Origin of the sequence: Mycobacterium sp. D16R24 (assembly GCF_002013385.1) — a bacterium.
Taxonomy (GTDB): Bacteria; Actinomycetota; Actinomycetes; order Mycobacteriales; family Mycobacteriaceae; genus Mycobacterium.
Genome location: NZ_MAEV01000006.1, coordinates 1 through 115,343, shown reverse-complemented (window position 1 = coordinate 115,343; position 115,343 = coordinate 1). Strand labels below are relative to the sequence as shown.

108 protein-coding genes, 1 tRNA gene and 6 pseudogenes (1 of these 115 running past the window's edge) are annotated in these 115,343 nt (G+C 64.3%); 72 read left to right on the top strand and 43 right to left on the bottom strand.

Going from position 1 to position 115,343, the window contains the following annotated elements:
• The 6 genes and pseudogenes from B4383_RS05115 to B4383_RS05090 all read left to right on the top strand — a co-directional run.
• Window positions 1-445, top strand: the end of a protein-coding gene (locus B4383_RS05115; RefSeq protein WP_078289364.1) for a TIGR03564 family F420-dependent LLM class oxidoreductase. Its footprint begins 503 nt before the window's first position; only the last 445 of its 948 coding nucleotides appear in the window; its start codon lies beyond the left edge, outside the window; its stop codon occupies window positions 443-445.
• 27 nt (window positions 446-472) lie between these two features.
• Window positions 473-1,222 carry a TIGR00730 family Rossman fold protein gene (locus tag B4383_RS05110; RefSeq protein ID WP_078321064.1) on the top strand — a complete coding sequence of 250 codons (750 nt, stop codon included), beginning with the start codon at window positions 473-475 and terminating at the stop codon, window positions 1,220-1,222.
• Window positions 1,219-1,761, top strand: a complete 543-nt coding sequence (locus tag B4383_RS05105) for a TIGR00730 family Rossman fold protein (protein ID WP_078289362.1) — start codon at window positions 1,219-1,221, stop codon at window positions 1,759-1,761. The genes B4383_RS05110 and B4383_RS05105 overlap by 4 nt, the downstream gene beginning before the upstream one ends.
• Before the next feature lie 102 nt (window positions 1,762-1,863).
• Window positions 1,864-3,666, top strand: a complete 1,803-nt coding sequence (gene fadD6, locus B4383_RS05100; RefSeq protein ID WP_078289361.1) for a long-chain-acyl-CoA synthetase FadD6 — start codon at window positions 1,864-1,866, stop codon at window positions 3,664-3,666.
• A gap of 75 nt (window positions 3,667-3,741) precedes the next feature.
• Window positions 3,742-5,533, top strand: a pseudogene (gene fadD6, locus B4383_RS05095) (long-chain-acyl-CoA synthetase FadD6).
• Window positions 5,534-5,558: 25 nt separating this feature from the next.
• Window positions 5,559-5,888, top strand: a complete 330-nt coding sequence (locus B4383_RS05090; protein ID WP_139360539.1) for an HNH endonuclease signature motif containing protein — start codon at window positions 5,559-5,561, stop codon at window positions 5,886-5,888.
• On the opposite strand, the pseudogene B4383_RS05085 reads toward B4383_RS05090, so the two are convergent.
• Window positions 5,885-6,768, bottom strand: a pseudogene (locus B4383_RS05085) (NAD(P)-dependent oxidoreductase). The gene B4383_RS05090 and the pseudogene B4383_RS05085 overlap by 4 nt on opposite strands.
• Before the next feature lie 183 nt (window positions 6,769-6,951).
• Here B4383_RS05085 and folP point away from each other — a divergent pair.
• The gene (folP, locus tag B4383_RS05080) at window positions 6,952-7,776 is read left to right on the top strand and encodes a dihydropteroate synthase (protein ID WP_286143776.1); all 825 of its coding nucleotides are present in this window, start codon (window positions 6,952-6,954) and stop codon (window positions 7,774-7,776) included.
• Window positions 7,773-8,708: a glucosyl-3-phosphoglycerate synthase gene (locus tag B4383_RS05075; RefSeq protein WP_078289358.1), complete on the top strand. Its 936-nt coding sequence runs from the start codon at window positions 7,773-7,775 to the stop codon at window positions 8,706-8,708. Before folP ends, B4383_RS05075 begins: the two co-directional genes overlap by 4 nt.
• A gap of 3 nt (window positions 8,709-8,711) precedes the next feature.
• Here the strand turns inward: B4383_RS05075 and B4383_RS05070 are convergent.
• A pseudogene (locus B4383_RS05070) lies at window positions 8,712-9,147 on the bottom strand (hypothetical protein).
• Window positions 9,148-9,196: 49 nt separating this feature from the next.
• Between B4383_RS05070 and B4383_RS05065 the strand changes: the two are divergent.
• From B4383_RS05065 to B4383_RS05055, 3 genes are all read left to right on the top strand, one after another.
• A complete protein-coding gene (locus B4383_RS05065) occupies window positions 9,197-9,511 on the top strand; it encodes a DivIVA domain-containing protein (RefSeq protein ID WP_139360547.1) in 315 nt (104 codons plus the stop codon).
• Complete coding sequence (locus tag B4383_RS05060; RefSeq protein ID WP_078289354.1) at window positions 9,501-10,091, top strand: DNA-3-methyladenine glycosylase I; 591 nt, start codon at window positions 9,501-9,503, stop codon at window positions 10,089-10,091. Before B4383_RS05065 ends, B4383_RS05060 begins: the two co-directional genes overlap by 11 nt.
• A gap of 121 nt (window positions 10,092-10,212) precedes the next feature.
• Entirely contained in the window at window positions 10,213-10,380 is a 168-nt protein-coding gene (locus tag B4383_RS05055) for a DUF3117 domain-containing protein (protein WP_005059648.1), read from the top strand.
• Window positions 10,381-10,396: 16 nt separating this feature from the next.
• On the opposite strand, the gene glgA is transcribed toward B4383_RS05055, so the two are convergent.
• Window positions 10,397-11,560 (bottom strand): glycogen synthase, encoded by a 1,164-nt coding sequence (glgA, locus tag B4383_RS05050; protein ID WP_176126640.1) that lies wholly within the window; start codon window positions 11,558-11,560, stop codon window positions 10,397-10,399.
• A 172-nt stretch (window positions 11,561-11,732) separates the two neighbouring features.
• Between glgA and glgC the strand changes: the two genes are divergently transcribed.
• Entirely contained in the window at window positions 11,733-12,947 is a 1,215-nt protein-coding gene (gene glgC, locus B4383_RS05045; protein WP_078289351.1) for a glucose-1-phosphate adenylyltransferase, read from the top strand.
• Between the two features lie 37 nt (window positions 12,948-12,984).
• On the opposite strand, the gene B4383_RS05040 is transcribed toward glgC, so the two are convergent.
• Entirely contained in the window at window positions 12,985-14,370 is a 1,386-nt protein-coding gene (locus tag B4383_RS05040) for a PLP-dependent aminotransferase family protein (protein WP_078289348.1), read from the bottom strand.
• Window positions 14,371-14,502: 132 nt separating this feature from the next.
• Here B4383_RS05040 and B4383_RS05035 point away from each other — a divergent pair, with 132 nt between their 5' ends.
• Complete coding sequence (locus B4383_RS05035) at window positions 14,503-15,201, top strand: pyridoxamine 5'-phosphate oxidase family protein (RefSeq protein ID WP_078289532.1); 699 nt, start codon at window positions 14,503-14,505, stop codon at window positions 15,199-15,201.
• Window positions 15,202-15,237: 36 nt separating this feature from the next.
• On the opposite strand, the gene B4383_RS05030 is transcribed toward B4383_RS05035, so the two are convergent.
• The 5 genes and pseudogenes from B4383_RS05030 to B4383_RS05010 all read right to left on the bottom strand — a co-directional run bounded on the left by B4383_RS05030 (window position 15,238) and on the right by B4383_RS05010 (window position 19,320).
• Window positions 15,238-15,954, bottom strand: a complete 717-nt coding sequence (locus tag B4383_RS05030; protein WP_078289345.1) for an isoprenylcysteine carboxylmethyltransferase family protein — start codon at window positions 15,952-15,954, stop codon at window positions 15,238-15,240.
• Window positions 15,926-16,967: pseudogene (locus tag B4383_RS05025) on the bottom strand (ABC transporter); the annotation flags it as partial. The pseudogene B4383_RS05025 and the gene B4383_RS05030, both read right to left, overlap by 29 nt.
• Window positions 16,966-17,862: pseudogene (locus B4383_RS05020) on the bottom strand (ABC transporter ATP-binding protein); the annotation flags it as partial. The pseudogenes B4383_RS05020 and B4383_RS05025, both read right to left, overlap by 2 nt.
• A complete protein-coding gene (locus tag B4383_RS05015) occupies window positions 17,859-18,515 on the bottom strand; it encodes a TetR family transcriptional regulator (RefSeq protein ID WP_078289342.1) in 657 nt (218 codons plus the stop codon). The pseudogene B4383_RS05020 and the gene B4383_RS05015, both read right to left, overlap by 4 nt.
• A gap of 157 nt (window positions 18,516-18,672) precedes the next feature.
• Window positions 18,673-19,320, bottom strand: coding sequence for an O-methyltransferase (locus B4383_RS05010; protein WP_139360538.1), 648 nt, complete (start codon window positions 19,318-19,320; stop codon window positions 18,673-18,675).
• 174 nt (window positions 19,321-19,494) lie between these two features.
• On the opposite strand from B4383_RS05010, the gene sigE reads away from it, so the two are divergent.
• The 4 genes from sigE (at window position 19,495) to tatB (ending at window position 22,720) form a co-directional block, all read left to right on the top strand.
• Complete coding sequence (gene sigE, locus B4383_RS05005) at window positions 19,495-20,268, top strand: RNA polymerase sigma factor SigE (RefSeq protein WP_078289336.1); 774 nt, start codon at window positions 19,495-19,497, stop codon at window positions 20,266-20,268.
• Window positions 20,269-20,378: 110 nt separating this feature from the next.
• The gene (gene rseA, locus B4383_RS05000) at window positions 20,379-20,822 is read left to right on the top strand and encodes an anti-sigma E factor RseA (RefSeq protein ID WP_139360537.1); all 444 of its coding nucleotides are present in this window, start codon (window positions 20,379-20,381) and stop codon (window positions 20,820-20,822) included.
• A 9-nt stretch (window positions 20,823-20,831) separates the two neighbouring features.
• Window positions 20,832-22,310 carry a trypsin-like peptidase domain-containing protein gene (locus B4383_RS04995; RefSeq protein WP_078289334.1) on the top strand — a complete coding sequence of 493 codons (1,479 nt, stop codon included), beginning with the start codon at window positions 20,832-20,834 and terminating at the stop codon, window positions 22,308-22,310.
• Window positions 22,310-22,720, top strand: a complete 411-nt coding sequence (gene tatB / locus B4383_RS04990; RefSeq protein WP_078289331.1) for a Sec-independent protein translocase protein TatB — start codon at window positions 22,310-22,312, stop codon at window positions 22,718-22,720. Before B4383_RS04995 ends, tatB begins: the two co-directional genes overlap by 1 nt.
• On the opposite strand, the gene B4383_RS04985 is transcribed toward tatB, so the two are convergent.
• On the bottom strand, window positions 22,717-23,853 hold the full coding sequence (locus B4383_RS04985) for an Mrp/NBP35 family ATP-binding protein (RefSeq protein ID WP_139360536.1): 1,137 nt from the start codon (window positions 23,851-23,853) through the stop codon (window positions 22,717-22,719). The two genes, tatB and B4383_RS04985, sit on opposite strands and share 4 nt — an antisense overlap.
• A 23-nt stretch (window positions 23,854-23,876) precedes the next feature.
• A complete protein-coding gene (locus B4383_RS04980; protein ID WP_078289328.1) occupies window positions 23,877-25,148 on the bottom strand; it encodes a lytic murein transglycosylase in 1,272 nt (423 codons plus the stop codon).
• A gap of 316 nt (window positions 25,149-25,464) precedes the next feature.
• On the opposite strand from B4383_RS04980, the gene B4383_RS04975 reads away from it, so the two are divergent.
• Complete coding sequence (locus tag B4383_RS04975) at window positions 25,465-26,415, top strand: oxygenase MpaB family protein (protein WP_078289325.1); 951 nt, start codon at window positions 25,465-25,467, stop codon at window positions 26,413-26,415.
• Window positions 26,416-26,439: 24 nt separating this feature from the next.
• A complete protein-coding gene (locus B4383_RS04970) occupies window positions 26,440-27,393 on the top strand; it encodes a CoA ester lyase (protein WP_078289322.1) in 954 nt (317 codons plus the stop codon).
• Here the strand turns inward: B4383_RS04970 and B4383_RS04965 are convergent.
• Window positions 27,390-28,037, bottom strand: coding sequence for a DUF4190 domain-containing protein (locus tag B4383_RS04965; protein WP_078289320.1), 648 nt, complete (start codon window positions 28,035-28,037; stop codon window positions 27,390-27,392). The two genes, B4383_RS04970 and B4383_RS04965, sit on opposite strands and share 4 nt — an antisense overlap.
• A gap of 205 nt (window positions 28,038-28,242) precedes the next feature.
• Between B4383_RS04965 and B4383_RS04960 the strand changes: the two genes are divergently transcribed.
• The 6 genes from B4383_RS04960 to B4383_RS04935 all read left to right on the top strand — a co-directional run bounded on the left by B4383_RS04960 (window position 28,243) and on the right by B4383_RS04935 (window position 33,874).
• Window positions 28,243-28,707 carry a general stress protein gene (locus B4383_RS04960; protein ID WP_286150555.1) on the top strand — a complete coding sequence of 155 codons (465 nt, stop codon included), beginning with the start codon at window positions 28,243-28,245 and terminating at the stop codon, window positions 28,705-28,707.
• Between the two features lie 188 nt (window positions 28,708-28,895).
• Entirely contained in the window at window positions 28,896-30,320 is a 1,425-nt protein-coding gene (locus B4383_RS04955; RefSeq protein WP_078289513.1) for an ABC transporter substrate-binding protein, read from the top strand.
• Between the two features lie 8 nt (window positions 30,321-30,328).
• Window positions 30,329-31,231: a sugar ABC transporter permease gene (locus B4383_RS04950; protein ID WP_078289518.1), complete on the top strand. Its 903-nt coding sequence runs from the start codon at window positions 30,329-30,331 to the stop codon at window positions 31,229-31,231.
• Complete coding sequence (locus B4383_RS04945; protein WP_078289315.1) at window positions 31,228-32,070, top strand: carbohydrate ABC transporter permease; 843 nt, start codon at window positions 31,228-31,230, stop codon at window positions 32,068-32,070. Before B4383_RS04950 ends, B4383_RS04945 begins: the two co-directional genes overlap by 4 nt.
• Window positions 32,071-32,072: 2 nt before the next feature.
• Window positions 32,073-33,257, top strand: coding sequence for a sn-glycerol-3-phosphate ABC transporter ATP-binding protein UgpC (gene ugpC, locus B4383_RS04940; protein ID WP_078289313.1), 1,185 nt, complete (start codon window positions 32,073-32,075; stop codon window positions 33,255-33,257).
• Between the two features lie 11 nt (window positions 33,258-33,268).
• The gene (locus tag B4383_RS04935; RefSeq protein ID WP_078289310.1) at window positions 33,269-33,874 is read left to right on the top strand and encodes a suppressor of fused domain protein; all 606 of its coding nucleotides are present in this window, start codon (window positions 33,269-33,271) and stop codon (window positions 33,872-33,874) included.
• A 4-nt stretch (window positions 33,875-33,878) separates the two neighbouring features.
• On the opposite strand, the gene corA is transcribed toward B4383_RS04935, so the two are convergent.
• Complete coding sequence (gene corA / locus B4383_RS04930) at window positions 33,879-34,973, bottom strand: magnesium/cobalt transporter CorA (protein WP_078289307.1); 1,095 nt, start codon at window positions 34,971-34,973, stop codon at window positions 33,879-33,881.
• Between the two features lie 95 nt (window positions 34,974-35,068).
• Here corA and B4383_RS04925 point away from each other — a divergent pair, with 95 nt between their 5' ends.
• The 3 genes from B4383_RS04925 to B4383_RS04915 all read left to right on the top strand — a co-directional run bounded on the left by B4383_RS04925 (window position 35,069) and on the right by B4383_RS04915 (window position 37,769).
• Entirely contained in the window at window positions 35,069-35,680 is a 612-nt protein-coding gene (locus B4383_RS04925; protein WP_078289305.1) for a MarC family protein, read from the top strand.
• An 84-nt stretch (window positions 35,681-35,764) separates the two neighbouring features.
• On the top strand, window positions 35,765-36,907 hold the full coding sequence (locus B4383_RS04920) for an NADP-dependent malic enzyme (protein WP_176126637.1): 1,143 nt from the start codon (window positions 35,765-35,767) through the stop codon (window positions 36,905-36,907).
• A gap of 97 nt (window positions 36,908-37,004) precedes the next feature.
• Window positions 37,005-37,769: a glycine betaine ABC transporter substrate-binding protein gene (locus B4383_RS04915; RefSeq protein WP_286143728.1), complete on the top strand. Its 765-nt coding sequence runs from the start codon at window positions 37,005-37,007 to the stop codon at window positions 37,767-37,769.
• On the opposite strand, the gene B4383_RS26575 is transcribed toward B4383_RS04915, so the two are convergent.
• Window positions 37,766-37,912, bottom strand: coding sequence for a hypothetical protein (locus B4383_RS26575; protein WP_176138491.1), 147 nt, complete (start codon window positions 37,910-37,912; stop codon window positions 37,766-37,768). The genes B4383_RS04915 and B4383_RS26575 overlap by 4 nt on opposite strands.
• A 50-nt stretch (window positions 37,913-37,962) precedes the next feature.
• On the opposite strand from B4383_RS26575, the gene B4383_RS04910 reads away from it, so the two are divergent.
• Together B4383_RS04910 and B4383_RS04905 are read left to right on the top strand one after the other, a co-directional pair.
• Window positions 37,963-39,234 (top strand): serine hydrolase domain-containing protein, encoded by a 1,272-nt coding sequence (locus B4383_RS04910; RefSeq protein WP_078289297.1) that lies wholly within the window; start codon window positions 37,963-37,965, stop codon window positions 39,232-39,234.
• A 105-nt stretch (window positions 39,235-39,339) separates the two neighbouring features.
• Complete coding sequence (locus tag B4383_RS04905) at window positions 39,340-40,620, top strand: serine hydrolase domain-containing protein (protein WP_078289295.1); 1,281 nt, start codon at window positions 39,340-39,342, stop codon at window positions 40,618-40,620.
• A 31-nt stretch (window positions 40,621-40,651) separates the two neighbouring features.
• Here B4383_RS04905 and B4383_RS04900 read toward each other — a convergent pair whose 3' ends face one another.
• From B4383_RS04900 to B4383_RS04890, 3 genes are all read right to left on the bottom strand, one after another.
• Complete coding sequence (locus tag B4383_RS04900; RefSeq protein ID WP_078289292.1) at window positions 40,652-41,488, bottom strand: SDR family NAD(P)-dependent oxidoreductase; 837 nt, start codon at window positions 41,486-41,488, stop codon at window positions 40,652-40,654.
• A 45-nt stretch (window positions 41,489-41,533) separates the two neighbouring features.
• Window positions 41,534-42,364 carry an SDR family oxidoreductase gene (locus B4383_RS04895; RefSeq protein ID WP_078289508.1) on the bottom strand — a complete coding sequence of 277 codons (831 nt, stop codon included), beginning with the start codon at window positions 42,362-42,364 and terminating at the stop codon, window positions 41,534-41,536.
• 95 nt (window positions 42,365-42,459) lie between these two features.
• Window positions 42,460-43,101: a methyltransferase domain-containing protein gene (locus B4383_RS04890; protein ID WP_078289290.1), complete on the bottom strand. Its 642-nt coding sequence runs from the start codon at window positions 43,099-43,101 to the stop codon at window positions 42,460-42,462.
• Between the two features lie 240 nt (window positions 43,102-43,341).
• Between B4383_RS04890 and B4383_RS04885 the strand changes: the two genes are divergently transcribed.
• Window positions 43,342-44,496 carry a helix-turn-helix domain-containing protein gene (locus tag B4383_RS04885; RefSeq protein WP_078289287.1) on the top strand — a complete coding sequence of 385 codons (1,155 nt, stop codon included), beginning with the start codon at window positions 43,342-43,344 and terminating at the stop codon, window positions 44,494-44,496.
• A 7-nt stretch (window positions 44,497-44,503) separates the two neighbouring features.
• Here the strand turns inward: B4383_RS04885 and B4383_RS04880 are convergent, their stop codons facing one another.
• From B4383_RS04880 to B4383_RS04865, 5 genes are all read right to left on the bottom strand, one after another.
• Complete coding sequence (locus B4383_RS04880; RefSeq protein ID WP_078289284.1) at window positions 44,504-45,820, bottom strand: lipase family protein; 1,317 nt, start codon at window positions 45,818-45,820, stop codon at window positions 44,504-44,506.
• A gap of 478 nt (window positions 45,821-46,298) precedes the next feature.
• Window positions 46,299-46,769 (bottom strand): lipase family protein, encoded by a 471-nt coding sequence (locus B4383_RS26990; RefSeq protein ID WP_286143727.1) that lies wholly within the window; start codon window positions 46,767-46,769, stop codon window positions 46,299-46,301.
• Window positions 46,770-46,819: 50 nt separating this feature from the next.
• Window positions 46,820-46,945 carry a lipase family protein gene (locus B4383_RS26985; RefSeq protein WP_286143772.1) on the bottom strand — a complete coding sequence of 42 codons (126 nt, stop codon included), beginning with the start codon at window positions 46,943-46,945 and terminating at the stop codon, window positions 46,820-46,822.
• A gap of 560 nt (window positions 46,946-47,505) precedes the next feature.
• On the bottom strand, window positions 47,506-51,177 hold the full coding sequence (locus tag B4383_RS04870; RefSeq protein ID WP_078289281.1) for a multifunctional oxoglutarate decarboxylase/oxoglutarate dehydrogenase thiamine pyrophosphate-binding subunit/dihydrolipoyllysine-residue succinyltransferase subunit: 3,672 nt from the start codon (window positions 51,175-51,177) through the stop codon (window positions 47,506-47,508).
• 175 nt (window positions 51,178-51,352) lie between these two features.
• Window positions 51,353-52,108 (bottom strand): hypothetical protein, encoded by a 756-nt coding sequence (locus B4383_RS04865; RefSeq protein WP_078289279.1) that lies wholly within the window; start codon window positions 52,106-52,108, stop codon window positions 51,353-51,355.
• 289 nt (window positions 52,109-52,397) lie between these two features.
• Here B4383_RS04865 and B4383_RS04860 point away from each other — a divergent pair, with 289 nt between their 5' ends.
• Window positions 52,398-53,681 (top strand): multidrug effflux MFS transporter, encoded by a 1,284-nt coding sequence (locus tag B4383_RS04860; protein WP_078289276.1) that lies wholly within the window; start codon window positions 52,398-52,400, stop codon window positions 53,679-53,681.
• A 22-nt stretch (window positions 53,682-53,703) separates the two neighbouring features.
• Window positions 53,704-55,179: a DHA2 family efflux MFS transporter permease subunit gene (locus tag B4383_RS04855; RefSeq protein ID WP_139360535.1), complete on the top strand. Its 1,476-nt coding sequence runs from the start codon at window positions 53,704-53,706 to the stop codon at window positions 55,177-55,179.
• Here B4383_RS04855 and B4383_RS04850 read toward each other — a convergent pair.
• The 4 genes from B4383_RS04850 to B4383_RS04835 are packed head-to-tail and all read right to left on the bottom strand — an operon-like array spanning window position 55,129 to window position 60,871.
• Window positions 55,129-55,482, bottom strand: coding sequence for a nuclear transport factor 2 family protein (locus B4383_RS04850; RefSeq protein ID WP_078289271.1), 354 nt, complete (start codon window positions 55,480-55,482; stop codon window positions 55,129-55,131). The genes B4383_RS04855 and B4383_RS04850 overlap by 51 nt on opposite strands.
• On the bottom strand, window positions 55,479-56,834 hold the full coding sequence (locus B4383_RS04845) for an FAD-binding oxidoreductase (RefSeq protein WP_078321063.1): 1,356 nt from the start codon (window positions 56,832-56,834) through the stop codon (window positions 55,479-55,481). Before B4383_RS04845 ends, B4383_RS04850 begins: the two co-directional genes overlap by 4 nt.
• A gap of 5 nt (window positions 56,835-56,839) precedes the next feature.
• Window positions 56,840-60,280 (bottom strand): TM0106 family RecB-like putative nuclease, encoded by a 3,441-nt coding sequence (locus B4383_RS04840; RefSeq protein WP_078289266.1) that lies wholly within the window; start codon window positions 60,278-60,280, stop codon window positions 56,840-56,842.
• A gap of 36 nt (window positions 60,281-60,316) precedes the next feature.
• Window positions 60,317-60,871: an LppP/LprE family lipoprotein gene (locus tag B4383_RS04835; protein WP_078289264.1), complete on the bottom strand. Its 555-nt coding sequence runs from the start codon at window positions 60,869-60,871 to the stop codon at window positions 60,317-60,319.
• 90 nt (window positions 60,872-60,961) lie between these two features.
• On the opposite strand from B4383_RS04835, the gene B4383_RS04830 reads away from it, so the two are divergent.
• Together B4383_RS04830 and B4383_RS04825 are read left to right on the top strand one after the other, a co-directional pair.
• Window positions 60,962-62,758: a DEAD/DEAH box helicase gene (locus tag B4383_RS04830; protein ID WP_078289261.1), complete on the top strand. Its 1,797-nt coding sequence runs from the start codon at window positions 60,962-60,964 to the stop codon at window positions 62,756-62,758.
• Window positions 62,755-63,951, top strand: coding sequence for an acyltransferase (locus B4383_RS04825; RefSeq protein ID WP_078289258.1), 1,197 nt, complete (start codon window positions 62,755-62,757; stop codon window positions 63,949-63,951). The genes B4383_RS04830 and B4383_RS04825 overlap by 4 nt, the downstream gene beginning before the upstream one ends.
• Here B4383_RS04825 and B4383_RS04820 read toward each other — a convergent pair.
• From B4383_RS04820 to B4383_RS04795, 6 genes are read right to left on the bottom strand one after another with little or no spacing between them, the layout of a single operon-like run.
• Window positions 63,854-64,465 (bottom strand): TetR/AcrR family transcriptional regulator, encoded by a 612-nt coding sequence (locus B4383_RS04820; protein WP_078289256.1) that lies wholly within the window; start codon window positions 64,463-64,465, stop codon window positions 63,854-63,856. The genes B4383_RS04825 and B4383_RS04820 overlap by 98 nt on opposite strands.
• A gap of 39 nt (window positions 64,466-64,504) precedes the next feature.
• The gene (locus B4383_RS04815; RefSeq protein WP_078289253.1) at window positions 64,505-65,746 is read right to left on the bottom strand and encodes a cytochrome P450; all 1,242 of its coding nucleotides are present in this window, start codon (window positions 65,744-65,746) and stop codon (window positions 64,505-64,507) included.
• A 49-nt stretch (window positions 65,747-65,795) separates the two neighbouring features.
• Window positions 65,796-67,163, bottom strand: a complete 1,368-nt coding sequence (locus B4383_RS04810; RefSeq protein WP_078289250.1) for an FAD-linked oxidase C-terminal domain-containing protein — start codon at window positions 67,161-67,163, stop codon at window positions 65,796-65,798.
• Window positions 67,160-67,993: a mycofactocin-coupled SDR family oxidoreductase gene (locus tag B4383_RS04805; protein WP_078289246.1), complete on the bottom strand. Its 834-nt coding sequence runs from the start codon at window positions 67,991-67,993 to the stop codon at window positions 67,160-67,162. Before B4383_RS04805 ends, B4383_RS04810 begins: the two co-directional genes overlap by 4 nt.
• Before the next feature lie 10 nt (window positions 67,994-68,003).
• A complete protein-coding gene (locus B4383_RS04800; protein WP_078289242.1) occupies window positions 68,004-69,275 on the bottom strand; it encodes an MFS transporter in 1,272 nt (423 codons plus the stop codon).
• A 50-nt stretch (window positions 69,276-69,325) separates the two neighbouring features.
• Window positions 69,326-69,745: an HIT family protein gene (locus B4383_RS04795; protein ID WP_078289505.1), complete on the bottom strand. Its 420-nt coding sequence runs from the start codon at window positions 69,743-69,745 to the stop codon at window positions 69,326-69,328.
• A 93-nt stretch (window positions 69,746-69,838) separates the two neighbouring features.
• Here B4383_RS04795 and B4383_RS26980 point away from each other — a divergent pair.
• The 4 genes and pseudogenes from B4383_RS26980 to B4383_RS04780 all read left to right on the top strand — a co-directional run.
• Window positions 69,839-70,839, top strand: a pseudogene (locus B4383_RS26980) (13E12 repeat family protein); the annotation flags it as partial.
• Between the two features lie 42 nt (window positions 70,840-70,881).
• Window positions 70,882-71,151 (top strand): HNH endonuclease signature motif containing protein, encoded by a 270-nt coding sequence (locus tag B4383_RS27370; RefSeq protein WP_353615623.1) that lies wholly within the window; start codon window positions 70,882-70,884, stop codon window positions 71,149-71,151.
• 17 nt (window positions 71,152-71,168) lie between these two features.
• Window positions 71,169-71,375 carry a hypothetical protein gene (locus tag B4383_RS04785; protein ID WP_078289238.1) on the top strand — a complete coding sequence of 69 codons (207 nt, stop codon included), beginning with the start codon at window positions 71,169-71,171 and terminating at the stop codon, window positions 71,373-71,375.
• Window positions 71,376-71,450: 75 nt separating this feature from the next.
• A complete protein-coding gene (locus tag B4383_RS04780; protein ID WP_078289234.1) occupies window positions 71,451-71,975 on the top strand; it encodes a hypothetical protein in 525 nt (174 codons plus the stop codon).
• Here the strand turns inward: B4383_RS04780 and B4383_RS04775 are convergent.
• Entirely contained in the window at window positions 71,972-73,867 is a 1,896-nt protein-coding gene (locus B4383_RS04775; RefSeq protein ID WP_078289230.1) for an ABC transporter ATP-binding protein, read from the bottom strand. The two genes, B4383_RS04780 and B4383_RS04775, sit on opposite strands and share 4 nt — an antisense overlap.
• Window positions 73,864-75,588 carry an ABC transporter ATP-binding protein gene (locus B4383_RS04770; protein WP_176126622.1) on the bottom strand — a complete coding sequence of 575 codons (1,725 nt, stop codon included), beginning with the start codon at window positions 75,586-75,588 and terminating at the stop codon, window positions 73,864-73,866. The genes B4383_RS04775 and B4383_RS04770 overlap by 4 nt, the downstream gene beginning before the upstream one ends.
• Before the next feature lie 186 nt (window positions 75,589-75,774).
• On the opposite strand from B4383_RS04770, the gene B4383_RS04765 reads away from it, so the two are divergent.
• From B4383_RS04765 to B4383_RS04755, 3 genes are read left to right on the top strand one after another with little or no spacing between them, the layout of a single operon-like run.
• Window positions 75,775-76,305, top strand: a complete 531-nt coding sequence (locus B4383_RS04765) for a DUF3558 domain-containing protein (RefSeq protein WP_286143771.1) — start codon at window positions 75,775-75,777, stop codon at window positions 76,303-76,305.
• Window positions 76,302-76,859 carry a DUF3558 domain-containing protein gene (locus tag B4383_RS04760; RefSeq protein WP_078289222.1) on the top strand — a complete coding sequence of 186 codons (558 nt, stop codon included), beginning with the start codon at window positions 76,302-76,304 and terminating at the stop codon, window positions 76,857-76,859. Before B4383_RS04765 ends, B4383_RS04760 begins: the two co-directional genes overlap by 4 nt.
• Window positions 76,860-76,891: 32 nt before the next feature.
• Window positions 76,892-77,410: a DUF3558 family protein gene (locus B4383_RS04755; protein WP_078289499.1), complete on the top strand. Its 519-nt coding sequence runs from the start codon at window positions 76,892-76,894 to the stop codon at window positions 77,408-77,410.
• 9 nt (window positions 77,411-77,419) lie between these two features.
• Here B4383_RS04755 and B4383_RS04750 read toward each other — a convergent pair whose 3' ends face one another.
• Window positions 77,420-77,932: a histidine phosphatase family protein gene (locus B4383_RS04750; RefSeq protein WP_078289218.1), complete on the bottom strand. Its 513-nt coding sequence runs from the start codon at window positions 77,930-77,932 to the stop codon at window positions 77,420-77,422.
• Between the two features lie 132 nt (window positions 77,933-78,064).
• Here B4383_RS04750 and B4383_RS04745 point away from each other — a divergent pair, with 132 nt between their 5' ends.
• Both B4383_RS04745 and B4383_RS04740 read left to right on the top strand, forming a co-directional pair.
• Window positions 78,065-79,246, top strand: coding sequence for an exonuclease SbcCD subunit D (locus tag B4383_RS04745; protein WP_078289214.1), 1,182 nt, complete (start codon window positions 78,065-78,067; stop codon window positions 79,244-79,246).
• Complete coding sequence (locus tag B4383_RS04740) at window positions 79,243-81,867, top strand: AAA family ATPase (RefSeq protein WP_078289210.1); 2,625 nt, start codon at window positions 79,243-79,245, stop codon at window positions 81,865-81,867. The genes B4383_RS04745 and B4383_RS04740 overlap by 4 nt, the downstream gene beginning before the upstream one ends.
• Window positions 81,868-81,896: 29 nt before the next feature.
• Here the strand turns inward: B4383_RS04740 and B4383_RS04735 are convergent, their stop codons facing one another.
• Entirely contained in the window at window positions 81,897-83,114 is a 1,218-nt protein-coding gene (locus tag B4383_RS04735) for an acyl-CoA dehydrogenase family protein (RefSeq protein WP_078289207.1), read from the bottom strand.
• Window positions 83,115-83,191: 77 nt separating this feature from the next.
• Between B4383_RS04735 and B4383_RS04730 the strand changes: the two genes are divergently transcribed.
• Window positions 83,192-83,563 carry a VanZ family protein gene (locus B4383_RS04730; RefSeq protein WP_078289204.1) on the top strand — a complete coding sequence of 124 codons (372 nt, stop codon included), beginning with the start codon at window positions 83,192-83,194 and terminating at the stop codon, window positions 83,561-83,563.
• On the opposite strand, the gene B4383_RS04725 is transcribed toward B4383_RS04730, so the two are convergent.
• On the bottom strand, window positions 83,505-84,182 hold the full coding sequence (locus tag B4383_RS04725) for a TetR family transcriptional regulator (RefSeq protein WP_078289196.1): 678 nt from the start codon (window positions 84,180-84,182) through the stop codon (window positions 83,505-83,507). The two genes, B4383_RS04730 and B4383_RS04725, sit on opposite strands and share 59 nt — an antisense overlap.
• Before the next feature lie 155 nt (window positions 84,183-84,337).
• Between B4383_RS04725 and B4383_RS04720 the strand changes: the two genes are divergently transcribed.
• Window positions 84,338-84,685, top strand: a complete 348-nt coding sequence (locus B4383_RS04720; RefSeq protein WP_078289495.1) for a hypothetical protein — start codon at window positions 84,338-84,340, stop codon at window positions 84,683-84,685.
• A gap of 14 nt (window positions 84,686-84,699) precedes the next feature.
• On the top strand, window positions 84,700-86,259 hold the full coding sequence (locus tag B4383_RS04715) for a cytochrome P450 (protein ID WP_078289185.1): 1,560 nt from the start codon (window positions 84,700-84,702) through the stop codon (window positions 86,257-86,259).
• A gap of 30 nt (window positions 86,260-86,289) precedes the next feature.
• Here B4383_RS04715 and B4383_RS04710 read toward each other — a convergent pair whose 3' ends face one another.
• Complete coding sequence (locus B4383_RS04710; protein ID WP_078289176.1) at window positions 86,290-87,630, bottom strand: cytochrome P450; 1,341 nt, start codon at window positions 87,628-87,630, stop codon at window positions 86,290-86,292.
• A 158-nt stretch (window positions 87,631-87,788) separates the two neighbouring features.
• On the opposite strand from B4383_RS04710, the gene B4383_RS04705 reads away from it, so the two are divergent.
• From B4383_RS04705 to B4383_RS04695, 3 genes are all read left to right on the top strand, one after another.
• Window positions 87,789-88,355, top strand: coding sequence for a YdcF family protein (locus B4383_RS04705; protein ID WP_078289173.1), 567 nt, complete (start codon window positions 87,789-87,791; stop codon window positions 88,353-88,355).
• Window positions 88,356-88,484: 129 nt separating this feature from the next.
• Window positions 88,485-89,708 (top strand): MFS transporter, encoded by a 1,224-nt coding sequence (locus B4383_RS04700; RefSeq protein WP_078289170.1) that lies wholly within the window; start codon window positions 88,485-88,487, stop codon window positions 89,706-89,708.
• 61 nt (window positions 89,709-89,769) lie between these two features.
• Window positions 89,770-90,345 carry a permease gene (locus tag B4383_RS04695; RefSeq protein ID WP_078289166.1) on the top strand — a complete coding sequence of 192 codons (576 nt, stop codon included), beginning with the start codon at window positions 89,770-89,772 and terminating at the stop codon, window positions 90,343-90,345.
• 8 nt (window positions 90,346-90,353) lie between these two features.
• Here the strand turns inward: B4383_RS04695 and B4383_RS04690 are convergent.
• Window positions 90,354-90,426, bottom strand: a tRNA-Arg gene (locus B4383_RS04690).
• Between the two features lie 108 nt (window positions 90,427-90,534).
• Between B4383_RS04690 and argS the strand changes: the two genes are divergently transcribed.
• The 6 genes from argS to rho all read left to right on the top strand — a co-directional run bounded on the left by argS (window position 90,535) and on the right by rho (window position 99,149).
• Window positions 90,535-92,187: an arginine--tRNA ligase gene (gene argS, locus B4383_RS04685; protein WP_078289488.1), complete on the top strand. Its 1,653-nt coding sequence runs from the start codon at window positions 90,535-90,537 to the stop codon at window positions 92,185-92,187.
• A gap of 50 nt (window positions 92,188-92,237) precedes the next feature.
• Entirely contained in the window at window positions 92,238-93,596 is a 1,359-nt protein-coding gene (lysA, locus tag B4383_RS04680; protein ID WP_176126620.1) for a diaminopimelate decarboxylase, read from the top strand.
• Window positions 93,593-94,897, top strand: coding sequence for a homoserine dehydrogenase (locus B4383_RS04675; protein ID WP_078289160.1), 1,305 nt, complete (start codon window positions 93,593-93,595; stop codon window positions 94,895-94,897). Before lysA ends, B4383_RS04675 begins: the two co-directional genes overlap by 4 nt.
• Window positions 94,894-95,961, top strand: coding sequence for a threonine synthase (gene thrC, locus B4383_RS04670; RefSeq protein WP_078289157.1), 1,068 nt, complete (start codon window positions 94,894-94,896; stop codon window positions 95,959-95,961). The genes B4383_RS04675 and thrC overlap by 4 nt, the downstream gene beginning before the upstream one ends.
• Window positions 95,958-96,878, top strand: a complete 921-nt coding sequence (gene thrB, locus B4383_RS04665; RefSeq protein ID WP_078289154.1) for a homoserine kinase — start codon at window positions 95,958-95,960, stop codon at window positions 96,876-96,878. The genes thrC and thrB overlap by 4 nt, the downstream gene beginning before the upstream one ends.
• Before the next feature lie 336 nt (window positions 96,879-97,214).
• Window positions 97,215-99,149: a transcription termination factor Rho gene (rho, locus tag B4383_RS04660; RefSeq protein WP_078289151.1), complete on the top strand. Its 1,935-nt coding sequence runs from the start codon at window positions 97,215-97,217 to the stop codon at window positions 99,147-99,149.
• A gap of 66 nt (window positions 99,150-99,215) precedes the next feature.
• Here the strand turns inward: rho and B4383_RS04655 are convergent, their stop codons facing one another.
• Both B4383_RS04655 and B4383_RS04645 read right to left on the bottom strand, forming a co-directional pair.
• Window positions 99,216-99,701 carry a hypothetical protein gene (locus B4383_RS04655; RefSeq protein ID WP_078289142.1) on the bottom strand — a complete coding sequence of 162 codons (486 nt, stop codon included), beginning with the start codon at window positions 99,699-99,701 and terminating at the stop codon, window positions 99,216-99,218.
• Window positions 99,702-99,854: 153 nt separating this feature from the next.
• Window positions 99,855-100,070 carry a hypothetical protein gene (locus tag B4383_RS04645; protein ID WP_078289139.1) on the bottom strand — a complete coding sequence of 72 codons (216 nt, stop codon included), beginning with the start codon at window positions 100,068-100,070 and terminating at the stop codon, window positions 99,855-99,857.
• 178 nt (window positions 100,071-100,248) lie between these two features.
• Here B4383_RS04645 and rpmE point away from each other — a divergent pair, with 178 nt between their 5' ends.
• From rpmE to B4383_RS04570, 15 genes are all read left to right on the top strand, one after another.
• Window positions 100,249-100,473, top strand: a complete 225-nt coding sequence (rpmE, locus tag B4383_RS04640) for a 50S ribosomal protein L31 (protein ID WP_078289136.1) — start codon at window positions 100,249-100,251, stop codon at window positions 100,471-100,473.
• Window positions 100,474-100,566: 93 nt separating this feature from the next.
• Entirely contained in the window at window positions 100,567-101,637 is a 1,071-nt protein-coding gene (gene prfA / locus B4383_RS04635) for a peptide chain release factor 1 (protein WP_078289132.1), read from the top strand.
• Between the two features lie 5 nt (window positions 101,638-101,642).
• Window positions 101,643-102,485, top strand: a complete 843-nt coding sequence (prmC, locus tag B4383_RS04630) for a peptide chain release factor N(5)-glutamine methyltransferase (protein ID WP_078289129.1) — start codon at window positions 101,643-101,645, stop codon at window positions 102,483-102,485.
• Window positions 102,486-102,494: 9 nt separating this feature from the next.
• Entirely contained in the window at window positions 102,495-103,193 is a 699-nt protein-coding gene (locus tag B4383_RS04625; RefSeq protein WP_078289126.1) for an L-threonylcarbamoyladenylate synthase, read from the top strand.
• Entirely contained in the window at window positions 103,190-104,416 is a 1,227-nt protein-coding gene (locus B4383_RS04620) for an MraY family glycosyltransferase (RefSeq protein ID WP_078289123.1), read from the top strand. The genes B4383_RS04625 and B4383_RS04620 overlap by 4 nt, the downstream gene beginning before the upstream one ends.
• Window positions 104,417-104,676: 260 nt before the next feature.
• Entirely contained in the window at window positions 104,677-105,114 is a 438-nt protein-coding gene (locus B4383_RS04615) for an ATP synthase subunit I (protein ID WP_176112814.1), read from the top strand.
• Window positions 105,111-105,881, top strand: a complete 771-nt coding sequence (gene atpB, locus B4383_RS04610; protein ID WP_078289117.1) for a F0F1 ATP synthase subunit A — start codon at window positions 105,111-105,113, stop codon at window positions 105,879-105,881. The genes B4383_RS04615 and atpB overlap by 4 nt, the downstream gene beginning before the upstream one ends.
• 62 nt (window positions 105,882-105,943) lie before the next feature.
• Complete coding sequence (locus B4383_RS04605) at window positions 105,944-106,195, top strand: F0F1 ATP synthase subunit C (protein ID WP_030094898.1); 252 nt, start codon at window positions 105,944-105,946, stop codon at window positions 106,193-106,195.
• Window positions 106,196-106,200: 5 nt separating this feature from the next.
• Window positions 106,201-106,734, top strand: coding sequence for a F0F1 ATP synthase subunit B (locus tag B4383_RS04600; protein ID WP_078289114.1), 534 nt, complete (start codon window positions 106,201-106,203; stop codon window positions 106,732-106,734).
• A 6-nt stretch (window positions 106,735-106,740) separates the two neighbouring features.
• Window positions 106,741-108,087 carry a F0F1 ATP synthase subunit B/delta gene (locus B4383_RS04595; RefSeq protein WP_078289111.1) on the top strand — a complete coding sequence of 449 codons (1,347 nt, stop codon included), beginning with the start codon at window positions 106,741-106,743 and terminating at the stop codon, window positions 108,085-108,087.
• Window positions 108,088-108,133: 46 nt separating this feature from the next.
• Window positions 108,134-109,783, top strand: a complete 1,650-nt coding sequence (gene atpA / locus B4383_RS04590; protein ID WP_078289108.1) for a F0F1 ATP synthase subunit alpha — start codon at window positions 108,134-108,136, stop codon at window positions 109,781-109,783.
• 20 nt (window positions 109,784-109,803) lie between these two features.
• On the top strand, window positions 109,804-110,736 hold the full coding sequence (locus tag B4383_RS04585; RefSeq protein ID WP_078289105.1) for a F0F1 ATP synthase subunit gamma: 933 nt from the start codon (window positions 109,804-109,806) through the stop codon (window positions 110,734-110,736).
• Between the two features lie 14 nt (window positions 110,737-110,750).
• Window positions 110,751-112,181, top strand: a complete 1,431-nt coding sequence (gene atpD, locus B4383_RS04580; protein ID WP_078289102.1) for a F0F1 ATP synthase subunit beta — start codon at window positions 110,751-110,753, stop codon at window positions 112,179-112,181.
• Window positions 112,182-112,215: 34 nt separating this feature from the next.
• Window positions 112,216-112,581 (top strand): F0F1 ATP synthase subunit epsilon, encoded by a 366-nt coding sequence (locus B4383_RS04575; RefSeq protein ID WP_078289099.1) that lies wholly within the window; start codon window positions 112,216-112,218, stop codon window positions 112,579-112,581.
• Window positions 112,582-112,620: 39 nt separating this feature from the next.
• Window positions 112,621-113,037, top strand: a complete 417-nt coding sequence (locus B4383_RS04570; RefSeq protein WP_078289481.1) for a DUF2550 domain-containing protein — start codon at window positions 112,621-112,623, stop codon at window positions 113,035-113,037.
• Between the two features lie 17 nt (window positions 113,038-113,054).
• On the opposite strand, the gene B4383_RS04565 is transcribed toward B4383_RS04570, so the two are convergent.
• Window positions 113,055-113,630, bottom strand: coding sequence for a cob(I)yrinic acid a,c-diamide adenosyltransferase (locus B4383_RS04565; RefSeq protein WP_078289474.1), 576 nt, complete (start codon window positions 113,628-113,630; stop codon window positions 113,055-113,057).
• 129 nt (window positions 113,631-113,759) lie between these two features.
• On the opposite strand from B4383_RS04565, the gene murA reads away from it, so the two are divergent.
• Complete coding sequence (murA, locus tag B4383_RS04560; protein ID WP_078289096.1) at window positions 113,760-115,013, top strand: UDP-N-acetylglucosamine 1-carboxyvinyltransferase; 1,254 nt, start codon at window positions 113,760-113,762, stop codon at window positions 115,011-115,013.
• Between the two features lie 115 nt (window positions 115,014-115,128).
• Here murA and B4383_RS26890 read toward each other — a convergent pair.
• Window positions 115,129-115,343, bottom strand: a 215-nt coding sequence (locus B4383_RS26890; protein WP_217700187.1) for a hypothetical protein, incomplete at its 5' end; no start/stop codon positions are given.

Below are 115,343 nucleotides of genomic sequence, written 5' to 3'. Positions count from 1 at the left end.
GGCCATGGCGCCGCAGGCACTGCGTGCCACCGGCGAGCTCGCCGACGGCACGATTCCGCTGCACGCGGGACCACGGGCGCTCAGTGAGGAGATCGTGCCCGTCATCGACGGGGCCGCCGAACGGGCTGGGCGTCCGCGTCCGCGAGTGATCGCCGGCGTCGCGGTTGTCGTCACCTCCGATCCGGAACGGGTCCGTGCGCTCGCGATCGAAGACATGGCGTTCTACGAGAGCATCCCGTCATACCGGAAAGTGCTTGACGCCGAAGGTGTTCAGCACGCGGGCGAGGTGGCCATCATCGGCGACGAGAAGCATGTTGCCGCAGGGCTGCAGCGGTACTTCGACGCCGGGGCCACCGAGGTCTTCGCCAGTCATACGGAACTCGGCGGACGTCAGGATGAGGCGCGCACGTTGGCTCTGTTGAGCGAGCTGTCCCGAGAAAAGTGAGTTGCCGCCTGCCCTTAGGCTGGCAACGTGCCTGATCACCCCCAAACCCAACTGCACGGGCCAGTTCGACTGCGCCGCGACCGTTGCGAGAACACCACCGCCGACCAACGCTTGTTGGAGAGCCACGAAACAGGCGGCTGGACGCACACGGACCAGTGGCGGGTGCTGCGCATCCAGAGCGAGTTCGTCGAGGGATTCGACGCGCTTGCCGAAACTCCCAAGGCGGTAACGGTTTTTGGGTCGGCCAGGACGAAACAAGATTCAGCGGAGTATCGGCTCGGCCGCGAGTTGGGCGTCGCTCTGGCCGAGGCCGGATACGCCGTCATCACCGGAGGCGGACCCGGTGCCATGGAGGCCGCCAACCGTGGCGCCAGTGAGTCGGGCTACTCGGTGGGCCTGGGCATCGAGCTGCCGTTCGAACAGAGCCTCAACGAATGGGTGGACCTGGGCATCAACTTCCGCTACTTCTTCGTCCGCAAGACCATGTTCGTCAAGTACGCGCAGGCGTTCGTGTGTCTGCCGGGCGGGTTCGGCACTCTCGACGAACTCTTCGAGGCGCTCACCTTGGTGCAGACCCGGAAGGTCACACGCTTCCCGATCATCCTGCTGGGCACCGAGTACTGGTCGGGGTTGATCGACTGGGTCCGCGAGACGCTGGTGCCCGCCGGAAAGATCGGCGAGCGGGACTTAGCGCTGCTCTCGGTGACCGATAGCGTCGAGGAGGCCGTGGAGATCATTCTCACCTCGGCGGCGAACGGAAACGGGGCACGATCATGAGCTGGTCGGTCTGTGTGTACTGCGCTTCCGGGCCGCGGCACCCCGAACTGCTGGATCTGGCCACTCGTCTGGGCACCGCCATCGCCGAACGCGGATGGACCTTGGTGTCGGGGGGAGGCAACGTCTCGGCGATGGGCGCGATAGCTCAGGCCGCGCGGGCCGCCGGTGGACGCACCATCGGCGTCATTCCCAAGACGTTGGTGCACCGCGAGGTCGCCGATACCGACGCCGATGAACTCATCGTCACCACCACCATGCGCGAACGCAAGCAGATCATGGAGGACCGGTCCGACGCCTTCATCACCCTGCCGGGCGGGATCGGCACTCTCGAGGAGGTTTTTGAGACGTGGACCGCCGGCTACCTGGGACTACACCAGAAGCCGGTGGTGCTCCTGGACCCCGACGGACACTACACCGGGCTGCTGCGCTGGCTCGACGAAGTGCAGGACAAGGGTTACGTGGCAGCCCCTGCCCGGGACCGGCTGTTGGTGCACACCGATATCGCCGCCGCCCTCGACGCATGTCAACCAACGGATTGACGGGGCCTGACCGTTCGTCAACAATGCGGTGAGCCATTGCCTACTGGGCGGTAAGAACAGGGATGACCCGCTAGCGGGAAGACCGACAACAGGGAGAACCAGATGTCCGCAAGCAGCACCATTCCGTCCACCGCCCGTAACCGGGTGCGGCTGACCGAGGTGCTCGCACAGCTTCCCTCGCTGGCGCTCGACCTGCCGATCATGGCGGGTGGAGTCCTCGGCGGCATCAAGGCCAACCCCAACGGGCGCCTTTCGATCGGCGCCGTGTTCGCCGACCGTGCCGCCAAGCACGCCGACAAGGTGTTCCTGCGCTTCGAGGGCAACGACATCACCTACGCGCAGGCCAACGCCACTGCCAACCGGTATGCGGCGACCCTGGCCTCGCACGGTGTCGGCCGCGGTGATGTCGTCGGCATCATGCTGCGCAACTCGCCGCAGACCGTGCTGCTCATGTTGGCCACGGTGAAGCTGGGCGCCATCGCGGGCATGCTCAACTACAACCAGCGCGGCCATGTCCTGGCGCACAGCATCGGCCTGCTTGATTCCAAGATGCTTGTCACCGACGCGGAATTCGTGGACGCCATCGGGGAATCGGGCGTCAACGTGGTCTCGCAGTTGACCGCTGACGAGCTCGACCGGATGTCGGTGTTGGCACCCACCACCAACCCCAGTGCCACCGAAGCGGTGCTGGCCAAGGACCGGGCGTTCTACATCTTTACCTCGGGAACCACCGGACTGCCGAAAGCCAGCGTGATGACGCATTACCGGTGGCTGCGCGGTATGTACGGCATTGGGAGCCTGGCTTTGCGGCTCCGGTCCAGTGACGTGCTGTACAGCTGCCTTCCGCTCTACCACAACAACGCGCTGACCCTCGCGGTGTCGACGACCATCAATGCGGGAGCCACCCTGGCCATTGGCCGCTCGTTCTCGGTATCCCGGTTCTGGGATGAGGTCATCGCCAGCCGCGCAACAGCTTTCATCTACATCGGTGAGCTGTGCCGGTACCTGCTCAACCAGCCGCCCAAGCCCACCGATCGCCAGCACAAGGTGCGCGTCATCATCGGCAACGGGCTGCGGCCCGAGCTGTGGGGCGAGTTCACTCGACGGTTCGGCATCAAGCGGGTGTGCGAGTTCTATTCGGCCAGCGAGTCGAACACCGCATTCGTCAACGCGCTCAACATCGATCGCACCGTGGGCATCTGCCCGTACCCGCTGGCTTACGTCAAGTACGACATCGAGACGGGCGAACCGCTGCGCAACGACAAGGGGTACCTGACCAAGGTCGGTGCCGGCGAGGCGGGTCTACTGCTGAGCAAGGTCACCAGCATGTCGCCGTTCGACGGGTACACCGACCCGACTGCTTCGGAGAAAAAGCTGGTGCACGATGCCTTCAAGAAGGGCGATACCTGGTTCAATACTGGCGATTTGATGCGCAACCTCGGTTGGGGTCACGCTGCGTTCGGGGACCGGCTTGGCGATACCTTCCGGTGGAAGGGCGAGAACGTCGCCACCACGGAGGTGGAGGCCGCGATCGATCACAACGAGGCGATCGAGGAATCGACGGTGTTCGGCGTGCAGGTGCCGGGAACCGATGGGCGCGCGGGAATGGCCGCCATCAAACTGCATGACGGCGTGGAACTCGATCCCAAGGCGCTGGGCGACATCGTGTATCAGAGTCTGCCTGCCTATGCGCTGCCGCTGTTCATTCGAATCGTGGACACGCTGGAGCACACCACCACCTTCAAGAGCCGCAAGGTGGAACTGCGTGAGCAGGCTTACGGCGAGACCGTGACCGATCCGCTGTATGTGCTGGCCGGTCGTGAGGAGGGATATGTCCCGTTCTATCCCGAGTACCCGTCCGAGGTGGCCGGCGGTCAGCGCCCAAAGGGCAGCGCGACTATCTGAGTGCTTGACGTACTCGCATCATTCGTCAACGATTCGATAGGCCCGGACACGGTGGTCCGGTGAACTCGGAGGCACATGGTGGTGCGCGAAGACATTCCTCCTGCAGCCCGCGAACGGGTGGAACTGGCCGACGTGTTGGCCAGGTTGCCTGCTCTGCTACCAGATCTGCCGATTATCGTGCGGGGTCTGCTCGGTGCCGCCAGGGCGACGCCGGGCGCTCGCACCTCAATTGGCAGCGTCTTCGCCGAGAGCGCTGCCAAGCATGCCAACCGGGTGTTCCTGCGGTTCGAGGGCAGGGACATCACCTACCGGGAAGCCAACCCAGATGGCCAACCGGTATGCGGCCACGCTGGGGGCCCACGGTGTGCGTCGCGGTGATGTTGTCGGCCTCCTGCTGCGCAACTCGCCGGAGGTCGTCCTGCTGATGTTGGCGACCGTGAAGCTGGGTGCGGTGGCCGGCATGCTCAATTTCAACCAGCGCGATAACGTGCTGGCGCACAGCATCGGCTTGCTCGATGCCAAGGTTCTGCTCGCTGACTCCGAATTCGTTCCCGCGGTGCGGGACTGCGGCGTGCGGGTCGCCGCGCTGTTCACCGTCGACGAATTCGACGCGTTGGCGCAGGGTGCCTCGGCGGCGGATCCGCAGGCCACCGCCGAGGTGCGGGCGAGTGACAAAGCCCTGTACATCTGTACCTCCGGGACCACTGGGCTGCCCAAGGCGAGTGTGATGACGCACTACCGATACCTGCGTGCCGCCGCCGGATTCGGCAGCGTGACACTGCGATTGCGCCCCTCCGAAGTCTTCTTCAGCTGTCTGCCGCTCTATCACAACAGCGCGCTCACGGTGGCCGTCGGCTCCACGCTGACCACCGGCGCGACCTTGGCCATCGGCCGGTCGTTCTCGGCCTCACGTTTCTGGGATGAGCTCATCGCCAGCCGCGCGACAGGCTTCATCTACATCGGGGAGCTCTGCCGCTACCTGCTCAACCAGGCGCCCAAACCCGTTGATCGTCACCACAAGGTTCGCGTGATGGTGGGCAACGGCCTGCGGGCGGAGCTGTGGGGTGAGTTCAGCCGACGGTTCGGGGTCCGGCAGATCAGCGAATTGTATTCGGCCAGTGAGGCCAACACCGGATTCATCAACGTGCTGAACATCGATCGCACGGTGGGCATCTGCCCCTCTCCGATCGCCTTCGTCAAGTACGACGTGGAAACCGGCGAACCCGCCCGCAACGCGAAAGGCTTTCTGACCAAGGTCGGTACGGGTGAGCAGGGTCTGTTGTTGAGCAAGGTGACATCGCTGGCACCCTTCGATGGCTACACCGATGCGAAGGCAACCGAAAAGAAGTTGGTGCGCAACGCCTTCAAGAAGGGTGACGTCTGGTTCAATACCGGCGATTTGCTGCGGGATCTGGGGTGGCGTCATGCCGCATTCGGTGATCGGCTGGGTGACACCTTCCGGTGGAAGAGCGAAAATGTCGCCACCACCGAAGTTGAGGCGGCGCTGGACCAGGATGATGCGATCGAGGAGTCGACGGTTTTCGGTGTCGAGGTACCGGGCTGCGACGGCCGTGCCGGGATGGCCGCCGTCAAGCTCCGCGGCGAGGCGGCGTTCGATCCGGAAAGGCTGGGCCAGTTGGCCTTCAAGAGCCTGCCGGGGTATGCGCTGCCGCTGTTCGTCAGGATCGTGGACAGCCTTGAGCACACCGTGACCTTCAAAAGTCGCAAGGTGGAGCTGCGCAATGAGGCGTACGGCGACGCCGTGACCGATCCGCTGTATGTGTTGGCCGGTCGCAGGGAGGGTTACGTGCCGTTCTATCCGGAGTACACCGCCGAGCTCGCCTCCGGGCAACGTCCCAAGGGATAGGTGCTCGAGGAGTTACTGTTTCACGGTGGGAGTCAGCCGTCGGGTGCGCGCGTCGCGGCGCCGTCAGCGTCGGGTGAAGCTTGCCGACAACGACCTCACCGATGAGCAGTGGTCGACTCTGGTGGAGGCGTGGGGCGGTTGCGCCTACTGCGGCGCAACGGGAACCGCGCTGCAGCGCGACTGCGTGCAAGCGATCTCGCGCGGGGGCCGCTATACCCGCTCCAATGTTGTGCCCGCCTGTGCGTCCTGCAACGCGAGTAAATGCAATGCAGAGGTGACCAGCTGGATGCGGCGCAAGCGGCTTGACGAGAAGGCCTTTCTCATCAGATACGTGGAGATCTCGGCCGCCGGTTAGCTCGTGGTGTACACGCCGGTCGGCTCGTCGTGGTAACCCTTCGAACCGATCTGGCGCTCCAACGGACTGCGAAATCAGCTTCGGCGGCAAGGCAATTGAGTACGTGTCGGTAGTCATAGCGTGGGCGCCAGCCGAGTTCGTCGCGTGGCTTGGTGTTGACGTAGACGCGATCGATCGCCGGAAACATGGACCAGCCACGCGCCGCGTACAGGTCGGGTTGCTCGGGGAAGTGCCGTGCCACCATGCCGGGAGCGTTGGTGCGTAACTGCGCGGCATCGGCGGGGCAGAACGGCGTCGTCACCGACACGACGTACGAGGCCCAGCCGATGGCGGGGGCGCGATCGGCCGCCAGCAGGTGTGCGTCGACAACATCGGCCAGATCCACCCGCCGATAGAGGTATTCGTTGGCCTTCGCATTCGCGTCCGGGTAACGCGCCCGCATCGCGTCGCTGTCGTCTTGTTCGGGAAAGAAGCGTGAGGTGCGCAGCACGATGACCGGCAAGCCGCTGTCCTGGTGCACCACATGCGCGATGTCTTCCGCGGCTGTTTTGGTGGCGCCATAGATGTTCTTGGGTACCGGTGTTACGTCCTCGGTGATCCAGGCGGCCTCGCCTGCGCCGACCAAGGCATGCCCAAATGCGCTGGTGGTGTTGGTGTAGACAAAGCTGGTCACGCCCGTGGCGACGGACTCTTCCAGGAGGGCGAGCGTGCCCTCGATGTTGGTCACGACGACGTCGGCCCGGGTGTGCAGCACCGATGTCACCCCGGCCATCGCCTCGCTGACGACCGCGCGGTCGGCGCCGCGCCTGCTCAGCGTGCGGACCAGCGCCTCCCCGAGCTGGCCCGAAGAGCCGCTGACCAGGAATCGATTCTCGCCCATGTGCCCATACTGCTCAGGCCCGCAAGTCATTTCGTTCGCCGAATGTGAAACGTAGGCGGGAAATCGCGGGAAATCTCGCCCAGGTTTCACACTCGGCGCAGCCGCAGTGGCCTTGGCCTGCACAATGAGGGTGTGCGCGAGACGTTTTGTGGACGACAGGTCCGCACCGATCGTGCCCTCATCATGGCGATCGTCAACCGCACACCGGACTCCTTCTACGACCGCGGCGCCACCTTCACCGACGAGGCCGCCCAGGCCGCCGTGCACAAAGCGGTGGCCGACGGCGCCGATGTGGTCGATATCGGTGGCGTCAAGGCGGGCCCGGGCGAGACCGTCGACGCCGAGGCGGAGATCGCGCGCGTGGTGCCCTTCATCGATTGGGTGCGCGATGCTCACCCCGACCTGCTGATCAGCGTTGACACCTGGCGCGCCGAGGTCGCGGAAAAGGCCTGTGCGGCGGGCGCCGACTTGATCAACGACACCTGGGCGGGAGTCGACTCCGAGCTACCCGCGGTGGCCGCCGCCCACGGCGCCGGACTGGTGTGCTCGCATACCGGTGGTGCGGTGCCACGCACCCGGCCCTTCCGGGTGAACTATGGGGCTGACGTGGACGGGGTGGTCCAGGCGGTCATCGCGGAAGTGACCGCGTCTGCCGAGCGTGCGGTGGCTCTGGGGGTATCGAAGGACTCGATCCTCATCGATCCGACGCATGACTTTGGCAAAAACACCTTCCACGGGCTTACTTTGTTGCGCCACGTAAACGATCTCGTTAATACCGGGTGGCCCGTGTTGATGGCGTTGAGCAACAAGGATTTCATCGGGGAGACTCTTGGTGTGGGACTGACGGAACGACTCGAGGGCACTCTCGCCGCCACCGCGCTGGCGGCAGCGGCCGGTGCCCGCATGTTCCGGGTGCATGAAGTCGGCCCCACACGCCGCACGCTGGAAATGGTGGGCTCCATCGTCGGGACCCGCCCTCCGGCGCGAACAGTGAGGGGGTTGGCATGACCCGTCAACTTGACGGAGTGGTTGGTATCGACCCGAGCTGGCTGGACACCCACAGCTGGAACCGGCCCGATTGGACCGTCGAGCAGCTCGTCGCTGCGAAGAAGGGCCGCACCGTGTCGGTGGTGCTGCCCGCGCTCAACGAGCAGGAGACGGTCGCCGCGGTTGTCGACACCATCAGCCCGCTGCTGGGTGGTCTGGTGGACGAGCTGATCGTCCTCGACTCGGGCTCCACCGATGACACGGCGATCCGGGCGGTGGCCGCGGGTGCGCGCGTCGTCAGCCGTGAGCAAGCGCTGCCCGAGGTGCCGCCCAATCCGGGCAAGGGCGAGGTGCTGTGGCGTTCGGTGGCCGCGACGACGGGCGACGTGATCGCGTTTGTCGACTCGGACCTCATCGACCCCGACCCGATGTTCGTGCCGCATCTGCTCGGCCCCCTCTTGCTGGGGCAGGGTGTGCACCTCGTCAAGGGCTTCTATCGGCGTCCGCTGAAGGTGAGCGGGTCCGAGGACGCCAACGGTGGCGGCCGGGTAACCGAGCTGGTGGCCCGCCCCATGCTCGCCGCGCTGCGGCCCGAGCTGAGTTGCGTGGTGCAGCCACTGGGCGGCGAATACGCGGGTACTCGTGAACTGCTGTCCTCGGTGCCCTTCGCGCCCGGATATGGGGTCGAGATCGGGCTGCTCATCGACACCTATGACCGTCTCGGTCTCAACGCCATCGCTCAGGTCAATCTGGGTGTGCGCAGTCACCGCAATCGGCCGCTGGTCGAACTCGGGGTGATGAGTCGGCAGGTGATGGCGAGCATGCTCTCGCGCTGCGGAATTCCGGACTCCGGGGTGGGCATCACCCAGTTCTTCGCCGATGGCGACGGCTTCACGCCGCGCAGCTCGACGGTGTCGCTGGAGGACCGCCCACCGATGAACACCCTGCGCTGACCCTCAGCTCTTCTGGATCTCGCGCTCACCGTCGGTGGGCGACCACACGGTGACGATCATGTGGCTGTCGTCGAGCCGGACCGCGGATGCGCCCTGGATGTCGGCGACGTAGAACGGCGCGAACCGTCTTCCGCGCAGATCGAATCCGATAGTGGCATGGAGATGCTCGGCGAACGCGGCGTGCAGGTCGAGATTCTGCTCATCGTGCGCCGTGCCCCAGACCTTGGCATCGCCCTCGCTGATGTGCGTGTCGGTGGTGGCCGTGTGCAGCTCGAAACGGGGGTCACGGGCGAGGTCCGCCAGCTTGGCGGCTGATCCGCGGGGCACCGCTGCGCCGCAGCGTCGAGAGGATGCACAGATTGCGCGTCGCGTCGTGGCGGCGGGTGAACACGCCGGCGATCCTCGGAGCCTGCCGCGTGAACCCTTGCCAGGAGGTCATGGCCCCACGCTAGGCCCGGATGTCGGACCTCGCTGGCAAGATCGGTGTCGTGACGTTCGCATTGACGTATCTGCTGGTTCTCATCGCGGTTGCCGCCGTGCTCTTTGTGCTGGGCGCGACGCTGTTCGGTCGCGGCGAGGAGTTGCCGCCGCTGCCCACGGGCACCACCGCCACCGTCCTGCCCGCCGAAACGGTGACGGGTGCCGATGTGGACGCCGTCAAGTTTTCGCTGGTGTTTCGCGGGTACAAGGCCAGCGAGGTCGATTGGGTGCTGGACCGGCTTGCCCGCCAGATCGACGAACTGCGCGCCGAGCTCGACGAGGTGCAGGGCGCCCGAGTCAACATCGAAGCACATGCCGAGTAAGGAACCTGCACGCTGTTCCTGGGCCGTGGATCCGGCCGGGTCCACGTTGTACACCGACTACCACGACAACGAGTGGGGACGCCCGCTGCACGGGCGTGATGCGCTGTTCGAGCGGCTGTGCTTGGAGGCCTTCCAGAGCGGGCTGGCGTGGATCACCATCCTGCGCAAACGCGAGGGCTTCCGCCGGGCGTTCGACGGCTTCATACCCGAGCAAATCGCCCGCTACGGCGACAAAGACGTGGCGCGGCTGATGGCCGATGCCGAGATCGTGCGAAACCGCGCCAAGATCGAGTCGGCGATATCCAATGCCCGCGCTGTCCTCGATCTGGACACCGATCTTTCGGACCTGCTGTGGTCGTTTGCGCCGAAACGCCGCGCCCGGCCGCAGCGTCTTTCCGATGTGCCGGCAGTCACCGACGAGAGCACGGCGATGGCCAAAGAACTCAAACGCCGGGGGTTTCGTTTTGTGGGCCCTACCACGGCATATGCCCTGATGCAGGCCACCGGGATGGTGGACGATCACGTGCGTTCTTGCTGGGTTCCGCGAGCCGATACTGCCCCCTCCGGAAGGTCCAGTTGAGGGTCTGCTGTCCCCAGATGTCCGCGATAGGGAAGAATGGTCCAGTGAAACGGCAGCTCAGATAGGGAACAATGGTCGGAGATGCCGAACACCCTTGGCTGGAATTTGGAGGGAGCACACGATGGCGGCCATGAAGCCCCGAACAGGCGACGGTCCTCTCGAGGCTACGAAAGAGGGGCGCGGGATTGTCATGCGCGTGCCACTGGAAGGTGGCGGTCGCCTGGTGGTCGAGCTGACCCCCGATGAGGCCGCCGCACTCGGCGACGAACTCAAGAACGTCACCAGCTAGCCCCAGCCTTTGGGTGCTAGCTGCAGACTTTTTGATAGATCTGCAGCGTCATCTCCGCGATGTGCGCCCACGAGAACTCTTCGATACACCGCGCTCTGCCCGCGTTGCCGAACTTGGTGGCGCGGGTGGGGTCTGCGACTAATGCGTTGACGGCGTCGGCGAGGCCTGCCTCGAACGCCGCGGCTTCGCTGCTCTCGTATGCCACCAATGTTCCGGTGACGCCGTCGGCAACCACCTCGGGTATCCCGCCGACGCGAGACGCCACGACCGCCGTACCGCACGCCATCGCCTCAAGGTTGACGATGCCCAACGGTTCGTAGATCGATGGGCACACAAAAACCGTTGCCGCGGAAAGTACTTCCCGCAGTTTGGATGCCGGTAGGAACTCGCGTATCCAGTGCACTCCGGGCCGCACCGCCGCCAGCTCGGTGACGGCCCCGGTGACCTGCTCGGCGATCTCGGGGGTGTCCGGCTCGCCCGCGCACAAGATCAGCTGCGCCTCGGGGGAGAACCGGTGTGCGGCCGCTACCAAGTGCGCGAGTCCCTTCTGCCGCGTGATCCGTCCGACGAACACGACAATCGGGCGCCCCAGATCCACACCGAGTTCGGCGAGCACCGATCCTGGTTGCGTGATCGCCTCGGCCGGATCAACCGGGTACCAGGTTGTGGTGTCGATTCCGTTGCGCACCACGTGGATCCGGCTGGGATCCAGATCGGGATAGGTTGCGATGATGTCCTCGCGCATGCCGCTGCTGACGGCGATGACGGCGTCAGCGGCGTGTATCGCGGTGTGTTCCACCCACGACGACACGCGGTATCCGCCGCCGAGTTGTTCGGCCTTCCACGGACGGCGGGGTTCCAGGGAATGCGCGGTCAGCACGTGCGGGATGCCGTACAGCAGCTTGGCCAGATGTCCTGCCATGCCCGTGTACCAGGTGTGCGAATGCACCACGGTTGAGCCGGTGGCGGCGGCAGCCATCACCAGATCGGCCGACAGGGTAGTCAAGGCCGGGTTGGCGCCGTCCAATGCGGGGTCGGGCCGATGCACGAAGGCGCTGTCGCGCGGTGCGCCCATACAGTGCACGTCGACATCGCACAGTGTGCGCAGCTGAGCCACCAACTCGGTGACGTGGACCCCGGCCCCGCCGTACACCTCGGGTGGGTACTCCCGCGTCATCATTGCCACCCGCGTCGGGGATGAGCCGAGTGCGAGAAGACCCTCCGTCGGGGATGAGCCGCGTGCGCGAAGACGGTCGGTCATGCCACGACCGTAGTAGGTGGCCCCGACGACCGCAGGCCCGCCGGGGGTGTACCGCTGGCCGCTTCTGCCGAGTGCCGATAGGTTGATTGCCATGAGGGCATCGCCACACGTTCTGGGGATCGTGCTTGCCGGCGGTGAAGGCAAGCGGCTTTACCCGCTGACCGCCGATCGTGCGAAACCGGCGGTGCCCTTCGGCGGTGCCTATCGGCTCATCGACTTTGTGCTGAGCAACCTGGTCAACGCACGATTCTTGCGTATTTGCGTTCTGACCCAATACAAGTCACACTCGCTGGACCGGCACATCTCGCAGAACTGGCGGCTGTCGGGTCTGGCGGGGGAGTACATCACGCCTGTTCCTGCCCAGCAGCGGCTCGGCCCGCGCTGGTACACGGGCAGTGCCGATGCCATCCACCAGTCGCTCAACCTGATCTTCGACGAGGACCCCGAGTACATCGTGGTGTTCGGTGCGGACCACGTGTACCGGATGGATCCCGAGCAGATGCTCGACTTCCATATCGACAGCGGCGCCGGAGTGACGGTGGCGGGAATCCGGGTGCCCCGCACCGAGGCAAGCGCCTTCGGCTGCATCGATGCCGACGACACCGGCCGTATCCGCGAGTTCATCGAGAAGCCTGCGAATCCCCCCGGCACACCGGATGATCCCGATGCGGCGTTCGTGTCGATGGGGAACTACATCTTCACCACCAAGGAACTCATCGACGTTATTCGTGCCGACGCCGAGGATGACCATTCCGATCACGATATGGGCGGCGACATCATTCCCCGGCTGGTGGCCGATGGGCGCGCCGCGGTCTACGACTTCAACACCAACCTGGTGCCCGGCGCCACCGAGCGCGACCACGCGTACTGGCGCGATGTCGGGACCCTCGACGCGTTCTACGACGCGCATATGGACCTGGTGTCGGTACACCCGGTGTTCAACCTCTACAACCGGCGCTGGCCCATCCGTGGCGAGTCAGAGAACCTGGCGCCCGCCAAGTTCGTCAACGGCGGTTCCGCGCAGGAGTCGGTGGTGGGTGCCGGGAGCATCATCTCGGCGGGCTCGGTGCGCAACTCGGTGCTGTCCTCGAATGTCGTCGTCGACGACGGCGCCGTTGTCGAGGGCAGCGTGCTGATGCCCGGCGTGCGGGTGGGCCGCGGCGCGGTGGTCCGGCACGCGATTCTGGACAAGAACGTGGTTGTCGGTGTCGGAGAACAGGTTGGTGTCGACATCGAGCGCGACCGCGAGCGATTCAATGTCAGCGCGGGCGGTGTCGTCGCCGTCGGCAAGGGCGTCTGGATCTGAGCTCAAGCGAGCACTGGATATCGCAGCGCGCCAAACATCACCGTCCGTTGGCCTCCCGTAAGGCAGGCAGTGTGGCCAATCGGCTCACTGCCTGCCTGATTGCGGCCGGTTTGAGCTGTCCATAGCCGAGAACTAGTCCGGGGTTCAGCGGATCGGGATGGGCCCGGTAGTCGTCGAGATCGGTGATGTAGATGCCGCGGGCGCGGGCCTGTTCTACGGTCGCTGAAGCTGAAACGTCTTGGCGCAGTGACGCCAAGACGTGTAACCCGGCCTCGGTGCCAGTGACGTGGGTGACGGCCGCGACCTTCTCGAGCGATTGCAACATGGTTGCGCGACGGTCTTGGTACAGCTTGCGGACGCGGGCAATGTGACGAGCCAGCTCACCGCTGGTGAGCAGGTGTGTGACGGCTTGTTGGACCGGGGCGGCCACTGTTGCGCCCAACATGTCGCGAGTTTCAAGGACGGGTTCCAGCAGATGCGTGGGTACACGCAGATAACTGAGCCGCAGGCCCGGGTCTAGAACTTTCGACATCGTTCCCAGATAGATCGTGCTCGCGGCGGTGTCCAGGCCAGCCAGGCTGGGCAGTGGGGAGACCCCGAACCGGAACTCACTGTCGTAGTCGTCCTCCACGAGGATTACGTCTGCCCCATGCGCCCAACGCAAGATATGGCCGCGCATGTCGGGGTTGATTCGGTGACCCAGCGGATACTGATGGCTTGGTGTCAGATACGCCGCCTGGATTGATGTTTGGGTGGATTGAAGTCTCGTCAGGAGCTGGTCGGGGTCGGTGACATCCACCGGCACCCACTGCACGCCCAGGGCCTGGAAGATCCGTCGTATTGCGGGGTAGCCGGGGTCTTCGACGGCGACCGCTCGGCCTTGCCACTTGAAGGCAAGTGTGAGCAGGGTTAGGGCTTCGGCAGTTCCAGCGCACACCACAATTTGCCGCGGGTCGCAGGGTAGTCCGCGGGAGGATCGCAGGTAGGCGGACAGCGCTTCACGTAACGCCGGGCTGCCCGAGGGTGGGGGAGGTGTTGCGGACGGTTCGATAGACCGCCACGCCGCTCGCCAACCGACTCGCGAAACATCGTCGGGGTTGAGATCTCCTGGGCGCATGTCGATCTCGATGTCTTCATCCGCTGAGAGTGCAGACTCGCCGTGACGGTGCGCGGTGCTATTCGTGGGGTGCGGGCGGTGTGAGACAACAGTGCCGGCCCCCTGTGAGGACTCGATCCAGCCTTCACCCTCAAGTTCTTGAAGCGCCGCCACGACGGTGCTTCTGGAGACACCCAATCCTGCCGCAAAGGCACGGCTCGACGGTACCGACGATCCTGGGCTGAGCAGACCCGATTCCAGCGCACTCCGAAGTTGTTGGACGAGCTGTGTCCTAATACCCACCCGAGACGCGCGATCAACGCTCATCGGGATATCCAGAGTCAAGACAACACCTCACCGCCGCAGGTCACCCGTAGCATTTCACACCCGCACTGGACTGGTCGAAATCGAAGAATGTGGTCTGTCGTCACACCGTGGCTTCACGACACCATGAGTGGCATGACAGTGAGTACGACGAATGCCGATGGCCAACTGCTTGACAGCCCAGATCTTCTGGTGCACCGCTACAAGTGGTTGCAACGGCGCGAACGTGGCGATCTGTTGGCGATTCTCGACGCAGGGACCATTGCGCATGTCGGATTCGTCCGCGCGGACGGTAAGCCGATGGTGATCCCTATGGCGTATGCACAGGACGGCGACTTCCTTCTGATGCATGGGTCCACAGGTTCAGGTCTGACCAAATCGGCCAACGCGGGTGTGGACCTCGTCGCCACGATCTCAATTTTCGATGGTCTCGTCTATGCGCAGTCGCTGTTCGATTCGACGGTAAATTATCGCTGTGCAATGATTTTCGGCAACGCCGAGCCGGTCTCGGCGGATGAGCACTTAGATTGCATCCGCATAATCTCCGATCGCCTCATGCCCGGTCGATGGGCAGAAGTGCGGCCGCCGACCAAGCGAGAACTCGCTGCCACGTATGTCTTGCGACTGCCGTTGGAAATAGCCAGTGTGAAGGTGCGGGCAGGGCAACCCACCGAAGATGCTTGTACCGGGATATGGACGGGATACGTTCCCTTTGAGTCCGTAGTAGGAGATCCGGTATCGCAGCCTGGCGTCGATGTTGTTCAGGCTCAATCCATCACAACGGCCACGGACGTGTGGAGAGAGCGGCTACAGCGACCATCATCGGACAGCTGAACTTCCCGGGCTTCTGACGCGCCGTGAGGCGCCTTCTCACCACACCAGTGGCACCAGCCTGCTGCGCACCTTCTCGGTGCATTCGTCGTAGCCCTGTAGATCGTGGCGCAGCATCTTCTCCTCGTCGAGGATGCGCACCACCAGCGAGGGGGCGGCCGGCGCGACGGCGAGTAGGCCCCAATACGACCCCAATGCCAGCGGGATACCCACCATCATCACCAGCGAGCCGGTGTACATGGGGTGGCGGACCAAGCCGTACAACCCGGTTGAGGTCACGGTCTGTCCGGATTCGACGGTGATGCCGGCGGCGGCGTAGTTGTTCTGGGCCACCACCAACGTGGCCGCTCCCAAACCGCCGATCACCAGCACTTCACCGACGATCACCAGCCAGGTCGGCACATGAGACCAGCCGAACCGGTGATCGAAGGCGCTCACCACGGTAAGTGCCAGGAACGAGCTCAGTAGCACGGTCACCGCGAGTTTCTGTACGGGGCGAGTCTCCGCGATGGGTCCGCCGTGTAAACGTCGCTGCAGCACTTCAGGATTGGAAGTCGCCAGGTAGATCGAAGAGACCGTGGAGCTGATCACGAAAATCGCGAGGAAGACCCAGGCCTGCCAATAGTGGAATGTTCCAGCGGGCCAGAAGAGCGCCGCGCCGAACACCGCCAGGGCGATGATTCCCGAAACAAATGCTTGTACACCAGTTTTCGTGGACTTTCCTTTCTCAAATAGCGTCGCGTCGCCGGTATATATCGCCCGCGGCGGCAGTCAAACCGGAGCCGATCACCGCAAGAAGAAACATGGTGAGCCACGGGTACTCGGCGGGAGCACTGACACGCATTACCGGAGAGAGCTTCACCAACCAGGACGGCAGCTGCAGGATCCCGGCGTAGAGCATGCCCACAGAGAACGCCACCACCAGCCAGCCGCACTGAAACTGCGATGGCCGCGATACCGCACACCACCAATAGAGCCGGAATCTGCGCCAGCCCCGCGAGAGTGAGACGCCACACCAGATCCGGGTTGTGCAGTGTGCTCGCTGCGCCGAGTCCGCCACCGAAGCCGGCGATGGTCATCAGCAGCGCGCTGCCCAGGGCGGTCATTCCGACAGCGGACAACAGCCAGTTCCAACGCGATACCGCGCGCGCCAGCACCGACTCGGCGATACCCGACTGTTCATCCTTGGCGAGTCTGACGATTGCCGACACCACATACGCGGTGATCGCGATGGCGAGCACCTGGTTGAAGGTGGCGAAGATGCTGTCCAGACCGTGCGCCTGGAATGCACGGGCCAACAGCGGGTTGGTATCGATCGAATCCCGCAGGCTCTTGGCCATCGATCCGAATGCCATACCGGCCAGGACGATTCCAGCAGCCCATCCAGTGAGTAGCCCGCGTTGCAGCTGCAGATTGAGTCCGAACGCGGAGGTGATCTCGGGGGCATTGGCGTTTTCGCCGCGCGAGGGCAATACTCCTGCGTCGTATTGGCGACGCCCTTCGAGCACGTGCGCGGTGAGCATCAGCGCGAGGGTGGTGCCCACCAGAAGGGGGAAGGGCCACCAGCGCAGGTCGACGAACGGTCGCATCTGCTGAGCCCAGGCCAGTGGTGAGAACCGACTCAGTGCGCTGCCCGTGTTGTCGATGATGTCACCGATGCCACGAACCACGACTGCCGCCGCGAGCGCCGCTATCGCCACGCCGCTGGCCGCTCGGGAGGTCCGCCACAACTGGGACGTGACCGCCGCGATTCCCGCGAAAACCATGGACTCCCTGATACTCGCGCATGAAGAGTTCTTCCAGCGATGCCGGTGCCACCGTGAGGTCGACGATTCCCAGGCTTGCCAGCTGTTCCATAGGGCGGTCCAGGTCGGTGCGATCCACCGTGAAGGAGGCTCGATTGCCACCGATCGTGAGGTCGCGCAGTTGCGGAATCGATCTGAGCCCGGATGGATTCGCCAACGTGCGTACCGTCACGGACGTTCGCATGACATGGCGTAGCTCTGTCAACGATCCGGACAGCACGGCGCGCCCGGCGCGCACGATGGTCACCCGATGACAGAGCTTCTCCACCTCGGCCAGGATGTGGCTCGAGAGCAGCACCGCGCAGCCTCGCGAAGCCACTTCGGCCACGCACTCTTGAAAAACTGTCTCCATGAGGGGATCCAGGCCGGACGTCGGCTCGTCGAGAATAAACAGCTCGGCGTCGGAGCAGAACGCGGCGATGAGCGCCACCTTCTGGCGGTTGCCCTTGGAGTAGGTGCGTGCCTTCTTGGTGGGATCAAGTTCGAAGCGCTCGATGAGTTCGTTGCGTCTCGGCAGTGAAATATGTTCGGTGCCGCGCATTCTGGTGAGGAAGTCGATCGCTTGTCCGCCGGTGAGGTTGGGCCACAAGGTGACATCACCGGGCACGTAGGCGATGAGTCGATGGAGCTCGACGGCGTTGACCCGCGGATCGCCGCCGAGCAGCTGTACCGAGCCGGCGTCCGCACGCAGCAGGCCGAGAAGCACCCGGATGGTGGTGGACTTCCCCGCACCATTGGGCCCGAGGAATCCCGCCACCTCGCCGTGGGCAACGGAAAGATCGAGGCCGTCGAGGGCCTTGGTTTTTCCGAAAGATTTTGTAAGTCCGCGTATTTCGACAGCCAGATTCGGGTACGTCACGTGGTGCCTCCTTGTTGGGAGTTCTCTTCCTGTGTTGCTTTGGCTTGTGCGACAAAGGCGTCCAGCATGGTGGGATCGGTCATGAGACCTTCGGTGTAGACCTCGATCGCGGGGAAGATCAGTTGATCGACATACCGGCGCAAGATCGTTCGTAGGTCCTCATCCGAGTGCATCTGCACGTAGATGGACAGAGAACCAAGACCGTTCAGTGAAATCCACAATGCGCGCCCCTTGGGATCGCGACTTGGCTTGATGGTGCCCGCGCGTACTCCGTCCTCGAGGTACTGCTCGGCATCGTCGATGGAGCGCTGCAGGAAGGCGCGACCCGGTTCTCCGCCGGACTGCACGCTGTGCAGCAGGTACCTGACCATTGGTGCAAAAGACTCGACCTCGTCGAGGGCGTCGAGCCAGACCTGGGGATCGTTGGAGGTGATGGTTCGTGATTTCTCCGAGCGGATGTACTCCAGCAGGTACTCGTCCACCGACTCCCGGAGCCCATCCTTGGATCCGTAGTGGTGGATGACCAGCGCGGGGCTGACTCCCGCCGCGTCGGCGATGGCCCGCACGCTCGCGCCGTATCCCTGCTCGCCCCACAGCTTGATGGCGGCATCTCGGATACGGGCGGCGGCGGTGAGGTCATCGGCTGAACGCATGTTTAATACACTAAACACGCGTTCAGTCGAGCGTCAAGAACCGTCCCCCCGAGAATGGGTGTCTTGACGAGAATGGCGCTAAACCAGCGTCGAAACTACGGTTTCTGCGTCATCCACGAGAGGCCCGCGCGGAACGCGGTGTGTCGGGACTGGAACGTCAGTCGCGGGTGGCGGCGAGCAGTCCGTCGCCCAGCGGGATCAGCACCGCGGTAAACCTGCCGTCATCGGCGATGATGCGCGCGGCCTCGCGGACGCCGACCACGTCGGGGTCATTGGCCCCGGGATCGCCCGCGCGCCCACCTGCGGATGCCCCGTGGATGACGACCGCTCCGCCCGGGCGCAGCAGCCGAATGCCCCCGGCCAGGAACTCGGGTTGATCGGCGGGCACCGCGTCGATGACGAGCAGGTCATACGACTCGTCGGCCAGCCGGGGCAGCACCTCTTGGGCACGCCCGCCGATGAGACGGGTGCGCGACGGCGCGATGGCCGCCTCCGAGAACGCCTGTTTGGCACTGCGCTGGTGCTCGGGTTCCACGTCGATGGTGGTCAGCACGCCGTCCTCGCGCATTCCTGAGAGCAGCCACAAGCCGCTGACTCCCGCGCCCGTGCCGACCTCGACGACGGCCTTGCCGCCGGAAAGGCGTGCGAAGACACTCAGGAGCGCGCCAACCGCGGGCGTTACCGGGCCCGCGCCCAGGTCAACGGCACGTTCCCGGGCGGCGGCGACGATTTCGTCTTCGGAGATGGCGCCCTCGGCGTGGCTGACCATCGCCTCGACGCGGGATGGGTCTGCGCTGCTGGTCACGATTCGATCCTGTCGAGCGGGAGTGGATATGTCCCGCGACACGCCGGACTCGTGACCGATCGGGGCGTTTTCCTGTTCCAGAACCCCTGATGAGATCGGATCGAGACCGCTTTCTCAGGAAGACTTAAGTTGGCTCATAAGTGACCCACACCTCGGTAGTAGAAGGTCATTGCTATGTCGCGATCCATCCTGAATACGCGCCCCGCCGCAGAGGCCCACGCCGGGAATAACACTCTTGGCATCCGGGTTGAGCAGGCTGAGAGTCTCCCCGTCATGGGTGAGGCCGCCACAACCGAACAGGAGGAACACGCGATTTCGCTCACGCGCATCAGCGACTCGGCCGAATACACCGACTTTGTCGAGGTCATCGATCCCGCAGAACTATCCGGGACCGCGGTATTCGATGCCACCGGAGATCTGGCAGCCATGCCGTCTTGGGATGAGCTGGTTCGTGAGCACGCCGATCGCGTGTACCGCTTGGCCTACCGTCTGTCGGGTAACCAGCAGGACGCCGAGGACCTGACCCAGGAAACCTTCATCAGGGTCTTCCGCTCACTGCAGAACTACCAGCCCGGCACATTTGAGGGCTGGCTGCACCGCATCACGACCAACCTGTTCCTCGATATGGTTCGTCGCCGCGGACGTATCCGCATGGAGGCGCTGCCCGAGGACTACGACCGTGTGCCGGCGACCGATCCGGATCCCGAGCAGATCTACCACGACGCTCAGCTGGGCGCCGATCTGCAAGCCGCGCTGGACGCGCTGGCTCCGGAGTTCCGCGCCGCTGTGGTGCTGTGCGATATCGAAGGTCTGTCCTACGAGGAAATTGGCGCGACGCTGGGTGTGAAGCTCGGCACGGTGCGCAGCCGCATTCACCGCGGCCGGCAGGCGATCCGCGAGCATCTGGCTGCGCGCTCTTCGACGTCCGCGCTCGCGGCCGCCGAATAGCGCACGACACCATTGGTGCAGGTTGGTACGCAATGACTACATTCGCGCGCTATCTTCGAGTTAGGTCGGTACGAGTCCGCCGGCCGTTCCGGACCGAAGGGAGCGTTGCCGTGGTGGATAGCGGCTCGTTCCGGCGAGCGTTCTCGAGTTTCTCGTCGTTCTCGCGGCTGCCGTCCCCTTTCGCCTCACAGAGTGAGGCGCCGGTCGGTGCTCCTCGCCAGTTCGGATCGACAGAGCATTTGTCCACGGAGGCGATAGCGGCGTTCGTGGATGGCGAGCTGCGGATGAGCGCGCACCTCCGGGCGGCGCACCACCTGTCGATGTGCCCCGAATGCGCCCTCGAGATCGACGCGCAGCGCCAAGCGCGCAGCGCACTGCGTGATTCCGGGGGTATCCGGGTGCCCGGTTCACTGCTTGGGTTGCTCAGCCAGATTCCGCATATCCCACACGAGGCGGCACCGCCACAACCGTCGTCACATGACGGCGACTTGCCGCCCGCGTTGGGCGGTGACGCGGTGCGGCCAGATAGTCGCGAACGCCGTAAGCGCCGGTAGGGTGGGCCGGTGACCGCAAAACAGGACACCGCTCCTCGGTTGGCGCCGCGCCCGGTTGACCGGCCGCCCGTCGATCCGGCTTCGCAGCGGGCTTTTGGCCGTCCTTCGGGGGTATCCGGTTCGTTCCAGGGGTTGGACAAGTACCGAGACCAGGGGGAGTACACACCGCGGGTGGGGCCGCCCGATCCGGTGCTGGCACAGGCCTTCGGGCGACCCGATAACACCACTACTTCCCTGCAACGGCATCCCGCCGATGCAGGGAAGCTCAACGCCGCCGATGAGGGTCCGGACGCCGCCGAGGATCCGTGGCGCGACCCGACGGCACAGGTTCAGCTGGGCAGGCCCGCGGTCACCAAGGCGCCCATCGCAGTGGACGGCACGCCCGCCCCGAAGCTGGGTGTGCGCGACGTTCTTTTCGGTGGCCGGGTGTCCATTCCGGCGCTCGGTATTCTTGCGGTCATCGCACTACTGATCGGCCTGGTTGGCGGCATTATCGGCCGTGAGACGGCCGAAGTGGTTCAGGCCTTCACCACGTCGAAGGTCACGTTGACTACCGATGACAGCACTCAGCCTGACGAATCCCGCTTTACCGCTGTCGCCAACGCGGTGAAAAGTGCGGTGGTAACCATCGAGGCCAGCTCGGACGACGAGGTGGCCCAGGGCTCGGGAGTGGTGATTGATCCCAAGGGCTACGTCATCACCAACAACCACGTGATCTCCGATGCGGCCAAGAACCCCGGCAAATTCAAGATCGAGGTCATCTTCAACGACAGCAAGAAGGTGCCCGCCAACCTCGTCGGACGTGACCCGAAGACGGACATCGCGGTCCTGAAGGTGGACAACGTCGACAACCTGTCGGTGGCGCGCCTGGGTGACTCCGACAAGGTCGCCGTGGGTGCCGAGGTCATCGCCTTCGGTTCTCCGCTCGGTCTGCGCAGCACCGTCACCAGCGGCATCATCAGTGCACTGCACCGCCCGGTACCGCTCTCGGGTGAGGGCAGCGACACCGACACGGTGATCGATGCGCTTCAGACGGACGCCGCGATTAACCACGGCAACTCCGGTGGCCCGCTCATCGACATGAAGTCCCAGGTGATCGGCATCAACACCGCTGGAAAATCGTTGAGCGACAGCTCAAGCGGTCTTGGCTTCGCCATTCCGATCAACGAGGCGGCAGAGGTGGCGCAGACACTGATCCGCGACGGCAAAATCGTGCACGCAACCCTCGGGATCAGTAGCCGCACGGTCAGCAATGCGACCGCCACGGGCGCCGAGGTCGCCAACGTGAAGGCCGGCAGCCCCGCCGAAAAGGGCGGCATGCTGGAGAACGATGTCGTCGTGAAGGTGGGTAACCGCGCGGTGGCCGATGCCGACGAGTTTGTGGTCGCGGTGCGGCAGTTGAAGATTGGACAGGAAGCCACCGTTACGGTGTTGCGCCAGGGTCGCCCCGTCGAGCTCAAAGTTACTCCCGGCCCAGACGGTTCCTGATGTTCGGCAGTGTCGGCTGGGGGGAGCTGTTGGTCCTACTGGTCGTGGGGCTCGTGGTGCTTGGTCCCGAGCGGCTTCCGGGGGCGATTCAGTGGACCACTGAATCGCTGCGCAAGGCCCGTGACTACGCCAGTGGTGCGACGGCATCCCTGCGCGAGGAGCTTGGTCCGGAGTTCGACGATGTGCGCAAGCCGCTCGCCGAACTGCAGAAGCTGCGCGGTATGACGCCGCGTGCGGTCATCACCAAACACCTTTTGGACGGCGATGATTCGGTGCTCGATTCGTTGACGAAACCGCTCGATGACGTGAAGAAGGCGGTGTCTGAGCCGATGCCTGCGCCGATGGTGAACCCCGAGCTCACCAAGCCCGCAGAGCCCGGTCCGACCCGATTCGACGCCGACGCGACCTAGTTGCGTCGGGTGGTATCGATGTTCAACGACATGCCGGCCAGGCCGCGACTGCGTGTCGAGAGCCTGTCTGCCACCGTTCGAAGAGCCTGGCCCGCAGCCGAATCCGGCTGACTAAGCACAATCGGCAGGCCCTCGTCGCCACCCTCGCGTACTGCGGGGTCCAGCGGGATCTGGCCAAGCAGAGGCACTTTCGTGCCTACCACCCGGGTCAGGCTCTCGGCGACGGCCTCGCCACCGCCGGATCCGAACACCTCCATGCGGGTGCCATCGGGCAACACCAGCCAGGACATGTTCTCGACCACACCGACGATGCGCTGACGGGTTTGGGTCGCGATCGCCCCCGCGCGCTCGGCCACCTCGGCGGCGGCCTGCTGCGGCGTCGTCACCACCAGAATCTCGGCGCCGGGAATGAGTTGTGCCACCGAGATCGCCACGTCGCCGGTACCCGGAGGCAGGTCCAGCAGCAGTACGTCCAGGTCTCCCCAGAACACATCGGCCAGGAACTGCTGCAGGGCGCGATGCAGCATCGGCCCGCGCCATACGACCGGGGTGTTGCCCTGGGTGAACTGGGCGATCGAGATGACCTTCACATCGTGGGCCACCGGGGGCAAGATCATCCGCTCCACCTGGGTGGGACGGTCGGAGGTGCCCATCATGCGCGGTACCGAGTGGCCGTAGATGTCGGCGTCGAGCAATCCGACCGACAGTCCCTTGGCCGCCATCGCCGCCGCGAGGTTGACTGTGACGCTTGATTTTCCGACGCCACCCTTACCGGAGGCCACTGCGTAGACGCGAGTGAGGGAGCCGGGCTGGGCGAAGGGGATGATGGGCTCGGCGCTGTCGCCGCGCAGCTGCTTGCGCAGTTCGGTGCGCTGCTCGTCGTTCATGACATCCAGCAGCACGCGCACGGCGCCCACGCCGTCGACATCGGCCGCGGCCTGGGTCACCCGCTCGGAGATTTCGGCCTTCTTCGGGCACGCGGAGGTGGTGAGATAGATCCCGATCTCGACGTTGTGGGCGTCATCGAACGTGATGTCCTTGACCATCCCCAATTCAGTGATGGGACGGCGAAGTTCGGGGTCGATTACCCCGGCGAGTGCACTGCGCACGGCCGTGGTGAGCTCGGATGTCACTACCCGAGTCTAGGGCGTGCCGTTTATGGCTTTGGCGCTGCCGGTCCCGGAGCAGGTCCGGGGGCCGGTCCCAGCTCCACCGGCGGTGGAGGCGGAGCGAACGGGTTGAACGGTTCGGCAGGGGGCGGCGCAAACGGGTTGAACGGTTCGGCAGGGGGCGGCGGGGCGAACGGATTGAAGGGCTCGGCAGGGGGCGGCGGCGCACAGAAGAACATGCACGGTGCCTGAGGCGCCTCGGGCGCCGGCGCGACAGCTCCGGGCGTGCCTGCCATGGTGGCCCGATCCGGTGTCAGCGGGGTGACGATGGGCAGCTGGGCCAGGGGATCGTTGGGGGAGAGCGAGGCAACGTCGGTCACCGAGCCCGGCCCGAGCCCGCGCGATTCGCCGCCACCGAGATGGGCCTTACGTTCGGGTGCGACATCTGCGGCGGTCAGTGGTGGCAGGTTGAGCGGGATCACGCCGGTGGCGTAGCCGGCGGCCCAGGCGAGCACGTTCTGTGCGTAGGCCACTGAGTTGTTGTAGCGCAGGATGGATGACATCACCTGCGAGCGATCCCGCAAATTCAATCCGCCGCTGCATAAATAGCGGGCGGCGGCCAGGCTCGCGTCGAAGACGTTCTGTGGATCGGCCTTTCCGTCGCCGTCACCGTCGGAGGCGTAGTGGTTCCAGGTGCTCGGCAGGAACTGCATGGGCCCCATGGCCCGGACGTATACCTGCGCACCCTGGGTGCGGGTCTGCTCATGGTCGACGATGACCTCGTTGCCCGGGAGGGTGCCATCCAGGCTCGGGCCATAGATGGGCCGGACTACGCGGCCCTTCACGTCGGTGGCGCCGTTGTTGGCGTGGCCCGATTCGATCCGCCCGATACCCGCCAGCAAGTTCCAGCTCACTCCACAACCGGGTGCGGCCTTGGCCATCATCCGCTCGGCGTTCTGATAAGCGTCCAGTGCGATCTTCGGGATGCCAAGTCCCCCAGGGGCCATCACGATCCCCGGTGGTGGCGGTGCGATCGCAGCGCTCGGCGCCACACGGTATTGCATCGGCGGGCGCATCACGGTCACCAGATTCAGCGGACCCGTATCCGCCTGCGCGGAGACCGTCGAGGCCAGTGGGACGGGAATGGGCACCACGGCCTGTCCACTGACCTGTGCGCTGCTGGCGGCCACGGCGGAGCCGACGACCACCAAGGCGCTGAGTCCGCCGACCCGCAGCCAGGGCACGGGTGCGCCGGTGAGGCGTAGCGCCACGTCGTGGGCATGTTTTATCGACGACGCAACCCAACCCGGAAGCTTCACCGCGCCCCTATCTCTTGGGCCCCTGCTCTACGCATGGGTCCCATCTGTCGGCACCCATTCTGACGTATGCAGTCGTGACAGATGTGACCGATGTGAACCGGAGCAACGATACCGGCGAGATGACGGTCCGGTTGCAAAATGGGCAAACCCCAGCGAATTGCGGACCGCCGACGAATCCCCGCTGAGCATGCCGAGTTCGGTCGGGAAGCGCCACGGAAGATGGGCTAGTGGCTATCTCAAGCTAAGCGGATCGCGATGAACCTGACTTACAGTCAGTGTCTGGACGTAAGCATAGTCAATTGATAGCGTTACGGCCATGACCGCTGCACCGGACGTTGCCGTCCACTGGGAACTTGGTTCCGATCGGCCCCGTGAGGACTATGGATTCTTTGGGCCAGACTCACCGACGTGGAAGGTGTGGAGCAGCCCCACCGCCCTGATCGGTTTCCAGCGCTCGGTGGTGCTGGAACATTTCGAGCCCCACCTGGCCGCCGCGGTGGCGGATTCGGCGGGTATCTATCGGGATCCACGGGGACGGATGGACGGGACCCTCGCCTACTTCCTCATCGTCGCGACCGCTGATTCGCGGACTGCGGTCGAGGCCTCCGAGCACCTGCAGAAGGTTCATGCGCGTTCCAAGGGAATCGACCCGGTGACGGGAAAGCGCTATAGCGCCAACGATCCGGCCTCGCAGTTGTGGATCCATGTCACTGGGTGGCACTCGGTGCTCAAGTGCTACGAGATGTATGGGCCCGGGCCGTTGAGTCGGGCCGAAGAGGACCGTTACTGGTCCGAGTGCGTGATCGCGGCGGAGCTGCAGACCGTCAATCCAGCCGACGTGCCGCGGTCGCGTGACCAAGTCCGCGAATATTTCGCCCTGATGCGCCCCACACTGTGCACCTCCGAGCGCGCGCAGCACGCCATGCACTATCTTCTGCGCACCCCGCGGTCGGGCAGCAATCTGCGGTTCTGGGCGGTCAGTCGGCTGATGGCTCCGGCGACCATCGCGACGCTGCCGCGCTGGATGCGGGAACTGGGCCAATTCGACCAACCGGGAATTGTCGATGTGGCGTACCGGCCGTTGGTGTCGGCAGCCATGTCGGTCGCCAGCGTTCCTGCGATCGAAGACTCCATTGCGCGATTCGCCAAGTTGCCGATGACAGCGACGACCCTGCGTGACTTCCACGCGGCCAGGGTTCCGGTGCGTACGGTCACCATCACACCGGCCGAGGCCAAAGAGCGGTATGGCAGGCGAGCCACCGCATAGGGCGGCGCCTTACGCTGGCTAGCTGTGACCTATCGACCGCGCCGCACCACACTCGCAGTCCCTGGCAGCAGCCAGAAGATGATCGACAAGGCGAAAACCCTTCCGGCGGATGAGATTTTCCTGGACCTTGAGGACGCCGTCGCGGCACCCGCCAAGGTGGCGGCGCGCCAGCGCATCGTCGATGCCTTAAACGCGCCGGGATGGTCGGGGCAGCTGCGGTCGGTGCGCGTCAATGACTGGACCACCGAGTGGACCTATGCGGATGTGGTGGAGGTTGTTTCTCGGGCTGGCGCCGGCATCGACAACATCCTGCTGCCCAAGGTCGTGCACGCCTCGCATGTCACGGCGCTGGATCTGCTGCTGACGCAGGTCGAGCGATCACACGGGCTTGAGGTGGGCGCGATAGGCATCCAGGCGCAGATCGAAAACGCCGAAGGACTCATTAACATCGACGCGATCGCATCGGCAAGCCCGCGGGTGCGGTCGTTGGTCTTCGGCCCTGCCGACTTCATGGCCAGCCTTGGCATGCGCACCCTGGTGGTGGGAGAGCAGCCTCCCGGCTATGACGGCGAGGCGTATCACCACGTGCTGATGACCATCCTGGTGGCGGCGCGGGCGCATGGAATCGATGCCATCGACGGCCCCTATCTCAAGGTTCGTGACGTCGCTGCCTTTCGGGTCGCGGCGAGTCGTTCGGCCGCACTGGGCTTCGACGGGAAATGGGTGCTGCACCCCGCGCAGATCGAGGCGGGCAACGAGATCTTCAGCCCGCGCCAGGAGGACTACGACAGGGCTGAGCTCATCCTGGACGCCTATCAGTGGCACACCTCGGTGGCGGGTGGTGCACGCGGCGCGGTGATGCTGGGAGACGAGATGATCGACGAGGCCAGCCGCAAGATGGCGCTGGTGATCGCGGGCAAGGGCCGTGCTGCAGGGATGGCGCGGCAGGCGCCCCCGTTCGAGCCCCCGACGGGCTAATACGAACTCGAGCTGCCGCCCGAAGCAATGCCGATGATCATGATCAGCACCCAGAACACAATGACCGCGGCTCCGATGATGATTCCGGCGATGGCCACACCCTTGCCGTCCTGCGGTGAGGTTTTGAGCTGGTTGAGCGCGATGAAGCCCATGATGACGCCGGCGATCGATCCGATACCGCAAAAGACGCCGACGATCGACGCGATCAGAGATCCGATGGCCAGCGGGTTGGTGCCGCCGGTCTGCCCATATGCGCCATACCCGTACGGGTCGGCGTACCCGGGCGGCGGATATCCGGGATAACCGCCTGCGGCGGGATAACCCGGTGGCGGGTACGCGCCCGGTTGACTCGACGGATACGGGGGATATGCCTGGCCGTATTGAGAGGGATATGCGGGCGGTGTCGTCGGGTACGGCGGTGGCGCGGTGGGATAGGCGGGCGGCGCGGTCGGGTACGTGGGTGGATAGGCAGGGTAGGACGGCGGGGCTCCGGGGGTCTCCCACGCCGGTGGAATACCCGGCGGTACCTGGCTGGCCGTGGACGCGGCATCGGCCGGCGGGGCGGACTGTTCCAGGGACGGGTACTCGTATCCAGACGAAGCGTCGGGACCGGTGCCGGAGGATTCGTTGCCCGGGGTAGTCATGGCGCAAACTTAGCGTATCGAGGGGGTTTCTGGCCGTGCTGCGGTCGGAAAATCGCAGGTAGCGGCCAAAGGGGCACCATCTGGTGCGGTCGGGCGTTAAATGAGTGCTAGCTATGCATCACTGACTTTCTGCAGGAGGGCCGAACTCGTGGGACAACCGCTCACCCCCGGGCAACAACAGCGCTCGACGTCATCGCGTTCCCCATTGTCTTCGTCGTTGTCCCTGCCGACGCCGCCACAAGGCTGGCCCATCGGTTCGTACCCGACGTACGCGGAGGCTCAGCGCGCCGTTGACTATTTGTCCGATCAGCAATTCCCGGTCGAGAACGTCACCATCGTCGGAGTGAATCTGATGCAGGTCGAGCGGGTGACCGGGAGATTGTCGTGGCCCAAGGTGCTGGGCGGGGGCATGCTCAGCGGAGCCTGGCTGGGCCTGTTCATCGGCCTGGTGCTGGGGATGTTCAGCACAAATCTGGCCGGCTCGCTCGTCGTGGGACTTACCGTCGGATTGGTCTTCGGGTTGGTCACTGCCGCGGTGCCCTACGCGATGACGAGGGGCACTAGGGATTTCGCATCAACCATGCAGCTCGTCGCGGGACGATATGACGTGTTGTGCGAGCCGGCGCAGGCCGAGGCCGCGCGCGACCTGTTGGCCAAGCTAGCTATCTAGGCTCCGTCGGCTGGTGCCGGATGGCGCTGGCCTGCGGCGTTGCCCGCGCCCCGGATAATGGGATGCGCGCACCGAACATGTTGCATGTCACCTGGTTTTAGCTCTACGGTTGCCGCGCGGGACGGGTGTGCCCGCCGTGGTCGGCACACGGAGGTGCCGACAGCGCGTCAACGGACCAGGAGGCGGTCGTGCTGGAGTCGTCGGCCGGATGGTTCCGACGGAAGGGTGTGGCGCTGGGCTCGACCCTGCTGGCCTGCCTGACGCTGGCCTCGCTGACGGGATGTGCCCGCTCCGACGACGACATCGTCATCCGCTTCTATACGCCGGCCAGTGAGGCCGGTACCTTCACCGCCGCCGCGCAGCGATGCAACAAAGAACTGGGCGGCCGGTTCGCCATCCGGCAGGTCAGCCTCCCGAAACGGGCCGACGAGCAGCGGTTACAGCTCGCGCGCCGATTGACCGGTAACGATCGCACACTGGACCTGATGGGCATGGACGTGGTGTGGACTGCGGAGTTCGCCGAAGCGGGTTGGGCGCTGCCGCTTTCCGAGGACCCGGCGGGTGTCACCGAGGCCAACGCGCAGCGCGATACCCTCGCGGGTCCGCTGGCGAGCGCCCGCTGGAACGACAAGCTGTACGCGGCCCCCTTGAGTACCAATACTCAACTGCTCTGGTACCGCAAGGACCTGGTACCCGAACCGCCCGAGACGTGGGATCAGACAGTGCAGGCAGCTGAAGGTTTCGCACGTTCGGGTGGGCCTAGTTGGATTGCGTTGCAAGGCAAGCAGTACGAAGGCCTGGTGGTGCTGTTCAACACTCTGCTGGCCAGTGCGGGCGGCTCTGTTCTGGCCGATGACGGTAAGACGGTCACCTTGACTGACACCCCGGAGCACCGCGCCGCCACAGTCACCGCATTGCGGGTCATCAAATCGATCGCGACAGCAGACGGTGCGGACCCCTCCATCACCCAGACCGATGAGGGCACAGCGCGTTTGGCCCTTGAGCAGGGTAAGGCCGCCTTCGAGATCAATTGGCCGTTCGTGATGGCCAGCATGATGGAGAACGGAATCAAGGGCGGGGTGCCGTTCCTGCGTCTGGACCGGCGACCGGATCTGACCGGTGCGATCGGCGCAGCGGGCCGCTTCGAGCCGAGCGATGAGCAGTTCACCGCCGCATATGAAGCAACCAGCGCGGCACTTGGTTTCGCCCCGTATCCGGCGGTGATCGCGGGCCGCCCCGCCAAGGTCACCATCGGCGGACTGAACATCGCGGTCGCCAGGACAACGCGATACAAGGCGCAAGCCTTCGAGGCGTTGAACTGCTTGCGCAGCCGGGAGAATCAAAAAGTGACGGCGATTGAGGGCGGGTTGCCCGCTGTGGACGCTTCCCTATACGACGATCCTGAATTCCAGGCTAAGTATCCGGCGTACGCGATCATCCGCGAGCAGCTGGCCAACGCCGCGGTGCGCCCGGCGTCGCCGTATTACCAGGCCATCTCGACGAGAGTCTCGGCGGTGCTGGCGCCGATCACCGCGATCGATCCCGAGCGCACCGCCGACTTGCTGACCGATCAGGTGCAGAAGGCCGTTGACGGACGGGGGCTGATCCCGTGACCAGATCGGTGACCAACGCAGCCGCCTCCGACGGAAAGAAAGCCGAGCGTCGCCTCGGTCTCCTGCTCATCGCACCCGCTGCGATTCTGATGCTCGCGGTTACCGCGTATCCCATCTGCTACGCAGTGTGGCTGAGCCTGCAGAAGTACAGCTTCGCCAGCCCGCAGGATCGCAAGTTTGTGTGGTTCGACAACTACGTCACGGTGCTGACCGACAGGTATTGGTGGAGCGCCCTGGTGGTCACCCTTGCGATCACGGTGATTTCGGTGGTCATCGAGCTCGTGCTCGGACTGACCCTTGCGCTGGTGATGCATCGGACGATCTTCGGCAAGGGTGTCGTGCGCACCGCGGTGCTGATCCCGTACGGAATCGTCACCGTGGCGGCGTCCTACAGCTGGTACTACGCATGGACGCCGGGCACCGGATACCTGGCCAATCTGCTCCCTTCAGGCAGCGCGCCACTGACACAACAGATTCCATCGCTTGCGGTGGTGATCCTGGCCGAGGTGTGGAAGACCACGCCGTTCATGGCGCTGCTGCTGTTGGCCGGTTTGGCACTGGTTCCCGACGATTTGTTGAAGGCCGCCCAGGTCGACGGTGCCAACAGCTGGAGCAGGCTGATCCGCGTCACCATCCCGATCATGAAACCCGCAATTCTTGTTGCGCTGCTGTTCCGTACCTTGGATGCCTTCCGGATCTTTGACAACATCTACGTGCTCACCGGCGGCAGCAACAACACGGGTTCGGTGTCGATTTTGGGGTACGACAATCTGTTCAAGGCATTCAATGTCGGGCTCGGCTCGGCGATCAGTGTCCTGATTTTCCTGTGTGTCGCGGTCATCGCCTTCATTTTCATCAAGGGTTTTGGCGCCTCGGCGCCGACAGCGGATGACGAGGGGGCAAGACGGTGACCCGCACGAATCCAGCGCGTGCTCGGCAGTTGTCGGGGTGGGCGATCGCCGATGTTTTGGTGCTCTGTTACGCACTGGTGCCGGTGCTGTGGGTGCTGAGTCTTTCGCTCAAACCCACCTCGACGGTCAAGGACGGCAAGTTCTTCCCGTGGCCGGTGACGCTCGATAACTACCGTGGCATCTTCAGCGGGAGCGTGTTCACCTCGGCATTGGTGAACTCCATCGGCATCGGGCTCATCGCGACGGTGATCGCCGTCAGCGTGGGCACCATGGCCGCCTACGCGGTGGCACGGCTGGACTTCCCCGGGAAGAAGGCGCTCGTCGGTGCGGCCCTGCTCATCGCGATGTTCCCGCAGATCTCGCTGGTGACACCAATTTTCAATATCGAGCGCTCGGTCGGCCTGTTCGACACCTGGCCGGGGCTGATCATCCCGTACATCACCTTCGCGTTACCCCTGGCCATCTACACGCTCTCGGCGTTCTTCCGTGAGATCCCTTGGGAACTGGAGAAGGCGGCCAAGATGGATGGCGCCACACCGGCGCAGGCTTTCTGGAAGGTTATCGCCCCGTTGGCCACGCCGGGCATCGTCACGTCCGCGATCCTGGTGTTCATCTTCGCCTGGAACGACCTGCTGCTGGCGATCTCGCTGACGGCGACGGACCGCTCCATCACCGCGCCGGTCGCCATCGCGAACTTCACCGGTAGTTCGCAATTCGAGGAGCCCACCGGATCGATTGCCGCGGGCGCCATCGTCATCACGGTGCCGATCATCATCTTCGTGCTCATATTCCAACGACGGATCGTTGCCGGGTTGACCTCCGGTGCAGTGAAGGGTTAACGATGGCTGAGATTGTGCTCGACCAGGTGTCCAAGACGTACGCGGACGGTTCCGCGGCGGTACAGGACGTCAGCCTGAACATCGCGGACGGCGAGTTCATCATCCTGGTCGGACCCTCGGGGTGCGGTAAGTCGACGACGCTGAACATGATTGCCGGACTTGAAGAAATCTCCTCCGGTGAGCTCACGATCGCCGGTGAGCGGGTCAACGAGAAGGCGCCCAAGGACCGCGATATCGCGATGGTCTTCCAGTCGTACGCGTTGTATCCGCACATGACGGTGCGGCAGAACATCGCCTTTCCGCTGACCCTGACCAAGATGAGCAAGGCCGACGTCAATGCCAAGGTCGAAGAGGCTGCGAAGATCCTGGATCTGACCGACTATCTGGATCGCAAGCCCGCCAACCTCTCTGGCGGTCAGCGACAGAGAGTAGCGATGGGCCGTGCGATCGTGCGCAGCCCGAAGGCGTTCTTAATGGACGAACCGTTGTCCAATCTCGATGCGAAACTGCGGGTGCAGATGCGTACCGAGATCGCGCGGCTGCAAAAGCGGTTGGGCACCACCACCGTCTACGTCACCCACGACCAGACCGAGGCGATGACGCTCGGGGATCGAGTGGTGGTGCTGCGCGCGGGAAAGGTGCAACAGATCGGAGCGCCCCAGGAACTGTACGACACACCTGCCAACTTGTTCGTGGCGGGTTTCATCGGCTCCCCGGCCATGAACTTCTTTCCGGCGACACTCACCGACATCGGTGTACAGCTGCCCTTCGGCGAGGTGACACTCGAGGCGAGCGTGTACGCGAACGTCTCTGCCAGGAAGGCCGGCGTCCTGGGCGGCGATGTGATCGTGGGCATTAGGCCCGAGCAGTTCGAGGACGCCGCCCTGGTCGACACCTACAAACGGATCACCGGGTTGACCCTCACCGTCAACGCCGATGTAGTGGAGTCGCTGGGTTCGGACAAGTACGTGCACTTCACCACAGAGGGCGGCGCGGCGCATTCGGAAGAGCTGACGGAACTGGCTCAGGAATCCGAAGTTGGCGAGAACGAATTCGTGGCAAGGCTTTCGGCGTCGTCGAAGGTCGTGGAGGGACAGTCCATTGAGCTGATCATCGACACCGGCAAGCTGGTGATCTTCGATGCCGCGTCGGGGGAGAACCTTTCCCTGCCCGCCATCGGCGAGTGAACAGCGCTGGAATGAACTCGGACGAGATTGTCCGTCAGGTGCTCGCGCATCTGTCCAGTCATTTCGCCACTCTCGGTGCGGGGGAGTCGGATTCGGCCTCGGTTACCTTTCTTGGGTCCGAACCTTACGAGCTGCTGCGGTATGGCCCCGATGACGCCGGGGTGTCGCATTTCGTCTCCGTGGGGTCATCGCGGTACCCGATGAGCGACCCGGGGGAGATGCTGACCTCCGAGGAACTGGGACCGCGTGCCGAAGTGTCGATCAGCCTGCGTGGCAGTGTATTTCCCGGCCTGGCCCGATCTCTTGCGGTGCTGGCGGCGTCGCCGGCGGTGGAAGGGTTGGTGCTCAGCGAGGATGCGCTGGTCGATCTCGGCCAGTCACTCTGGGACGATCCGGCCCGACAGGCGTACACCGCGGTGCTGTTGCAGGACGGGGATATTCCGGATCTTCCTTTGCCCGAACCGCTCTCGCCGGTGCGGTTCCTGGCAGCGGTGCCCATCACCGCCAACGAGGCGGCCTGGGTGCGGCTCAAGGGAGCAGAGGCGTTGAGAGACGCGTGGCGGCAGGCCGATATCGACGTGATGGATCCGTCGCGCGCTCACGCACAGCCGCGATAGCGCGCTATAGCCACCCGTTCTTTCGGAAGTTCCGGTACAGCAGCGTGCATACAACGACCATGACAAGCAGAACGACCGGGTAGGCGGCCGGTTCTGCTAATTCGGGCATGTGCTCGAAGTTCATCCCATAGATGCCAGCGAGCATGGTCGGAAATGCGGCGATCCCCACCCATGCGCTGATCTTGCGCATATCGGTGTTCTGCTGCATGGCCACTTTGCCCAGGGCCGCATTCACCAGGGAGGTGAGCATCTCGTCGTAGCTGCCGATCTGATCGGCCGCGTGGCTCTGATGATCCAGCACGTCACGTAGATACCGGCGGACTTCCTTGGTGATTAGGTCGTTGTGGTCCTGGGTGAGCTTGCTGAGTGCTCCCGTCAGCGGGCTGATCGCGCGACGCAGCTCCACCACCTCGCGCTTGAGCATGTAGATATGTTCGATATCGGTGCTGGACCGGGGTGAGAAGACGTTCTGCTCCATCGCGTCGATATCAGTCTCGACGAGATCAGAGACCTCCATGTAGGAGTCGACCACGCGGTCGGCGATGGCGTGCATCACGGCGTACGGACCTAGCCGCATGTGGTCGGGATCGGAGTCCATCTGGGCGCGCACCTTAGCCAACCCGCTGTGGTCGCCGTGGCGCACCGTTACCACGAAGTCGCCGCCCACGAAGATCATGATCTCGCCGGTCTCCACGATCTCACGGGCGGAAGAGATGGATTCGTGTTCAACGTAATTCACGGTCTTGAGAATCAAGAACAGGGTGTCGTCGTACCGCTCGAGCTTCGGGCGGTTGTGTGCGTGCACGGCATCCTCGACGGCCAGCCGGTGTAGCCCGAAAGGCTGAGCGACCGCCTCCATCTGATGTTCGTCGGGTTCGTGCAGGCCCACCCAGACGAACCCGCGATCCAGTGAGCGCACCTTCTCCAGCGCGGCGGTCGGCGTGTACTTGCCCGGCAGCCGGACCCCGTCGACGTAGACGCCGCAGTCGACAATGGCGCGGGCGAGCGGAACCGGGATGCGTTTGGCATCGGTTTCTGGTTCACGGCCACGGATAGGTGTACGCAACGACGACGGATTGACCGACGGAAATCGCGCCATGATGTGGGCTCCCTGCTCGCAACCAATCGTTCTCCGGAACCGTTCCGCGCGATGGTAACCCGCGAAGCTGTGGGGCGGCCTGGGACACTGAAGTCGTGACCTTCGACATCGCGGTGTTCACCTCAGTGTTCATCACTCTGGTGGTGATCATGGACCCCCCGGGTGCGGTACCGGTGTTTCTGTCGCTGACGGGCCGCCAGCCCGCCGCCGAGCGACATCGCGCCGCCTGGCAGGCGCCGGCAGTCTCGTTGACCGTCATCTCGATGTTCGCGATCGGTGGCCAGGCGATCCTGACCTACCTACATATAGGTGTGCCCGCGCTGCAGGGTGCCGGCGGCCTGCTGCTGCTCATCACCGGCCTGTCCCTTTTGATGGGCGGCGCCACCAGCCAGAACGCCGACAGCGGGGTCAATGTGGCCCTGGTGCCGCTCGGTACTCCGCTGATGGCAGGCCCGGGCGCCATCGCGGCGACCATCATCGCGGTCCGTCAGGCGCAGGGGCAGATGGGTACATATCTGGCCATCGGTGCGGCGATTCTGTGCGTGCACCTGGTGCTGTATCTGACGCTGCGATTCTCAACGGTGCTGATCAGGGTGCTGCGGGAGGGCGGAATCATGCTGTTGGCCCGGGTGGCCGGTTTGTTACTGGCGGCCATCGCGGTGCAGATGATCGCCGAGTCGGTGCGGGGATTCGTGGCGGGCGCGTAACGGGCCGCTCACAGTTCCAGAGTCGCGAGAAGTGACCTCCACGGCGGCCAGTAGTCTCACGCTGTGACCGCATCCGACGTTGTCGTGACAGATGAAGAGATTTTCGAAGCGCATATCGACGGGAAGCTGTCGGTAGAGCTCAAGTCGCCGCTGGATACGCAGCGTGCACTGTCGATCGCCTATACCCCGGGTGTCGCACAGGTGTCGCGGGCCATCGCCGCCGACCCCAGCCTGGCCAAGAAGTACACGTGGGCGCACCGCCTGGTCGCGGTGGTCAGTGACGGTAGCGCGGTACTCGGTCTCGGCGATATCGGTCCGTCGGCATCACTTCCCGTCATGGAGGGCAAGAGCGCGCTGTTCAAGACCTTCGCCGGGCTCAATTCCATCCCGATCGTGCTCGACACCAAGGATCCCGACGAGATCGTCGAGACGCTGATCCGGCTGCGCCCCACCTTCGGTGCGGTCAACCTGGAGGACATCTCGGCGCCGCGCTGTTTCGAAATCGAGCGGCGCGTGATCGAGGCGCTGGACTGTCCGGTGATGCACGACGACCAGCACGGCACCGCCATCGTGGTGTTGGCCGCGCTCATGGGTGCGTCGCGGGTGTTGGGCCGCGACCAGCAGTCGCTCAAGGTGGTGATATCCGGTGCGGGTGCGGCGGGCGTCGCGTGCGCGAACATCCTGCTGGCCGACGGCATCACCGACGTCACGGTGCTGGACTCGAAGGGCATCGTGCATTCCGGCCGCGACGACCTCAACGAGTTCAAGGTGGATCTTGCCGCGCGCACCAACCCGCGCGGTCTCACCGGCGGACAGGCGGAGGCGCTCGCGGGTGCCGATGTGTTCCTGGGTGTTTCGGCTGGAAAGGTCGACGAGTCACTCATCGCGACTATGGCCGACGAGAGCATTGTCTTCGCGTGCTCGAACCCCGATCCCGAGATTCACCCGCACGTGGCGGCCAAGTACGCGGCGATCGTCGCGACCGGGCGCAGCGATTTCCCGAACCAGATCAACAACGTTCTGGCATTCCCCGGCGTATTCCGCGGGGCATTGGACGCCGAGGCCACCAAGATCACCGAGCGGATGAAAGTGGCTGCGGCCGAGGCAATCTTCTCGGTGGCGGAGCCCGATCTGGCGCCCAACAAGATTGTGCCCAGCCCGCTGGATCCGCGTGTCGGACCCGCCGTGGCCGCGGCTGTCCAGGCTGTTGCGCACGAGAGCGACTAGCCGTTTGACGTTTCGCGCATGGACGGCGGGGCTGCTGCTAGCGGTGTCCGTTCTGGCTGGCTGTTCGGAAAACCATGGCCCGGCACCGTATTTGACGGTGGTTACGCCGAATGAACCGCAGTACCGGGTGCTGGCGTACATCTATGCGGCGGTGGTGAAGGCGACTGGTATCGACACCACGGTGCGGGAGAGTGCCGATCCGGTAGCGGAATTGGATACGGGCATCGCGAGCGTGGCACCCGGATTCACCGGCAGGCTGCTGCGCCAGTTCGCGCCGCAGCAGCGGCCCAGCGGTGACGAAGAGGTCACCTACAAGGCCATGATCGCCTCCCTGCCGGCCGGTGTGGCGGCGGCCGATTACGGGACGGCTGAAGATCGCGCAGCCTTGGCGGTTCCAACTGTTGGGACAAGTGCTTCTTCCAAGCCCACGCTGGCCGGGCTCGCGCGGCATTGCGATGAACTGGCACGCGCCGGTCAGGTGGGTTCGGGGTCTGCTCCCGTGGTTCGATTCGGCTCCTGTTCGACGGGTAATCCGCGTCAATTCCCTAGTACTGGTGAGCTTTTCGCTGCTCTTAAGCGTGGGGAAGTGGCAGTGGCCTGGACGTCAACCGCCAACCCGGCTCTTCCTACTGCCGGGGTCACCCTGGTTGACGACGAGAAGAGCTGGCTTCCGGCCAACAATGTCGTGCCGTTGTACCGCCGCAATGAGCTGTCCGAACCTCAGGTGTTGTCGCTCAACAAGGTTGCCGGTGAGCTGACCACGGGTGATCTGGCAGCGATGACCCGGGAGGTGTTGAGCGGCGCGGACGCCCAGCGTGTGGTGGATACCTGGCTCAACGACCACCAGATTTTGCTGCGCTAATCAGCAGTGTTGATGTGCTGGCTCGCGATGGCGGAGGCGAGCCGGGCGACGTGGTCGACGACCTGTGCCTCGGTGAGGGCGAGTGCGCGGATGACGGCGGGCAGGGCTGCGGGTCTCTGACCTGCAATAACACCTCCATACATCAGATCGTGACTTGACCTGGTCGTTTAAGCCGTGCTACTCACGTCTGACTATGGCAATCCCTCTGGGCCCCAATGTTGCGGCCACAGCACCTGCACGTGTCGATGAGCTGTACCCGGGGGACCTGCCCGGATTGCGGTTACCGGGTGGAGTGGAGGGCTGGGCACGGCCTGAACTGTCCTCCGTCGTCCGGACCTTCGATTGGATGTTCACCAAGTACCGCTTGGGCGGCGGTGGCCTGAGTGTCTACGTCGACGGCGAACCGGCGCTGGATATCTGGGCCGGCGCGGCGGCCGCCGGGCAGGGCTGGACGCGTGACACCGGCGCCCTCGTCTTCTCGGCGTCGAAGGGCATCGCCGCCACCGTCATTCACCGTTTGGTTGATCGCGGGCTGCTTTCCTATGACGCCCCGGTCGCGCGCTACTGGCCGGAGTTCGGGGCCAACGGTAAGTCGACCATCACCGTGCGCCAGGTGCTCGATCATCGCGCCGGCCTCTCGCGGCTTGAAGGAATCGCATACCACGCAGAGGAAATCGCCGATCACGAGTTGATGGAGCAACGTCTTGCCGCGGCCTCCGTCGACAAGTTCTACGGTAAGCGCGCCTATCACGCACTGACCTTCGGCTGGCTGCTCGCGGGGCTCGCTCGATCGGTCACCGGTAAGGACATGCGCGAGCTGTTCCGGACCGAGATAGCCGAACCGCTCGGGGTCGACGGGATTCACCTCGGTCGGCCGCCGCGCACCTCGCAGACCAAGGCCGCCTCGATGTACCCCTTCCTGGACCCGGTGGCGAACATGCCCGTGGTGGGCCGGGTGCTGCCAACGGTCATTCATGCCATCGACCGCCTTCCCGGTTTCGAAGGTGCCATCGGCACGATGTACGAGCCCGGAATGGAGCGGATCCTCGCTGACGACGGCACGCTGAATTCGGCCCTGTACGACATGCAGGCACCCGCGGCCAACGCGGTGGCCACGGCGCCCGCGCTCGCCAAGATGTACGCCGCCCTGGCCAATGGTGGCAGCGTCGGCGGCCGCGAGTTCCTCTCTCCGGAAGCTGTTGCGGGGCTTGCTCGTAAGACCAATCTGACCATCGACCGCACCATCGTGTTCCCGATGGGGATGCACCTGGGGTATATGTCGCTGCCCATGAACGGATTCCGCGGCGGTTTCGGCCATATCGGGCTCGGTGGCTCGATGGGATGGGCAGACCCGAAGCGCAAGATCTCCGTCGGCTTCGCACATAACCGGCTACCGCTGACCATGGCGCTCGACCAGATCTCGTTTGCGTTCTTGTGGCCCCAGATCATCAAGGCCGTCGGCTGACGTCGTGAAGGGCCCCCAATCGGTGAGCGCCGATTGGGTATCCGTCCTGACATCTGCCCATCCAGTCTTGTCACGACGTGAAGTACCTGGTACTCAGTGTTACTTATGGCACAACCCCATGGCTTCGACGTCGCGGCCACTGAATCGTCGCAACCCGCCCCCCTTCCCTTCGCCTATCCGCCGCTGGAACGCGGTGTGGAGCTGCCGCCAGGGGTGAATGGCTGGGCCCGCCCCGAGTTCCGTGGAGTGGTGCGGGTCTTCTCGCTTGCCTTCACCAGGTATCACGTCGGCGGCGGCGCCATCTGCGTGTATGTGGACGGTGAACCCGTACTCGATCTGTGGGCAGGGCTCGCACAGGTAGGGCAGCAATGGACGCGGGAAACGGCGCCGGTGATCTTCTCGGCGTCCAAGGGAGTCACCGCCACGATCATCCACCGACTGGTGGATCGCGGTCTGTTGGACTATTCCGCGCCAGTGTCGCGGTACTGGCCCGAGTTCGCCGCGCAGGGCAAGGGTGCGATCACGGTCGACGAGATCCTGTCGCACACGGCAGGGTTGTCGCGGCTGACGGGCATTGCGCGCAATTACGAGGAGATGTTCGATCCGGACTTGATGGCAGACCGGCTTGCCGCCGCGCCCGTCGACAGGTACTTCGGTAAGCCCGCCTACCACGCGCTGTCTATCGGCTGGCTGATGGGACGGCTTGCCAAGGCCGTCACCGGTAAGGACCTCGAAGAGTTGTATCGCACCGAACTCGCCGAGTTGCTCGGAGTCGACGGCATCCATATGGGGCGGCCTCCTGAAGGTGCGCCCTCCGAATCAGCCGCCCTCACTCCGTATTTGGACCGGGTCGCCAGGTCTGGCTTCATTCGCCGGGCGGCCCCGCCGGTGATGGGGGTTCTCGACAAAATGCCCGGGGCCAAGGGCGCGGCCTCCACGTTTTACCAGCCCGGTGCCGAGATGCTGGTGGCCGACGACGGGCATGCGAGTGCCCCGGTAATGGATCTGCGGTGCGGAGCGGGCAGCGCCTGCTGTACCGCGCCCGCACTGGCCAAGCTCTACGCCGCCCTGGCGGGGGACGGCAGTGTCGACGGGATACGGCTGCTCTCGCCGGAAATCACCAAGGGACTGGCACGCAAGAACAGCTACCAGATTGACCACACGCTGGGGCTACCAATGGGCTGGCACCGCGGGTACCACTCGTTGACGGTGCCGATGATCGGTGGCGGTTTCGGGCACATCGGAGCCGGCGGTTCCTTCGGGTGGGCCGATCAGAAACGCAACATCTCGGTGGCGATCGTGCACAACCGGCTTCCCAGCACGATGGTCTTCGACCAGACCATCATCGGAACCTTCCTGCCGTCGATCATTCGCGCTGCGCGGTAGCCGCGGAGCGCGAATGATCAACCCAGGGAAGCTACTTCTTCGTGGGCTTGGGTAGCACGTAGCGGGTGACCAGGGAGAAGATGTCCTGGTAGCGCGCTCCGGTGACCCTAACGATCACATCGAGGATCTTTGCGTCGGGGCCGACGAGTACACGGGGCTTCTTCTTGCGGACCGCGGTGAGAATGATGCGCGCGGCCGCTTCGGGACTGGTATTCGCCAGGTACTTGTCGAACATGGCGGCCCCGGCCTTGACGTCGTAGCCCTCCGCAGCAGTGGAGTTGCGTGCGATGGCGGTCTTGATGCCACCGGGGTGCACGCAGGTGACGGCGACCGGCTTCTTGCCGATGATCATTTCCTGGCGCAGGGACTCGGTGAACCCGCGTACCGCGAATTTCGCTGAGTTGTAGGCACTTTGGCCAGGCATGGACAGCACGCCAAAAAGGCTGGAGACATTGATGACGTGGCCGTCGCCGGAGGCGATCAGGTGCGGCAGGAAGGCCTTGGTGCCGTTGACCACGCCCCAGAAGTCGACGTCGATGATTCGCTCGATGTCCTTGAACTGACTTTCCTCTACCTCGCCCTGATACGCGATGCCGGCGTTGTTGTAGATCTGGTTGACCTTGCCGAAGTGTTCCTTGATGGCATCGGCATACAGCAGGAAGGCTTCGCGCTCAACAACATTGAGGCGATCGGAGCGGACCTCCGCGCCAAGAGCCTTGACCTGGCGTTCGGTTTCGGCCAGACCTTCGGCGTCGACATCGCTGATGGCCACCTTGGCGCCCGAGCGTGCGAGTTCCACCGCCAGTGCGCGCCCGATTCCCGAACCCGCGCCGGTCACCACGGCGACCTTGCCGTTGAAGCCTTCCATAGATGTCTCCTTGTTAGACGACTGTCAAATAGTCAGAGTAGTGGGTCAGCTGGAACGTTTGGGCATCAGGAACCGCTCGCCGAGCAGGAACAGATCCTGGTACCGCGAGCCCGTCAGTCGGACCAAGACGTCGATCACCTTGGCGTCCGGCCCAACGAGTACGCGTGGCTTCTTCTTGCGGACGGCGGTGAGGATGATGCGTGCCGCCGCCTGTGGGCTGGTTCGTGCGAGTAGATCGAACAATTTCGCGAACTCGGCATGGTCATACCCCTCGGCCACTGTGGCGTTGCGAGCCACATTGGTCTCGATGCCGCCGGGGTGCACGCAGGTGACCGCGACCGGCAACTTGGCGATGATCATCTCCTGGCGCAGCGACTCGGTGAACCCGCGTACCGCGAATTTCGCTGCGTTGTAGGCGCTTTGGCCAGGGCATGCCATGACGCCGAAGATGCTGGAGACGTTGATGACGTGGCCGTCGCCGGAGGCGATCAGGTGCGGCAGGAAGGCCTTGGTGCCGTTGACCACTCCCCAGTAGTCGACGTCGATGATTCGTTCGATGTCCTTGAACTCGCTGATCTCGAAGTCGCCGTGGAAGTCGATGCCGGCGTTGTTGTAGATCTGGTTGACCTTGCCGAAGTGTTCCTTGACGACGTCGGCGTAGAGCAGGAAGGCTTCGCGCTCAGCGACGTTGAGGCGGTCGGAGCGCACCTCTGCGCCGAGGGCTTTGATCTGGCGTTCGGTTTCGGCCAGGCCCTCGTTGTCGATGTCGCTGATGGCCACTTTGGCGCCCGAGCGTGCGAGTTCCACCGCCAGTGCGCGCCCGATTCCCGAACCCGCGCCGGTCACCACGGCGACCTTGCCGTTAAAGCCGTCCATGAGCACTCCTGACAGATTTACGTTGTGAGGCTGACGTCAATCAGTGAGGGTAATGGATGGCGGCGCGGCGTTGTCAGGGCGGCGGCAGGTGACGGTCAGGTCTTGAGGCCGACGCAGATCCAGTCGACGGAGATTAGGGGTGGTGTGATCGGCCGCGTCACCGGGCGGTGCACGACGACATCAAACCCGGCACGGGAGAACAACCGCTCCATTTCACCGGCTGTAGGGAAGTGCGCCGGTCCACGTTCGCCGGTTCCTCGAGGCAACCACCTGCGCTCCTTTGGGCAGATCGTGGCGACCGAGGCCATGCCACCCGGGGCGAGGACGCGGTAGAACTCCGCCAGCGCGGCCGACTGGTCGAAGAAATGGAATGCCGATGTTGTCACCACGGCATCGAGAGTGCCGTCCCCGAAAGGGAGCTGCTCTGCGGGTGCTTTCTTCCAGTGAACCTCGGTGGACCGGGCCCTTGCCTTGGCGAGCATGCCATCGGACATGTCGACGCCGAAAACCGATGCCGGACTCAGCTCGGCTTGGATGCGGGACGCTAATATTCCTGTGCCACAAGCGATATCTGCGATCCGCTGGGCGTTATGCTCGCGTAGTTGCCGGATGGTGTCGTCTTGGGCCGGGCGGTAGACATGGCGTTGCACGAACGGGAAGTTGTAGACCTTCGACATCATGGTCCAGTACCGCGTGACCAGCTCATTGAGTGAACGCCGTGGGGCGATGGCAGTCATCTGTGAAACCTAGGAGCGGTATGGGGGGGAAGTCCGTGACTCGGCCTGATCTTTGTGAAAGATACGAGGCCCATGCCCGAAAGCTATGACTGGCCCCAATAACCCCCGTGCCGTGCCATGAACCTTTGAGCAAACCTCCGAACTCAACTGAGGGACGGTAGGGTGCGCAGGGGTCTAGCGGATGTGGTCCGCGAGGGTACGGGTATTCCACGGTGCAGTGGGAGAAGTTGGAGTCCGCTGATGACGGCGTCACTCAGTGATCGGTTCATGCGTCGGCTGCCGGAGACGGCACGCCGCGCAGTGGACTGCTTCGCTGCGGAGGTGCCGTATTACGGGATGCTGCCACGCGAGGTTCTCGACGGCGAGATCACCGAGTTCACCAAGCAGCACTTCAGAATCTTCTCCCGGGTCCTGGTGGAGTCGCGGGCACCCACAGAAGACGAGTTCGCGGTGTCGATCCTGGCGGCGTCACGGCGGGCGCAGGAAGACATTCCGCTTCCGGCGATCCTGGCCGTGTACAACGTCGCCGCGCGGGTCGGCATAGAGACGCTCCGGGAACTGGCAACCCCCGACGAGATCGATGAGGTGCTGGCGGTCAGTATGCAGGTGCAGCGATATCTGCAGCTGATGCTACCCGCCGTCACTGCCGCGTATCTTGAAGAGCGACAAGGCTTTTACAGTGCGACGACGGAGGCCCGGCGCGATCTTTTCGACGCGTTGGTCAAGGGGACGCCGTGGACGGAGGCCGCCGAACGCGCCAGTGTCACGCTGGCGCTGTCCTACAACGTGCTGTTCCTGTTCATGCCGGAACCTGCAGCGAACACCGTGGTGGCACGACGGCGTGCGCATCTGGTGCAGGACATCCTCGACGAGTACGCGCGCGAACCTGTCCTTACATCGTTGGACGGCCGGGGCGGCATCATCTTGCTGCCCGCGGTGGGCAAGGTGGAATCGCTGCTTCCGTTGTTCTCCGAGGTGGCCGGGGGGCCGGTCATGCTCGGAGTCTCCGATGCCACCGATCCGGGTGAGATAGCCGCCGCTGCGGACGAGGCGCGTGAGTTGGCCATACTTGCACTAAGACTCGGTCGAGTACCGGGCGCTTACCGGCTCGCCGATCTGCTCTTGGAGTATCAGATCACCCGCCCGGGCAGAGCCCGAGATCTACTCGCCGCGACGGTCCAGCCACTGGCGGCACATCCACATTTGCAGCAGGCGCTCAGCGCGTACCTGCAGCACGAGCACGGACGGCAGCTCGCGGCCAAGTCGCTGCACGTGCATCCGAACACCCTTGACTACAGACTGCGTCGGGTCGCCGAACTCACCGGCCTGGATCCCGCGCAGCCGTCGGCCGCGCGCACTCTCGCAGCCGCGCTACTGGCTGTGAAGGCGCACTGAATCAGGTTCAGAGCCGCCCGGCGAGGAGCTTCACGATGGCCACAGCCTGTCGGATGTACATGATGAGGGCGCGTGGTGAGAGGACTGTCGACAACACCGTTCGGATATCGGGTCGCGTCGGTAATGTCTTGCCGCGCATGCGTTCATCGAGCCAGCCGAGCGCATCATGACCGCCGGACAGGAGCAGGAAGACGCGCTCGCTGGCACGGTCGCGCCGGTAGGTGACATGTGCGCCACCGGCGATGTAGTCCTCGGCGAGTTGGTCCGTGCTGGAAACAGGCAGGAGCACGTCGTGAATCGAGTGGTAGAGGTAGATCGGCGCGGTAGGGGTGCGTAGCCCCAGCGTCATCGCATCGGTGAGGGCGGCGATCTCTGGCGTGTCCATCACCTCTTCGACGGGACGGTCGAAGATCCTGTTGAAGTCGAGAAATGGCCAATACAGCAGTGCCTGGATGACGGTAAGGCGTTCGGCCTTCTCGACCATCCGGCGGCCTCTTTTGGTGAGGTGCTTCTCCAGGAGGTCCTGGATGGACGGACTTACCCGCATCATGGCCGCCAGCACGATGATGATGAGCCCCGAAGAGTATCGGCCGCTGAGATGGTGCATGAGGGGGCCGGGCTGGGGTGCGGGCGCGCCGATCAATGCCCCCACGAGGTTGAGCTCGGCCGCGTACTCACCGGCGAGCTCGGCCGCCCACGCGGTCGCATTGCCGCCGGCCGAATAGCCCCACACCGCCGCCGGGGTTTGGATGGACAGCTGCGGGATGCCGTCCTCGCCGGATGCCGCAATCGTGGCCCGCAGTGCGTCCAGCACGTGGTAGCCGGGTTGTTTGGGCGCCATCCAGAGGCCCTTCGGCCCCTCATGGTCGCTGATGGTGACTATCCACCCTCGTTGGAGTGCCGCCACTGCGAGCAGAAACTCGTTCTGTGACTGGTTGATGCCGAAGGTGCGGTGCTGCAGATAGTAGGAGGGAAATCTCTTGGGGGTGACGGCGTCGATCGCACTTTGGAAGGCAAGCAGTGGCGCCGCCTCCGTCGTCTTTTTCGGGACGAGCACCGTTGTCACGGTCGTTTCGGGGGCCCCATGTAGGTCGGTGCTGCGATAGAGCACCTGCCATGCGTGCAGCCTCAGGGGAATGAGCCCAAACAACCCAATCCGAACTCGCCTGCGCCGCAAGGGTGTGCCGGGTGCGGTTTTGTTCCAGCCATCGGGTGGGACAAAGAATGGGTCGTCCGGGGACGGTAGCGGCTTACCGAGTTGCATCGGCCAGTCCTCGATCGACCGAGTCGCCGGGGTGGACGTGGGCGCAGTGCCGGCAGTCATCTGGCTCCTGTCCTTGCTCTGGTCGCTCTTATCTTCCCGGGCGACCAGATCGGCCGTGGCGATGTCCGTAGAAGAATCTGAGGATTCGCGCAGCGTATTCAACAAGAATGGTCCGTGGTAAGAATCGGCGCTGAATCGGGGTTAGCCACTAAGGCGCCAGTTCGACCTTGTGGTTCATCACCGATTAGGCAAACGGTCGAAGTCAACCTCGGAACGGTTCTCAGAATACACGGGTCGCCATCATTGCTGCCCAGACGGTTACTGGCGGGTAATACCGGTGGCAAAAATGAACACCGAGTCGGTTCTTTGGTTAAGTTCTCACGAGAAGGACTGGCCATTGTTGCGGTACCTGCAGGCGGCCGAGGAACAGCTTGAGGATTCCCCATTGCCAGTGCAGCTGGCTCCACGCCGCGCGGTGGGTCAGAGATGTCGAGATTACGGTCCGGATGTCCGATGTCGGCGACAATGGCTTACCCGCTCACTGCGCGGCCAACCAGCCGAGGGCATCGCTGCCACCGAGCACGGCCAGCCGAATATGTTCGGTGCTCCGGTCGCGGCGGTAGGTGACGTGAGTGCCGCCCGCGATGTAGGCCCGCGCCAGCTGATCGGAGGCCGCGATGGGTAGTAGCTGTTCATGGATGGCGTGGTACAGGTAAACCGGCGCGTTGGGCACGCGGTGCCCCAGTTCCATTTCTTCCGTGACTCTGGCGATTTCGGGCGCTTTCATCAATTCTTCGATGGGCCGATCGACGAGGGCGTCGAAGTTCTCGAATGGCCACCGCAAGACCGATTCCGCGAGACTTACCTCTGTTGCCTTGGCGATGATCTGACGTCCGCGCTGGGTCAGGTACCCACCAAGGAATTCAAATGTGCTCGGGTGCGCCCGCGTCATCGCGGCCAGCAACGGTGGGACGAGTCCAGAGGCGAATTTGCCGCTGTGCTTCCGCACGAGCGCGCCTGGCCGCGCGGCGGGAGCGCAAAGCAGCGCTCCGACGACATTCAGTTCCGGGTGCCGTAGACGGGTGCCATCTCGGCGGCCCAGGTGCTCGCTGTCCCGCCTCCGGAGTACCCCCAGAATCCGACGGGGGCATTGGCCGGGAGCGGGGTATGCCATGTACGCCGCAGGCGTTCAAGGTTGCGCGCACACCCAACCTCGGGCGAGTGCGGCCACCATCAACATCAGCTCGTTCTGAGCCTGGTCGAGGCCGAACGTTCGGGGAAGCAGCCCATAGGAGGGGAAGGCTCGTGGAGACACCGCATCGATGGCGCACTGATAGGCCAGGACCGTGACGTCTCGCGGGCATCGCGGGGCGCCAGCACGGTTGTCACTGTGGTCTCGGGGGCGCCGTGGAGATCGGTGGTGCGGTAGAGCAGGTGCCAGGCCTGCAGGCGTAAGGGGACCATGCCGAAGAAGGCGATACGAATTCTCCTGCGCCGCATACGCTTCCCGGCAGTGTGTTCTCCCAGCCGGACGGGGGTAGGTAGAACGGATCTTCGGGCGAGGGTCTGGGCTTGCCGTTAAGCGGTGGCCATTCCTCGACCGGTAGCGTAATCGGTTCGATTGCGGGTGCGGGCTTGGCCGTCATGGGCGCAGCGTATTCAACACGTGCGCAACGAGGCAGGGGTCCGGTAATGAATCAGGCCCACCCCCTAAGGGGCGGGCCTGACCTTGGGTTCATTCACTCCTACTCAGATGTGGGAGCGAACGCCTCGTCGATGATTTCCTGCTGCTCGACGGCATGCACCTTCGAGGAACCGGAAGACGGTGCCGACATGGCCCGGCGGGAGATCTTGGTCAGGCCGGTCAGACGCGGCACCACCTCGGGCAGGTTCAAGCCGAAGGTCGGCCACGCGCCCTGGTTCGCAGGCTCTTCCTGCACCCAGATGTACTGCGTACCATCCGGATACCGGCCGAGGGTCTCTTCCAGCCGGTAGCGCGGGATGGGATACAGCTGCTCGATGCGCACAATCGCGACGTCGTCGCGGTTGTCGGCATGCTTACGAGCCAGCAGGTCGTAGTACAACTTGCCGCTGGTCAGTAGGATCCTGCGGACCTTGCTGCGATCGCCGACGCCATCCTCGTAGGTGGCCTCTTCCAAAACCGAGCGGAACTTGCGGTCGGTGAAGTCCTTGATGTCGCTGACGGCAGCCTTGTTGCGCAGCATGGACTTTGGTGTGAACACCACCATCGGTCGGGTGATGCCGTCCAGCGCGTGCCGGCGCAACAGGTGGAAGTAGTTGGCAGGTGTCGACGGCATCGCGACTGTCATCGACCCCTCGGCGCACAGTTGCAGGAACCGTTCGATGCGGCCCGAGGTGTGGTCGGGGCCCTGTCCCTCGTGGCCGTGGGGGAGCAGCAGCACCACTTCGGAGAGCTGGCCCCACTTGGCCTCGCCGGAGGAGATGAACTCGTCGATGATGGACTGCGCGCCATTGACGAAGTCGCCGAACTGCGCCTCCCACAACACCATTGCGTCGGGATTGCCCACCGAATAGCCGTATTCGAAGCCGACGGCAGCGTATTCGGACAGTGATGAGTCGTGCACCACAAGACGCCCGCCGGTGGGGTTGCCCGTGGTGTCGACGCCGACCAGCTGCAACGGACTGAACTCATCGCCGTTGTGACGGTCGATGATCACGGCGTGGCGCTGGGTAAAGGTGCCGCGCTTGGAGTCCTGGCCTGTGAGCCGCACCACCTTGCCCTCGGCGACGAGGGTGCCGAGGGCAAGTAGCTCGCCGAAGGCCCAGTCGACCTTGCCCTCATAGGCCATTTCACGACGCTTTTCCAGCACCGGCTTGACGCGCGGGTGCACGGTGAAGTCCTCCGGCAACGACACGAAGGCGTCGCCGATGCGTTGCAGGAGTGCCTTGTCGACGGCGGTGACCAGCTTCTGCGGCAGCTGCTGATCCTCTTCCACCGACTCGCTGGGCCGCTGCTGGTACTTCTCCAGATCGCGGACCTCGTTGAACACCCGCTCCAGCTGGCCCTGGTAGTCGCGCAGGGCGTCTTCGGCTTCCTTCATTGAGATATCGCCGCGGCCGATCAGGGATTCGGTGTAGGTCTTGCGCACACCGCGCTTGGTGTCGATCACTTCGTACATCTGCGGGTTGGTCATCGAGGGATCGTCACCCTCGTTATGGCCGCGCCGGCGGTAGCAGACGAGATCGATGACGACGTCTTTGTTGAACTTCTGTCGGAAGTCGACGGCCAGTCGTGACACCCAAACGCACGCCTCGGGGTCGTCTCCGTTGACGTGGAAGATCGGTGCGCCGATCATCTTCGCGACGTCGGTGCAGTACTCGCTGGATCGCGAATGCTCCGGTGCGGTGGTGAAACCGATCTGGTTGTTGACCACGATGTGAATGGTGCCGCCGGTCCGGTAGCCGGGGAGGTTGGCGAGGTTCAGGGTTTCGGCCACCACACCCTGCCCGGCGAATGCAGCGTCACCGTGCAGCATGAGTGGCACCACGGTGAAGCGGCCACCGTCGGTGCCGACATCGAGGACGTCCTGTTTGGCGCGCACCAGGCCTTCCAGCACCGGGTCCACGGCCTCGAGGTGCGAGGGGTTGGCCGTCAGCGACACCTCAATGTCGTTGTCGCCGAACATCTGGATGTAGGTGCCGGAGGCGCCCAAGTGGTACTTCACGTCACCGGAGCCGTGCGCCAGCGCCGGGTTCAGGTTGCCCTCGAACTCGGTGAAGATCTGCGAGTACGGCTTGCCGACGATGTTCGCCAGCACATTCAGTCGGCCGCGGTGCGGCATGCCGATGACCACCTCGTCGAGGCCGTGCTCGGCACTCTGGTCGATGACGGCGTCCATCATCGGGATGACACCCTCGGCGCCCTCCAGTGAGAATCGTTTCTGTCCAACGTATTTGGTGGCCAAAAAAGTCTCGAACGCCTCGGCGGCATTGAGCTTGGAGAGGATGTACTTCTGCTCGGCGACGGTGGGCTTGTCGTGCTTGACCTCGATGCGCTCCTGTAGCCACTTCTGCTGCTCGGGTTCCAGGATGTGGGTGTATTCCACTGCGGCGTGTCGGCAGTACGCGTCGCGCAGCACCGAGAGCACGTCGCGCAGCTTCATGTACTCCTGACCCTTGAACCCCGAGACCTTGAACTCGCGGTCCAGGTCCCACAGCGTCAGGCCGTGTGTGAGTACATCCAGATCGGGGTGGCTGCGGAACCGGGTCTTGTCCAGGCGCAGCGGATCGGTATCGGCCATCAAATGGCCCCGGTTGCGATATGCCGCAATCAGCTCCAGCACCCGAGCGTTCTTGTCGACGATCGAGTCGGGGTTGTCGATGCGCCAGCGCACCGGTTCGTAGGGGATGCCCAGCTCGAGGAAAATATCGTCGAAGAAGTCGTCGGAGAGCAGCAGCTGATGCACCGTGCGCAGGAAGTCGCCGGATTCGGCACCCTGGATGATGCGGTGGTCGTAAGTGGACGTCAGCGTCATGAGCTTGCCGATGCCCAGATCGGAGATGCGCTCCTCGCTGGCGCCCTGGAACTCCGCGGGGTATTCCAGCGCGCCGGCACCAACGATGGCACCCTGACCGCGCATGAGGCGGGGCACCGAGTGCACGGTGCCGATGGTGCCCGGGTTGGTCAACGAGATGGTGACCCCGGAGAAATCCTCGGCGGTCAGTTTGCCGTCCCTGGCCCGGCGCACGATGTCCTCATAAGCAGCAATGAACTGGCCGAAAGCCATTGTCTCGCAGCCCTTGATGGCGGCCACGACCAGAGTGCGGTTGCCGTCCTTGCCGGGCAGGTCGATGGCCAGGCCCAGGTTGATGTGGGCGGGCGTTACGGCAGTGGGCTTCCCGTCCACCTCGGCGAAATGCCGGTTCATGTTCGGGAAGTCCTTGACGGCCTGGACGATGGCGTAGCCCAGCAGATGCGTGAAGGAGATCTTGCCGCCGCGGGTGCGCTTGAGGTGGTTGTTGATGACGATGCGGTTGTCGATCATCAGCTTGGCGGGAATGGCCCGGACGCTCGTCGCGGTCGGGATCTCCAGCGAGGCCGACATGTTCTTGACGACGGCCGCGGCGGCGCCGCGCAGTACCTGACCCTCGTCACCTTCAGCGGAGGGCACCGGCGGAAGGGCAGGCTTCGGGGCGGCTGCCGGGGCCGCGGGTGCTGCCGCTGCAGGCGCGGCAGGCGCGGCTGGTGCGGCTGGTGCGGGAGTGGGGGCCGCAGCGGCGTGGCCGTTGCCGGCGTCGGTCGCGGGCTCGGCCACGTAGTCGGCGAGAAATTCGTGCCAGCTGGAGTCCACCGAGGACGGGTCTTCCTTGAATCGCTGGTACATCTCCTCGACCAGCCATTCATTCTGCCCGAATTGGGGATTTGAACCGTTCACGGCAGTCTTCGCCTCGCTCCGTCTCGTTCGATAATCAGTCCGTTTAGCGACCGGTACCAGGCTAACGCGTCGCCAACGGGGGTGAGGTGTCACGGTGATATGACAGAGGCGACATCATTGGCGCCGCTGATGGCCGAAGGGTGGCCGCACCGTGAACAGCCACCCCTGTCTGTTGCTAGCCCTTGGGTGCGACCAGGCGCAACTGCACCGGCCATACGGCCGGGGGAGGCCCAAAGACATTACGTGCGTTGGTGATAATCCGTTTGCCGATGAACCGGTTCCCGCCTGCTCCGATGACGGCGCCGATGCCGGCCGGCAACAGCTTGCCGAACGCTATCGCACCGCGTTTCAGCGCGAATTTCTTGGTGAACCGCTTGAGTAAGGTGGCATTGAGATGGCTCAGCGCGGGCACCGGCAGTGTCGAGGTGGCCTCGGCCAGCCAGCCGCCACCGACGGTGCGCTCCTTGCCCAGCACGTCCGAGACTGTCGTCTCGCCATCTTCGCCCAGCAGGACAGCCAGCACCAGCGTGTGCCGGTGTTCGATCTTGGCGAGCTCGATGTCGTGGACCGCGGCCAGTGCGAGGGTGAACAGCGATGTCGCCTCCAGGAACAACACGGCCTCCCCGGCGGTGGCCGACAAGGCGGCCAGAGTGCCTACCCCGGGGAACGCGGCGGCGGCGCCGACCGCTGCACCACTGCCCATTACGGTCGCCAGGTACCGCTTCTCCAACATCGTGATGATGTCGCTGGGTGCGGCGCCGGGATGGGTGGTGCGTAGCTTCTGGACATACGCGCGGACCGCGGGTTCCTGAACCTTGGTGCTCTGGTCCAGGACGAGTGAGAGAAGCTTGCCGGAGGCCCCGAGTTTCGTCTCCTTGCCCTTACCGCCCAAGGCGAGCTGCCGCTGCGGTTCGGTGATGCGAGTGCTCATCGGCGTGTGTTCCTTCAGTGCGGTGGGCTGGATGGGTCCACATTGTTGTGAGCGAAGATTTGTTCTCACAGTAGTGAAGACGAATGACGAGCGCTTTTCGTTCCTTAACAGGTAGCCCGGCGGGTGTGTTTTCGATAACTGGCAAGCTGTAGTTCGTCGACGGCCGTCAGTCTCGTCGGACGACGGGTGTGGCGGATCTGTTGATCCGGGGGAAGTGATCGCACCGCCTCATGGGGTGGAATCGGTGAGATGCAGCTCACATTTGTTAGGAAAGGGAAGGTTTTGCCGCGTGCGCGCGCTGAACACTGAGGTGACTGCTGCCCGGAGTGAGACGACCACGGATGAACCGGCGGGCGTTTCGGCACCGGACGATTCGGTCTCGCCCCCCACTACCCGCCTGGGCAAGGCGTGGCTCATCACCGTATTGGGCGCAATGGTCGCCCTGGGGCCGCTCACCATCGACATGTACCTGCCAGCCCTGCCCGATATCGGGACGGATCTGCACGTCACCTCGACTCTCACGCAGCTGACACTCACCGGAACGCTGCTGGGGCTGGGGCTGGGGCAGCTCCTGGTGGGTCCGCTGTCGGATTCGCTCGGCAGACGCCTGCCGCTGATCGCCGGGGCGGCCCTGCATATCGCGGCGTCGCTGGCCATCACCATCGCCCCGAATATCGTGGTGCTGGGTGTATTGCGGGCGATTGAAGGGGTGGGTGCTGCGGCGGCCATGGTGGTGGCGATGGCCGTAGTGCGTGACCTCTATACCGATAAGGCCGCGGCCACCGTGCTCTCCCGGCTCACCCTGGTGATCGGTATTGCACCGATTCTGGCTCCCGCGCTGGGCGCGGCCGTGCTGGTGCACGGCTCATGGCAGAACGTGTTCGCCGCGTTGTCGTGTCTGGGGGTGCTGCTTCTCATCCTTGCGGTGGTGGCGCTGCCGGAGACCTTGCCGCCGAGCGCGCGGCGGCCGCTGCGGGTGAGGGGAATTCTGCAGACCTATCGCGATCTGTTGCGCGACAAGGTTTTCGTGGTCCTGGTGCTTGTTGCCGGGCTGTCGTTGTCGGGTCTGTTCGCCTATATCTCGGGTGCGTCCTTCGTGTTGCAGGGGCAGTACGGCATGAACCCGCAGGTGTTCGCGATCGTGTTCGGTGCGGGCGCCATCGCGTTTGTCGCGGCCTCACAGTTGAACGTGGTGTTGCTCAAGCGATTCGAACCGCAACAGATCGTGCAGTGGTGCCTGTCGCTGGCCCTGATTCCGGCGGTGGTGCTGCTGGTACTGGCCGGGCTCGGCATCGGTGGGCTGGTCGGCTTCGTGGCTCCGGTGTGGACGCTGATGGCGTTTATGGGCTTCGTCATTCCCAACGCGCCGGCCTTGGCGTTGTCTCGCCATGGCGAGGCGGCCGGCACCTCGGCGGCAGTGCTGGGTGCCTCGCAGTTCGGCGTGGGAGCGGTGATCGCGCCGTTGGTGGGCGCGTTGGGCAATAACGCACTTGCCGTCGCGGTCGTCATGACGATCGGGGTTGTGCTGGCTCTGGCGGGGCTGGCCGTCGTGAGAAATCGTGTCACCACCTGAACCACGACGAGATTCCGTAGCCGTGCAGTCTGAGTATCCGCGACCCTGGACAACGTTGTGGGTGGTGCTGTTCGGCCTGTTCATGATCTTGCTCGACTCGACGATCGTGTCGGTCGCCAATCCCGCCATCAAGATCGCTTTCGGTGCCGACTACTCGGCGACGGTGTGGGTCACCAGCGCCTACCTGTTGGGCTACGCGGTGCCACTGCTGACCACCGGGCGACTCGGAGATCAGTTCGGCCCGAGGTCCATGTATTTGGCAGGACTGGTCGTCTTCACCGCCGCCTCGCTGTGGTGCGGGCTGGCCGGATCGATCGGCTGGCTGATCACGGCGCGAGTGGTGCAGGGGCTCGGTGCGGCGATGCTGACCCCGCAGACACTCACGGTGGTGCAACGGGTGTTCCCACCGCAGCGGCGCGGGACCGCCATGGGGGTGTGGGGTGCGGTCGCCGGAATCGCGACGCTGGTCGGCCCGGTCGCCGGCGGCCTGTTGGTCGACGGGTGGGGTTGGCAGTGGATCTTCTACGTCAACGTCCCGGTGGGAGTGTTGGGAATCATCCTGGGCGCCATCTATATCCCGTGCATGCCGACGCACCCGCATCGACTGGATCTCCTAGGTATCGCGCTCTCCGCCACGGGCATGTTCGCGTTCGTCTTCGCATTGCAGGAAGGGGAGAGCTTCCACTGGGCGCCGGGGATATGGGGCATGATGGCGGCCGGTCTGGGGGCCCTGGGCGTGTTCGTGTGGTGGCAGTCGGCGAATCGGGGTGAACCGCTGATTCCGCTGCGGCTGTTCGTGGACCGCAACTTCTCGCTCGCCGGTGTGAGCATCGCGTCGATGAGTTTTTGTGTGATCTCCACCGGTTTACCCATGATGTTCTATACACAATTGGCACTGGGGTTTTCACCGACCAAGGCGGCGCTGACGCAGGCCCCGACGGCGATCGTGAGCGCGATCTTGGCGCCGGTGTCCGGCTGGCTAGTCGACAGGGTGCGTCCATCGGTGTTGATCGGCGGCGGCATCGCGTCGATGATCACCTCGACGTTGTGGTGGACGGCGATGATGCGGCCGGAAACTCAGATGTGGCAGCTCTTGCTGCCCGCAGCGGGTATCGGTGCGGCCATGGCTTGCATCTGGGGGCCCTTGGCCACCACCGCTACGCGGAACCTGCCTTCCGCGGTGGCCGGTGCCGGGTCTGGCGTCTACAACACGCTGCGCCAGGTCGGAGGAGTGGTGGGCAGCTCGGCGATGGGCGCGTTGATGACGGCGCGGCTGGCTTCGAACATGTCCGCAATGCCATCCTCTTCGGTCGATTCCGCGTCAGATGGGGTGCTGCCGCCCGGGTTGCGCGCCCCGTTCTCGGCGGCGATGTCCCAGTCGATGCTGCTGGGTGTGGCCGCGTTGGCGATCGGTTTGGTGGCGGCACTTTTCATGCGGCCGACCGGTTCACAGGTACGTGCCGTGTCCCTCGATCACGCTGGCGCCGTCGAAGATTAGGACCTCGTTGACGAGGCCGCCCTTGTGGTTCCGGTAGTTGATGACGACAGCCCTTGCGCCCACGTAGGTGCCGACGGGCTCGAAATGCAGATCCGGGTTGCGGGTGAGGGCTTCGGCCCAGTAGTCGCGGATCGCCTTCTTGCCCCGAAAGATGCCCCCGGTCTCCGGCGCTATCTCGGCGCCATAGGCAGAGGTAAAGATCGCGTCCTCGTGGAAATGCGCCAGCACCGCCTCAATATCGTGTGCGTTCCACGCCGCGTACCACTCCCGGCTGAACTTCTCGGGGTCAATGGTGAGCGTCATGACTCTCGCCCGGCAGCACCGTTTCCCTCCGGACTGCGCCCGAACAACACCGCGGGGTTCAGGAACCCGGTGGGATCGAAAGCCTCCTTGACGGCCCGCATGGCGGCGATGTCGCCGGGGGTACGGGCCATGCTGAGGTAGTCGCGTTTGATTGTCCCGACTCCGTGCTCTGAGCTGACATTGCCGCCCAGCTCGGCGATGAGCGTCATCATAGGCTGATACAACGCGGTGGAGTCGGGGCAGCGCAACACATTTAAGTGCAGGTTACCTTCTCCGACATGACCGAACAAGACAGGTATCGCATCGGGGACCTTCTCCGCGATCAGTGCGGTGGCACGTCGTTCGAACTCGCCGATGTGTGTCAGCGGCAGTGCTACATCGAATTTCAGCGGTGGGCCGTAGGTTCCCAGCGCTTCGGCGATGGATTCGCGCACCTGCCAAAGGCGTTCACGGGAGTTGGCATCCAAACCGACGGCCGCACGCTCGGCCGCACCGGCGGCGTCGAGAGCTTCGGCTAGATCTTCGGTGGGGTCGCTATCGCGGGCGAGTTCGATGAGCAGCAGCCATGGATTGGGCGGGTTCGGAATGCCCAACCTGGCGTCCATGAGCTCGAGTGCGGCAATTCCGCTGAGATCACGGAAGATCCGGCTTGCCTCCACCAGCTGATCCAGTTGGTCGAACCCGGTGATCGCCGCGACGCTGTGTTTCGGGACCGGATGCAGGCGCAGTTCGAGCGCGGTGATGACGCCGAGGGTGCCCTCGGCGCCGACAAACAGGCTGGTGAGGTCGTAGCCCGTGTTGTCGGCACGAACATCACTATGGCGCTGCATGATTGATCCGTCGGGGAGGGCGACCTGCACGCCGATGACCTGCTCGCGCATGTTGCCGTAACGCACCGTGCGCAGGCCGCCGGCGTTGGTGGATGCCATGCCACCCAGAGTGGCCGAGTCGCGTGAGCCGATGTCGACGCCGAATTGCAGGTTCTCCTTGGCGGCGGCTTGTTGCAGTGCTGCCAGGGTTACACCTGATCCGGCGCGGATCCGGCGGTCGACGGTGTCGATGGCGCCGATCTCGGTGAGCCGCTCGGTGGATAGCAACACGTCTTGATGCTCGGGAACGGTCCCGGCGACCATCGACGTGCGGCCGCCCTGGGTGGTAACGGGCTGGCCGTGCGCCTTGCAAGCCTTCAGGATTGCGCCGACTTCCTCGGCGGAGCCGGGGCGGGTCAGGATGCTCGCGGTACCGCGGTAGCGGCCGGTGTGGTCGATCGTACGGCCGGCCAGCACGTCGGTATCGGTGCTGACGTACCGATCGCCGACTATCTGGACGAGGTCATCCACAAGCAAAGACATGGACCTCAGTGTGGCACGGCGTCATTGGTCCGGTCTGGACTTAGAGCCAAGAACGCCCCGAGCTCGACAAGCCCGTCGGGGGTGGCCGGCAGATATTCGGTCAGTGCCGGCGACCTTACGATCACCGCCTGGAACTTCGCTCGGCTGATCGCCACGTTCAGCCGGTTCCTGTTCAGCAGGAACGACATACCGCGCGGCACGTCATCGACGGCCGAGGCGGTCATCGACACGAACACAACCGGCGCCTGGCGCCCCTGGAACTTGTCCACGGTCCCCACCAGCACCTCGCCTAATCCGGCAGCGGCCAGCGCGGCCCGCAACGCCAACACCTGCGCGTTGTACGGAGCCACCACCAGCACGTCGGACTGCGCCAGCGGCCGTGTGCCGGATTCGTCGGTCCAGTCCGACCCGATCAGTCCTGCGATTTCTGTAGCGATCGCCTCGGCCTCCTGTGGACTGCTGGTCGCGTTCCCCTCATGGTCGACCAGCAGCGTCCGTACTCCAGGATCATGTCCGGCCAAGGTGCGTGCCGGCGCCGCGGACTCAAGTTCACCGTCGTAGGAAAGCTCCGAAACCCGTTGACATAGAGCGGGATGCATCCGGTACGAGCGCTCCAGGAAGTACCCGCGGTCGACGGGCAGCGCACCATGACCTTCCACGAGCCAACCCAGCGCGGAGGTGTCCACCGGTTCCGGATGCACACCCTGCGACACTTGCGGCAGCTGCTGCGGATCGCCGAGCAGCAGCAGGTTCTGCGCTCCCCGTGCCACCGCAAGCGTATTCGCCAGGCTGAACTGGCCGGCCTCATCAATGACCAGCAGGCGTAGTACGCCATCGGAGACACGGGTGGTGTTCGCGAAATCCCATGCGGTGCCTCCGATGACCGCGCCTTCGCTGGCGTGGGATGCGATGAAGCCCGCGTAGTCGCTATCCCGAATCTGAGTCCACGCGGCATCACCGCTGTATGGCGATGCTTTTTTCGCGACTCGCTCGGGCGGTACCCCCGCAGCGACGACCTGGTCCAGGAGATGTTCCACGACGGCATGAGACTGGGCCACCACGCCAACAAGCCAGCCCTCCCGCGTCACCAGCTCGGCGATGACGCGTGCCGCGGTGAAGGTCTTGCCGGTCCCCGGCGGGCCATGTACGGCCAGGTATGACGAGTCCAGATTGCGCAAGGCGGAGGTGATGGCTCCCGCATACCCGTCGTCACCTACTGACGGCAGCGGCCCGCCACGGGGGTTGCGGCGCAACAGAATATCAAGGGATGCGGTATGGGGAAGCTCGGGGAGACGGTGGGCAACGCCCAGGGCGACTTGCTCGATCGCGGCTTCCAATGCCTTGGTCATCACCGGCGCGCCCGGTGCAAGAGCCATCGGCATCGCGGAGAACACCTCGCCGTTCTTCGGGGTGAGCTCCTGGATCGTCACCTCTACGGGGACGCCGCCGGATTCGGTGACCTCCACCACCGTCGCCGATCCAGATGCCCGCCGATCGGGGTCCCCGTCGCCGAGCCCCGTCGGTGCCGGCGGTTCATAGAGCGCGTAGACGCTGTCGTCGAGGACTCCCCCGGCGAGGTCGCCCGTCAGTTTCACATGTCGTCGGAGCTTGCGCTGACTTCCAGATTTATGCCAGTCCTCGACCAACTGGGCGCCCTCGACGATGAAAACCCCAGCGGTATCCGCCCATTCGTCGACGGGGTTGTTCAGTCTGTCGAAGTGGCTCCACCAGAATGGTTTTCGCTCTCGAGTGTGATATCCGCGTGCTGCCGACACCATGGCCGCCGCGGTTTGTTCGGCGCTCCGATCGGCCGGACCGGCATCTCCCACGAATGCCGCCAGCGCCATGCCAATCCCATCGGGCTCCGGCTCCTCCTTGTCGCTGACAGCGGCCGAAGAGGATAGGTGGGTAATGCCGTGCTCAAAAGCCCGCATCAGCAGCCAATCCCGGAGCTTGCGCGTCGAAGCGCAGTCGTAACGGTTGTACTCGGCGATGGAGTCCAGTACTTCCTGCGCCGCCGGGTCAGCGCTATCGCGCAGTGCGCAATAGCGCGCGTATTCGTTGATAGAATCCACCGCAGTCGTGACGTCCCCGGAGCGCTTTCCGGATTCGATAAACAGCGGCTCCAATGCCTTGAGCCCGTAACCACTGGAGCCGGATCGAATGCTCTTGCGCACCACGGGATAGAGGTCGACCAGTACGTTGTCGCGCAAGAGCTCGTCGATCTGTTCCTCGCCGACACCGTACCGGCCGGCAAGGCGCAGCAGTGCGGTCTTTTCGTACGCCGCGTAGTGGTAGACGTGCATCCCCGGATAACGGCGGCGGCGTTTGGCCACCAGATCCAGGAAGGTGATCAAGGCCTTTCGTTCGCTGTGGCGATCATGAGCCCAAATCGGCCGGAATTTCTCCTTGCCGGACCGGTCATACTCGAGCACGCCGAACAGGTACTCCAGCCCCCACTGCACCCCGTCCTCGGTCCACAACGGATCGCCCTCGAAGTCGAAAAAGATGTCTCCGGGATTGGGGGCGGGCATTGTGCCCAGCGGAATCGGATCGGCAACCTCGAACTGTGGTGTGCCACTGTCTCGTTGGCGAACCTGTAACTCGGCCTGCGCCATCAATTGTTGCAGGCTGCGCGCCGACATGTCGGCGACGGTGCCGGGGCCCGCGGCAAGCTCCGCGACGGTGCTCACCCCGGCGTCCAGCAGTGCAGCCCGCTGACTGATCCGCATGCCCGCGACAAGTAGCAAGTCATCGGTGCGTTCGACCTCCGGCTCACACACGGGACAGCGGAAGCAGGCGCGGACGTGCTCATCGGACCACTGCACCGGAACGCCGCCTGCCCGATGGCGATCAAGCAAGCCCTGCAATTGGATTCGTCGCTGCCGATACACGCCGACCAGATCGGCCACGGGATAGTCAACGGCCGAACGGTCGCCCAGGATCAGCCGCACTTCCGGGGACACCGGCACACCTGTTGTCATCAGGCTGTCGGCGTATGCCGCCAACTGCAGCAGGGCCGTCACCTTGGCGCTGCGGGCCAGTTTGGTGTCACAGACGCGGTAGGTCTGTTCCTCCCGGACCACGAAGTCCGCGAAACCGAGGAACCGACCGTCGAACATCGCGGCCTGGTACACCACCGGGAGCCCGTCCTCGAAGGCCCGTTTCGTAGCAGCGGCGACCGCATGGAGTCCGTCGAGCGTGAAGGTGGGGGGAAAGGGAATGCTGGCGACCCCGGAACCGAAGCGCTTCAGCAGCTCGGCTAGGTGGTGAGCCTCATGGGCATCCCCCAAAGTCGCGGTGCGCGCCAGGAGTTCATCATCACGAGGGGGAGCCGGTCCCCATCCGAGCTTGGCGTCGAAGGCCCGCAACAGGGCGTATTCACAGCGGGCGGCGGAGGCAAGATCCGAAGCGCTGTAGACGACCCGGTCGTCGAGGACGAACACCCGATCACTGTAGGTGCTCGCACCGACGAAGATGCCCTACTGCGTTGCCTGTTGCACCTTTTCCACGCCAGATCCGTTCCAGCGGAACGACACCACACTCTCCAGGCCGGGGATGCCGTTGGAGAAGTTGAGCACCACGGTGTCCAAGGTGCTCGCCGATAGATCGATGGCGTTGTATCCATACGTGTCAGGGACGCCATGCGAGATCACACCACCCAGGTGGAAGAACACGGCGCGGGTAGGGGGCGCGGGCTCATGCGTATCTGCGGCGACGATGACCGCCGAGAGGGGAGCGCACTTGTTGTAGTTGCCTGCCACTGGCACCGGATTCCACGTGGCCTCGCTATTGGGGCCGGGGGGTAGGAGTGCGACGGCGGCCGCGACGGCCGGATCCTTCAGATTGATCGCGCAGTCGTCTTGAGTCGAAGGCGGGGGTTTGGGCTTGGTCGCGGAACCCGCCGGTCCGGGAGGTGGCGAGGGGGATGTGATGGTGTTGGCCGGTGTCTTGGACACTGTGCTGTCGCCGCCGGTGCAGGCTGAGGCGAGCACGATCACAGCCGGCAGCACAGTCAGCGCGCCCACCAAATCCATCCTTCGCACGGCCCCGCACACTACCGACATTTACCAAAGATGCGCTGGAGGCGGGAGTTGAGCGCGGTAGCGCCTAGACTTCTTGACGCCATGACCTCTACAGATATCCCCACGCCCGACACCGGCGATTCGACTGCACCACGCGCGGATGACGCCGTCACCTTCGCGGACCTACAGATTGCCCCCGAGGTGCTGCGTGCGGTGTCCGACGTGGGGTATGAAACACCCTCGGCGATCCAGGCGGCCACCATCCCGCCGCTGCTTGCAGGCTCGGACGTCGTGGGACTGGCGCAGACCGGTACCGGGAAGACGGCGGCGTTCGCCATCCCCATTCTCTCGAAGATCGACCTGACCTCGAAGAACACTCAGGCGCTGGTGCTTGCGCCCACGCGTGAGCTGGCCTTGCAGGTTGCCGAGGCATTCGGCCGATACGGGGCACATATGCCCCGGCTGAACGTGCTGCCCATTTACGGTGGCCAGTCGTATGTGGTCCAGCTGTCGGGTCTCAAGAGGGGCGCTCATGTAGTAGTCGGCACGCCCGGGCGTGTCATCGATCACTTGGAGCGCGGCACGCTTGACCTGTCGCACCTGGACTACCTGGTGCTGGACGAGGCCGACGAGATGCTCACCATGGGCTTCGCCGAGGACGTCGAACGCATCCTGGCCGACACCCCCGAGTACAAGCAGGTGGCCCTGTTCTCAGCCACCATGCCCGCGACCATCCGGCGGCTGACCAAGAAGTATCTGCATGATCCGGTGGAGATCAAGGTCGAGGCGAAGACCTCGACTGCCGAGAACATCAGGCAGCGCTTTATCCAGGTAGCCGGGCAGCGCAAGATGGACGCCCTTACCCGGATCCTCGAGGTCGAGACCTTCGAGGCGATGATCGTGTTCGTCAGGACTAAACAGGCCACCGAGGAGGTGGCCGACAAGCTCAAGGCGCGCGGGTTCTCTGCGGCGGCGATCAACGGCGATATCAACCAGTCGCAGCGCGAACGCACCATCAACGGACTGAAGAGCGGTGCCATCGACATCCTGGTCGCCACCGACGTGGCCGCGCGCGGCCTGGACGTCGAGCGGATCTCGCATGTGCTCAACTACGACATCCCGCACGACACCGAGTCGTATGTGCACCGCATCGGCCGTACCGGCCGCGCGGGCCGCTCGGGTACGGCGGTGTTGTTCGTCTCTCCACGGGAACGGCACCTGCTCAAGGCCATCGAGAAGGCCACCGGGGCCAAGCTTGTCGAGGAGGCGCTGCCCTCGGTTGACGATGTCAACGCCCAGCGGGTGACGAAGTTCCGCGATGCCATCACGGCCGCGCTCTCGGCACCGGAGGTCGAGCTCTTCCGTCGGCTCGTCGAGGACTACGAACGCGATAACGACGTGCCGGTGGCCGATATCGCCGCGGCGTTGGCTGTGTTGTCGCGCGACGGCGAGCAGTTCCTGCTCAAGCCCGATCCGCCCCGTGACCCGCGCCAGGAGCGCGGGGAGCGCCCCGAGCGCGGGCCCCGCGAGGCACGTCCGGGAACTCCTGGGCTGGCAACGTACCGCATCGCCGTCGGCAAGCGGCACAAGGTGATGCCCGGCGCCATCGTGGGTGCGATAGCCAACGAAGGCGGTTTGCACCGCAGCGACTTCGGTCACATTACGATTCGGCCTGACCACTCACTTGTCGAGTTGCCCGCCAAGATGTCGCCCAAGACGCTGAAGGCTCTGGAAAGCACCCGGATCTCCGGTGTGCTCATCGAGCTGCGCCTCGCAGGCGGGGCCGACGCTGCGCGTCCCGCCCGTAAGTTCACGGATCGCAAGCGCCCAGACGATAGGTACACGGACCACAAACGGTCGGAGGCGAAGCGTCCCAAGCGGTCCCCCAAGAAACCATGACGGCGGTCCCCGCGACTGACAGTGCTCCCGTCGTCCATGGTCCTGGACGCGTTGCTGCGCTCACGGGTATCCGGGCGGTGGCGGCGACCCTCGTGGTGGCCACCCATGCGGCTTACAGCACGGGGAACTATGTCGTTGACGGTGTTTCCCCGTGGCGTGCCTATCTGCACCTGATGCAGGCCCGTTTGGAGGTCGGTGTACCGATCTTCTTTGTGTTGTCGGGTTTTCTGCTGTTCCTGCCGTGGGTGCGGGCGGCCGCCGACGGTACCGCCTCACCCTCGGTGAGACGCTATGCCTGGCACAGGTTTCGGCGCATCATGCCGGCCTACTGGATTCTCGTGGCCATCGCGTACATCTGGTATCACATCCGGGACCAGTATCCGAACCCCGGACACACCTGGTTGGGCTTGCTTCGAAACCTCACGCTCACCCAGATCTACACCTCTAACTATGGATATCGCTATATCCACCAAGGCATGACGCAGATCTGGAGCCTCGCCGTCGAAGCGGCGTTCTATGTCGCATTGCCGTTCTTGGCATGGCTGTTGATCAAGAAACTCTGTGGGGGACAGTGGCGTCCGGTGCGCCTGCTGGCCGGTTTGGGCGGCCTGGTGCTGGTGACTCCGGGGTGGATGACCTTGGTGTACACCGTCAGTGCCTTGCCCGACGGAGCGAAACTGTGGCTTCCGGCCTACCTGTCGTGGTTCGTGGGCGGCATGATTTTGTCCGTTCTGGCCGTCATGGGCGTGCGCTGCTATGCCTTGGTGACGGTGCCGCTCGCGATCATCTGCTACCTCATCGTGTCTACGCGGATAGCCGGAGACCCGACCACCTCGCCGTGGGCGCTGCCGCAAGCGCTGACGAAATCCATCTTCTACGTCGTGATCGCGACGTTGTTGGTCGCGCCCGCCGGGTTGGGTGACACCGGCTGGTATGTCAGGTTTCTCGCATCGCGGCCCATGGTGTGGCTGGGTGAGATCTCCTACGAGCTGTTCCTCATCCACATGATCCTGATGGAGATCGTGATGGTTGACCTCCTGCACTACCACGTCTACACCGGGTCGGTGGTGATCGTGTTCCTGGTGACGATGGTGGTCAGCGTGCCTGCGTCGTGGCTGATCCACCGGGCTGCGCAGATGCTGCTAGCGTGGGGTTCACGTCTACGGACATCATGGGCGCAACGAACTCAGTGATGAGAGTGCGCTCGTCCTCGGGGTTGTCCTCGGGGTGGGAAAGCAGCGAGATAATCACCCGGACATACCATTTAGCTCGCAGGTGAGATTCTGAATCCGCTACTGTGCCGTTGACAAACGCCGACACCATGGCGTTCAGCACCTCGGAATGCAAGGCCAGTGAACCGCCGACATATTCGCCGGGGCGGAACCAGGCCGATAGGGCCGGGTTATCACGGACCAAGCCGAGGCTGATGAGCACGGCGCTGACTAGACGCTCTGTCGGATCGTCAATGTCGGCGACCGCTGCGGTGACCTGCCCGGTGATGGCTCTGGCCTCGCGGTGCACATACGCGATGTGCAGTGCCTCGCGATTCTCGAAGTACCGGTACAGGGTCGCCCGGGAACAGCCGGCGGCCTTGGCGATCTCGTTCATGCCGACGGCGGCGACGCCGTCACGCACGAACAGCTCGGCGGCCGCGTCGAGAATTTTCTCGGCGGCCACCGATGTCCTCGTGTCGGCCAACCAGCTCATGCTGGTTCACGCTCTTTGCGCAAGCGGCTCATCGCAAGATCATCGCACGCGGATGGGTACCGTCAGGGGCCTTCGCACATACGAGCCGCCTGCCCAGGTGACCCCGTCGAGGTCGACCTCGAAATCCGGTATGCGGGTGAGCAGTTCCTCAAGAGCTACCCGTGACTGCATACGAGCCGCGGCGGCTCCCAGACAGTGGTGATTCCCGTGGCTGAAGGTGAGGATGTTGCGTGGCTTTCGGAGCACATCCAATTCGCCTGCATCATCGCCGTACTCGCGCTCGTCCCGGTTGGCGCTGCCATAGAGCAGTAGCGCACGCCGCCCCGCCGGAATGGTGGTGTCGCCGAAGGTAACGTCGCGAGTCGCGGTTCGCGCCAGACCCTGCACCGGAGACGTCAAGCGCAGAAATTCCTCCACTGCTCCCGGGATGAGTGAGGGATCGTCTATCAGTTTCTGGCGTTGATCGGGATTCTGGTGCAGCAGTTGTATTGCGCCGCCGAGCATTCCGGTGGTCGTGTCGTTGCCGCCGGTCACCATGGTGAATGCGAATCCGAGGATTTGGAGTGTTCCACTGATATCGCCGTCGGCTCCCACTCCGGCGGCAACGAGGTGCGACACGGTGTCGTCCTCGGGTTCGGCGCGCCGCCGCTCGATGAGTCCGGTGAAGTACATCATCAGTTCACCGATGGTCTGAGCGACCTCGCCCTGCATGGTCTCGATGTCGATCGCACCGCCGGCTGCTGCCGCGACGATGCCGTCGGTCCAGATGTCGAACTGTGCGCGGTCCTCTTCGGGCACCCCGAGATAGTGCGCGACGACCATCGAGGGCAGGGGCTTGAACAGCTCGACGACGATATCGCCCTCGCCGCGTTCCTTGAGGCGCTCAAGGCGCTCCACCACGAACTCGCGCACCTTCGGCTCCACGGCGGTGACCTGTCGCGGTGTGAACCCACGGGAGACGAGCTTGCGGAAGTCGGTATGCGTGGGCGGGTCCTGCATGACCATGGGCGGGTTGTCGCCCATGCCGGTCTTCTCCAGATCGCCGTACATGACGGTGAGACCCCGAGCCGAAGAGAACGCTTCCCAGTCACGAGCCGCTTCGTAGACGTCAGCATGCCGGGTGAGCACGTAATAGTCGTCGGTTGGCGTGTGCTCGGGCACCACATGGTGCACCGGGTCGTGATCACGCAGCGCCGTGTACATGGGCCAGGGATTGGTCCAGTTGTCCGCGGCTCCGGGAGCGTAACGCGGCGCAACCGCATGAGACACATCGAGTGACATGTCTTATGTGTAAGGCATGTCACCTAATGTGTCAACATCCAGGGACGAACTAGATCAGTGTGCCGGGGTTGAGGATGCCCTCGGGGTCAAGTGCCTGCTTGATTCGGCGGTTGACCTCCAGCACCTCCGGGCCGACCTGGCCGCCCAGCCATGGCTTTTTGAGCCGCCCCACGCCGTGCTCGCCGGTGATGGTGCCTCCCAGTGAGATCGCCAAGCCCATGATCTCGCCGAATGCGGCATGGGCACGCTGCGATTCGTCGGGGTCGTTGGGGTCGTGCACGATCAGCGGATGGGTGTTGCCGTCACCAGCGTGTGCGATTACCGAGATGAGCAACCGGTGTTGTGCGGCAATGGCTTCCACGCCCTTCACCAGTTCGGCCAGCTTTGGCAGCGGGACGCCCACGTCTTCGAGCAGCAAGGTGCCCTTTGCCTCCACGGCCGGAATGGCGAACCGTCGTGCCGCGACGAACGCCTCGCCCTCTTCCTGGTCATCGCTGGAAAAGACCTCGGCGGCATGGTGATCGGTGAAGATCTGCGTGATGAGCTCGGCATCCTCCGCGGAGGTTTTCCCGCGTTCATCGGAGCGGGCGACGAGCATGGCGGCGGCCTCGCGGTCCAGTCCCATTCTCAGTTTGTCCTCGATCGCGTTGATCGCCACCGAGTCCATGAACTCCAGCATGGAGGGCCGGATCAGCGCGGTGATCGCGAGCACCGCGTCGGCGGCCTCGGTCACCGAATTGAATGTCGCCACCACGGTGCACGGCGGCGGTTGCGGGGGCAGTAGCCGCAGAGTGGCCTCGGTAATCACGCCGAGTGTGCCCTCGCTGCCGACAAACAGCTTCGTAAGGCTCAGTCCAGCAACATCTTTCAGTCGGGGCCCACCCAGTCGCAGGATCGTGCCGTCGGCTAGGACGATGTGCATACCCAGCACGTAATCGGTGGTGACTCCGTACTTGACACAACACAGTCCGCCGGCGTTGGTCGCGATGTTGCCGCCGATGCTGCAGATCTCGAAGGATGATGGATCCGGCGGGTACCACAGGCCATGTTCGGCAGCAGTGGCCTTGACTTCTGCGTTGAGAGCGCCGGGCTGGGCGATCGCCACACGGGTGGTGGTGTCGATGGAGATGGCGCGCATCCGCTCGGTCGACAACACGATGGCGCCGTCCTGGGCGGTGGAACCACCGGATAACCCGGTTCCCGCACCGCGGGGAACGACGGGGATGTGATGCGCGCTGGCCCATTTCAGGGTCGCGGAAACCTCTTCCGTGCTGCTGGGACGTACTACCGCGAGAGGCGTTCCGGCGTCTGGATCGAAGGCGCGGTCCTGTCGATAGGAGGCGGTGATATCGGGGTCGGTGATGACCGCGCCCTCGCCGAGGGTCGTCGCGAGCTCGTGGAGGGCGGCCTGGCTCATATCATCCGTGCTGTCGCGCCGGCGTCGATCGGCAGCACCGTGCCGGTGATGTGTGAGCTGGCCTCGTGGGCCAGGAACAACACGGCACGGGTGACCTCCTCAGGCTTGAGGAAGGGTGCGTACTGCAGGTGCAGCGAAGCGAAGACGGCTTCGACATCCTTGAGTGTGGGCTTCTCCAGGTCAGGCCGCATGGTGCCGAATACGAAATCATTTTGGGTCATGGGAGTTTCGATATTGCCCGGTGCGACGGCGTTGACGGTGATGCCGTAGCCGACGAGGTCATGTGCGGCGACCTTCGTCAGCCCGATGACACCCCACTTGGACGAGACGTAGGACGCCTGAGCCCATGTCGCGCTGTGCCCGAGCATTGAGGAGACCGTGATGATGCGGCCGTAGTTTCGCTTGATCATGCCGGGCGCCACGGCCGCGATGGTGTTGAAGGTGCCGGTGAGATTCGTGCCGATGACCTCGTCCCACTGAGCGGAGTCAACCTCGGGCAGCAGCGCGATGGTGCTGATACCGGCATTGGTGATGGCGATGTCGATTCCGCCGAGTGAGTCCTCGGCTTCGGCGACAAACGATTCCAGTGCGGCGCGATCCTTCACGTCGACCTTGGCCGAGATGCACTGGCGTCCGGTCTTTTCAACCATGGCGACCGTCTCGGCGAGGTCATCCTCGGTAGCCAGCGGGTACCCGACGACATCGCTGTTCTCACAGCGATCACAGATCGCGATGTCGGCGCCCGCCTCGGCGAGCGCCAGGGCGTGTGAACGACCCATGCCGCGTGCGCCGCCGGTGATCAGTGCAATTCTTCCCTCGAAGTCAGCCACGGAGCCGACCCTACCGAGTTGGATCCTTGTGGGGCTGCTGTTCCTCGCGGTCCAACTCTCGTAAGACGGGCATCCGAGTGCTGGCGACGGCGATCAGGAGCATCGGTACGCCGATGATCGTCAGGGTCGAGGCGACGCCAAACTTGTCGGCGATGGGGCCGGCGAGCATGAACCCGAGCGGCCCGGCGCAATATGCCGTGGACGTCATGACGCCCACCACCCGCCCGCGCAAGTGCTCGGGGGAGTGGGTCTGCATGACGTAGTTGGTGATCGGCGCCACTGGTCCGTAGATGAAGCCCAGGCATGCTCCGAGCACCAGCAGCACCGCGATGGGTGGCAGGAACGACATGCCCAGCGTGGTGATGCCGGCGGTGAAGGTGGCACACAGCATGATGGTGCGGCGTTGGACGTGGCGCACCATGGTGGCGTACCCGAGAGCGCCGAGCAGCCCGCCGGCGGAGATGGCCATGAGTATCCAGCCGAGCTTGTGGGGTGTCCCGGCATCACTGAAGTGCTTGGGCAGCAGCACACTTTCGATCGGCAGATAGAGCGCTGTGATGGCCATGTCGATAAGCGCCAAGGTGCGCAGGATCTTGACGTTCCAGACGAATTTCAATCCCTCGACCACACCGCTGATGACGCCGGTGGGCTTGGTTTCGGCGGCCGGTTTCCCGCTACCCTCGACCTTGAGGAAGGCGATTGCCGCGACGGACACGACGAAGGTCGATGCGGTGGCCCACATGGTGTTGACGCCGCCGATGGAGGCGATCAGCAGACCGCCCACACCGGGACCCACGATGTACGCGACGTTGAACACCGCCTCGTACATGCTGTTCATCCGGTCGAGCGACCAGCCGGCAGCTTTCGCGGCGGCGGGCAGCATCGATTCACGTGCGGTGATTCCCGCGGGGTCGAAGATGGCGCCGACTGCGGCGAGAGCCGCGAGCAGCGGCACGCTGAGCCCGGTCGTCATGGCCAGAATCGGTATGGCCGAAACGGATAACAGCGAAAGGACGTCGGAGATGATCGACATCTTGCGGCGTCCGAAGAAGTCGACCGCGGTTCCGGAAATCAGGGTGGAGAAGACCAGCGGCAGGGTTCCGGCGGCGGCAACGATCGCGGCATCCGCGGCAGAGCCGGTGCGCTGCAGAACCAGCCAGGGGAGCGCGACGATCGACACACCGTTGCCGATGGCGGCCACAACAGATGCGAAGAGCAACAAGAATACCGGCCGGCGATTCACCTGATCAATTGTCGGCGAATCCGCCTTCGGAGTGGACATGTCGCCAAAAACGTAGCAGCGTGCCGCGTGGGTGGTCGAGCGATTTTTTGCTAGTTGGCGGCCACTGCCTGGCGGATGATGCGGGCGGTGCCTTCCAGGTCGGGATCTCGACGAATCATGAATCCCTTTGCGAAAGCAAGTTTGTCGCCTCCGCGTCGTGGCACCACGTGCAGGTGCGCGTGCATGACGGTCTGGAACGCGACGCGGCCGTCGTTGAGGGCCAGGTTGGTGCCGTCGCTCTGCAGTTCCGAATCTCGCATGGCATTGGCGATGCGCTGGCCGACGATCATGATGGCGGCGGCGTCATCGGGCTTCAGATCTGTGAGGTCCTGTGCGTGGGCCTTCGGGATCACCAGTGTGTGCCCGCGGGTTATGGGGCGGATGTCGAGGAAGGCGAGAGTCGTCTCGTCCTCGTACACGCGGAAGGATGGCGACTCACCGGCGACAATGGCGCAGAAGACACACGACATGAGCACACCGTAGCGGGTCCGCGGTGAATTCACTTCTGTCACAGCTGTTTCAGGGTGCGGCTACGTGTCGGTGGGCGTGGTTAGCATTCGAACATGAGTTCGATGGGGGTGTTGGAGGCGGCGGTTGATGCCTTCTGCGCTGAGCCGATCCAGGAGCTGACCGCCGCCCATGCCTTGACGGTGCTGGCCCGTGTGGAGGTGGTGCAGCGTCGGTTGTCTGCCCATGGGCTGGGGCTGGTTCCCAAGGTGATGTCGCAGGCCTCGCCGGTCGAGCTCGGCGGCACCTCGTTCCCGGATGTGATTGCGCGGCGGTTGCATATCGGTAAGGGGGCGGCGCGGCGCCGGATTGGCGATGCCCAGCAGTTGGCGCCGCGGCAGGCGTTGACCGGCCAGGTGCTGGCACCGCAACTGCCGAATGTGGCCGCCGCGCTATGTCGCGGCGAGGTGGGCGAGGAGCATGTGCGGATCATTCGTGGCTTCTTTGATCGGCTGCCGGTCGTGGTGGATGCCCCGACCCGCGAAGCCGCCGAGAGGCAGTTGGCCCTGATGGCCGTCCGGTTTCGGCCCGAGGCGCTGCGGGTGGGCGCCGACAGGATGATGGCCTTGTTGAATCCGGATGGTGAGTTCTCCGATATCGACCGCGCCCGCCGCCGAGGCATATCCATCGGGCAGCACGGTTTTGATGGCATGTCGGCGATCAGTGGGCTGTTGGATCCGGAGACGCGTGCGTATCTGGATGCGGTGCTGGCCAAACTCGCGCCCCCGGCATGTGCAACCCCGCCGATCAATCACCGATGGTGGACGGCGAACCCAGCCCGGAGGCCGCCGAACACGACCACCGCACCAGTGCCCAGCGCAACCATGACGCGCTACGCGCCTGCCTGCGCGTCACCCTGGCCTCCGGGCAGCTCGGCGCGCACCACGGTTTACCGGTCACCGTCGTGGTCACCACCACCCTCACAGAACTCGAAGACACCGCCGGAATCGCGATCACCGGCGCCGGCACCAGGCTGCCGATGCGCGACCTGATCCGCATGGCCACCCACGCCCACCACTACCTGAGCATCTTCAACGACGATGGCCGACCGTTGTTTCTGGGCCGCACCAAACGCATCGCGTCAGCCGATCAGCGCATCGTGCTGCACGCCCAAGACCGCGGCTGCACCCACCCCGGCTGCACTGTGCCCGGATACCTGTGCGAGGTCCACCACCTCCACGAATGGGCCCAAGGCGGCCCCACCGACATCGACAACCTCACCTTCGCCTGCGCACCCCACCACCGCCTCCTCAACCACGGCTGGACCACCCGAAAACACCCCAACGGCACCACCGAATCGATACCCCCACCACAGTTTCAACTGGACTGCCCAATCCGGGGCGTCGACTCAGTGCACACGCCCCGCTGACCTGGCATGCTGGTGATATGGCTGGTAAGGAAATCGACAAGCAGCGGGCAAATGCCGCGCTGGCGGTGATCCGTCAGCACCCGGGGATGGCGCTGTTCTTGGCCGCCCCGGTGCTGGCTGTTCTCGGTGCCGTGTGGTGGATCGCCGGTCTCGGATGGGCACTGGTCCTCGCGGTGGTCATCGTGCTCGCCGGCGGTGCCGCGATCGTCATGCGCCGCAGCTGACGTAGCGGTCGCCGCTCTTACGTTGTTCGCTGTAGGCGAACGCTCTGAATTTTGTAAGCGTGTAATTTTGTAATCATGAAACGAGATGGACAGTCCGACGCCTCCGACGCCGCGGATTGGTTCGCCGGGCGCCTGCCCGACGGCTGGTTCAGTGGTGATCTCGAAGTCGTCGTCGACCGTGAAGAAATCACCGTCATCGGTCGGTTACCTGCCGACGAGGGTGACAACGAGATCGAGGCGCGTGCTGCAGGCCGGGCCTCGCGCTTCCGGGAAGAGACCCGCTCGCACCGAATGCGCATCGCCGACGAGGCGCAGGCTCGCTACGGGCGCAAGGTTTCCTGGGGGGTTGATGTGGGTACCGCCGAAGAGTCGGAGCGAATCCTGTTCACGCACATCGCAGTTCCGGTGATGACGCGGCTGCGGCAGCCCGAACGTCAGGTACTCGACACCCTGGTGGAGGCCGGAGTTGCCCGCTCCCGTGCCGACGCGCTGGCGTGGGCAGTGCGGCTGGTCGGTGAACACGCCGAGGACTGGCTGGACAAGCTGCGCGGTGCCATGACGGAGGTTCGGGACCTACGGACGCAAGGTCCGCAGCTCTAGGCCTGCGTCATCGCGAAGTAGGCGCCGCGGCGCTCCAGCAGTTCCGCGTGGGTGCCGCTCTCGACGACGCTGCCTCCATCCATCACGACAATGCGATCCGCATCGCGAATGGTGGAAAGCCTATGGGCGATAATGAAACTCGTCCGGTCCCGGCGCAGCTCGGCCATGGCTCGCTGGATCCGTAGCTCGGTGCGGGTATCCACCGAACTCGTCGCTTCGTCGAGAATCAGCAGCTGCGGGCGTGCCAGGAATGCGCGGGCGATGGTGATCAACTGCTTCTCTCCGGCGCTGATGTTCTCACCGTCGTCGGCGATCCTGGTGTCGTAGCCGTCGGGAAGTGTCCGCACAAATCGGTCCACGTATGCCGCACGCGCAGCCTCCCGGACCTCGTCGCCCGACGCCTCGGGCCGCCCGTAGGCGATGTTTTCGGCGATAGTGCCGCCGAAAAGCCAGGTGTCCTGCAGTACCATCCCCATCCGAGACCGCAGATCATGTCGGCTCATCGTTGAGATATCAATACCGTCGAGCAGTATTCGGCCGGAGTCGACGTCGTAGAAGCGCATCAGCAGGTTCACCAGGGTGGTCTTTCCGGCCCCGGTCGGCCCGACGATCGCTACCGTTTGCCCCGGTTCGACGCGCAGCGACAGCCCTTCGATCACCGAGTTGCCGGGGGAGTAGCTAAAGCTGATGTCTTCGAACTCGACACCCGGGGTCCCGCCCGGGACCGTCGCCGGAGATGCCGGATCGGGCGTCTCCTCGTCCTCGTCCAGCAGCTCGAAAACCCTTTCGGCGCTGGCGAGTCCGGACTGCAGGGTGTTGTACATCGCCGCGACCTGCGTCAGCGGCTGATTGAACTGGCGCACGTATTGCGTGAACGCCTGGATGCCGCCGAGCGTCAGGTCGCCGGAGGCCACCTTCATGCCGCCCACCACCGCCACTGCCACATAGCTCAGGTTTCCAATGAACGCCGTGGCGGGCGATACCAATCCCGAGAAGAACTGTGCACCAAAGGCGTTGCTGTACACCTTGGCGTTCCGATCGGCGAAGATCGTCTCTGCCTCGGCGCGGTGTCCGTAGGTCTTGACGATGGTGAAACCGCTGTAGGTCTCCTCGATATGTGCGTTGAGTTTCCCGGTGTTGGACCACTGCGCTACGAACAGCTGTTGTGAGCGGCGGGCTATCGCGCGCGTTACCCATAGCGACATGGGCACGGTCGCGAGTGTGATCACTGCCAGCAGCGGCGAAATGCTGAGCATCATGGCAAGTACGGCCACCAGGGTCAGCATTGAGCTCAGCAGTTGGTTGATGCTCATCTGCAGCGACGTCTGGATGTTGTCGACATCGTTGGTCACGCGGCTGAGGATTTCCCCGCGCTGTCGGGAATCAAAGTACGACAAGGGAAGCCGATGCAGTTTGTCTTCTACATCGGCACGCAGCGCCACCACCGTGCGCTGTACGGTGACGTTGAGAAGCCGCGCCTGTACCCATGCCAGTAATCCGGCCGCCAGATACATACCCAAGGCCAGCGCCAACGTCGTCCCCACCGCGTGAAAGTCGACACCTACCCCGGGGGTGACGTTCATGCCGGAAAGCATCTGTGCGAACTGGCCGTCCCCGCGAGCCCGGGCCGCCTCGATGGCCTGTTCCTTGCTGAGCCCGGCGGGCAACTCCCGTCCGATGACCCCGTTGAACAAGAGATCGGTGGCATGCCCCAGGATCCGCGGCCCGATGACCCCGATCGCGATACCGGTCATGGACAGGGTGATCACCACGGCGGTCAGAAAGCGTTGCGGAGCAAGGCGTCTCACCATCCGCACCGCGGTGCCACGGAACTCCCGGGAACGCTCTGCCGGACCTTGCTGCACACCTCTAAAGCCGATCGCCCCAGTCATACCGGCAGCACCGCCTGCGAGTCGCAGATTTCCTGGTACATCCCACAGCGGTCCACCAGCTCGGCGTGGGTGCCCACCGCGGCCACTCGGCCGTCCTCCAGTACCACGATCTGGTCGGCATCGACCACCGTCGAGATCCGTTGTGCCACCACAATCACGGTGGCGTGCGTGGCGACCGCGCGTAGCGTCTCGCGTAATCGCGCATCGGTATGCACATCCAGCGCGGAGAACGCGTCATCGAACAGGTAGACCCCGGGGCGGCGAATCACCGCCCGCGCGATCGCGATGCGCTGACGCTGCCCACCCGAAAAGTTGATGCCGCTTTGCGACACCGGCATCTGCAGCCCCGAGGCGTGGGCGCGCACGAAGTCCGCCGCCTGCGCGACCCGCAACGCATCCCACATCTCATCCTCGGTGGCATCCGACTTGCCGTAGCGCAGGTTGCTTTCCACCGTGCCGGAGAACAAGTAGCCCCGCTGCGGGACCAGACCCATGACCGTCCAAAGGTCCTCGGGGTCGTATCGGCGAACATCGTGACCGCCCACACGTACTGAACCTGCGGTCACATCGTGCAGGCGGGGGATCAAAGACAGCAGCGTGCTCTTGCCGCAGCCTGTCGCGCCGACCACGGCGGTGACCGTCCCTGGTCGCGCCGTGAACGAAAGCCCTTCCAGCACCGCACGCTCGGCCCCGGGATAACGGAACCCGGCATCGGTGAACTCGACGGTCGGGTCGAGTGCGTCCACATGCACCGGATCGGGCGGTGCCGTAATCGATCCCACCGTCTCGAATACCTCGGTGATCCGTTCGGCGCATGCCGAGGCACGCGGCACCATGACGGCCAGCATGGTGAGCATCATCATGGACATGAGGATCTGCAAGAAGTAGGACAAGAAGGCCACCAGCGAGCCCACCTGCATCTGTCCCTGGTCGATCCGCAGCCCGCCGAACCAGATCAGCGCCACACTCGAGGTATTGATGACCAGTGAGGTGGCGGGCAGCATCAGGGCCTGCCATCGTCCGGCGGCCAGCGCCGTGTCGGATACCTCGGCGACCGTGACACTAAATCGTTTGCGCTCCACTGCTTCCCGCGTGAACGCGCGGATGACACGGATGCCGGTCAGTTGTTCTCGCATCACGCGGTTGATGCCGTCGATGAGTCGTTGCATTCGGCGGAAGATCGGCAACATCGAGCGCACGATGTACCAATTGGTCACACCGAGCGTGGGCATGCTCACGATGAGCAGCCAGGACAAGCCCGCATTCTGATGGACCGCCATGGCGATTCCGCCGACGCACATGATCGGTGCCGTCACCAGCATGGTGCAGGTGATCTGGACCAGCAGCTGCAATTGCTGAACATCGTTGGTGGTGCGCGTCAGCAGGGTCGGCGCCCCGAATCGGGCGGACTCCTCGGCGGAGAATCCGGTGATGTGATGGAACAGCGCCGACCGCATATCGCGGCCGAATCCCATGCCCGTCCTGGAACCGAAGTACACCGCGCCGATCGAGCAGGCGATCTGCACCAGCGTCACGGCGAGCATCACCATGCCGAGCCGCATGATTACACGGGTGTCGCCCTGTGCCACCCCGTCGTCGATGATCGCGGCGTTGACGGTCGGTAGATACAAGGAGGCCAGCGTGCTGATGGTCTGCAGGGCGACGACCACAACGACCAGGCTGCGGTACGGGCGGACGTAGCGTCCCAGGAGTGCCCGCAACTGACCCTGAGGCATGGGCACCACTGTCGCACACGCTGGACATGGTCTTCGCCGCAAGCGGCTCATCGCCGCCCGCAACAAACCCGCAGCTCAGTGGTTGACTCCGGTTTCTGCCGCTACAGTGCACATGTGAGGTTGGGCTTGGATTCGCGCAACGTGTGGGGCAAGTGTGTTGTCGCGCTGGCGATGGTTGCACTTGTGGTGGCGGGCTGTTCGGGCGGTGATAAGTCCGATGAGCCCAATGGCACTGCGCCGAACGCGACGGCGCCGGCGCAGACGAAGTCCAAGGGCGTCGAGGGTCCGATGTTCACGGAGTGCGGCGGCATTAGCGACCAGGCGATGATGCAGATGACCAAGGTTGTGGGCCTGGTCGGCACCGCCAAGAACTCTGTCGGTTGTGTCTGGCTTCGCGGTGGCAGCATCGTGGGACCGCACTTCTCCTTCAACTGGTACCGCGGCAGCCCCATTGGCCGCGAGCGCGCGACCGAAGAACGGACGCGCCCGAGCGTCGAGGACATCGAGATCGCCGGGTATAAGGGATTCATCGCCACCGACGGATACCCGGGCACCGTGACCAAGCTGTGCGAGATCGGCATGGACTTCGGTAACGACTTCATCGAATGGTCTATCAACTTCGAGCCCGGATCAGGTGCTCCCGACCCCTGTGATGTGGCTAAGCAGCTGACCGAGACGTCCATCAAGGCGGCCAAGAAATGACGTATCGGAAAACGAAATCGCTGTTCGCGGCGGCTTGCATCGCACTGGTCACACTCGGATCGGCAGGCTGCGGCGGCACGGTCGACGGTGAGGCGGTCATGCCCGGTAAGGGCGATCTGGGTGACGGCACGCCCGCCGAGCAGAAGTACCCCAACTTGCTCAAGGAGTGCGACGTTCTCACCACCGATGTCCTGGCCAAGGCCGTCGACGCCGATCCAAGGGACATTCAGAGCACCTTTGTGGGGGCACTGTGCCGGTGGCAGGCCATGAGTAAGAGCGGCGGCCTCGTGGACATCACCCGCTTCTGGTTCGAGACCGGCAGCCTTGACGCCGAAAAGGCCACAGCGAACAGCCTGAAATACAACGTTCAGGAACGGGCGATCCAGGGCATTCCCTCGATTGTGATGAAGCCGCCGGACCAGCCGGGCGCCTGTGGAGTTGCCAGCGACGCCGCAGGTGTTGTTGGATGGTGGGTCAACCCGCAGGGCCAAGGCGGAGACTCATGCACGCAGGCAATCAAATTGATGGAGATGACGCTGTCGGTGAACATCTGACAGGTCGTGTTCGCTCGTCCCGTATCGCCGGGATACTGCTGTGTCTTGTGCTGGCCTCGGGAGTCATGCTCAGCTCCGGATGCTCTAGCCACCACCTTGAATTCGGCGGGCACGACGTCACGGCCGGGCATGACATTCGGGTCGGCCCGGTGTACTCCGAGTGCGGCAGCCTCACCACGCCTGATATCTCGGCCGTTGTGCACCGGACCGACCTCAAGCTGATTGCAAAGACCCCCGCCGGATGCACGTGGTCTCCGAACGGATCCTGGAGGGCTCTCCCCAACGTCACCCTCTCTTGGTATCGGGGTAGCCCGATCGGCCGCGAGCGGGAAGGGGAGGAGCGGACGCGCGACGAGGTGAAGGACTTCTCGGCCGGAGGCAAGAGCGGCTTCATCAGTTCGACCTATGGCATGTGTGTCACCGCGTTGGAGTACGGGGACGACCAGTTCTTCGAATTGGCGGTCACGCTGCTTGGCGCGGGTCACGGCACGTCGTCGGACGCGTGCCATTGCGCGATGAAGCTGTCCACCCAGGTGGCGGAGAAGGTCTGAGGCGGCCCGTTAGCGCGGTACGTGGAACTTGGTCAGCGATCCGCCTGCCAGTTCGAGCCGTGACCACGGTGAGCGAGTCGTCAGCACCGCGATCGCCGAGGTCGGGAACTTAGTGGAGATCCGATTCGCGGCCTCCGCGTTGCTGGTGCCGGTGTTGGCCAGCGCCAGTGCTAACTGCGACGTGGTGGGCTCATGCCCGACGACGAGCACGGTGGTCGCGGAATCCGGTACCCCATTGATCTCGCCGAGGGTGACCCCCACCGTCGAGTCGTAGAGCTTGTCGCTGAATCTGACGAGCTGGCTGTGTACCCCGGTCTGCGTCAGCGTCGCGCGGGTCCGGGTGGCGGTCGAACACAGCACCGCGTCGATCCGATTGAAGTTGTCCTGCAGCCAAGTCCCAGCCTGAGTGGCTTGTCGCGTACCGCGCAGATTCAGCGGACGCTCGTGGTCGTCGACGCCGGGTGGATACGCCGACTTCGCATGCCGCATCAGGATCAGGGTGCGCTTGGCGTCCTCCGACATGGTTCGTACGGTAGCCGGGGTGTGCGATGAGCGCCGGGCAAATGCCAGACCTGTGGATAAGTTATCCGGCGGGTCCCAGGGATGAGGCGCGGCGTCCCGGACGTTGTCGGTAGACGGCCATAGACTTCGCATGTGAAGTTCTTGCACACCGCTGATTGGCAGCTTGGCATGACACGGCATTTCCTTGCCGGTGAAGCCCAGCCGCAGTACTCAGCCGCGCGTCGGGAGGCCATCGCTTCTCTCGGTGAGGTTGCTGTGGCACAGGATTGCGACTTCATGGTGGTGTGTGGAGACGTGTTCGAGTCCAATCAGCTGGCCCCGCGCGTCATCAGCCAGGCGTTGGAGGTGATGCGGGGCGTTGGTGTCGACATCTATCTGCTTCCTGGCAACCACGATCCCCTGGACGCCGCCTCGGTGTATACCAGCGAGCTGTTCCTGGCGGAAAAGCCCGCGAACGTCCACGTGCTTGATACCGCGGGCGTCTATCAGGTGACTGCCGGCGTCGAACTGGTCGCGGTGCCGTGGCGTTCGAAGGCGCCCACGCATGATCTCGTGGCCGAACAGCTGGAGGGTCTACCCGCCGACGGCACCCGGCGCATCGTGGTGGCCCACGGTGGTGTCGACGTTCTGGACCCCGACCCGACGAAGCCTGCGCTTATCGCGTTGAAGGCTGTCGAGGACGCCCTTGCCCGCGGTGCCGTCCATTACGTAGCGCTCGGAGACAAGCACTCCCGAACCCAGGTGGGTTCCAGTGGGCGAGTCTGGTACTCAGGCGCGCCCGAGGTCACCAACTACGACGATGTCGAGTCCGATCCGGGGCACGCCCTCGTGGTGAGTCTGGACGAATCGGGTGCGGTACAGGTTGACGCTCATCACGTGGGCAGATGGCGGTTCGTCACGCTGCGGCGGTCGGTGGACAACGCGCGCGACATCGCCGATCTGGGACTTAACCTGGAACTGCTGCCCGACAAGGAGCGCACGGTGGTGCGCCTGGCCCTGACCGGCACGCTCAGCGTGACCGATAACGCCGTGCTGGAGGAGTGCCTGGACAAGTACACCCGGCTTTTCGCGAGTGTGCGGACATGGGAGCGGCACACCGATATCGCGGTGGTACCTGCCGATGGAGAGTTCAGTGATCTTGGTGTCGGCGGTTTCGCCGAATCCGCGATTGCCGAGCTGAAGGAGATGGCGGCCGCGGGTGGAGAATCGTCCGCGGATGCCCAGGGCGCGTTGTCGTTGCTGCTGCGTCTCACATCGAGTGCAGGGCGAGGCGGTTCGGCCAAGGGCTCATTGGCAAGAGGGTCGGCGGCGTGAAGCTGCACCGCCTGTCGGTGACCAACTATCGCGGAATCGCCCATCGCGACATCACCTTTCCTGATCGCGGGGTTGTGGTGGTCAGCGGGGCGAACGAGATTGGCAAGACGTCCATGATCGAGGCGCTCGACCTGCTGATCGAATCCAAAGACCGCTCCACCAAAAAGGATGTCAAGCAGGTCAAGCCGACTTTTGCTGATGTTGGCTCTGAGATCGAGGCTGAAATCAGCTGTGGAGCTTTTAGATTCGTGTACCGCAAGCGTTTCCACAAGCGCGCCGAGACACACCTGACGGTCATCGAGCCGCGCCGCGAACAGCTCTCTGGCGATGAAGCGCATCAGCGGGTGCTGGACATGCTGGATCAGTCCATCGACATGAATTTGTGGAAGGCACAACGTGTCCTGCAGTCGGCGGGTGCGGGCGTGCTCGACCTGTCCTCGAGCGATGCGCTCACGCGTGCGCTGGATCTGGCTGCCGGGCAGTCGGTTGCGCTTTCGGGTAGCGAGCCTGATCTGGTGGAGCGGATCGATGCGGAATACGCACTGTACTTCACCGCGACCGGGCGCCCTACCGGCGAGTGGGCCAAGGCTGGTGCGCGACTGACGGCCGCCGAGGACGCCCTGGCCGTCGCCAACGCCGCGGTGACCGAGGTCGATCAGCAGGTCCGCGAGCATGACGAGCTGACCCGGGATCTGGCGACCGTCATCGCCGATCGTGCCGAGGTGAGTCGCCGCCTGGCTCCGTTAGAGCAAGCCTCCCAAGCTGTTTCGATGTTACTGCAGCAGCGCGATAACGCGACGGTGGTCGCGGAGGCAGCGCAGGCCGCAGTGGTTGCGGCACAGACGAAACGCGACGAGCGGGCGCAGCTGGTTGCCGATATTCAAGCGCGCCGGGCGTTGATCGCCGGGCTCGCAGAGCAGGCATCGGCCGCGAAGGAGGCGCACGAAACGGCACAGCAGCTGTCCGAGGCCGCCGAGGCCGCCGCGACCCAAGCGACGCAAGCGATAGACGGAACTCGCGCTCAGTTGGAGACGGCCCGAGACACTTTGGACCGCGCGCTCGCCCGGGAGGAGGTGGACGGGTTGGCGGCCAGGGTATCCCGTATCGACCTCACTACCCGCCAGTTGACCTCGGTCGGCGCGGAGCTCTCGGCATTGGTTATCACCGCGCAGTCGCTCGGGGCGATCGAGTCCGCCGCGCGCGCCGTCGGTATGGCAGAGGTGGCTCTGGACACGGCTTCGGCGCAGGTGGAGGTCAGGGCACTCGCCGATGTCGACATCACTGTCAACGGCGAGCAGCGGCGGGTCGAGGCCGGAGAGCAGTGGGCGAGTGCGGCCACCGACACCATCGAGATCACCGCTCCCGGCGTGGCAGTCACCCGAATCATTCCGGGGGCCAACGCGGCTCAACTGCGTGGCAACCTCGACGCCGCCCGCGCGGCGCTCGCCGCCGCACTGGCCACCGTTGGTGCTGCCGATATCGGGCAGGCGCAGAAGCAGTATGAACGGCGTACCGAACTCCATGCCGAACGGGACCGGTTAACGGCGTTACTCGACGGGCTGATGGGTTCGGAGAACCTTGACACGTTGCGTGAGAAGCTCAGCCGATTGCGCGTGCTCGCGCCGGAGGCCACCGGCTTATGGGATGCGATCGATCCGGCGCAGGCGCGCGCCGAGGTCGCCCGGTTGGTGACCGTGGTCGAACGGCTACAGGCCGAAGAGGCCACGCATCGCCAGGCCGTCCAGGTGGCTGCTCAACGGCTCGTCGAGAAGTCCACCGAGGCAACGGTATTGCGGGAAAAGCAAGCCGCGCGCGCCGAAGAGCTGACCGCTGCCGAGCAGCGTCTTGCCCAGGTGCGGGCGTCGGCATCCGACGATCTGCTGGCCGAGCGCCACGAGCAGGCGGTCCAAGCGGCCGACCTGACCGCGCGCCGCGTCACCGATCTCGTGAATCAGCTGGCCGCGCTGGAAGCCGACCGGGTGCGCGCCGAGCTGGCTGAATTCTCCGTACGGGCGCAGGGGCTGGATCAGCAGCACGAGTCGCTGCGGCATCGGCTGCGCGACATCGCGGTGCGGGTGGAGGTATTTGGCAGGCAGGGCCGCAAGGATCAACTGGATGCCGCTGCCTCTGAACGGGAATATGCGGCAACGGAATTCACGCGGATAGGCGCCAAGGCCCGTGCCGTCGACACGCTGCGATCGGTGATGTTGCGGCACCGGGACGGCATGAGGTTGCGTTATGTCGACCCGTTCCGCGCGGAACTGGAGCGGTTGGGTCGCATGATCTTCGGCCCGACCTTTGAAGTGGATGTCGACAGCGATCTGAGCATCCGCAGCCGGACGCTGGAGGGCCGGACTGTTCCCTACGAGTCGCTATCGGGCGGTGCTAAGGAACAGCTGGGCATCGTCGCACGGCTGGCAAGTGCCGCGTTGGTGGCGCCGCAGGACGCTGTACCCGTGATCATCGACGACGCACTGGGCTTCACCGACAGCGACAGACTGGAGCGCATGGGTGAGGTGTTCGGCGCGGTGGGTACCGAGGCGCAGGTGATCGTGCTGACGTGCAGTCCCGACCGTTATGACGCGGTCTCCGGGGCGCACCGAATCAGCCTGTCGGCCTGAGCGACTCGGCAGACCCCTGCCGACATCCCTTAAAAATAGGCGTTCGCGGGAACCGGCGTGCCGTGCAGCAGGTTCTGGCCGATCACCCGGGCCTTGTAGTGCACCGGATTGTGCAGGCTGATGGTCCGGATGTTGCGCCAATGCCGGTCCAGGTTGCGGCTGCGGCTCGAGGCACTGGCGCCGCCCAAATCCAGCAGCTTGGTGGCGGCGTCGAGCGCGACGGCGTCGATGTGCACCTTGGCCTTGGCAACCGCCAGCTGTGCTTCCTCGGCCAGCTGCGCATCGGGGACTCCGTCGCGCACGGATGCGGTGGCGGTGTCAATGGCATCTGCCGCGGCAAGAACCGCGGCCTCGGCCGCGAAGGTGGTCGCGCTCAGCTCGCCGAGGGTGCGTTGCAGCAGGGGATCGTCGACCGGACGTTCGGTGAGGGCATGGCTGAAATTGCGTTGCCGGGAGCGCAGCAGCGCCGCACCGTCGTCCACCACCGACCGCAGCACACCGGCGATTATCGCCAGGATGTACAGCTGTAACGACGCGTACTGCGTGGTAGGCACCGGGGCAGCGTCATACGGTGTCTCGGAAAGGATTTCGTCCTCGGCGACGTCCACCTGAGTAAAGATCGTCGTACCGGTGCCGGTGCGACGCTGGCCAAACCCGTCCCAGTCATCCACCAGCCGCACCCCGTCACGGTCACCGGGGACGATGACCGATGCCACCGAGTCGCGGTCGGTGGTCGCAGTGACCGTCAGGTAGTCCGCGAACAGTGTCCCGGTGCTGTAGAACTTCTCACCGGTCAACTGATATCCATGCCCGGCCGGCAGCAGGCGGGTGTTGAATACCAAGCTCCCGACGGTCAACACACCCTTCTCGCTGAACGCATTGGCGAAGAGGTTGCCCTCATTCACCTTGGTCAGCCAGGCGGTCGACACCGGATCCGATAGCGTGCGCAGTCTTTCCTCGACGAACCAGAAGTGGGTGCGGAAGATGTGCGCGACGATGGGGTCAGCTTGTGCCAGATCGATGATGGTGGAAAAGAGTTGCCGCACAGAAAGACCCGCACCGCCGAGTTCGACCGGGATGCGCAGCCTTCCGATCCCTGCCTCCTTGAGCAGTCGAACCTGGTCAAAGGGGTTCTCGTCGGCGAGGTCGCGATCCCGCGCCCCCTTGGCCACCTGGGCGAGCAGATTCCGGTAGGTCTCGGTGCCGGGCAGGGCGCGGATGTCGAGGACTGACGGAGCGGAGGTCATGTCTTCGTTCTACGCAGCATGCCCCTTGGCGGCATCGCTTTGAATCAGCCAGAACCGAAGCGGCAATATAGGTCACGATGATTCGCATAGTTCGGTCCTGGTCTTGGTGCCTTCGCGGGCTCACGCTGTTGGGAGCCTCTGCAGTCGCTTGCCTTTTGCTGTTCACACCGGGTGGCACCGTCCCGTCGGGTCCACCGGGGGCGGACAAGGTGGTGCACGTTCTGATCTTCGCGATGTTGGCGGTGTCCTCGCGTTTTGCAAGGATCGGGGAGAAAACCACGCTGGCTTGGGTTCTGACCTTCGCCGCGTGTTCGGAGGTGATTCAGGCTCTGTGGGTTCCGCACCGCGACGGGAGCCTGCTGGATCTGCTGGCCGACGCGGTCGGACTGTTCACGGGCTTGTGGTTGTGGCAGAGGATTCGTGGTGAGTCTCGGCTTGCTCCGGAATGACGGTCGTGATGGTGCCGGTGTGTGCCAGCCCGCGGGTGACCAGGTCCAACTGGCGTAGCGCCCGATTCAGGGCGGCGTTCGCGTCGGCATCGGTGGGGTGATCGGTGTCCACCAGCGTGCCGATCGTGCTGAGGATGGAGCTCGCGATGAGGTCCGCCGCGATCTCCAGATCTTCGGTGGTGTGATGGTTCGTCGCGGGATTGCGTGCGAGCTCCACCACCAGGTCGTTGGTGAGCATGCGCATTTCGTTGTTGATGGCTCGCCGCACCTGAGGCGAGCCGCCATGACGTTCACGTACCAGAAACCGGAAGTTGTTCGCGTGCTCGCTCACGCGGTCGACCATGAGGCCGAGAATTTTGGCGGGGTTGTCACTGCCTACCTCGCGTCGGGCCTGCCGAAAGGTGTCACGAAGCGCACGAACGCTCTCCTCGGCCAGGACCGTGCCGAGGTCCTCCATCGATTCGAAGTGCCGATAGAACGCCGTGGGAACCAACCCCGCGGATCGGGCCACCTCGCGCAGACTCACGGCCGCGAAGCCACGCACCTTGAGTAGATCCAGGGTCCCGTCGAGCAATGCGCGCCGGGTGTGCAACTTCTTCTCAGCACGACTATGGCGCATACCTCTCAGTGTACGGGCGTGCTCTTTTCGATCGACCAGTTTCGTTCGAAACCGCGTTGATGTCTGGTATTGACAGGTTCATCTACGTTGCGCACACTGATCTCAGTGCACGATTGTTCACTATTTGGCCACCGAATTCGAAGGGGCAGTGCAGCATGGTGGGACCTGTTGAGCGCAACGTCAACGTCGTCCAGGAAGTCGTGGAGTCCGTCGGGTCGCGTGTCGGCCGGATCATCCGCATCATCACGCGGACGGTGGGGGAAGTTGCACGCGAGGTGAGCGGTGTCGTGGCCGATGGGTTCGAAATCGCGGAGGCCAGTAAGCGGGCGCGCGCTGATCAGGAACGGTGGGACGCCAAAGACCTGGCCGAGGATGACGATGTCGACCCCGCCGATGACGATCTCGAGGCTGCTGACACCGCCGAGGAAGAGGTCGACGCCGTGGTGGAAGAGGTGACTTCCGAGCCAGAGGTTGACGAGGCGCGCGACGGCGCCTCCGAGTAGGAAAGGGTCTAATCGTGTCGGCTCCAGCGTTGCAGCCAGAACCCCTTTCCGCGCCTCCCGCCGCGGCGGTCGGTGAATGTCCGATCAACCACGACCTGTACCCGGGTGGCCCAACCTTCCTGCGGTGGCATGACACCAAGGTCGGCTATCTGAAATCGTGGCGCCTCGCCCTCGGCGCGGTCTGGTCCACATACCGGCACACCATTTCCGAGTACCTCGCCGACCTGCCCGGTCAGGACGACATCATCGTCGCGCGGGCGCCCATGCGTAAAACGGTAATTGTCCGCAACCCGGAGCTGGCTCGTCACGTGCTGGTGGCCAACCAGGACAACTACATCAAGAGCGCCGAATATGACCTGCTGGCAGTCGGTTTCGGTCGAGGGTTGGTGACCGGTCTCAACGATGGGCTGTGGAACCGAAATCGCCGACTGGTGCAGCCGATTTTCGCCAAGCGTCAGGTGGACCTGTTCGCCCCGCAGATGGGGGCGGCCAGCGCGTGCACCATTGCGCGGTGGGACGAGCTATATGCGCGGGGTTCGGCGGTCGATGTCACCGCCGAGATGAACTATCTGACCATGGATATCGTCGCGCAGACGATGTTCGGTATCGATCTGTCCGGTGACATGGCCGAGAAGATGCGCATCAGCTTCGCGCGCCTGCTGAAGCTCTTCGGCGTGGGTTACATCGTGGGGGCCGCACCGCCACTGCGTTGGTTCGTCGACAGGCTCGCCACCCATGGGCCCGGCGAATTGGCTTCACACACACCGCGGTTGGCCATCAAGGCGTTGCGTATCGGGGCATCGGTGGCCGCGCCGCGCACCATGAGGGGCCTGCGTTGGGTTGAGCACACCATCGATCAGCTCATCGCCGATCATCACGCCGGCCGAATCACCCGACAGGACAACCTGCTGGCCCTGTTGATGGCCGCCGAAGATCCCGAGACGGGGGCCAGATACACCGATCTCGAGATCCGTGACGAGCTGATGACCTTCCTGGGTGCGGGCTTTGAAACCACTGCCGCCGCACTCGCCTGGACCTGGTATCTGTTGTCCCGCAACCCCGATGCGCGTGCCAAGCTCGGTGAAGAGGTCGACCGGGTGCTCGGCGGGCGTTTGCCCACCGCCGCGGATATCGATAATCTGCCGTGGACCGCCGCGGTGTTGAACGAGGCGATGCGGGTGTACCCGCCGATCCTTGGTCTGGCGCGCGCCGCGAAGGCCGACGATGTGTTGGGTACCTATCCGATTCCCGCCGGTACCACCGTCACCGTATTGATCGACAGCATTCACCACAACGAACGGGTGTGGGAGAACGCCAGGACGTTCGATCCGACACGATTCCTCAAAGAAAACCTGCAACCTGAACAGCGCAAGGCGCACATGCCTTTCGGTGCGGGCAAGCGCATGTGCATCGCCTCGGGGTTCGCGAACCTGGAAGCCATCATCGGGATCGCTTCGCTGGCTCAGAAATACGAGTTGGAGATGGTGCCGGGCCAGAAGCCGCGCCGCGAGGTGACCTTCACCGGCGGCCCTGAAGGCAAGATCGTCATGCGGTTGCGTAAACGGCACCCCTGACTGGTGATGCCGGAGGCTGGTCTGAGGGTGTCAGCGCCGCCGCACCGTCATGAGCCCGTTGTTCTTTGGGCACGAGGCGACCCCGCGTGAATGCCACTTTTCGTTGGGTGCCGTTGTGGTTTCAATGGTGAAGTGCCGCAACACGGTCCGCAGCACGATGTCCATCTCCATGTTGGCGAAGGCTGCCCCGACGCAGCGCCGGGTGCCGCCGCCGTAAGGAACCCACGAATTGCCGGGCTTGGCGTCCGTGAAGCGTTCGGGGTCGAAGCGTTCCGGGTGGGGGAAGGCGGCCGGGTCATCGTGCATGAGGTTGATACTCACGACGAGGGAGTGGCCCTGTGAGATCCGGTATGGCCCGATGTCGACGTAGGGTGCTAGCACGTGGCGGCCTGCGAAGTCGATGACGGGCCGACTGCGTTGCACCTCAAGGATTGTCGCCTGCCGGTACTCGCCGCTCTCGGTCTGAGCCTCCTGGGCCAGGCGCGACAGCACCTGAGGGTGCCGGGTGATCCGTTCGAAAGCCCACGCCAGGGTGGTCGCGGTGGTCTCGTGGCCGGCTGCCAGCAGGGTGAGTAGCTCGTCGGAGACATCGCTGCGCGACATGGTGGTGCCGTCGTCGTAGGTGGAACGCAACAGCAGGGCGAGGATGTCGGTACGATCCTCGAAATCCGGTGCGGCGAGTGCCTTGTCGATGAGAAGTGCGATCACTTCGTCGTAGCGCGCACGGTAGGTCTTCAACCGGCCCCATGGGCTAAAACGTCCGTAGTCACGCTTGGGCTGGGGCACACGGGTCGTCAGAGAGGCCAGTACCACCCACGGCGGGATCAGTGTGCGCAGTTCGTTGAGCTCGGCTCCGTCGGCGCCGAAGACAGCGCGCAGAATCGCGTTGAGCGTGATCCGCATCATCGGTTCCATGGTTTCGAACTGCTGACCCTCGGGCCATGACGCGCATTCGCGCAGCGTCTCTTCCTCGATGATCTGCTCGTACTGGATCATGGCCTTGCCGTGGAACTTCGGTGCGAGCAACTTACGGCGGTGCCGGTGCTCATTGCGCTCCAACGCGAAGACCGATCCGGGTCCGAGCTGCTGGCTGAGGTTGGGCTGGATGTTGCCCAGAATCTCGGTACTGGTGGTGAACACCTGCCGGGTGAGATCCGGGTCGGCCACGACGACCGTGTACCCGAACTTGGGGATGTTGATGGTGTAGACCTTGCCGTACTTCTTGGCCAGCCGGCTCGTGGTCCAGCGCCGTGAGGCCACGAAGGCGATGCCCTGAGCCAGCTTGGGAAGTGTCACGAGCGGGGGAGCGATCGGCTCGGGTGTATCGGCGTCTCGATCGATGGTTGAGGCCTCGGTCACGTCACCCTCCACGGCGTTGTGGTGTTAGTAGACATATGTCTTATAGCGCAGCGTACATCTGTCATGTCGGTCACACCAGGGGGAATTGCGGGAGATTTGACCGGCGGGTCGACTTGACAGGGGTAACTCTGGCACCATGTATCTCGTCCGTCTCAGAAGTCACTTGGGTCTTGGAGGGCGCATTGATCACTCGATGGACGACCGCGATGGTCGTCAGCGCTGTCCTCACGCTGAGCACCCCCGTGACCACGAACGCCGAACCCATGGCGATGGGCAAGGACTTCTCCAAGCCGGCGGTCGTGATTCTCGGATATGGGCTTAAGCCCGACGGCTCAATGCGGGACAAGCTCTATCAGCGAGTCGCGACCGGTAGGGCGATTGCCAACATGTTCCCGAATTCATTCATCATCGTCACGGGCGGCAACCCGCAGAACGGCGTATCGGAGGCCGAGCAGATGCGCAATATGCTTGTCGGCCTGGGGTATCCGTCTGACCGGATCGTCGTGGAGCCCCGCGCGAACAGCACGGTCCAGAATGCGCAGTTCTCGGTGCCGCTGGCCAAGCAGGCCGGCGCGTCCGGCATCATCCTGGTGACGAATTCGACCCATCAACAGCGTGCAGATCGGAACTTCACCGACGCGGGCGGCAATGTGCTGGCCACCGCGAGCTTTCCCGATGGAGATGCGCCCACCAACATCGGGCAGTTCATGCGCGACATCATCAGCCCGTTCCGCTGACGACTGCTGACAACTACGGGACGACCACAGTTCGCCTGAAGGGAATGAACCCGGCAGAATCGGTGGTTGACCGATCAGGGCGCTCATCGATGTGCGCATATAGCCGCATACCGCACAGGAGCCCTATTCATGACTGCCGTTGTCGATTCACGCGTGCAGCCCGGGGCGCTCGTGTCTCCGCGCGTTCGCCGAGGCGCGATTCTCGCGCTGGCCATAGGTGGATTCGGGATCGGGACAACCGAATTCGTGGCGATGGGGCTGCTGCCCAATATCGCGCACGGCTTCCACGTCACCGAGCCTGAAGCCGGGCACGTCATCAGCGCCTACGCGCTGGGCGTGGTCGTGGGTGCACCGGTCATCGCAGCGCTCACCGCCCGGGCCTCGCGCAGGACCCTGCTCATCGCGCTCATGATCGCCTTCACCATCGGAAATGCGGCCACTGTCTTCGCGCCGGGCTACGGGGCGCTGATCGCGTCCAGGTTCGTCGCTGGGCTGCCGCACGGTGCATATTTCGGCGTTGCGGCGCTGGTGGCCGCCCACTTGGCCGGTCCCGGGGAACGCGCCAAGGCCGTGGGGCAAACCATGCTGGGCTTGTCGGTGGCCAATGTCGTGGGTGTTCCCGTGGCCACCTGGCTGGGTAACACAGTGGGCTGGCGTTCGGCCTTCGCCGTCGTCGCGGTCATCGGCGTGGTCACAGTCGCGGCGCTGTTGCGGTTCTTGCCAGGGCTGACGGATATGAAAATCACGAACCCGCTGACCGAGCTCGGCGCGTTGCGTCGCGCGCAGGTGTGGTTCACCCTGCTCATCGGTATCGTGGGTTTTGGCGGCATGTTCGCCTTCTACACCTACATCAGCACCACGCTCACCAGCGTCTCCGGACTGCCCAAGGCCGCCGTCCCGCTGGCGTTGGCGCTCTACGGAATCGGCATGGTCACCGGAAACGTGCTGGGCGGGTGGATGGCGGACCGCAGTGTGGTCCGGGCCATCACCATCAGCCTGGTGCTGGTCGCCGTGATGCTGGTGGTTTTCGTGGTGGTGTCCGGAAACGTTTGGGCCGCACTGGCGCTGGTGTTCGCGGTAGGAGTCGCGGGAACGTCACTGGTGCCCGCGCTGCAGACCCGACTGATGGATGTCGCCGAAGACGCGCAGACGCTGGCGGCCGCGCTGAATCACTCGGCACTGAACATGGCCAACGCCGGCGGGGCGTGGCTCGGTGGTCTGGTCATCGCCGCCGGGTACGGCTATCGCGCGCCGTCTCTTGTCGGCGCGGTGTTGGCGGTCGCGGGGCTCGGAGTGCTCGCGGTATCGCTGTTGTACGCCCGGTGGCGGCCCATCACGTTGTCAGCGGACTGAGTTCGTACCGATCACTGCTTTCTGGCGCACGAAGTCAATTCTCTTGGCCTAGCCTTTCGGTATGGCTGGGAGCGGCGAGGTAAGGCCTGCGGGCAAGGAGTCGTTCTGGGCGAGATGGCGCGGGCGCGTGATAGGGGTCATCGCTCTGCTGCTGGCGCTGGTGGTCGTGTACTTCGCGTTGTCGGCTTTCATCCCGCGCTGGTGGGCGCAACGCATCGCCGACATGTCCGGTCACGGCAGTTTCAGCAAGGGAATAGGCAGCGGGCTCACGCTCGGGCTGTTGTGCACCGGAATACCGCTGTTGCTCGCGCTGTGGGCGTTTCTGCTGCGGGGCCGCCGCGGTGGGAAGTTCTTCGCCGGGGTGTTGACGCTGCTCGCCGTGATTGTCGCGGTGCCCAACCTGATGACGCTGACGATCGTCTTCGGCACCAGCAATTCCGCACATGCCGGTGAGCGAGTGCTCGATGTCGAGGCTCCGGGATTCCGCGGAGCGACGGCCATCGGGGCCATCATCGCGTTGTTGGTGGTGTTGGCCGTCTCGTTCTTCGTCGTGCGCAACTGGCGACGGCGGGTGAAGGTCGAGAAGCGGCAGGTCCGTGACGCTGCCGCTGCGGCGGAAGGTCCTACGGCCGAATAAATCGTGTGTGCCCTCGGCAGGAATCGAACCTGCGGCCTTCTGCTCCGGAGGCAGACGCTCTATCCCCTGAGCTACGAGGGCATCAGGGCCCTGACAGCCTAGCGCATCCCAATCAGCACCCCGCACACCGTTTCGGTCGCGCGTATAAGGATTCGGGGCCTGGATACCCCAGCCCATAGGATGATCGCCGTGACTCCCGTCGACCTTGCCGACCTGCTACGTTCCACCGCTACCACGGTGCTGGACGAGCGAGGCCTGGACACGTCGGCGCTACCGGCCACCGTGACCGTCGAACGCCCCCGTAATCCCGAGCACGGCGACTACGCCACGAACGTGGCTCTGCAGGTCGCCAAGAAGGTCGGTGTCGCCCCGCGTGACCTGGCCACCTGGCTTGTCGATGCGCTCATCGCCAACGAGGCCATCGCTGCCGCCGAGATCGCCGGGCCCGGGTTCGTGAACCTGCGGATCGCTGCCGATGCGCAGGGCACCATCGTCACGAACATCCTCGACGCGGGTCAGGCCTACGGCAATTCCGATGCGCAGGGCACGCACACGATCAACCTGGAATTCGTATCGGCCAACCCGACGGGGCCCATCCACATCGGTGGTACCCGTTGGGCAGCGGTCGGCGACGCGTTGGGTCGCCTGCTGACCCGCCAGGGCGCCAAGGTCACCCGCGAGTACTACTTCAACGACCATGGCGCGCAGATCGACCGGTTTGTCCGCTCGCTCATCGCCGCGGCCGAGGGAAGGGAAGCCCCGGAGGACGGGTACGCCGGCGATTACATTGCCGATATTGCCAAGCAGGTGATCGCCCGGCGTCCTGATGCGCTCTCGCTGCCCGAGACCGAGGCTGCTGAAGTCTTTCGGGAAATCGGTGTGGACTTGATGTTCACCCACATCAAGGAGTCACTGCACGAGTTCGGCACGGACTTCGACGTTTTCACCCATGAGGACTCGATGCACACCTCCGGCAGAGTGCAGGAGGCCATCGCGCAGCTGCGCAAGACCGGCAATATCTACGAGAAGGACGGCGCGTCCTGGCTGCGCTCGAGCAACTTCGGCGACGACAAGGACCGGGTTGTCATCAAGAGTGACGGCAACCCCGCCTACATCGCCGGTGACATTGCCTACTACCTCGATAAGCGTGAGCGCGGCTTCGACCTGTGCATCTACATGCTCGGCGCCGATCATCACGGGTACATCGCGCGCCTGAAAGCCGTTGCCGCAGCGCTGGGTTACCAGGCCGATAGCGTCGAGGTGCTCATTGGCCAGATGGTCAACCTGGTGCGCGACGGCCAGCCGGTCCGGATGTCCAAACGGGCTGGCACCGTCATCACCCTCGATGACCTGGTCGACGCGATCGGAGTTGATGCCGCTCGCTACGCGTTGATCCGGTCCTCGGTGGACACCTCGATCGACATCGATCTACAGCTGTGGGCCTCCGCATCGAGCGAGAACCCGGTCTATTACGTCCAGTATGCACACGCACGGCTCTGCGCTCTGGCCCGCAATGCCGCAGAGCTGGGCCTGCAGCACTCGACCGATCGTCTCGAACTGCTCACCCACGAGAAAGAGGGTGCGCTCATCCGGGGGCTCGGCGAGTTCGGCCGTATCCTGCAGAATGCCGCGGTGTTGCGTGAACCGCATCGTGTCGCACGCTATTTGGAAGACATAGCCGGTGATTACCACCGGTTCTACGACTCGTGTCGGGTGCTCCCGCAGGGTGACGAAACACCTGGGGATCTGCATGCGGCACGCCTAGCGCTATGCCTTGCCACCCGGCAGGTCATCGCCAACGGCCTGGACATTCTCGGCGTGAGCGCACCGGAGCGGATGTGAGCGCACACCCGGCAGGCCCCCGCCACGCAGAAGGGGAACAGCACACCGCCATGACCAGTGCACCACCGGCCAACCCGACCGAGTTGGCACCGAACGTATGGCCCCGCAATGCTTCTCGCGGCACTGGCGGTGAGGTTACCCTCGCGGGCCTAGCCGTCTCCGAGCTTGCCGAGAAGTACGGAACGCCGCTGTTTGTGATCGACGAGGACGATTTCCGTTCACGCTGCCGGGATATGGCGGCCGCGTTCGGTGGCGCCGCGCGTGTGCACTACGCCTCGAAGGCGTTCCTGTGCACCGAGATCGCGCGCTGGATCAAGGACGAGGGCCTGGGCCTCGATGTCTGCTCGGCAGGTGAGCTGGCCATCGCGCTGCGTGCCGAGTTCCCCCCCGAGCGCATCGCGCTGCACGGCAACAACAAATCCCAGGCGGAACTCGCGCAAGCGGTGCAGGCCGGCGTTGGGCACATCGTCGTCGATTCGATGATCGAGATCGAACGGCTGGATGCGATCGCGGGCAGCGCCGGTGTGGTGCAAGACGTTCTGGTGCGCGTCACCGTTGGTGTCGAGGCGCATACCCATGAGTTCATCTCCACCGCGCACGAGGACCAGAAGTTCGGGTTGTCCCTCGCGGGTGGGCAGGCGCTGGAGGCTGTGCGTCGGGTCTTCGCCACCGACAACCTGCGACTGGTCGGGTTGCACAGCCACATCGGTTCGCAGATCTTCGATGTCGACGGGTTCGAGGTTGCCGCGCACCGGGTGATCGGGCTGCTGCGTGACGTGGTCGCAGAGTTCGGCACCGAGAAGACCGCGCAGCTCAACATCGTCGACCTCGGTGGCGGCCTTGGTATCAGTTACGTGCCTTCCGACGATCCTCCCCCCATCGGGGATTTGGCTGCGAAGCTCGGTGTGATCGTGCGCACCGAGTCGGCGCTGGTCGGTCTACCCGAGCCGCGTTTGGTGATCGAGCCGGGCCGGGCCATCGCCGGTCCCGGCACCGTCACTTTGTACCGGGTGGGCACCACCAAGGACGTGATTCTGTCCAACGGTCAGCGCCGGTACGTGAGCGTCGACGGCGGCATGAGTGACAACATCCGCACCTCGCTGTATCAGGCCGAGTACCACCCGCAGCTGGTTTCCCGTGATAGCGATGTCGCTCCGGTTCTGTCCCGGGTGGTCGGAAAGCACTGCGAAAGCGGCGATATCGTGGTGAGGGACGCGTGGTTGCCCGAGGACGTGGCCCCCGGAGATCTGCTGGCGGTCGCCGCGACGGGTGCGTACTGCTACTCGATGTCCAGCCGGTACAACCTGCTGACCCGTCCGGCGGTTATCGCAGTCAAGGACGGTGAGGCCCGGCTGATCCTGCGGCGCGAGACCGTCGAGGATTTGGTGAGTCTGGAGGTAAGTGAATGAGTGATGCGATAGGCGTAGCGATCTTGGGCCTGGGCAATGTCGGCAGCGAGGTAGCGCGGATCATCGAAAGCAGCGCGAGCGATCTCGCTGCCCGCATCGGTGCCCCGCTGGAGATCCGGGGAATCGGTGTGCGCCGTGTCGCCGACGATCGCGGGGTCCCGGTGGAACTGCTCACCGACGATATCGATGCCCTGGTTTCGCGGGATGACGTCGACATTGTGGTCGAGCTCATGGGTCCGGTCGAGCCCGCCCGGCGCGGCATCCTGGGCGCGCTCAACGCGGGTAAGTCCGTGGTCACCGCCAACAAGGCGCTTCTGGCCCAGTCTGCCGGTGAGCTCGCCGAGGCCGCCGAAAGAGCAAGAGTCGACCTCTATTTCGAGGCGGCCGTGGCGGGAGCCATTCCCGTCATCCGGCCCCTGACTCAGTCGCTGGCCGGAGATTCGGTGATCCGGGTGTCCGGGATCGTCAACGGCACCACCAACTACATCCTGTCCGCCATGGACAACACCGGCGCAGGCTACGACACGGCACTGGCCGAGGCGGGGGAGCTCGGGTACGCCGAGGCCGACCCGACCGCCGATGTGGAGGGCTACGACGCCGCCGCGAAGGCTGCCATTCTCGCGTCCATCGCCTTCCATACCCGGGTCAGTGCCGACGACGTGTACCGCGAGGGCATCACGAAGATCAGTGCCGACGATTTCGAGTCCGCGCGTGCCCTGCGTTGCACCATCAAGTTGCTTTCTATCTGCGAGCGAGTCACTGACAAGGAAGGCCGCCATCGTGTTTCGGCACGCGTATACCCCGCTTTGGTGCCGCTGACGCACCCGCTGGCAAGCGTGAATGGGGCATTCAACGCTGTCTTCGTCGAGGCCGAGGCCGCCGGCGAGCTCATGTTCTACGGACAGGGCGCCGGTGGTGCACCGACCGCGTCGGCAGTGCTTGGAGATTTGGTGATGGCAGCGCGCAACCGCGTCCAGGGCGGCCGTGGGCCGCTGGAGTCCAGGTACGCGCAGCTGCCGATCGCGCCGATCGGGCTCATCCCGACGCGCTACTACGTGCGGATGCGGGTCGCCGACAAGCCGGGCGTGCTGGCCACCGTCGCCACCGAGTTCGCCAAGCGCGAGGTGAGCATCGCCACCGTGCGCCAGGAGGGCGAGGTCGACGAGACGGGCGCTCGCCTGGTGGTGCTCACGCATAAGGCGACAGACGCTGCGCTCTCGGAAACCGTTGCTGCACTTGCAGATCTCGACGTGGTGCTGGGTGTCGCGAGTGTCATCCGGCTGGAAGGAACACAAGAGTGACCGTTCACACCCCTTGGCCCGGCCTCATCGCGGCGTACCGGGACCGTCTCCCGATCGGAGAGAACTGGCAGCCCGTGACCTTGCGCGAGGGCGGCACTCCGCTGCTGCCCGCGGCGCGCCTGTCCGAGCTCACTGGTTGCACAGTGCATTTGAAGGTCGAAGGGCTTAACCCCACCGGCTCGTTCAAGGACCGCGGCATGACCATGGCGGTCACCGATGCGCTGGCTCGCGGCCAGCGCGCGGTGCTGTGCGCCTCGACCGGAAACACCTCCGCCTCCGCCGCCGCCTACGCCGCCAAGGCGGGCATCACCTGTGCGGTGTTGATTCCGCAGGGCAAGATCGCGATGGGCAAGCTGGCTCAGGCCGTCATTCACGGTGCGCGGATCATCCAGGTGGACGGGAACTTTGACGACTGTTTGGAGCTCGCGCGCAAGACCACTGCGGACTACCCGACGATCGCCCTGGTCAACTCCGTGAATCCAGTGCGCATCGAGGGACAGAAGACCGCCGCTTTCGAGATCATGGATGCCCTGGGCACCGCCCCGGATATTCATGCGCTGCCGGTCGGCAACGCGGGGAACATCACCGCGTATTGGCGCGGGTACAACGAGTACTACCGCGATGGTCTCTCGGACCGGCTCCCCAAGATGCTCGGTGTGCAGGCCGCGGGTGCGGCGCCGCTGGTCAACGGGGCACCGGTGGCCAATCCGGAGACCATTGCCACCGCAATCCGTATCGGATCGCCGGCATCGTGGTCGGGTGCTGTTGCCGCACAACAGGAGTCGGGTGGCAAGTTCCTGGCCGTCACCGATGAGGAAATTCTCAACGCCTACCGATTGGTCGCCTCCAGTGAGGGCGTGTTCGTGGAGCCCGCATCGGCGGCCAGCATCGCGGGCCTGCTGAAGTCGGTTGCGGACGGCTGGGTTCCGAAGGGCTCCACCGTGGTCTGCACCGTGACGGGTAACGGCCTGAAGGATCCCGATAACGCCCTGAGCGGAATGCCCGAGGTGACTCCCATTCCGGTGCAAGCGAGCGCGGTCGCCGAGGCGCTGGAACTCGCGTGAACGAGCTTCTGCCCGCGGGGTTGGCTACCACCGTGGTGGTGCCCGCGTCGAGTGCGAACCTGGGGCCGGGCTTTGACAGTCTCGGCATCGCGCTGTCGCTGTATGACGAGATTGAAGTCAACACAACCGAATCCGGCCTCAAGGTGGCCGTCGAAGGTCAGGGCGCCGGTGAGGTTCCGCTCGATGGCAGCCACCTTGTTGTGCGCGCGATCGAACGTGGTCTCACCGCCGGGGGAGTTGCCGCGCCGGGCCTGATTATCCAGTGTCGCAACAAGATTCCGCACTCGCGTGGATTGGGTTCATCGGCCGCCGCAGCAGTGGCCGGCCTGGCGGTCGCGAATGGGCTGCTCGCCAAGGCCGGGCGCCCGGTGCTTTCTGATGATGTGCTGGTGCAGCTGGCCTCGGAATTCGAGGGGCATCCGGACAATGCGGCGGCCAGCGTACTCGGGGGAGCGGTGGTGTCCTGGTCGGAGACATCGGGTGCGGCCCCCGTCTATGCGGCCACTCGTCTCGAGGTGCACCCCGATATCAAGATCGTCGCCGCGATCCCGGAGGAACAGTCCTCCACGGCCCATACCCGTGTATTGCTGCCCGAATCTGTTACCCATGTAGATGCAAGATTCAATATTAGCCGCGCCGCGTTGCTCACCGTCGCGTTGACCGCGCGGCCGGATCTGCTCATGACCGCCACCGAGGATCGTCTGCATCAGCCGCAGCGCGCCGCCGCGATGCCGGCCTCCGCCGAGGTTCTCGGATATCTGCGCCGCGAAGGGGTTGCGGCGGTACTTTCCGGCGCTGGACCTGCGGTGTTGGCGCTGACCATGGGCGATCTCCCCGATTCCGCAGTGAAATACGCTGAAGATCAAGGTTTCTCACTCGTCGCGTTATCCGTATCGGCGGGCGTGTCGGCTCGCTAGCTGACGTTATGGCTGGTGAGCGGGGGACTCGCCGGGGGGTGCTGGTTGCTTGATGCTCACCAGGGGGTTATCCTCGGTATCAGTCCCAGCAATTGCAGCTTCTGCGCACCTGCGCCGAGAACGAGGACGATCACAAATTCTCCTAGTTCTTCCCGATGTCTCCGTCGTCCTAGACAGGCGGCGATATTGCGCAAGGTCGATGGTCAGCTGCTATTTCTCCGGACCTCGCGTGGCCCTATCTCTGTGGGCCCGCAGCATGAACTTCGCGGCCAGCAACCTGACTGGCCGAAGTGAGACCCCTCGCCCCATGTTTGGCGGGGGAAGGAAAGGAAATCCGTGACCGATACGGACCTCATCGCGACCGAAGCCGCCCCGGAAACTCCGGAGGCGCCCACCACAGCCTCTTCCGAACGCTCCACCAAGGGGCGGCGGGGTGACGGACTGGGTGCGCTGTCGACGATGGTGTTGCCGGAGTTGCGTGCGCTGGCCAGCCAGGTAGGCGTCAAGGGCACCTCCGGAATGCGCAAGGGCGATTTGATCGCCGCCATTCGTGAGCATCAGGGTGCGCTCGGCGCACCCAAGAACAACAATCAGACCTCCCAGACCCAGCAGCCGCAGGCCTCCTCGGCATCGGCCGAGGCCGCCCAGCGGGAATCGGCCCAGCAGGAATCGGGCCAGAAGGACAAGCAGGAATCGGCTCGTCCCGAGTCGGCCCAGACCGCTCTTGAGCTGCCCGTCGAGGCGCCGAAGTTCACCCAGGAGTCCGGCTCTGCGGAGGGCAAGGATGCCGAGAACAACGGCGCGCCCCGCGAGGGCCGTGGCGAGCGGCGTCGCAACCAGAATCAGAACGCCGACGGTGAGCGCAAGCAGCAGAACGGCGGCCGCGCAAATGCCGAGAACTCCGAGAATTCGGGTCGCGAGGGCGGCTCGGGGGGCCAGAACTCGGACAATCAGACCCAAGACAACAACCAGAACCAGGGCAACCGTGGCGATGACGGCGACGGCCGTGGCCGTCGCGGTCGTCGTACCCGTGAGCGCCGCCGCGGTCGCGACCGCACCACCAACGAAGGTGGCGGCGGCGAGACCGAGTTGCGTGAGGACGACGTCGTCCAGCCCGTGGCCGGCATTCTCGACGTGCTCGACAACTACGCGTTTGTCCGGACGTCCGGATATCTTGCCGGTCCGAACGATGTGTACGTTTCGATGAACCTGGTGCGCAAGAACGGTCTGCGTCGTGGCGACGCCATCACCGGTGCGGTGCGGGTGCCCCGCGACCAGGATGCCGGGAATCAGAACCAGCGGCAGAAGTTCAACCCGTTAGTGCGCCTTGATTCCGTCAATGGCGGCCCGGTTGAGGACGCCAAGAAGCGCCCCGACTTCACCAAGCTGACTCCGCTGTACCCGAATCAGCGGTTGCGGCTGGAAACCACCACGGAGAAGTTGACGACCCGCGTGATCGACCTGATCATGCCGATCGGCAAGGGACAGCGCGCGCTGATCGTGTCCCCGCCGAAGGCCGGTAAGACCACGATCATGCAGAACATCGCCAACGCGATCTCTGCGAACAACCCCGAATGTCATTTGATGGTAGTGCTGGTCGACGAACGACCCGAAGAGGTCACTGACATGCAGCGCTCGGTCAAGGGTGAGGTCATTGCCTCCACCTTCGACCGCCCGCCGTCAGATCACACCCAGGCTGCCGAGCTCGCCATCGAGCGTGCCAAGCGCCTCGTGGAACAGGGCAAGGACGTCGTGGTGCTGCTGGACTCCATCACCCGTCTGGGGCGCGCGTACAACAACGCCTCGCCCGCTTCGGGCCGCATCCTGTCCGGTGGTGTCGACTCGACCGCGCTCTACCCGCCCAAGCGGTTCCTGGGCGCGGCGCGCAATATCGAGCACGGCGGCTCGCTGACGATCATCGCCACGGCCATGGTCGAGACCGGATCCACCGGTGACACCGTCATCTTCGAGGAGTTCAAGGGCACCGGCAATGCCGAGCTCAAGCTCGACCGCAAGATCGCCGAGCGCCGGGTGTTCCCGGCCGTCGACGTCAACCCGTCGGGTACCCGCAAGGACGAGCTGCTGATGAGTGGCGACGAGTTCGCGATCGTGCATAAGCTGCGCCGCGTGCTCTCGGGCCTGGATTCCCATCAGGCCATCGACCTGTTGATGAGCCAGCTGCGCAAGACCAAGAACAACTACGAGTTCCTGCTCCAGGTCTCCAAGACCGCACCAGGCGGGATGAACGCTGACGAACCCCAGTACAGCTAGCACTTGGCGCGGCGTTCACCGGTAGGGACCGGTGAACGGCCGCGGTGAGACCTTCGCGCCGAACCGCTAACCGATCGACGCGAGCGGGATCCAGATGCCGAACAGCCAGAATCCCCAGGTCCGGAATCCGTCATCCCAGATTGGCTGGACCCGATATCCCCAGTAGTCGAAGGCACGGGGAGGCGGACCCCAGCGGTCGGGCAGTGGCCCGCGCCATTCCGCGCGAGGCGGCGGAGCCCAGCCCCAGGGCGGGCGCTGGTCGTAATGCCACGGATTGTCGCGCCACTCCCGGCGATCGTCCCGCCATCTGCGGTCATCCCGCCAGTCCTGGTCGCGATCACGCCAATTGTCGTTTCCGCGCCAGTTCCCGTTGTTGCGCCAGCCGTCGTGGTCGCCCCAGTCATCGTCGTCGTGCGGACGATTCGGATGATCCTGGGTAAAACCGTGCTGGCCAGCGGGCTGTGCGTACGCAGGAACGGCGCCCAATCCCACCGTGCCCATCGCGAGTGCGCCAAAGATGACACCTTGGCTCACAAGACTTTTCAGATTCATGTGCGACTCCTGTCCGATTATCTCGGCGGTTCGCCCCGACTCAACCGAACGTATTGAGATCCAACAGCGGCACGGCGTTCGTTATGCCGTGGCTGCTGTTGGGGATATCGACAGGGTGTCAATGCCCGTTACATGCCCGAGATCGGGCCTGTGTCAAGGCTGTGGGATCGCCGGAATCTGAGGAATCGGCGGTGCCTGGGGAATGGGCGGTACCCCCGTCCCCTGCGGAATCGGTGGAGCCTGGGGAATGGGCGGCGGTGACGGGGGAGTGATCGGGTCGGCGTTGGCTAGGCCCGGTGCGCCCGCGAAGGCGGCTAAGCCCATTGCCGCCGCGGATGCGCTTGTCACGATCAATCTCTTGATGTTCATGCGTTTTCCCTTCCGAATCGGCGTTCCTCTCCAAACGTACGCCGGTGGGAATAGTGAGCAGGTCGGCGCCGTTTAGGTTCTACGTAACTGAGCTGGCATAATGGCCTCTCAGCCTTTTGAAGGGTTCCGGTTCACGCCTACAAGCGACCCGGCGACCACAACACGCAGAGGAAAAGCAATGAAATCGGGTATCCACCCCACTTACGTCGAGACCAGCGTGGTCTGCGGCTGCGGTAACACCTTCACGACCCGCAGCACCAAGGACAGCGGCCACATCGTGGTCGAGGTCTGCTCGCAGTGCCACCCCTTCTACACCGGTAAGCAGAAGATCCTGGACAGCGGCGGTCGCGTCGCCCGGTTCGAGGCCCGGTACGGCAAGCGCAAGGCCGCAGCCGACAAATAGCTTCCTTGCCGACGCCCGGATTTGCCTTTGTGCAGTCCGGGCGTCGGTTTTTTTGTATGACGACTGAGCGTATGAACATTGGGAGGAGGGCGCATGGGCGAGACGCCGCTGATCGACGCGATGCTGGCCGAGCACGCTGAGTTGGAGAAGCGACTGGCCGACCCGGCGCTGCACGCGGATGCGGGTGCGGCACGTAAGGCCGGCCGCCGGTTCGCGATGCTCTCGCCGATCGTGGCCACCCACGGCAAGCTGGTCGCTGCTCGCGATGATCTAGCCACCGCCCGTGAGCTGTCCGAGGACGATTCCTCATTCGCCGATGAAGTAACCGAGTTGGAATCGTCGGTCGCCGAGCTGGAAACGCAGCTGTCGGACATGCTGGCGCCCCGCGATCCACATGACGGTGACGACATCCTCCTCGAAGTGAAATCTGGTGAGGGGGGCGAGGAGTCGGCGCTGTTCGCTGCCGATCTGGCTCGCATGTACATCCGCTACGCCGAGCGGCATGGTTGGAAGGTCACGGTTCTTGACGAGACAGAATCGGACCTCGGCGGGTACAAGGACGCCACCCTGGCTATCGCGAGCAAGGGAGACACCGCCGACGGCGTATGGTCGCGGCTCAAGTTTGAAGGTGGGGTGCATCGCGTCCAGCGTGTTCCTGTCACCGAATCCCAAGGACGCGTGCATACGTCGGCTGCGGGTGTGTTGGTCTATCCAGAACCCGAAGAGGTACAGGAAGTCCAGATCGACGAGTCGGATCTTCGGATCGACGTCTACCGTTCCTCGGGCAAGGGTGGCCAGGGCGTGAACACCACCGACTCGGCGGTCCGCATCACCCACCTGTCCACCGGGATCGTGGTGACCTGCCAAAACGAGCGCTCTCAGTTGCAGAACAAGGCGCGCGCCATGCAGGTGCTGGCGGCGCGGTTACAGGCTCTCGCCGAGGAGCAGGCGCAGGCCGACGCATCGGCCGGTCGTGCCAGCCAGATCCGCACCGTGGACCGCAGTGAGCGAATTCGCACCTACAACTTCCCGGAGAACCGGATCACCGATCACCGCGTCGGGTTCAAGGCGCATAACCTGGATCAGGTGCTCGACGGCGACCTCGATGCGCTGTTCGATGCGCTGGCCGTGGCCGATCGGAAGGCGCGCCTGCAGGAGGCGTGAGTTAGATGAGCGGGTTGCGTCAGCTGATCGCCGAAGCGATCGAATCGCTCTCTCGGGCAGGGGTTTCCAGCCCGCAGGTGGACGCCGAGGAACTCGCCTCATATCTGCTCGGGATCCCGCGAACACGGCTGCGTTTTGCCGAGATCACGCCAGGTTTTCCCGAGAGATACCGTGATCTCGTAGCCGCGCGGGCGCAGCGGATTCCCTTGCAGCACTTGACCGGTAGTGCCGCCTTTGGCCCTGTCGAGGTGTTCGTGGGTCCCGGTGTGTTCATTCCGCGCCCGGAGACGGAGTCTCTATACGCCTGGGCAACAGGGGAATTGACGACTCACGCAACAGTTGTCGAGTTGTGCGCCGGATCGGCAGCGCTCTCCATCGCCTTGTCGCATGACGAGCCGGCCGCTCGCATCGTCGCGATCGAGCTCGACGAGCAGGCGTTGGACTACACGAGGCGCAACACCGAAGGAACTCCGGTCGAGGTGATCCAGGCCGATGCGACCTCGCCCGTGCTGCTGGCGGAGCTGGATGGAATGGTCGACCTGATCGTCGCCAACCCGCCCTACATCCCTGACGGTGCAGAATTGGAGCCCGAAGTGGCGCAGCACGATCCGCCATTGGCGTTGTTCGCGGGTGTCGATGGACTGGCGATTATCGCGCCCATCGTGACGACGGCCGGCCGTCTGCTAGCTCCCGGGGGCCGCATCGGTATTGAGCACGATGACACCAATGGTGACGGAACATGCGAGTTATTCACGGCCAGTGGTCTATTCGATGAGGTTGTGCAGCGGTACGACCTGGCAGGGCGGCCGCGATTCGTCACCGCTCGCCGGAAATCTCCGACCCCATAGACTGGGTACGTGACCGTCGCCTACGACTGCCAGGACGCTGCGACCCGCCAAGAGGGCATCGACGCGGCGGTGGGGGCGCTCAAGGCGGGTGAACTGGTGGTCATGCCCACCGACACCGTCTACGGATTGGGTTGTGACGCCTTCGATTCCAACGCCGTATCGGCGCTGTTGGCGGCCAAGGGGCGCGGCCGGGACATGCCCGTCGGAGTGCTCGTGGGGTCATGGCACACGATCGACGGGCTGGTGTTCTCTGTTCCGTCGGCTGCCCGTGAGCTCATCGAGGCATTCTGGCCGGGACCACTGAGCATCATCGTGAAGCACGCGCCGTCGCTGTCCTGGGATCTCGGAGATGCGCAGGGAAGCGTCATGCTGCGGATGCCCCTCCATCCGGTCGCCATCGAGCTGCTGCGCGCTGTCGGTCCGATGGCGGTCTCCAGCGCCAACGTATCGGGGCAGCCCGCGGCGCTCACGGCCGCTGAGGCCCGCGATCAGTTGGACGACAAGGTCGCGGTGTACCTGGACGGTGGCACGGCAGAACTGGGCGCGGCATCGACCATCGTCGACCTCACCGGGCCGGTGCCACTGATCCTGCGGGAAGGGCCGATCACCCGGGAACAGATCGTCGATGTGATTGGCGGCGACATCGGGCCCGGCGGGTCGGCGAGTCGGGGGAGCCCACAGGATCTTGAAGTACGGTCGGATGCGTGAGTGAGCTGCTGGCCCTCGCCGATCGCGGCGCGGGCGTCCCTCTGCGTGAGCTTGCCCTGGTTGGGCTGACGGCGGCTATCACGACGTTCTTCTGCACTGGTGGAGTGCGGATGTTCGCAACCCGAGTGGGTGCGGTGGCCTATCCGCGCGAGCGTGACGTGCACTTGCAGCCGACCCCCCGGATGGGCGGTCTCGGCATGTACTTCGGCGTATGTGCGGCGATCTTCCTGGCCTCGCAACTGCCTGCCCTGACAAGGGGTTTCGTCTACTCCTCGGGTATGCCTGCCGTCGTCGTCGCGGGCGGCATCATCATGGTCGTCGGGCTCATTGACGATAAATGGGGCCTGGACGCGCTCACAAAGTTCGCGGGCCAGGTCACGGCCGCTAGCGTCCTGGTCACCATGGGGGTGGCCTGGAGCATGATCTACATCCCCTTTGGCGGGGTGGGGACCATCGTCTTGGACCAGATGTCCTCCATCCTCGTCACGCTCGCGTTGACGGTGTCGATCGTCAACGCGATGAACTTCGTGGACGGCCTCGATGGGCTGGCCGCCGGTTTGGGGCTCATTACCGCGGCTGCCATCTGCATCTTCTCGATTGGGCTGCTGCGCAGCCACGGCGGTGACGTCCTGTATTACCCGCCTGCGGTGATCTCGGTGGTGCTCGCCGGGGCGTGCCTTGGTTTTCTTCCGCATAACTTCCACCGGGCCCGGATCTTCATGGGGGACTCAGGGTCGATGCTGATCGGCCTGATGCTGGCGGCCGCGTCGACGACGGCCGCGGGCCCCATCTCGCAGAGCTCGTACGGCGCCAAGGACATGTTCGTCCTCTTGTCGCCGTTCTTGTTGGTGATCGCGGTGTTGCTGGTGCCCGCGCTGGACGCGCTGTTGGCGATCATCCGGCGGACCCGGGCGGGCCGGAGCCCCTTCAGCCCAGACAAGATGCACCTGCATCACCGGCTGCTGCAGATCGGGCACTCGCATCGCAAGGCGGTGCTGATCATCTACTTGTGGGTGGCGATTATCGCGTTCGGAGCCGCCAGCACCATCTTCTTCGAGCCCCGGTATGCGGGAGCGGTGGTGGTTGGTGCCATCGGTATCGCTATCGTCGCGACGGTCGTTCCCCTGTTGCGTCGTGAAGAACTCGATCAGCTGTCGGGAGCCGAATCAGGGCTCAGTCCGGCCACCGTTCCGACGGAACCGTCGGTGTACGACGAAAAGTAGTAGGTGTGCATTAACCGTCTCTACCATGTGATACGGTTCTGCCATACCCGAAAACTCACGGGTGCCGGCCACACCGGAGCGGCGGAATTTTTGGAAAGTCTGTCTAGACATTCCAGGGTCCGCCGGACCGATCAACTGACCGACAGGGAGCTGCCCATTGAGGTGAGTTCAGCGAGCCCTCAGACCTCCTATAAGGTCTGGAACCGACGAACGCAGTTTTTGTTCCGCCACCCCGACAAAGATGTGAGGTGACACCCCAGGTGACCGTGCCCCAGGCAAGCTCCGATGCTCCGCTGGTTCTTCCGGCATTGGCGTTTCGCCCGTTGCGTCTGGCCGTGTTGTGTGGCGTTCTCGGTGCTTTGGCTCTGTTGGCCTCCGCCCTGCTGGGGAATTGGCAGTTCGGCGTCTTCTTCGTTACTGGGCTTGGACTCGGATTGGTGAACGCTCTCCTCGTTCGCCAATCTGCGGAAGTGATTACCGCGCAAGACAATCCAAGCAAGCAAAAGATGGCCATCAATTCCGCGGCGCGGTTGATGATCATCACCGTCCTTGCCCTGGTGATCGCCTTCGTGTTCCGTCCCGCTGGTCTTGGGGTGTTCTTCGGAGTTGCGTTGTTCCAGGTGCTGCTGGTGTTGACCACCGCTGTGCCGGTGTGGAAAGGGATCCGTTCAGTGAGCAGTGAGCAGGGCGCAGCATGATTACGACATTCCAGGCAGAAGCCGCCATCGAGGTTGGTCATCACAAGCACTGGACGTGGCATGGAGATTTCTGGCCGTACGAGCTGACCTTCAACGTCGACACCATCGTCGCCACCGCCCTGGCCGCGGTGGTTGTGATCGCGCTGGCGTTGTTCCTGCGCGCGAAGGTCACCTCGACGGGCGTGCCCAACGGTGTACAGCTGTTCTTCGAGGCGGTCACCGTCCAGTTCCGCAACCAGGTTGAGTCGGCCATCGGCATGAAGGTGGCGCCGTTTGTGCTGCCGCTGGCCGTGACGATCTTCGTCTTCATTCTCGTCTCTAACTGGATATCGGTGCTGCCCGTGCAATACACCGATGACGCGGGTAAGACGGCCGAACTGTTGGCCCCCCCGGCCTCGGATATCAACTACGTGCTGGCGCTCGCGCTCTTCGTGTTCGTCTGCTACCACATCGCCGGCTTTGCGCGTCGCGGCTTGATCGGCCACCCGATCAAGCTGCTCAAGGGTCACACCTGGGTCACCGCGTTCATCAACCCGATCGAGGAGCTGGCCAAGCCCATCTCGCTGTCGCTGCGGCTCTTCGGCAACATGTTCGCCGGCGGCATCATGGTGGCCCTTATTGCCATGTTCCCCGCGTACATCATGTGGGCGCCCAATGCCATCTGGAAGGCATTCGACCTGTTCGTCGGCCTGATCCAGGCCTTCATCTTCGCACTGCTGACTGTCCTGTACTTCAGCCAGTCGATGGAAACCGACGAACACCACTAATTACGCAGACCAACCTGAATAGACCCCGGTAGCACAGCTACCACATAATAAGGAGGAAGAAAATGGCGGACCCGACAATTGTTGCTGGTGCCCTCATCGGCGGTGGTTTGATCATGGCCGGTGGCGCCATCGGTGCCGGTATCGGTGACGGTATCGCCGGTAATGCCCTGATCTCCGGTGTTGCCCGTCAGCCCGAGGCTCAGAGCCGGCTTTTCACCCCGTTCTTCATCACCGTCGGTCTGGTTGAGGCTGCGTACTTCATCAACCTGGCCTTCATGGCGCTCTTCGTCTTCGCGACTCCCGGCGCCAGCTAATCGGCATGGGTGAATTGCACAGTGTCGCTACTGCCGTCACGGCAGTAGCGGCGGAAGCAGCCGAAGAGGGTGGGAAGCAGAACAACTTCCTCATCCCCAACGGCACCTTCTTTGTCGTCTTGGCGATCTTTCTGATCGTCCTGGCGGTCATTGGAACCTTCGTGGTGCCCCCGATCCAGCGTGTGCTCAAGGCGCGCGAGGACATGGTCACGAAGACGACCGAGGACAACCGGAACGCCGCTGAGCAATTCACCGCCGCCGAGGCTGACTACAAAGATGAGCTGGCCAAGGCGCGCGGTGCCGCAACTGCGGTGCGTGACGAGGCCAGAGCCGAGGGACGCGGAATTCTCGAGGACATGCGTCAGCGGGCCAATGCCGAAGCGACCGCCGTGAATGCGACGGCCGCCGAAGAGTTGGCCCGTCAGGGTGAGGCAACCTCCGGCGAGTTGGCGGCGAATGTCGACAGCTTGTCCCGGACCCTCGCCGAACGTGTTCTCGGCGTGAGCCTTTCGGAACCAGCGAGCGCAGGGCGAGGCTAAGTACAGATGTCGACATTTATCGGACAGCTCATCGGTTTCGCTGTCATCGTGTTCCTGGTGGTCAAGTTCGTGGCGCCTCCGGTACGCACATTGATGGCCAAGCAGCAGGACACGGTGCGTCAGCAGCTTGCGGATAGCAAGACCGCGGCGGACAAGCTGGTCGAGGCCGAGGGCGCGCATGCCAAGGCCATCGAAGATGCCAAGGCCGACGCCGCCGAGATCGCCGAGGAAGCCAAGGCCGACGCCGTGCAGATCTCCAAGCAACTGCGTGAGCAGGCCGACGCCGAGGTCGCGCGGATCAAGGTGCATGGCCAGGAGCAGATCCTGCTGCAGCGTCAGCAGCTGATCCGTCAGCTCCGCGGTGACCTCGGTGCCGAATCCGTGAACCGCGCAGGCGATTTGGTGCGTTCGCATGTCAGTGACCCCGGGGCGCAGTCCGCCACCGTCGACCGATTCCTCGATGAGCTGTCACAGATGGCCGGCAGTGTCAATACCGAACGCCGACCGCTGGCGGCCGGGGGAGCGGGATTGCACGCCGCTAGCCGCGAGTCCCTCGCGGAGCAGGTGTCGGCCTTCCAGGCCAACGCCGTCTCGCTCGATAGCCTGACGCTGAATGCGCTGGCCGACGATCTCACCGCGGTTGCCGAGCTCCTCATCAAGGAATTGGTGCTGCGCAAGCACCTCTCCGAGCCGGTCGATGCCAGCGAGCAGTCCGCTAAGGTCGCCCTGGTCGACTCCGTGCTGGCGTCCAAGATCGGACGGCCGGCACTCGAGGTCGTGCGTGCGGCCGCGACGGCCCGGTGGTCGGCCTCCAGTGACCTGATCACCGCGATCGAACACATTGCCCGCCTCGCGCTGCTGGAGCGGGCCGAACGTGACGGCCAGATCGACGATGTCGAGGACCAGCTGTTCCGCGTCAGTCGCATCCTCGACGGCGAGCCGCAGTTGGGCGCGCTACTGAGCAACACTGCCGCGCCTGCCGCCGATCGCGTGACGCTGCTGAAGAACGTTCTCGCCGGCCGGTCCAACCTGATCGTGACCAGCCTGCTGGCCCAGACCGTGCGCCTGCTGCGTGGCAAGCGCGCCGATGTCGCCGTACTTGAGGTCGCCGAGTTGGCGGTTGCCCGCCGCAACGAGTCTGTCGCTCATGTGAAGGCGGCGGCTCCGGTCAGCGATGCGCAGATCACACGGCTGGCTCAGGTGCTCGGACAGATTTACGGACGCACTATCGCGGTGCAGCTGGATGTGGATCCCGACCTGCTGGGTGGTCTCGTCGTCAACATCGGTGACGAGGAAATCGACGGCAGCCTGTCCACCAGGCTCTCCGCGGCCGCCCTCCATCTGCCCAATTAACCCCATTAGACGCATCACCTAAAGACGAGCAGGAAGACGAAAAGCCATGACAGAGTTGACGATCTCCTCGGCCGATATTTCCGGCGCGATCGAGCAGTACGTCGCGACGTTCTCCGCCGACCCCACCCGCGAAGAAATCGGCATCGTCTCCGACACCGGTGACGGCATCGCCCACGTCGAGGGTCTGCCTTCGGTCATGACCCAGGAGCTCCTCGAGTTCCCGGGCGGCGTGCTGGGTGTGGCACTAAACCTTGACGAGCGCAGCATCGGCACCGTTATCCTCGGTGACTTCCACGGCATCGAAGAGGGCCAGCAGGTCAAGCGCACCGGCGAGGTGCTGTCGGTGCCGGTGGGCGACGCCTTCCTCGGTCGCGTCATCAACCCGCTTGGTGAGCCGATTGACGGCCGCGGCGACATCGAGGCCGAGACTCGCCGTGCCCTCGAGCATCAGGCCGCCAGTGTGGTCGAGCGTCAAAGCGTTTCGGAGCCACTGCAGACCGGCATCAAGGCCATCGACTCGCAGACCCCGATCGGCCGCGGCCAGCGGCAGCTGATCATCGGTGACCGCAAGACCGGCAAGACCGCCGTCTGCGTCGACACCATCCTGAACCAGAAGCAGGCCTGGGAGACCGGTGACCCGGCACAGCAGGTGCGCTGCATCTACGTCGCCATCGGCCAGAAGGGCTCGACCATCGCCGCGGTGCGCCGCACGCTGGATGAGGCCGGCGCGCTGGAGTACACCACCATCATCGCCGCCCCGGCCTCCGATGCCGCCGGCTTCAAGTGGCTTGCGCCCTACACCGGTTCGGCCCTGGGCCAGCACTGGATGTACCAGGGCAAGCACGTCCTCATCGTGTTCGATGACCTGACCAAGCAGGCCGAGGCCTACCGTGCCATCTCACTGCTGCTGCGCCGTCCGCCGGGCCGCGAGGCATACCCGGGTGACGTCTTCTACCTGCACTCCCGTCTGCTAGAGCGTTGCGCGAAGCTCTCCGATGCACTGGGTGCCGGCTCGCTGACGGGCCTGCCGATCATCGAGACCAAGGCCAACGACATCTCGGCCTACATCCCCACCAACGTCATCTCGATCACCGACGGACAGTGCTTCCTGCAGACCGACCTGTTCAACCAGGGTGTGCGCCCGGCCATCAACGTCGGTGTGTCGGTGTCGCGTGTCGGTGGTGCCGCACAGATCAAGGCCATGAAAGAGGTAGCCGGCTCGCTGCGTCTGGAGCTCTCGCAGTACCGCGAGCTGGAGGCCTTCGCGGCCTTCGCCTCCGACCTGGATGCCACGTCGAAGGCTCAGCTGGAGCGCGGTGCGCGCCTGGTGGAGTTGCTCAAGCAGTCGCAGAACTCGCCGTACCCGGTCGAGGAGCAGGTCGTGGCGATCTACCTCGGCACCGGTGGGCACCTCGACTCGGTGCCGGTGGGCGATGTCATCCGATTCGAGCGGGAGTTCCTCGACCACGTGCGCGGCTCACACGCCGACATCCTGGCCGATATCAAGGAGACCAAGAAGTTCTCTGAGGACACCGAGACAAAGCTCACCAACGCGATCAACGCGTTCAAGAAGAGCTTCGCCGCTACTGACGGCAGCTCGGTGGAGGTCAAGGACGTCGCGGCCCAGGCTCTGGACGAGTCCGAGGTTGGCCAGGAGACCGTCCAGGTCCGCAAGCCAGCTCCGGCAAAAAAGTAGAGCAGTAGGACCTCCAGAAAATGGCTGCACAAATCCGAGAACTGCGCCGGCGGATCAAATCCGCCGGGTCGATCAAAAAGATCACCAAGGCGCAAGAGCTGATCGCGACATCGCGTATCTCCAAGGCGCAGGCTCGCGTCGTGGCGGCGCGCCCGTACGCGACCGAGATCACGAACGTGCTCACCGCACTCGCCGACGACGCCGCACTGGACCACCCGCTGTTGGTTGAGCGGGCCGAGCCGAAACGGGCCGGTGTGCTCGTTGTGTCCTCGGACCGCGGCCTGTGCGGTGGCTACAACGCCAACGTGCTGCGTGTCGCCGAGGAGCTGTTCGCGCTGCTGCGTGAGCAGGGCAAGACCCCGGTGATCTACGTGGTCGGCCGCAAGGCGCTGAACTTCTACAAGTTCCGCGGCCGCAAGGTCACCCAGTTCTGGACCGGGTTCTCCGAGCGACCCGAGTACGCGCACGCCCAGGAGATCGCCGGTGTGCTGGTGGACTCATTCCTGGCGGGTGCCGACGACGACGGCGATGACCCGGGTGCCGACGGCATCCTCGGTGTAGACGAACTGCACATCGTCTACACCGAGTTCAAGTCGATGCTGACCCAGGCGGCCGTGGCCAAGCGGATCGCGCCGATGGAGGTCGAGTACGTCGGCGAGGCCACCGGACCGACCACCCAGTACTCGTTCGAGCCTGACGCCACCACGCTTTTCGCGTCGCTACTGCCTCGTTACCTGGCCACCCGGGTGTACGCGGCACTGCTGGAGGCGGCAGCCTCGGAGTCGGCGTCCCGCCGGCGCGCCATGAAGGCGGCCACGGATAACGCCGATGAGCTCATCAAGGGACTCACCCTGGAAGCCAACCGTGCTCGCCAGGCCCAGATCACCCAGGAAATCAGTGAAATCGTTGGCGGCGTTGACGCGCTTGCCTCGGCCGCCGCAAGCGAACATTAGGAAGAGACGAGTAGATGACCGCACCAACTGCTAACAAGACCGTCGGGCGAGTTGTTCGCGTTACCGGCCCGGTCGTTGACGTGGAGTTCCCGCGCGACGCCGTGCCGCCGCTCTTCTCCGCTCTCAACGCCGAGATCACTTACGAGTCGCTGGCTAAGACGCTGACTCTCGAGGTGGCACAGCACCTGGGTGACAACCTGGTTCGCACCGTGTCCATGCAGCCGACTGACGGCCTGGTGCGTGGCGTGGACGTCACCAACACCGGCAACACCATCGCGGTGCCCGTCGGTGACGGCGTGAAGGGTCACGTCTTCAACGCCCTGGGCAACTGCCTCGACGAGCCGGGCTACGGCAGCGACTTCGAGAAGTGGTCCATCCACCGCAAGCCCCCGGCCTTCGATCAGCTCGAGCCGCGTACCGAGATGCTCGAGACTGGCCTCAAGGTCGTCGACCTGCTGACCCCGTACGTGCGAGGCGGAAAGATCGCCCTGTTCGGTGGTGCCGGCGTGGGTAAGACCGTTCTAATCCAGGAGATGATCAACCGCATCGCCCGCAACTTCGGTGGTACCTCGGTATTCGCCGGCGTGGGTGAGCGCACCCGCGAGGGCAACGACCTGTGGGTCGAGCTCGCCGATGCCAACGTGCTCAAGGACACCGCCCTTGTGTTCGGCCAGATGGACGAGCCGCCCGGCACGCGTATGCGCGTGGCGCTCTCGGCGCTGACCATGGCGGAGTACTTCCGCGATGAGCAGGGCCAGGACGTGCTGCTGTTCATCGACAACATCTTCCGGTTCACCCAGGCCGGCTCCGAGGTGTCGACCTTGCTGGGCCGCATGCCTTCCGCCGTGGGTTACCAGCCGACGCTGGCCGACGAGATGGGTGAGCTGCAGGAGCGCATCACCTCGACCCGCGGTCGCTCTATCACCTCGATGCAGGCCGTCTACGTGCCCGCCGACGACTACACCGACCCGGCGCCGGCCACCACGTTCGCGCACCTGGATGCCACCACCGAGCTCTCGCGCGCGGTGTTCTCCAAGGGCATCTTCCCGGCCGTGGATCCGCTGGCCTCGTCGTCGACGATTCTGCTGCCGTCTGTGGTGGGCGAGGAGCACTACCGCGTCGCGCAGGAAGTCATCCGCGTGCTGCAGCGCTACCAGGACCTGCAGGACATCATCGCCATCCTCGGTATCGACGAGCTGTCGGAAGAGGACAAGCAGCTGGTGGGCCGCGCCCGTCGTATCGAGCGCTTCCTGAGCCAGAACATGATGGCGGCAGAGCAGTTCACCGGTCAGCCCGGATCGACCGTGCCGCTGAAGGAGACCATCGAGGCGTTCGACAAGCTCACCAAGGGCGAGTTCGATCACCTGCCCGAGCAGGCGTTCTTCCTCATCGGTGGCCTGGACGACTTGGCGAAGAAGGCCGAAAGCCTCGGCGCCAAACTGTAATTCGTCGCTAGCGATTTTGAAGGAGGTGCATTGAATGTCCGAGATTGACGTCGAGATTGTCGCCGTCGAGCGTGAGATCTGGTCGGGTAAGGCCACATTCGTCTTCACCCGCACGACCTCCGGCGAAATCGGCATCCTGCCGCACCACATTCCGTTGGTGGCGCAGCTGGTTGACGATGCGGCGGTGAAGATCGAGCGCGAGGGTAATGACGATCTTTGGTGGGCGATTGACGGGGGATTCCTGTCGATCACCGACAACAAGGTGAGCATCCTGGTCGAGTCCGCGCAAGCACGTGTGGATATTGACGAGTCCAAAGCCAAGACCGATTCCGGCTCTGAGGATCCACGAGTAGCCGCGCAAGGACGCGCGCGCCTACGTGCCCTCGGCCAGACGGTTTAGCACTACTTACAAAGGAATACCGCTTTGAGCGTGACGGCGATGATCGAGATATCGGTCATCGCCGTCCTTGCTTTGGCGGTGACCGCGTTGAGCTTTCGTCTGCTCAAGTTGCGGCATGGCGGTACCGCGGCTCTGCTGCGCGACATACCGGAGGCGGGGGAGGGGCGCTGGCGCCATGGCGTCATGCGCTACCGCGAATCTCAAGCGGAGTTCTATCGGCTCTCCAGTGTGCGGCTCTGGGCCGATCGCCGGCTGTCGCGGCGTGAACTCGAGATCATTGACCGGCGGATTCCGCGCGGCGACGAATACGACATCATGACCGCCGAGATCGTGGTGCTGCAGCTGCGCGACGGCGCACGCGTGTACGAAATGGCGCTGGATCGCGGTGCGTTGACCGCCTTCATGTCCTGGGTCGAGTCGCGACCCTCGCGGCGCGCGGAACGCCGAACCCGCTAGCCGATCGTGCCCACCCGCTAGGCGGGCTGCGCGGGTCCGCCGGGCTTCCAGAGAGTGTCCTTACCGTCATTGGCGACTCGCGACAGGATGAACAACAGATCCGAGAGCCGATTCAGATATTTGGCGGTTAGCACGTTGGTGGTGTCGGGATAGGCCTCGATGGCGGCCCAGGCCGAACGTTCCGCCCGACGGGCTACGGTGCGCGCCACATGCAACAGCCCGGATAGTGCGGTGCCACCCGGCAGCACAAAGGAATTCAGGTTGGGCAGATCCGCGTTGTACTCGTCACACCAGCCCTCGAGGCGGTCGATGTAGGGCTGGGTGATCCGCAGTGGCGGGTACTCGGGATTGGATATCACCGGAGTGGACAGATCCGCGCCGGCGTCGAACAGATCATTCTGGATCTGCAGCAGCACGGCGCCGATCGGCCGGCTCGGATTCCCGAGCAGCACCGCGACACCAATGGCGGCATTGGCTTCGTCGCAATCTGCGTACGCGGCGAGCCGCGGATCATTCTTCGGTACGCGCGAGAAGTCACTCAGTCCAGTGGTGCCGTCATCTCCGGTCCGCGTGTAGATGCGAGTGAGATGCACGCCACTCGATGATCCCTGCTCGCGTTGTGGGTTCTCGCCGCCCGCGGGTGCCGCGTCGTTTCCGTCGCCTGATCGCCCCAGTGGCTCATCGGTCATGCGTCGAAACGTTACCCGGCTACGCTGTCGGGCGTGAGCGAGCATTTCTTGGTGACCGGCGGCGCCCGGCTTACCGGCAACGTGGCGGTAACCGGCGCCAAGAACAGTGTGCTCAAGCTGATGGCGGCCACTCTCCTCGCGGAGGGAACCAGCACCATCACCAATTGCCCGGACATCCTGGACGTACCGCTGATGGCGGAGGTGCTGCGGGGATTGGGTGCGACGGTGGAGCTGGAGGGTGATGTTGTCAGGATCACCTCACCCGACGAACCCAAATATGACGCCGACTTCGCGGCGGTACGGCAGTTTCGCGCCTCGGTATGTGTCCTGGGTCCGCTGGTGGGCCGGTGTCGACGGGCGAAGGTGGCGTTACCGGGCGGGGACGCCATTGGGTCCCGTCCACTCGACATGCATCAGGCGGGCCTACGCCAGCTCGGGGCGGAGTGCACCATCGAGCATGGATGTGTGGTCGCAGAGGCAAAGGCATTGCACGGGGCCGATATTCAGCTCGAGTTTCCGTCAGTGGGTGCCACGGAAAACATCTTGATGGCAGCGGTGCTTGCTGACGGCGTCACTACCATCCACAACGCCGCGCGCGAGCCGGATGTGGTGGATCTGTGCACCATGTTGGTCCAGATGGGCGCCCAGATAGAAGGTGCAGGCACGTCGACATTGACGGTGATCGGCGTTCCCGAGCTCCATCCCACCGAGCATCGCGTCATCGGAGACCGAATCGTCGCTGCCACTTGGGGTCTCGCTGCCGCGATGACCCGTGGCGACGTCACTGTTACGGGAGTCGATCCGGAACACCTGCAACTGGTGCTGCACAAGCTGCATGATGCCGGCGCCACAGTTACTCAGAAGGACGACGGGTTTCGCGTCGTCCAGTACGAGCGTCCCAAAGCCATCAACGTGGCGACGTTACCGTTCCCGGGATTCCCAACTGACTTGCAGCCCATGGCAATTGGGCTTGCTGCGATAGCAGACGGTACCTCCATGATCACCGAGAACGTCTTCGAGGCCCGATTCCGCTTCGTCGAGGAGATGATGCGGCTGGGCGCGGATGCGCGGACCGATGGGCACCATGCGGTGGTCCGGGGTATTCGTCAACTGTCCAGTGCGCCGGTGTGGTCATCGGACATCCGGGCAGGCGCGGGGCTGGTACTGGCGGGCCTAGTGGCGGATGGCGTCACCGAGGTATACGATGTCTTTCATATCGACCGCGGTTACCCGTTGTTCGTGGAGAATCTCCAGAGCTTGGGCGCCGAAGTCGAGCGGGTCAGCTAGCGCTGACCACCCCCCAGAACCCGAAGTTGACTCAAGTTCACTGGACTTGGTACACTAGTCGGGTTGCCCTGAAAGAGCGAGGCCGGGACGAGGAAGCGATTCCGAAATTCTGGTCTTAGGTTTGGTGCGCAGTTGACCAGCCAAAACCCGGAGTTTGACTCAAGTTCACCGAACTTGATACGGTTCCTGGGCCGCTTCCAAAGGGCGAAAGCCGAAATAGAAGAAGAAATTCAGATATCTCGGCGATCGGATGGTGCGCAAGTAACCAGCCAAAACCGGGAATTTGACTCAAGTTCACCGAACTTGATACGGTTTCCCAGCCGCCTGAAA

Bases quoted from the DNA above. Each gene is read 5' to 3' on its own strand.
- B4383_RS04725 (WP_078289196.1), bottom strand. From the start codon at position 84,182: ATGCGCCATAGTCGTGCTGAGAAGAAGTTGCACACCCGGCGCGCATTG.
- B4383_RS04890 (WP_078289290.1), bottom strand. From the start codon at position 43,101: ATGACTGCCATCGCCCCACGGCGTTCACTCAATGAGCTGGTCACGCGG.
- B4383_RS04675 (WP_078289160.1), top strand. From the start codon at position 93,593: ATGAGTGATGCGATAGGCGTAGCGATCTTGGGCCTGGGCAATGTCGGC.
- B4383_RS04750 (WP_078289218.1), bottom strand. From the start codon at position 77,932: ATGTCGGAGGACGCCAAGCGCACCCTGATCCTGATGCGGCATGCGAAG.
- prmC (WP_078289129.1), top strand. From the start codon at position 101,643: ATGAGCGGGTTGCGTCAGCTGATCGCCGAAGCGATCGAATCGCTCTCT.
- B4383_RS04835 (WP_078289264.1), bottom strand. From the start codon at position 60,871: ATGGATTTGGTGGGCGCGCTGACTGTGCTGCCGGCTGTGATCGTGCTC.
- B4383_RS05075 (WP_078289358.1), top strand. From the start codon at position 7,773: ATGACCCGTCAACTTGACGGAGTGGTTGGTATCGACCCGAGCTGGCTG.
- B4383_RS05060 (WP_078289354.1), top strand. From the start codon at position 9,501: ATGCCGAGTAAGGAACCTGCACGCTGTTCCTGGGCCGTGGATCCGGCC.
- B4383_RS05055 (WP_005059648.1), top strand. From the start codon at position 10,213: ATGGCGGCCATGAAGCCCCGAACAGGCGACGGTCCTCTCGAGGCTACG.
- B4383_RS04895 (WP_078289508.1), bottom strand. From the start codon at position 42,364: ATGGACGGCTTTAACGGCAAGGTCGCCGTGGTGACCGGCGCGGGTTCG.
- atpD (WP_078289102.1), top strand. From the start codon at position 110,751: ATGACCGCACCAACTGCTAACAAGACCGTCGGGCGAGTTGTTCGCGTT.
- atpB (WP_078289117.1), top strand. From the start codon at position 105,111: ATGATTACGACATTCCAGGCAGAAGCCGCCATCGAGGTTGGTCATCAC.
- B4383_RS04830 (WP_078289261.1), top strand. From the start codon at position 60,962: ATGACCTCTACAGATATCCCCACGCCCGACACCGGCGATTCGACTGCA.
- B4383_RS04865 (WP_078289279.1), bottom strand. From the start codon at position 52,108: ATGAGCACTCGCATCACCGAACCGCAGCGGCAGCTCGCCTTGGGCGGT.
- B4383_RS04800 (WP_078289242.1), bottom strand. From the start codon at position 69,275: ATGTCCACTCCGAAGGCGGATTCGCCGACAATTGATCAGGTGAATCGC.
- B4383_RS04735 (WP_078289207.1), bottom strand. From the start codon at position 83,114: ATGACCTCCGCTCCGTCAGTCCTCGACATCCGCGCCCTGCCCGGCACC.
- B4383_RS04810 (WP_078289250.1), bottom strand. From the start codon at position 67,163: ATGAGCCAGGCCGCCCTCCACGAGCTCGCGACGACCCTCGGCGAGGGC.
- ugpC (WP_078289313.1), top strand. From the start codon at position 32,073: ATGGCTGAGATTGTGCTCGACCAGGTGTCCAAGACGTACGCGGACGGT.
- B4383_RS05040 (WP_078289348.1), bottom strand. From the start codon at position 14,370: ATGAGCGTTGATCGCGCGTCTCGGGTGGGTATTAGGACACAGCTCGTC.
- B4383_RS04720 (WP_078289495.1), top strand. From the start codon at position 84,338: ATGGTGGGACCTGTTGAGCGCAACGTCAACGTCGTCCAGGAAGTCGTG.
- lysA (WP_176126620.1), top strand. From the start codon at position 92,238: ATGACCAGTGCACCACCGGCCAACCCGACCGAGTTGGCACCGAACGTA.
- B4383_RS04795 (WP_078289505.1), bottom strand. From the start codon at position 69,745: ATGTCGTGTGTCTTCTGCGCCATTGTCGCCGGTGAGTCGCCATCCTTC.
- prfA (WP_078289132.1), top strand. From the start codon at position 100,567: ATGGGCGAGACGCCGCTGATCGACGCGATGCTGGCCGAGCACGCTGAG.
- B4383_RS04765 (WP_286143771.1), top strand. From the start codon at position 75,775: ATGGTTGCACTTGTGGTGGCGGGCTGTTCGGGCGGTGATAAGTCCGAT.
- B4383_RS04975 (WP_078289325.1), top strand. From the start codon at position 25,465: ATGACCGCTGCACCGGACGTTGCCGTCCACTGGGAACTTGGTTCCGAT.
- tatB (WP_078289331.1), top strand. From the start codon at position 22,310: ATGTTCGGCAGTGTCGGCTGGGGGGAGCTGTTGGTCCTACTGGTCGTG.
- B4383_RS04730 (WP_078289204.1), top strand. From the start codon at position 83,192: ATGATTCGCATAGTTCGGTCCTGGTCTTGGTGCCTTCGCGGGCTCACG.
- B4383_RS04760 (WP_078289222.1), top strand. From the start codon at position 76,302: ATGACGTATCGGAAAACGAAATCGCTGTTCGCGGCGGCTTGCATCGCA.
- atpA (WP_078289108.1), top strand. From the start codon at position 108,134: ATGACAGAGTTGACGATCTCCTCGGCCGATATTTCCGGCGCGATCGAG.
- B4383_RS04695 (WP_078289166.1), top strand. From the start codon at position 89,770: ATGGCTGGGAGCGGCGAGGTAAGGCCTGCGGGCAAGGAGTCGTTCTGG.
- glgC (WP_078289351.1), top strand. From the start codon at position 11,733: ATGAGGGCATCGCCACACGTTCTGGGGATCGTGCTTGCCGGCGGTGAA.
- B4383_RS04845 (WP_078321063.1), bottom strand. From the start codon at position 56,834: ATGTCTTTGCTTGTGGATGACCTCGTCCAGATAGTCGGCGATCGGTAC.
- B4383_RS04780 (WP_078289234.1), top strand. From the start codon at position 71,451: ATGAAACGAGATGGACAGTCCGACGCCTCCGACGCCGCGGATTGGTTC.
- B4383_RS26575 (WP_176138491.1), bottom strand. From the start codon at position 37,912: ATGTATGGAGGTGTTATTGCAGGTCAGAGACCCGCAGCCCTGCCCGCC.
- B4383_RS04775 (WP_078289230.1), bottom strand. From the start codon at position 73,867: ATGACTGGGGCGATCGGCTTTAGAGGTGTGCAGCAAGGTCCGGCAGAG.
- B4383_RS04575 (WP_078289099.1), top strand. From the start codon at position 112,216: ATGTCCGAGATTGACGTCGAGATTGTCGCCGTCGAGCGTGAGATCTGG.
- B4383_RS04585 (WP_078289105.1), top strand. From the start codon at position 109,804: ATGGCTGCACAAATCCGAGAACTGCGCCGGCGGATCAAATCCGCCGGG.
- folP (WP_286143776.1), top strand. From the start codon at position 6,952: ATGGCGATCGTCAACCGCACACCGGACTCCTTCTACGACCGCGGCGCC.
- B4383_RS04935 (WP_078289310.1), top strand. From the start codon at position 33,269: ATGAACTCGGACGAGATTGTCCGTCAGGTGCTCGCGCATCTGTCCAGT.
- B4383_RS04600 (WP_078289114.1), top strand. From the start codon at position 106,201: ATGGGTGAATTGCACAGTGTCGCTACTGCCGTCACGGCAGTAGCGGCG.
- B4383_RS04910 (WP_078289297.1), top strand. From the start codon at position 37,963: ATGGCAATCCCTCTGGGCCCCAATGTTGCGGCCACAGCACCTGCACGT.
- B4383_RS04605 (WP_030094898.1), top strand. From the start codon at position 105,944: ATGGCGGACCCGACAATTGTTGCTGGTGCCCTCATCGGCGGTGGTTTG.
- B4383_RS04785 (WP_078289238.1), top strand. From the start codon at position 71,169: ATGGCTGGTAAGGAAATCGACAAGCAGCGGGCAAATGCCGCGCTGGCG.
- B4383_RS04570 (WP_078289481.1), top strand. From the start codon at position 112,621: ATGATCGAGATATCGGTCATCGCCGTCCTTGCTTTGGCGGTGACCGCG.
- corA (WP_078289307.1), bottom strand. From the start codon at position 34,973: ATGGCGCGATTTCCGTCGGTCAATCCGTCGTCGTTGCGTACACCTATC.
- B4383_RS05035 (WP_078289532.1), top strand. From the start codon at position 14,503: ATGACAGTGAGTACGACGAATGCCGATGGCCAACTGCTTGACAGCCCA.
- B4383_RS04905 (WP_078289295.1), top strand. From the start codon at position 39,340: ATGGCACAACCCCATGGCTTCGACGTCGCGGCCACTGAATCGTCGCAA.
- rpmE (WP_078289136.1), top strand. From the start codon at position 100,249: ATGAAATCGGGTATCCACCCCACTTACGTCGAGACCAGCGTGGTCTGC.
- B4383_RS04900 (WP_078289292.1), bottom strand. From the start codon at position 41,488: ATGGAAGGCTTCAACGGCAAGGTCGCCGTGGTGACCGGCGCGGGTTCG.
- sigE (WP_078289336.1), top strand. From the start codon at position 19,495: ATGTCGCGATCCATCCTGAATACGCGCCCCGCCGCAGAGGCCCACGCC.
- B4383_RS05015 (WP_078289342.1), bottom strand. From the start codon at position 18,515: ATGCGTTCAGCCGATGACCTCACCGCCGCCGCCCGTATCCGAGATGCC.
- B4383_RS04700 (WP_078289170.1), top strand. From the start codon at position 88,485: ATGACTGCCGTTGTCGATTCACGCGTGCAGCCCGGGGCGCTCGTGTCT.
- B4383_RS04885 (WP_078289287.1), top strand. From the start codon at position 43,342: ATGACGGCGTCACTCAGTGATCGGTTCATGCGTCGGCTGCCGGAGACG.
- B4383_RS04965 (WP_078289320.1), bottom strand. From the start codon at position 28,037: ATGACTACCCCGGGCAACGAATCCTCCGGCACCGGTCCCGACGCTTCG.
- B4383_RS04815 (WP_078289253.1), bottom strand. From the start codon at position 65,746: ATGTCACTCGATGTGTCTCATGCGGTTGCGCCGCGTTACGCTCCCGGA.
- B4383_RS04850 (WP_078289271.1), bottom strand. From the start codon at position 55,482: ATGACGCTCACCATTGACCCCGAGAAGTTCAGCCGGGAGTGGTACGCG.
- B4383_RS04595 (WP_078289111.1), top strand. From the start codon at position 106,741: ATGTCGACATTTATCGGACAGCTCATCGGTTTCGCTGTCATCGTGTTC.
- fadD6 (WP_078289361.1), top strand. From the start codon at position 1,864: ATGTCCGCAAGCAGCACCATTCCGTCCACCGCCCGTAACCGGGTGCGG.
- B4383_RS04825 (WP_078289258.1), top strand. From the start codon at position 62,755: ATGACGGCGGTCCCCGCGACTGACAGTGCTCCCGTCGTCCATGGTCCT.
- B4383_RS04645 (WP_078289139.1), bottom strand. From the start codon at position 100,070: ATGAACATCAAGAGATTGATCGTGACAAGCGCATCCGCGGCGGCAATG.
- B4383_RS05105 (WP_078289362.1), top strand. From the start codon at position 1,219: ATGAGCTGGTCGGTCTGTGTGTACTGCGCTTCCGGGCCGCGGCACCCC.
- glgA (WP_176126640.1), bottom strand. From the start codon at position 11,560: ATGATGACGCGGGAGTACCCACCCGAGGTGTACGGCGGGGCCGGGGTC.
- B4383_RS04655 (WP_078289142.1), bottom strand. From the start codon at position 99,701: ATGAATCTGAAAAGTCTTGTGAGCCAAGGTGTCATCTTTGGCGCACTC.
- B4383_RS04820 (WP_078289256.1), bottom strand. From the start codon at position 64,465: ATGAGCTGGTTGGCCGACACGAGGACATCGGTGGCCGCCGAGAAAATT.
- B4383_RS04880 (WP_078289284.1), bottom strand. From the start codon at position 45,820: ATGACTGCCGGCACTGCGCCCACGTCCACCCCGGCGACTCGGTCGATC.